Annotated in this window: 104 protein-coding genes; 36 read left to right on the top strand and 68 right to left on the bottom strand. The window is 44.9% G+C overall.

The window, feature by feature from the left end:
- Positions 1-100: 100 nt before the first annotated feature.
- A complete protein-coding gene (locus tag NSQ38_RS13435) occupies positions 101-1,060 on the bottom strand; it encodes an AraC family transcriptional regulator (RefSeq protein ID WP_339789901.1) in 960 nt (319 codons plus the stop codon).
- Between the two features lie 321 nt (positions 1,061-1,381).
- On the opposite strand from NSQ38_RS13435, the gene NSQ38_RS13430 reads away from it, so the two are divergent.
- The gene (locus NSQ38_RS13430) at positions 1,382-2,968 is read left to right on the top strand and encodes a stalk domain-containing protein (protein ID WP_339789899.1); all 1,587 of its coding nucleotides are present in this window, start codon (positions 1,382-1,384) and stop codon (positions 2,966-2,968) included.
- A gap of 135 nt (positions 2,969-3,103) precedes the next feature.
- On the opposite strand, the gene NSQ38_RS13425 is transcribed toward NSQ38_RS13430, so the two are convergent.
- Both NSQ38_RS13425 and NSQ38_RS13420 read right to left on the bottom strand, forming a co-directional pair.
- Positions 3,104-3,340 (bottom strand): hypothetical protein, encoded by a 237-nt coding sequence (locus NSQ38_RS13425; protein ID WP_339789897.1) that lies wholly within the window; start codon positions 3,338-3,340, stop codon positions 3,104-3,106.
- Between the two features lie 122 nt (positions 3,341-3,462).
- Positions 3,463-5,706, bottom strand: coding sequence for a carboxylesterase family protein (locus NSQ38_RS13420; protein ID WP_339789894.1), 2,244 nt, complete (start codon positions 5,704-5,706; stop codon positions 3,463-3,465).
- Between the two features lie 755 nt (positions 5,707-6,461).
- On the opposite strand from NSQ38_RS13420, the gene NSQ38_RS13415 reads away from it, so the two are divergent.
- A complete protein-coding gene (locus NSQ38_RS13415) occupies positions 6,462-8,081 on the top strand; it encodes an alkaline phosphatase (protein ID WP_339790530.1) in 1,620 nt (539 codons plus the stop codon).
- A gap of 164 nt (positions 8,082-8,245) precedes the next feature.
- On the top strand, positions 8,246-8,611 hold the full coding sequence (locus NSQ38_RS13410; protein WP_339789891.1) for a VOC family protein: 366 nt from the start codon (positions 8,246-8,248) through the stop codon (positions 8,609-8,611).
- A 119-nt stretch (positions 8,612-8,730) separates the two neighbouring features.
- Here NSQ38_RS13410 and NSQ38_RS13405 read toward each other — a convergent pair whose 3' ends face one another.
- From NSQ38_RS13405 to NSQ38_RS13390, 4 genes are all read right to left on the bottom strand, one after another.
- Positions 8,731-9,954 carry a GNAT family N-acetyltransferase gene (locus tag NSQ38_RS13405; RefSeq protein WP_339789888.1) on the bottom strand — a complete coding sequence of 408 codons (1,224 nt, stop codon included), beginning with the start codon at positions 9,952-9,954 and terminating at the stop codon, positions 8,731-8,733.
- Positions 9,955-10,139: 185 nt separating this feature from the next.
- Positions 10,140-11,618: a methyl-accepting chemotaxis protein gene (locus NSQ38_RS13400; RefSeq protein ID WP_338588139.1), complete on the bottom strand. Its 1,479-nt coding sequence runs from the start codon at positions 11,616-11,618 to the stop codon at positions 10,140-10,142.
- Between the two features lie 307 nt (positions 11,619-11,925).
- Positions 11,926-12,954 (bottom strand): pectate lyase, encoded by a 1,029-nt coding sequence (locus tag NSQ38_RS13395; protein ID WP_282322132.1) that lies wholly within the window; start codon positions 12,952-12,954, stop codon positions 11,926-11,928.
- A gap of 302 nt (positions 12,955-13,256) precedes the next feature.
- Positions 13,257-14,099 carry an AraC family transcriptional regulator gene (locus tag NSQ38_RS13390; protein ID WP_282320580.1) on the bottom strand — a complete coding sequence of 281 codons (843 nt, stop codon included), beginning with the start codon at positions 14,097-14,099 and terminating at the stop codon, positions 13,257-13,259.
- Positions 14,100-14,213: 114 nt separating this feature from the next.
- Here NSQ38_RS13390 and NSQ38_RS13385 point away from each other — a divergent pair, with 114 nt between their 5' ends.
- On the top strand, positions 14,214-16,199 hold the full coding sequence (locus tag NSQ38_RS13385; protein WP_339789886.1) for a beta-galactosidase: 1,986 nt from the start codon (positions 14,214-14,216) through the stop codon (positions 16,197-16,199).
- A 124-nt stretch (positions 16,200-16,323) separates the two neighbouring features.
- Here the strand turns inward: NSQ38_RS13385 and NSQ38_RS13380 are convergent, their stop codons facing one another.
- The 7 genes from NSQ38_RS13380 to NSQ38_RS13350 all read right to left on the bottom strand — a co-directional run bounded on the left by NSQ38_RS13380 (position 16,324) and on the right by NSQ38_RS13350 (position 20,816).
- Entirely contained in the window at positions 16,324-17,466 is a 1,143-nt protein-coding gene (locus NSQ38_RS13380; protein WP_339789884.1) for a DUF4179 domain-containing protein, read from the bottom strand.
- Positions 17,456-18,004, bottom strand: coding sequence for a sigma-70 family RNA polymerase sigma factor (locus NSQ38_RS13375; protein WP_235599454.1), 549 nt, complete (start codon positions 18,002-18,004; stop codon positions 17,456-17,458). The genes NSQ38_RS13380 and NSQ38_RS13375 overlap by 11 nt, the downstream gene beginning before the upstream one ends.
- A 180-nt stretch (positions 18,005-18,184) precedes the next feature.
- Entirely contained in the window at positions 18,185-18,586 is a 402-nt protein-coding gene (locus NSQ38_RS13370; protein ID WP_338588146.1) for a hypothetical protein, read from the bottom strand.
- Between the two features lie 36 nt (positions 18,587-18,622).
- Positions 18,623-18,949 (bottom strand): hypothetical protein, encoded by a 327-nt coding sequence (locus NSQ38_RS13365; RefSeq protein WP_339789883.1) that lies wholly within the window; start codon positions 18,947-18,949, stop codon positions 18,623-18,625.
- A 14-nt stretch (positions 18,950-18,963) separates the two neighbouring features.
- On the bottom strand, positions 18,964-19,680 hold the full coding sequence (locus NSQ38_RS13360) for an SMI1/KNR4 family protein (protein WP_339789880.1): 717 nt from the start codon (positions 19,678-19,680) through the stop codon (positions 18,964-18,966).
- On the bottom strand, positions 19,640-20,320 hold the full coding sequence (locus tag NSQ38_RS13355) for a hypothetical protein (protein ID WP_339789877.1): 681 nt from the start codon (positions 20,318-20,320) through the stop codon (positions 19,640-19,642). Before NSQ38_RS13355 ends, NSQ38_RS13360 begins: the two co-directional genes overlap by 41 nt.
- A 28-nt stretch (positions 20,321-20,348) precedes the next feature.
- Positions 20,349-20,816: a DUF6386 family protein gene (locus NSQ38_RS13350; protein ID WP_339789874.1), complete on the bottom strand. Its 468-nt coding sequence runs from the start codon at positions 20,814-20,816 to the stop codon at positions 20,349-20,351.
- Positions 20,817-21,004: 188 nt separating this feature from the next.
- On the opposite strand from NSQ38_RS13350, the gene NSQ38_RS13345 reads away from it, so the two are divergent.
- Positions 21,005-21,382: a PilZ domain-containing protein gene (locus NSQ38_RS13345; RefSeq protein ID WP_036617371.1), complete on the top strand. Its 378-nt coding sequence runs from the start codon at positions 21,005-21,007 to the stop codon at positions 21,380-21,382.
- Positions 21,383-21,445: 63 nt separating this feature from the next.
- Here NSQ38_RS13345 and NSQ38_RS13340 read toward each other — a convergent pair whose 3' ends face one another.
- Positions 21,446-22,789 carry a uracil/xanthine transporter gene (locus tag NSQ38_RS13340; protein WP_240768073.1) on the bottom strand — a complete coding sequence of 448 codons (1,344 nt, stop codon included), beginning with the start codon at positions 22,787-22,789 and terminating at the stop codon, positions 21,446-21,448.
- Positions 22,790-22,839: 50 nt separating this feature from the next.
- Complete coding sequence (locus NSQ38_RS13335) at positions 22,840-23,427, bottom strand: ankyrin repeat domain-containing protein (RefSeq protein ID WP_339789871.1); 588 nt, start codon at positions 23,425-23,427, stop codon at positions 22,840-22,842.
- Positions 23,428-23,611: 184 nt separating this feature from the next.
- Here NSQ38_RS13335 and NSQ38_RS13330 point away from each other — a divergent pair, with 184 nt between their 5' ends.
- Positions 23,612-24,517, top strand: a complete 906-nt coding sequence (locus tag NSQ38_RS13330) for a LysR family transcriptional regulator (protein ID WP_339310282.1) — start codon at positions 23,612-23,614, stop codon at positions 24,515-24,517.
- Positions 24,518-24,591: 74 nt separating this feature from the next.
- Here NSQ38_RS13330 and NSQ38_RS13325 read toward each other — a convergent pair whose 3' ends face one another.
- From NSQ38_RS13325 to NSQ38_RS13305, 5 genes are all read right to left on the bottom strand, one after another.
- On the bottom strand, positions 24,592-26,502 hold the full coding sequence (locus NSQ38_RS13325; protein WP_338588154.1) for a beta-glucoside-specific PTS transporter subunit IIABC: 1,911 nt from the start codon (positions 26,500-26,502) through the stop codon (positions 24,592-24,594).
- A gap of 128 nt (positions 26,503-26,630) precedes the next feature.
- A complete protein-coding gene (locus NSQ38_RS13320; RefSeq protein WP_036668684.1) occupies positions 26,631-27,482 on the bottom strand; it encodes a PRD domain-containing protein in 852 nt (283 codons plus the stop codon).
- Positions 27,483-27,715: 233 nt separating this feature from the next.
- Positions 27,716-29,146: a glycoside hydrolase family 1 protein gene (locus NSQ38_RS13315; RefSeq protein WP_339790528.1), complete on the bottom strand. Its 1,431-nt coding sequence runs from the start codon at positions 29,144-29,146 to the stop codon at positions 27,716-27,718.
- A gap of 187 nt (positions 29,147-29,333) precedes the next feature.
- Complete coding sequence (locus NSQ38_RS13310) at positions 29,334-30,791, bottom strand: glycoside hydrolase family 1 protein (RefSeq protein WP_074096040.1); 1,458 nt, start codon at positions 30,789-30,791, stop codon at positions 29,334-29,336.
- Positions 30,792-31,079: 288 nt separating this feature from the next.
- Positions 31,080-31,373, bottom strand: coding sequence for an MbcA/ParS/Xre antitoxin family protein (locus tag NSQ38_RS13305; RefSeq protein ID WP_339789868.1), 294 nt, complete (start codon positions 31,371-31,373; stop codon positions 31,080-31,082).
- Positions 31,374-31,520: 147 nt separating this feature from the next.
- Here NSQ38_RS13305 and NSQ38_RS13300 point away from each other — a divergent pair, with 147 nt between their 5' ends.
- From NSQ38_RS13300 to NSQ38_RS13290, 3 genes are all read left to right on the top strand, one after another.
- Positions 31,521-32,585, top strand: a complete 1,065-nt coding sequence (locus NSQ38_RS13300) for a suppressor of fused domain protein (RefSeq protein ID WP_339789865.1) — start codon at positions 31,521-31,523, stop codon at positions 32,583-32,585.
- Positions 32,586-32,656: 71 nt separating this feature from the next.
- The gene (locus tag NSQ38_RS13295) at positions 32,657-33,418 is read left to right on the top strand and encodes a LuxR C-terminal-related transcriptional regulator (RefSeq protein WP_339789862.1); all 762 of its coding nucleotides are present in this window, start codon (positions 32,657-32,659) and stop codon (positions 33,416-33,418) included.
- 114 nt (positions 33,419-33,532) lie between these two features.
- The gene (locus tag NSQ38_RS13290; protein ID WP_091028047.1) at positions 33,533-34,312 is read left to right on the top strand and encodes a hypothetical protein; all 780 of its coding nucleotides are present in this window, start codon (positions 33,533-33,535) and stop codon (positions 34,310-34,312) included.
- Between the two features lie 111 nt (positions 34,313-34,423).
- Here the strand turns inward: NSQ38_RS13290 and NSQ38_RS13285 are convergent, their stop codons facing one another.
- Positions 34,424-36,175 (bottom strand): ABC transporter ATP-binding protein, encoded by a 1,752-nt coding sequence (locus tag NSQ38_RS13285; protein ID WP_339789858.1) that lies wholly within the window; start codon positions 36,173-36,175, stop codon positions 34,424-34,426.
- Positions 36,176-36,304: 129 nt separating this feature from the next.
- On the opposite strand from NSQ38_RS13285, the gene NSQ38_RS13280 reads away from it, so the two are divergent.
- The 3 genes from NSQ38_RS13280 (at position 36,305) to NSQ38_RS13270 (ending at position 41,209) form a co-directional block, all read left to right on the top strand.
- Complete coding sequence (locus NSQ38_RS13280) at positions 36,305-37,768, top strand: ABC transporter permease subunit (protein WP_339789855.1); 1,464 nt, start codon at positions 36,305-36,307, stop codon at positions 37,766-37,768.
- Positions 37,769-37,802: 34 nt separating this feature from the next.
- Entirely contained in the window at positions 37,803-39,314 is a 1,512-nt protein-coding gene (locus NSQ38_RS13275) for an ABC transporter permease (RefSeq protein WP_339789852.1), read from the top strand.
- A gap of 74 nt (positions 39,315-39,388) precedes the next feature.
- Positions 39,389-41,209, top strand: a complete 1,821-nt coding sequence (locus NSQ38_RS13270; RefSeq protein WP_339789849.1) for an ABC transporter substrate-binding protein — start codon at positions 39,389-39,391, stop codon at positions 41,207-41,209.
- A 57-nt stretch (positions 41,210-41,266) separates the two neighbouring features.
- Here NSQ38_RS13270 and NSQ38_RS13265 read toward each other — a convergent pair whose 3' ends face one another.
- From NSQ38_RS13265 to NSQ38_RS13255, 3 genes are all read right to left on the bottom strand, one after another.
- Positions 41,267-41,911 (bottom strand): sugar O-acetyltransferase, encoded by a 645-nt coding sequence (locus NSQ38_RS13265; RefSeq protein ID WP_339789846.1) that lies wholly within the window; start codon positions 41,909-41,911, stop codon positions 41,267-41,269.
- Positions 41,912-41,970: 59 nt separating this feature from the next.
- The gene (locus tag NSQ38_RS13260; RefSeq protein ID WP_339789843.1) at positions 41,971-42,978 is read right to left on the bottom strand and encodes an ROK family protein; all 1,008 of its coding nucleotides are present in this window, start codon (positions 42,976-42,978) and stop codon (positions 41,971-41,973) included.
- A gap of 540 nt (positions 42,979-43,518) precedes the next feature.
- Positions 43,519-43,974: a hypothetical protein gene (locus NSQ38_RS13255; protein ID WP_339789840.1), complete on the bottom strand. Its 456-nt coding sequence runs from the start codon at positions 43,972-43,974 to the stop codon at positions 43,519-43,521.
- A gap of 138 nt (positions 43,975-44,112) precedes the next feature.
- Here NSQ38_RS13255 and NSQ38_RS13250 point away from each other — a divergent pair, with 138 nt between their 5' ends.
- Entirely contained in the window at positions 44,113-44,382 is a 270-nt protein-coding gene (locus NSQ38_RS13250; RefSeq protein WP_308599677.1) for a hypothetical protein, read from the top strand.
- A gap of 187 nt (positions 44,383-44,569) precedes the next feature.
- On the top strand, positions 44,570-45,070 hold the full coding sequence (locus NSQ38_RS13245) for an AAA family ATPase (protein WP_339789837.1): 501 nt from the start codon (positions 44,570-44,572) through the stop codon (positions 45,068-45,070).
- 150 nt (positions 45,071-45,220) lie between these two features.
- Here NSQ38_RS13245 and NSQ38_RS13240 read toward each other — a convergent pair whose 3' ends face one another.
- Both NSQ38_RS13240 and NSQ38_RS13235 read right to left on the bottom strand, forming a co-directional pair.
- Entirely contained in the window at positions 45,221-46,213 is a 993-nt protein-coding gene (locus NSQ38_RS13240) for a phosphotransferase (protein ID WP_339789834.1), read from the bottom strand.
- Between the two features lie 283 nt (positions 46,214-46,496).
- Complete coding sequence (locus tag NSQ38_RS13235) at positions 46,497-47,234, bottom strand: cyclase family protein (protein ID WP_339789832.1); 738 nt, start codon at positions 47,232-47,234, stop codon at positions 46,497-46,499.
- A gap of 199 nt (positions 47,235-47,433) precedes the next feature.
- Here NSQ38_RS13235 and NSQ38_RS13230 point away from each other — a divergent pair, with 199 nt between their 5' ends.
- Positions 47,434-48,069, top strand: coding sequence for a type 1 glutamine amidotransferase family protein (locus NSQ38_RS13230; RefSeq protein WP_339790525.1), 636 nt, complete (start codon positions 47,434-47,436; stop codon positions 48,067-48,069).
- On the opposite strand, the gene NSQ38_RS13225 is transcribed toward NSQ38_RS13230, so the two are convergent.
- A complete protein-coding gene (locus NSQ38_RS13225; protein WP_339789829.1) occupies positions 48,053-48,979 on the bottom strand; it encodes an NADP-dependent oxidoreductase in 927 nt (308 codons plus the stop codon). The two genes, NSQ38_RS13230 and NSQ38_RS13225, sit on opposite strands and share 17 nt — an antisense overlap.
- Before the next feature lie 210 nt (positions 48,980-49,189).
- Between NSQ38_RS13225 and NSQ38_RS13220 the strand changes: the two genes are divergently transcribed.
- Positions 49,190-50,068, top strand: coding sequence for a PhzF family phenazine biosynthesis protein (locus NSQ38_RS13220; protein ID WP_339789826.1), 879 nt, complete (start codon positions 49,190-49,192; stop codon positions 50,066-50,068).
- Between the two features lie 77 nt (positions 50,069-50,145).
- Here NSQ38_RS13220 and NSQ38_RS13215 read toward each other — a convergent pair whose 3' ends face one another.
- The 5 genes from NSQ38_RS13215 to NSQ38_RS13195 form a co-directional block, all read right to left on the bottom strand.
- A complete protein-coding gene (locus NSQ38_RS13215; RefSeq protein WP_339789823.1) occupies positions 50,146-51,090 on the bottom strand; it encodes an alpha/beta hydrolase in 945 nt (314 codons plus the stop codon).
- 111 nt (positions 51,091-51,201) lie between these two features.
- Entirely contained in the window at positions 51,202-51,918 is a 717-nt protein-coding gene (locus tag NSQ38_RS13210) for an expansin EXLX1 family cellulose-binding protein (RefSeq protein ID WP_339789820.1), read from the bottom strand.
- A 338-nt stretch (positions 51,919-52,256) separates the two neighbouring features.
- Positions 52,257-53,462, bottom strand: a complete 1,206-nt coding sequence (locus NSQ38_RS13205) for a cation:proton antiporter (RefSeq protein WP_127550026.1) — start codon at positions 53,460-53,462, stop codon at positions 52,257-52,259.
- A gap of 3 nt (positions 53,463-53,465) precedes the next feature.
- Positions 53,466-53,972, bottom strand: a complete 507-nt coding sequence (locus NSQ38_RS13200) for a cation:proton antiporter regulatory subunit (protein WP_339789817.1) — start codon at positions 53,970-53,972, stop codon at positions 53,466-53,468.
- Positions 53,962-54,435, bottom strand: a complete 474-nt coding sequence (locus NSQ38_RS13195; RefSeq protein ID WP_339789814.1) for a GreA/GreB family elongation factor — start codon at positions 54,433-54,435, stop codon at positions 53,962-53,964. The genes NSQ38_RS13200 and NSQ38_RS13195 overlap by 11 nt, the downstream gene beginning before the upstream one ends.
- Positions 54,436-54,823: 388 nt before the next feature.
- Between NSQ38_RS13195 and gdhA the strand changes: the two genes are divergently transcribed.
- Together gdhA and NSQ38_RS13185 are read left to right on the top strand one after the other, a co-directional pair.
- Complete coding sequence (gene gdhA / locus NSQ38_RS13190; protein ID WP_339789812.1) at positions 54,824-56,209, top strand: NADP-specific glutamate dehydrogenase; 1,386 nt, start codon at positions 54,824-54,826, stop codon at positions 56,207-56,209.
- A gap of 186 nt (positions 56,210-56,395) precedes the next feature.
- Positions 56,396-57,250 (top strand): pentapeptide repeat-containing protein, encoded by an 855-nt coding sequence (locus tag NSQ38_RS13185; RefSeq protein ID WP_339789809.1) that lies wholly within the window; start codon positions 56,396-56,398, stop codon positions 57,248-57,250.
- A 156-nt stretch (positions 57,251-57,406) separates the two neighbouring features.
- Here the strand turns inward: NSQ38_RS13185 and NSQ38_RS13180 are convergent, their stop codons facing one another.
- The 6 genes from NSQ38_RS13180 to NSQ38_RS13155 form a co-directional block, all read right to left on the bottom strand.
- On the bottom strand, positions 57,407-58,390 hold the full coding sequence (locus NSQ38_RS13180) for a diaminopimelate dehydrogenase (RefSeq protein WP_339789806.1): 984 nt from the start codon (positions 58,388-58,390) through the stop codon (positions 57,407-57,409).
- Positions 58,391-58,595: 205 nt separating this feature from the next.
- Positions 58,596-59,135: a hypothetical protein gene (locus NSQ38_RS13175; protein WP_339789803.1), complete on the bottom strand. Its 540-nt coding sequence runs from the start codon at positions 59,133-59,135 to the stop codon at positions 58,596-58,598.
- Between the two features lie 32 nt (positions 59,136-59,167).
- On the bottom strand, positions 59,168-59,314 hold the full coding sequence (locus tag NSQ38_RS13170; RefSeq protein WP_339789800.1) for a hypothetical protein: 147 nt from the start codon (positions 59,312-59,314) through the stop codon (positions 59,168-59,170).
- Between the two features lie 50 nt (positions 59,315-59,364).
- On the bottom strand, positions 59,365-60,348 hold the full coding sequence (locus NSQ38_RS13165) for an alpha/beta hydrolase (protein WP_339789797.1): 984 nt from the start codon (positions 60,346-60,348) through the stop codon (positions 59,365-59,367).
- A 232-nt stretch (positions 60,349-60,580) separates the two neighbouring features.
- Complete coding sequence (locus NSQ38_RS13160) at positions 60,581-61,336, bottom strand: exodeoxyribonuclease III (RefSeq protein ID WP_339789794.1); 756 nt, start codon at positions 61,334-61,336, stop codon at positions 60,581-60,583.
- A 249-nt stretch (positions 61,337-61,585) separates the two neighbouring features.
- Complete coding sequence (locus NSQ38_RS13155; protein WP_339789791.1) at positions 61,586-62,143, bottom strand: GNAT family protein; 558 nt, start codon at positions 62,141-62,143, stop codon at positions 61,586-61,588.
- A 132-nt stretch (positions 62,144-62,275) separates the two neighbouring features.
- Between NSQ38_RS13155 and solA the strand changes: the two genes are divergently transcribed.
- Positions 62,276-63,409 (top strand): N-methyl-L-tryptophan oxidase, encoded by a 1,134-nt coding sequence (gene solA, locus NSQ38_RS13150; RefSeq protein ID WP_339790523.1) that lies wholly within the window; start codon positions 62,276-62,278, stop codon positions 63,407-63,409.
- A 130-nt stretch (positions 63,410-63,539) separates the two neighbouring features.
- Here solA and NSQ38_RS13145 read toward each other — a convergent pair whose 3' ends face one another.
- From NSQ38_RS13145 to NSQ38_RS13110, 8 genes are all read right to left on the bottom strand, one after another.
- Entirely contained in the window at positions 63,540-65,384 is a 1,845-nt protein-coding gene (locus NSQ38_RS13145) for an RICIN domain-containing protein (RefSeq protein WP_339789788.1), read from the bottom strand.
- 194 nt (positions 65,385-65,578) lie between these two features.
- On the bottom strand, positions 65,579-66,928 hold the full coding sequence (locus NSQ38_RS13140) for a glycoside hydrolase family 43 protein (protein ID WP_339789785.1): 1,350 nt from the start codon (positions 66,926-66,928) through the stop codon (positions 65,579-65,581).
- Positions 66,929-67,428: 500 nt separating this feature from the next.
- Positions 67,429-70,464 carry a beta-galactosidase gene (locus tag NSQ38_RS13135; protein ID WP_339789782.1) on the bottom strand — a complete coding sequence of 1,012 codons (3,036 nt, stop codon included), beginning with the start codon at positions 70,462-70,464 and terminating at the stop codon, positions 67,429-67,431.
- A gap of 530 nt (positions 70,465-70,994) precedes the next feature.
- Positions 70,995-72,491 carry a glycoside hydrolase gene (locus tag NSQ38_RS13130; RefSeq protein ID WP_339789779.1) on the bottom strand — a complete coding sequence of 499 codons (1,497 nt, stop codon included), beginning with the start codon at positions 72,489-72,491 and terminating at the stop codon, positions 70,995-70,997.
- Positions 72,492-72,582: 91 nt separating this feature from the next.
- On the bottom strand, positions 72,583-73,428 hold the full coding sequence (locus tag NSQ38_RS13125) for a carbohydrate ABC transporter permease (protein WP_017687022.1): 846 nt from the start codon (positions 73,426-73,428) through the stop codon (positions 72,583-72,585).
- A complete protein-coding gene (locus NSQ38_RS13120) occupies positions 73,421-74,308 on the bottom strand; it encodes a sugar ABC transporter permease (RefSeq protein WP_036668619.1) in 888 nt (295 codons plus the stop codon). The genes NSQ38_RS13125 and NSQ38_RS13120 overlap by 8 nt, the downstream gene beginning before the upstream one ends.
- 101 nt (positions 74,309-74,409) lie before the next feature.
- Positions 74,410-75,681: a sugar ABC transporter substrate-binding protein gene (locus NSQ38_RS13115; protein ID WP_091027983.1), complete on the bottom strand. Its 1,272-nt coding sequence runs from the start codon at positions 75,679-75,681 to the stop codon at positions 74,410-74,412.
- Between the two features lie 180 nt (positions 75,682-75,861).
- Positions 75,862-76,890 (bottom strand): LacI family DNA-binding transcriptional regulator, encoded by a 1,029-nt coding sequence (locus tag NSQ38_RS13110; RefSeq protein WP_091027982.1) that lies wholly within the window; start codon positions 76,888-76,890, stop codon positions 75,862-75,864.
- Positions 76,891-77,179: 289 nt separating this feature from the next.
- Here NSQ38_RS13110 and NSQ38_RS13105 point away from each other — a divergent pair, with 289 nt between their 5' ends.
- Positions 77,180-77,542, top strand: coding sequence for an iron-sulfur cluster biosynthesis family protein (locus tag NSQ38_RS13105; RefSeq protein WP_339789776.1), 363 nt, complete (start codon positions 77,180-77,182; stop codon positions 77,540-77,542).
- Positions 77,543-77,694: 152 nt separating this feature from the next.
- On the opposite strand, the gene NSQ38_RS13100 is transcribed toward NSQ38_RS13105, so the two are convergent.
- Positions 77,695-78,120 carry a hypothetical protein gene (locus NSQ38_RS13100; protein WP_338588191.1) on the bottom strand — a complete coding sequence of 142 codons (426 nt, stop codon included), beginning with the start codon at positions 78,118-78,120 and terminating at the stop codon, positions 77,695-77,697.
- 114 nt (positions 78,121-78,234) lie between these two features.
- Complete coding sequence (locus NSQ38_RS13095) at positions 78,235-78,705, bottom strand: NUDIX domain-containing protein (RefSeq protein ID WP_338588192.1); 471 nt, start codon at positions 78,703-78,705, stop codon at positions 78,235-78,237.
- A gap of 414 nt (positions 78,706-79,119) precedes the next feature.
- Between NSQ38_RS13095 and NSQ38_RS13090 the strand changes: the two genes are divergently transcribed.
- Positions 79,120-79,698, top strand: coding sequence for a hypothetical protein (locus tag NSQ38_RS13090; RefSeq protein WP_339789773.1), 579 nt, complete (start codon positions 79,120-79,122; stop codon positions 79,696-79,698).
- 129 nt (positions 79,699-79,827) lie between these two features.
- Here NSQ38_RS13090 and NSQ38_RS13085 read toward each other — a convergent pair whose 3' ends face one another.
- The 6 genes from NSQ38_RS13085 to NSQ38_RS13060 all read right to left on the bottom strand — a co-directional run bounded on the left by NSQ38_RS13085 (position 79,828) and on the right by NSQ38_RS13060 (position 82,862).
- Positions 79,828-80,031, bottom strand: a complete 204-nt coding sequence (locus NSQ38_RS13085; protein WP_339789770.1) for a hypothetical protein — start codon at positions 80,029-80,031, stop codon at positions 79,828-79,830.
- A gap of 73 nt (positions 80,032-80,104) precedes the next feature.
- Positions 80,105-80,638: a hypothetical protein gene (locus NSQ38_RS13080; RefSeq protein WP_339789767.1), complete on the bottom strand. Its 534-nt coding sequence runs from the start codon at positions 80,636-80,638 to the stop codon at positions 80,105-80,107.
- Positions 80,639-80,723: 85 nt separating this feature from the next.
- On the bottom strand, positions 80,724-81,236 hold the full coding sequence (locus tag NSQ38_RS13075) for a pilus assembly protein (RefSeq protein ID WP_339789765.1): 513 nt from the start codon (positions 81,234-81,236) through the stop codon (positions 80,724-80,726).
- A 244-nt stretch (positions 81,237-81,480) separates the two neighbouring features.
- Positions 81,481-81,861, bottom strand: coding sequence for a hypothetical protein (locus tag NSQ38_RS13070; RefSeq protein WP_339789762.1), 381 nt, complete (start codon positions 81,859-81,861; stop codon positions 81,481-81,483).
- An 88-nt stretch (positions 81,862-81,949) separates the two neighbouring features.
- On the bottom strand, positions 81,950-82,288 hold the full coding sequence (locus NSQ38_RS13065; RefSeq protein ID WP_339789758.1) for a hypothetical protein: 339 nt from the start codon (positions 82,286-82,288) through the stop codon (positions 81,950-81,952).
- Between the two features lie 97 nt (positions 82,289-82,385).
- Positions 82,386-82,862, bottom strand: coding sequence for a hypothetical protein (locus NSQ38_RS13060; RefSeq protein WP_339789756.1), 477 nt, complete (start codon positions 82,860-82,862; stop codon positions 82,386-82,388).
- 197 nt (positions 82,863-83,059) lie between these two features.
- Here NSQ38_RS13060 and NSQ38_RS13055 point away from each other — a divergent pair, with 197 nt between their 5' ends.
- The 6 genes from NSQ38_RS13055 (at position 83,060) to NSQ38_RS13030 (ending at position 89,683) form a co-directional block, all read left to right on the top strand.
- A complete protein-coding gene (locus NSQ38_RS13055) occupies positions 83,060-84,760 on the top strand; it encodes a PucR family transcriptional regulator ligand-binding domain-containing protein (protein ID WP_339789754.1) in 1,701 nt (566 codons plus the stop codon).
- A gap of 241 nt (positions 84,761-85,001) precedes the next feature.
- Positions 85,002-85,778 carry an ABC transporter ATP-binding protein gene (locus NSQ38_RS13050; RefSeq protein ID WP_338588201.1) on the top strand — a complete coding sequence of 259 codons (777 nt, stop codon included), beginning with the start codon at positions 85,002-85,004 and terminating at the stop codon, positions 85,776-85,778.
- Positions 85,778-86,644: an ABC transporter permease gene (locus tag NSQ38_RS13045; protein WP_339789751.1), complete on the top strand. Its 867-nt coding sequence runs from the start codon at positions 85,778-85,780 to the stop codon at positions 86,642-86,644. The genes NSQ38_RS13050 and NSQ38_RS13045 overlap by 1 nt, the downstream gene beginning before the upstream one ends.
- 34 nt (positions 86,645-86,678) lie before the next feature.
- Complete coding sequence (locus NSQ38_RS13040) at positions 86,679-87,707, top strand: ABC transporter substrate-binding protein (RefSeq protein ID WP_339789748.1); 1,029 nt, start codon at positions 86,679-86,681, stop codon at positions 87,705-87,707.
- A gap of 193 nt (positions 87,708-87,900) precedes the next feature.
- The gene (locus tag NSQ38_RS13035; protein WP_339789746.1) at positions 87,901-89,277 is read left to right on the top strand and encodes an amidase; all 1,377 of its coding nucleotides are present in this window, start codon (positions 87,901-87,903) and stop codon (positions 89,275-89,277) included.
- 19 nt (positions 89,278-89,296) lie between these two features.
- The gene (locus NSQ38_RS13030; protein WP_339789743.1) at positions 89,297-89,683 is read left to right on the top strand and encodes a Rid family hydrolase; all 387 of its coding nucleotides are present in this window, start codon (positions 89,297-89,299) and stop codon (positions 89,681-89,683) included.
- Positions 89,684-89,782: 99 nt separating this feature from the next.
- Here the strand turns inward: NSQ38_RS13030 and NSQ38_RS13025 are convergent, their stop codons facing one another.
- Positions 89,783-91,855 (bottom strand): methyl-accepting chemotaxis protein, encoded by a 2,073-nt coding sequence (locus NSQ38_RS13025; protein ID WP_339789741.1) that lies wholly within the window; start codon positions 91,853-91,855, stop codon positions 89,783-89,785.
- Between the two features lie 224 nt (positions 91,856-92,079).
- On the opposite strand from NSQ38_RS13025, the gene NSQ38_RS13020 reads away from it, so the two are divergent.
- Positions 92,080-92,484 (top strand): hypothetical protein, encoded by a 405-nt coding sequence (locus NSQ38_RS13020; protein ID WP_339789739.1) that lies wholly within the window; start codon positions 92,080-92,082, stop codon positions 92,482-92,484.
- A gap of 25 nt (positions 92,485-92,509) precedes the next feature.
- Positions 92,510-92,935, top strand: coding sequence for a hypothetical protein (locus tag NSQ38_RS13015; protein WP_339789737.1), 426 nt, complete (start codon positions 92,510-92,512; stop codon positions 92,933-92,935).
- Between the two features lie 155 nt (positions 92,936-93,090).
- Here NSQ38_RS13015 and NSQ38_RS13010 read toward each other — a convergent pair whose 3' ends face one another.
- Positions 93,091-94,254 carry an iron-containing alcohol dehydrogenase gene (locus tag NSQ38_RS13010; protein WP_339789734.1) on the bottom strand — a complete coding sequence of 388 codons (1,164 nt, stop codon included), beginning with the start codon at positions 94,252-94,254 and terminating at the stop codon, positions 93,091-93,093.
- 103 nt (positions 94,255-94,357) lie between these two features.
- Here NSQ38_RS13010 and NSQ38_RS13005 point away from each other — a divergent pair, with 103 nt between their 5' ends.
- Positions 94,358-95,308 (top strand): phosphotransferase, encoded by a 951-nt coding sequence (locus NSQ38_RS13005; protein ID WP_339789731.1) that lies wholly within the window; start codon positions 94,358-94,360, stop codon positions 95,306-95,308.
- A gap of 176 nt (positions 95,309-95,484) precedes the next feature.
- Here the strand turns inward: NSQ38_RS13005 and NSQ38_RS13000 are convergent, their stop codons facing one another.
- From NSQ38_RS13000 to NSQ38_RS12985, 4 genes are all read right to left on the bottom strand, one after another.
- On the bottom strand, positions 95,485-96,363 hold the full coding sequence (locus NSQ38_RS13000; RefSeq protein ID WP_339789728.1) for a TatD family hydrolase: 879 nt from the start codon (positions 96,361-96,363) through the stop codon (positions 95,485-95,487).
- A complete protein-coding gene (locus tag NSQ38_RS12995) occupies positions 96,350-99,517 on the bottom strand; it encodes a GNAT family N-acetyltransferase (RefSeq protein WP_339789725.1) in 3,168 nt (1,055 codons plus the stop codon). Before NSQ38_RS12995 ends, NSQ38_RS13000 begins: the two co-directional genes overlap by 14 nt.
- Positions 99,518-99,755: 238 nt before the next feature.
- Positions 99,756-100,091, bottom strand: coding sequence for a type II toxin-antitoxin system PemK/MazF family toxin (locus NSQ38_RS12990; RefSeq protein ID WP_017687002.1), 336 nt, complete (start codon positions 100,089-100,091; stop codon positions 99,756-99,758).
- Positions 100,088-100,390 (bottom strand): AbrB/MazE/SpoVT family DNA-binding domain-containing protein, encoded by a 303-nt coding sequence (locus NSQ38_RS12985; RefSeq protein WP_017687001.1) that lies wholly within the window; start codon positions 100,388-100,390, stop codon positions 100,088-100,090. The genes NSQ38_RS12990 and NSQ38_RS12985 overlap by 4 nt, the downstream gene beginning before the upstream one ends.
- Before the next feature lie 396 nt (positions 100,391-100,786).
- Here NSQ38_RS12985 and NSQ38_RS12980 point away from each other — a divergent pair, with 396 nt between their 5' ends.
- Both NSQ38_RS12980 and NSQ38_RS12975 read left to right on the top strand, forming a co-directional pair.
- Entirely contained in the window at positions 100,787-101,392 is a 606-nt protein-coding gene (locus NSQ38_RS12980) for a DedA family protein (protein WP_133385793.1), read from the top strand.
- A 305-nt stretch (positions 101,393-101,697) separates the two neighbouring features.
- Positions 101,698-102,267, top strand: coding sequence for a hypothetical protein (locus NSQ38_RS12975; protein ID WP_339789722.1), 570 nt, complete (start codon positions 101,698-101,700; stop codon positions 102,265-102,267).
- A 126-nt stretch (positions 102,268-102,393) separates the two neighbouring features.
- Here the strand turns inward: NSQ38_RS12975 and NSQ38_RS12970 are convergent, their stop codons facing one another.
- The 3 genes from NSQ38_RS12970 to NSQ38_RS12960 all read right to left on the bottom strand — a co-directional run bounded on the left by NSQ38_RS12970 (position 102,394) and on the right by NSQ38_RS12960 (position 105,437).
- Positions 102,394-103,593 (bottom strand): MFS transporter, encoded by a 1,200-nt coding sequence (locus NSQ38_RS12970; RefSeq protein ID WP_076319958.1) that lies wholly within the window; start codon positions 103,591-103,593, stop codon positions 102,394-102,396.
- Positions 103,594-103,928: 335 nt separating this feature from the next.
- Entirely contained in the window at positions 103,929-104,966 is a 1,038-nt protein-coding gene (locus NSQ38_RS12965; RefSeq protein WP_339789719.1) for an ROK family protein, read from the bottom strand.
- Between the two features lie 201 nt (positions 104,967-105,167).
- Complete coding sequence (locus tag NSQ38_RS12960; protein ID WP_339789716.1) at positions 105,168-105,437, bottom strand: hypothetical protein; 270 nt, start codon at positions 105,435-105,437, stop codon at positions 105,168-105,170.
- 108 nt (positions 105,438-105,545) lie between these two features.
- On the opposite strand from NSQ38_RS12960, the gene NSQ38_RS12955 reads away from it, so the two are divergent.
- Positions 105,546-105,761, top strand: coding sequence for a helix-turn-helix transcriptional regulator (locus NSQ38_RS12955; RefSeq protein WP_169481938.1), 216 nt, complete (start codon positions 105,546-105,548; stop codon positions 105,759-105,761).
- Here the strand turns inward: NSQ38_RS12955 and NSQ38_RS12950 are convergent.
- Positions 105,739-106,488, bottom strand: coding sequence for a hypothetical protein (locus NSQ38_RS12950; protein WP_339789713.1), 750 nt, complete (start codon positions 106,486-106,488; stop codon positions 105,739-105,741). The two genes, NSQ38_RS12955 and NSQ38_RS12950, sit on opposite strands and share 23 nt — an antisense overlap.
- Positions 106,489-106,530: 42 nt before the next feature.
- On the bottom strand, positions 106,531-110,364 hold the full coding sequence (locus NSQ38_RS12945) for an AAA domain-containing protein (protein WP_339789710.1): 3,834 nt from the start codon (positions 110,362-110,364) through the stop codon (positions 106,531-106,533).
- Positions 110,365-110,735: 371 nt separating this feature from the next.
- Between NSQ38_RS12945 and NSQ38_RS12940 the strand changes: the two genes are divergently transcribed.
- The 3 genes from NSQ38_RS12940 to NSQ38_RS12930 all read left to right on the top strand — a co-directional run bounded on the left by NSQ38_RS12940 (position 110,736) and on the right by NSQ38_RS12930 (position 114,219).
- Entirely contained in the window at positions 110,736-111,857 is a 1,122-nt protein-coding gene (locus NSQ38_RS12940; protein WP_339789707.1) for a hypothetical protein, read from the top strand.
- A 234-nt stretch (positions 111,858-112,091) separates the two neighbouring features.
- A complete protein-coding gene (locus NSQ38_RS12935) occupies positions 112,092-112,703 on the top strand; it encodes a TetR/AcrR family transcriptional regulator (protein WP_339789704.1) in 612 nt (203 codons plus the stop codon).
- A 193-nt stretch (positions 112,704-112,896) separates the two neighbouring features.
- A complete protein-coding gene (locus NSQ38_RS12930) occupies positions 112,897-114,219 on the top strand; it encodes an amidohydrolase family protein (RefSeq protein ID WP_339789701.1) in 1,323 nt (440 codons plus the stop codon).
- Between the two features lie 26 nt (positions 114,220-114,245).
- On the opposite strand, the gene NSQ38_RS12925 is transcribed toward NSQ38_RS12930, so the two are convergent.
- Entirely contained in the window at positions 114,246-114,503 is a 258-nt protein-coding gene (locus NSQ38_RS12925) for a type II toxin-antitoxin system HicB family antitoxin (RefSeq protein WP_339789699.1), read from the bottom strand.
- Positions 114,504-114,525: 22 nt separating this feature from the next.
- On the bottom strand, positions 114,526-115,119 hold the full coding sequence (locus tag NSQ38_RS12920; RefSeq protein ID WP_339789696.1) for a YdeI family protein: 594 nt from the start codon (positions 115,117-115,119) through the stop codon (positions 114,526-114,528).
- Positions 115,120-115,343 lie beyond the last annotated feature (224 nt).

Here is a 115,343-nt window from a genome sequence, read left to right as displayed (position 1 = left end):
TCTATATAAAGGGAGAAATCCGTTGATAAAGGCGAACGCTCCGCTTCTCCAGACTGGTTCTGCACTCTTCGTTCTCGTATAATCTTTCAGTTCATCTTATTTAATAAATTTTTTTCATCTCAGAAGGCTTCACGCCGAATTTGCGATAAAATTGCTGTGAAAAGGCACTGACATTGCTGTAACCGACCGCAATCGCGGCCTCGGTGACGTTGTTATTCTGATTGCGCAGCAACTTCATGGCGTTGTCGAGACGAACCTGACGCAAATATTCAAAGACCGTGCTTCCGAATAGCGCCTTGAATCCTTTTTTTAATTTAAAATCGTTAAGACCCACTTGTCTGGACAATGCTAGCAAGGATGGAGGATCTACCATACAGGCCTCCATAATCTCCCGTGCCCTATGTAACTTCCGGATGTCCTCTCTGGAGAATCCCGCGGGGATTGGCGCCAGATCAAACAGTTGGAACATAAATTGATTCAAGATTTCCAAGGCTGTCGCTTCCATCATTAAGGAGGATCGATAACTGTTGTTTAATTCTACAATCAGACTGTCAATCATCGTTCGTATCCGGTTATCCAATTGAAATACAATCGGCTTGAACACTTTTCGCCCTAACACCTGATTAAACGCAATCGACTTGAAACCGCCCAGTTGCGCCGCCGCATAATTGAACAGAGAAACAGGAATCCCCAGCGAAAAGGACGTATACAACTCCCTTGCCGGAGGATGAAACCACGCTTCGAAATCATGCATAAAAATAAGGGCCCCTTGCCCTATCGATAACGAATAATCCTGACCGGATATATCCACATGTCGCTCTCCTGACAAGGCAAATTGCAATTCCACAATGGGCGTTTCGGATGCAAAATACGTTGGATACGGCTGATGATATTCAACCTGGGAATATAAAATCTCAATGCCACTGTATGTTGTCACTCTTTTGACCTTACCGCTACCCGCCTTGGGAGAGAGCAGATACGTGTGTTCATCTTGCTGACTGTAAGGCTCTTGGGTCAGGTAATGCTGATATACTACGCCTAATGCATCATCCGTGCGCATGGGTATTCACCTCGCCTATATCTTGATCAGACTCGTCAGTAAAGAAAGTCCGAATTAATTGATAATGATTCTCAATTATGATTCTAGCGTATTTTCTCCCGTTCGACCAGTCCTATATATATGAAGGTTCACGTCTGCTTTTTTCTTCATGTGGCAACATCATTTTATACGCTAACTTACATATCCAATTTGGAAAAATATCTCTTATCTAACCTTTTACACAAATCGCAGACTGCTCTTACCTCTCCTTAACATAAGCTCCCTATACTAAAACAATTGCACAACTCATTACACACGAAACGATAAAGGGGATCTGGAACATTGAAAAAGAGAAATCAATGGCTTGCCGTTCTGTCGATGACAGCCATTCTTAGCGCAGGAGCAACCAGCTACACATCAATGGTCCATGCCGCTGACGCAACTAAATCCGCCAATGATCATGTCTTACTGCGTACAGCCATCCAAAATATGCAGGGTACGGTCACATGGAACGGAAACAGTCGCAGTGTTGATATCCAGATCGCAGATACTAAAGTACAACTTCCTGTAGGAACGTCTTCAGCCACTATCAACGGTGTGAAAACTTCTTTGGACAGTAAAAGCTATATCACCAAAGGTACAACGTATGTATCTCCCCAAACGCTAAAATTAATTACGGATCAACTGATCCTGAAACAAAATAAAACCGGTTTTGAACGAACCGCATCGTTTCAGATGCCCGGTGGCAAAGCAGAAATATCAGCCTCTACGCCAGATGGACAGCGCCTGCTCGTAACCGAAGCAGACAATGGCAGCATCTCCGTATTGGATATCGCTGACCTGAAAAACATCAACGTATTAAAGACGGTCAGCTTCCATGACCTCTCCGTCAAAGCTGAAGTCACAAGCGTAACCGTGTCCAAAGATGGTAAATACGGTCTTGCTGTTATTCGTACAGGGGATACGGACAGTGAAGCAAACAAAGGGTTGCTTGCCATTGTGGATCTGACAACCTACAAAACCGTCAAAACATATGAACTCGGTATTGGTCCTGACTCGATTGCACTGTCACCTGACGGTCTGCATGCGGTGATCGCGATAGAGGATGAAGAGCTGAATAAAACTACCGATGAAATTGACTATGCCAACACCAAACGTCCGGGTAGCATTATGGTTGTATCTTTTGCTGGCGGGAACGTATTGGAGGGTGAAATCACCAACTTGCCGGTATCGCTGGACAATGTAGAAGGCGCCATCTATCCGCATGATCCACAACCGGAGTATGTTGCCATGAGTCCGGATAGCAAGACAGCAGCCATCACGTTACAGGAGAACAATGTCGTGGCCATCGTAGATCTGGAGACCAAAAAGATCAGCTCCATCTTCGCGCTTGGTACCACTTCACATCAAGCCGATCTGAAAGATGACGGTATCGTTCAGTTTAAAGAGACATTGACCGCTCGTTACGAACCGGATGGGATTGCTTTCTCCGCAGATGGTAAATACCTGCTGACAGCTAATGAAGGAGACTTGGGCAAGAATGAATTTGAGGATGGTGTAAAAGCAGGCGGACGTAATATTGCTGTCTGGAATCTGCAAGGCCAACGGATGTACGATAGCCAAAACCTCATTGACGAGGCAACCGCCATGGTTGGCTTGTACCCCGATGATCGTAGCCCCAACAAAGGTAGCGAAGTGGAGAATCTGACCGTTGCTACTGTAGACGGCACAACATATGCCGCGGTAGCTTCCGAACGGGCAGATGCCATTTTGTTCTTCGATCTTGCTGATCCGGTCAATCCGGACTATCTGGGTCTGATCCCTACAGCCGGAGAGTCGCCAGAGGGAATCCATCGGGTAAATGGACGTAGCCTGTTTGTAAGTGCAGATGAAAGCACGGGAACACTTAGTTTTTTTGCCAAGAAATAGATCGAGCGCCCTTGGTAAGCAAAGGCTGAACTGAACGGTGTCACGTAGTATTGAGTAGGAGGGGGCGAAGAAGCCCCTGTCCTCTCCTACTATTGTACGCACTATTCCACGTACCCACATACAATGCTGCAAAGGTTATCGTCGCTTCATATTTTCCACTTCCCGCCTGTTCCGCTCTACTTCCTCTTGTAACACTCGTACTTCCATCCTTAATGCGGATACTTCCTCTTTGACGCCAGACCTCTTCATCCCAAGATAGAAAACCAGATATAATACAAGACCAATCATAATAAAGAAAATTAATAGCGTTATAATACCTGCAATACCAAAATTACTAACTCCATCCATAATGTACGTTTTCCCCTTTCCCATATCTTATTAATTTATATTTACAACAATACCATATTTATGTATAACGAACAGTATAAAAAGCCAAGAGAGCATGCTCCCTTGGCTTTCAATTTATCTATATATGCCTTCCTATCCGGTGATCCTTATTCCCAGAAGAAACGACCTGCGAATACTTTTTCCGTCAACAGTTTATACGTTTCTTCAGGCAATTCTTTTTTCATCTTTGCCATAACGGCGTCTTTGCCTTGATTATATTGTGTGGACATGCCAATCTCTGCCGTTGTATTGCTAGCATCCAGACGCATGATTGGGGCTTGAGCATCTTTCGTCCAAGGTGTCCATGCCGCCAGATCAGGTGATCCACCCGTACCTGGATTGCCTGTGTACAGGAACTGCTTCAGATATGCTGCCATCGCGGCGGACAACTGATCACGTCCTGGTTTGTTTGTATCGCTAAAGTACCCATCAGGGAAATAAGCAGCAATTCCGTCTGCGTGTCCTGTATAGAAGTCCATATCCGCACCATGTGGTGCACCCAGTAACGTGAGCAAACGCTCAGAGATAACCCCAGGTTGTGTGCCCCATGCAAAACGATACGCATATACCGGTGGCTGACCTGCTTCACTTGTCAATTGTTCTGCTACACGCTCTGCATTAAAGCCTGCATAAGCTTCGCTACCGTATTTCAACGCAGCAGCATATTGTTCCGCCTTGGTTTTATCAGTAAATAGGGTTCCATCCGTAATCGATGGAGAGAAGTTTGGATCACCGAAGGCAAAACCAGAGAACTCCGTTTCCAGGCTGCCGAGCAATACAGGAACTTTTGTGTAATTACCGCTTTGGATGGCGTCAAATCCTTCTTTTGGAATCACTGTACCATCCCGGAACAGATGCGGGAATGGTTCCATACGGATTGCGGTTGCACCAAATGCTGTGACCAACTTGTCCGCAGGCAGTGCACGCAGGTAACTCTCCAGCTGTGCCTGAGATTGCTTGCCAATCCATGTTTTGGCTTCTTCTGCATTAGCCGCTTTCCCCTCTTGCACGAGTAGCTTCACAAGTACATCCTCGGATTTTTGCTCGCCTTCTTCCGGTGATGCTGTCGTCAATCCTCCGCTGAAAGCAACTGCTTTTTGATACAACCCTTTGCTAAGTGGAGAGATCAGGGTTGCCAGCACATCACGTGCACCAGCAGATTGTCCGGCTAATGTAACATTGCCTGTATCTCCGCCAAAACCTTCGATATTATCCTGCACCCACTCCAATGCACGGAATGCGTCAAGCAATCCATAGTTACCTGAGTCATCCAGGGCATTGCCTGTTTTCAGCGCTGCTTTCTCGAAGAATCCGAGAGCTCCCAAACGGTAGTTCACCGAGATAATGATGCTGTTGGTGCTCCGTGCAAGCTGTTCACCCTGAAAATCTTTGCCTGATCCGGTCATATTCCCACCGCCGTGCAGGAACACCATAACCGGAAGTTTCGAGCTGGTTGTGTCGGGACGCCAGATATTGAGATACAAAGAATCCTCGCTACCTACTGTATTTTTACCGGAGATCTGCAAGCTGTTCGCTGCAAATTCCTTAGCCGATCTCGTTCCTGTCCATGATTCCGGTTCTTGCGGGGCTTTCCAGCGCAGTTCCCCTACTGGAGGTGCCGCGTATGGAACACCGAGCCAACCCAGCGTGCCATATTGCTCATAGGTTTTGCCATCAATTGTGCCATACTTGGTCTGTTGCACCGTTTGAGGTTTGAACGCCCCAGCTTCTTTATGTTTTAACCAGTTCTGCTCCAAAGTTCCACTGCCATTCTTGAGCTGTATCTGCAAAGCCTGTGCGGTTGCCTCTGCCATCAGGCGATTGGTAAGTTGACTCGCTCCCTTCCCTTGAAGCACCTTGATTCCTTTACCAGCCGCATAGGTGGAAGCCGCTCCCTGCTCGTAATCCGTACCTGCTTCATATCCAAGCACCTTCAGCAGCATTTCGGCATAACCTTCCGCTGTAAGTGGTGCATTAGGTTCAAACTTCTCCGTTCCTGTTACGATCTCAGCCACATACGGATGCTGCTTCAAGTAACCAACGACCGGTTGCAATACTTTGCCTGCCTGAGCCGCATCGTCATACGTTTCCGATCCCTGATAAGCGAGTGCTTCTTTCTCCAATCCGGACAAACGTAAGTAAAGTACTGCGGCCTGAATGCGTGTAGCCTTTTTGTTCAGATAAGCTGCATTAACACCTTGACCGCTGCCGCGAATAAGCTCGGATTGGATCAGCTTGTCCATCGCTGCTGAAGAAGAGGATGCTGTATTGCCTGCTGCATAAGCTGGTAGAGCGGATACACATAACCCCAGAATTGTTGCTACGGCAATCGAACGTTTAATGGTTTTCATGTCATAAATCTCCTCGCTGTCGAATAGTGTGTGATGGGATAAGTTCATTGGAATGTCCATTTGAGATGCGTATCTAAGAATCAGTATTCCAATGTCTGGATGAGTCTATATCTCTATTTATGAAAAATTATATCTGTTGCGCTCCTTTCTGCTCGAAATATCTGCTACGGCGCTTGCGGTCATGCCATCAGGCATTTTTTTATATAAAAAAACCTGAACCAAAGGCAAACAGACATCGCTTTAGCGTGGTCTACTGCCCTCAATTCAGGTTTTGCCTGCAATCAGTAACAACCCTGAGGAATGAGGTTCATTCCATATGAAAATGTAAACGCAATCAATCGTTTGATGAACAAAGAACCAACGAATGAACTGACACAGGTATTGCCCTAAACACGGTTACAATCCTGTTGTTATGGTGATGTTAGCACATAATGTAAGCGTTCGCAATATCTTTTTCTAATCGTCTTCATAGGACTTCTGACAGGGCAACATAAAAAACTGCATTCTCATGCGGGTTTAAACTCAACTTACATCATGATGATCTATAATACTGTCTCTTAATTCGTCAACTCCTCATTTTGTCCAGTTCACCGGAATTCCAGCACCCTTCACTAATCGTAAATTTTACATATAGTTAATCCATTTCATACGTTATTTTAGCAATTGTTGTATACACTTGGTTTGGGATACCAACTATACATATATTCTAGGAGGATGCATTCATGTTAAACCGGTTTAATGTCCGTGCAGCCAAAATGATGCTCGCGGTGACAACAATTGTTACGGCTACACTCGGAGGAAGCAGTGCAGCGTGGGCTGTGGAGAACACCACCTCAACGACATCTGCATCACCGATTAAAAATGTGATTATTCTGATTCCTGACGGTATGGCTAACGATGCTACCGCTCTGGCTCGTTGGTATAAGGGCTCGTCCCTGACACTAGACTCCATGGCAAGCGGCATGGTTCGGACTCACTCCGCCGATGCGCCGATTGCCGACTCAGCTCCTGCCGGAACCGCTTTTGCAACAGGTTATAAATCTCATACCGGATTTGTCGGTGTACTGCCGGACAAGGCTACGATGCCAGGGCAAAAGGCGATTGCTCCTGGAGACGAAAGAAAACCTGTTGCTTCCGTGCTGGAAGCATCCAAACTGGCGGGTAAAGCAACTGGCATTGTCGCTACATCCGAGATTATGCACGCCACACCAGCGGATTTCTCCTCTCACTATCCGGACCGTAAAAACTATGATGCACTCAGCAAACAACAAGTCTACAACGGCATGGATGTTGTGTTGGGTGGAGGTAGCAAATACCTTGAGCCAGCCGGACGTAAAGACGGCGAAAATCTGGTTTCGTCCATCAAGGCACTGGGTTACGATTACGTCACTACACCAGCTGCAATGAAAGCATCCGATTCGAACAAACTGTGGGGTATGTTTGCACCCGCAGGCATGGCTTATAATATGGACCGTGATCCTGCGAAGCAGCCAAGCCTTGCCGAGATGACATCCAAAGCCATTGAAGTTCTGTCCAAAGACAAAGATGGCTTCTTCCTGATGGTTGAAGGCAGTAAAGTGGATTGGGCAGCTCACGCCAATGATCCGATTGGTATTATCAGTGACGTGCTGGCTTTTGATGATGCCGTAAAAGTAGCCATGGATTTTGCCAAAGCAGATGGAGAGACTGCCGTTGTGGCTGTTACGGACCACGGTAATGGTGGACTCACCATTGGTAACAACGCAACTTCCGGCACTTATGACAAAGAGCCGTTGTCCACATTTATCGGACCTTTGAAAAAGGCCAAACTGACAGGCGAGGGCGTTGAAGCGAAGCTGAATGCGAAGCGCACAAACATCAAAGCAGTGATGAAACAATATTATGGTATTACCGATCTGACTTCCGAAGAGATTGCCACAATTAAAGCTGCCGAGCCGGGCAGTCTTAACTATGCAATCGGTCCAATGATCAGCAAACGCGCAGGGATCGGCTGGACAACCGGTGGTCATACAGGTGGAGATGTCGTGCTGTACACGTATGCTCCGAACAATGACCGTCCATTCGGTGTGATTGATAACACGGATGTCGCCAAATATATGGCACGAGTACTGGATCTGGATCTCGACAGCGTGAGCAAACAATTGTTTGTACCTGCCAAACAGGCATTTACAACCAAAGGTGCGACGTACAAACTGGACCTGACTGACGCTAAAAATCCGAAGATCCTCGTAACAAAAGGCAACACCAAGCTGGAACTGCAAATCTACAAAAATATTGCACTGGTGAACGGCAAAAAGACAACTCTGGAGGGTGTCATTGTTTATAACGGTGTAGAGGCATTTGTACCACAAACGGCCGTTGATCTGATTCAGTAATTCGTTAGAACTACTGGAACTACAAGAGATTACACCATTTGGCTGCCGAATATTTCGGCAGCTATTTTATTGTTTACTGATAAGGGGTAGGTTACTGCTAACGCCTAGCGTATAATGAACGTAACAAAAATACATATCATGCAAGAAAAAGGAGAGATTCACCCATGTTGATCAAATTAAACTGGATCACGCTGAGGGTCAGTAATTTGGAAGCTTCACTCGGGTTCTACCACGACATGCTCGAACTTCCAATTCAGCGCAGATTCGAAAGCCGTGGACGGCAGATTGCCATGCTCGGCATGGAGAATGAAGCCAAGCTGGAATTGATTGAGGGCAGTGAATCCATTCTTAAACCAGAGGCCGGCGTGTCGATCGGTTATGAGGTGAACTCGCTGGATGAAGCCATGGAACGACTGGCTGAGCTGAATATTCCGATTGTGCGCGGCCCCATCCAGCCCAATCCGCATCTGCGGTTTATTTACATTACAGATCCAGATGGCTTCGAGGTGCAACTCGCAGAGCATTTCTAATTAGGCGACTGCGCACAAATGTGCGTATCACGATGACCGGTTGGGTGTGCAAGTGTGCAGTCAAACCAGATGCAAGCTCACATCTGCATCGGGCAGCGTAAGCACGTTTTTATGTCTGTTTACAGCTTCATGCGGCGCATCAGCGGCACACCTGCGCGATTCAACAACCGATCAAGCAGCAGCCAGCACCAGCGTCTGCCCCACGGAAGATGACGCTCATACACAGCGGAATACTCAAAATCCGCAACAGCACCGCGATTGCGCTTGAACTGCGCAGCCCCGGCACTCTCATGTAACAGATGGCCGTTCTCGCGGGCTTGGCCGATCAGACAAGCGGATAACATGCGGTATAGTCCGACGGATTGGGGCACCGCTGTGTCGTAACCGAACAGTGGCGTTGTTATGATTCCATTTCGGCAGAAATAACCCATCACCGCGTCCAGGCGCCCTTCCTTTCGCAGTCCATAGAGTCTGAGTGTTCCTGATGCCATCGCAGCAGCAATGAACAGCTCGGTAAATTGCGGATTGTGATAGGAGTATTTTTCAAGGTACAACAGCTTGTACAGCTCAACGATTCGCGGAATATCTGCATCCGTCATATCTGACTCGGAAACGAATTCGTAGTCGTGCTTTGCCAATAATTCGTAATCCCGCTTCAACAGCCAGCGCGATTTCGAGTTCCCAAAATTCGGATCATGCGCATGATACAAATAGATTTGTCGGCTCGGAATTAGTCTACACCCCGCTTCCGCTAGCCTCGCTGTCAGATCGGGATGAAGTCCCGGACACAAGGAGCGAAACACAATGACATGCTCAGGGTATCGCTCTTGTACCGTTTCAAGCAAGCGTTCTGCCTGTTCACCGGACATGGCTGGATACAGATTCGTAGACAACAACCAGTTGTTCACATGCACAACTTTGTTGATCTGTGATTGCTTCATTCCCCAACCTATTAGACTGAGCAGCACAGAAAGACCCTTTTCCAACACAGGCTTCTGCAACATGGTCAATTCTTGCTTGGCGTAACTCACATAATGCGTATATGGCGAACAAACGTAAGCATTATCATACTCTGTATCATTCACCGTCAGTGGAACAACAAGATCATCAATCCGGGCGAGCAACAATGTCGTTTCCACGTTGGACATAAAGCTTTGAGTCCCGTCCAGCATCATAGGTTCCATATAAGCTCTGGCATATCTGCCATCCTCCGTATTGGGCCAGTCCATGTCTTTAAACGAATTCTGATCATACAGATGCACGCGTGCAACGCTATTATCATTCCTATGCTCATATGTAAGGTCATCGTAGGCCGAGCTATCTTCCATTCTTTTATTCTTCAAGCTTTTACTCCCCCATGAGGTAACGTCTTCTTTTGACTACTATTTACATTTTTAGTTCTACTCTCTTCATACTCTACACAACACACTGTATAGGAAAAAAATGTCGGCATCAAGCTGTCTTGCAGATAAAAAAAAAGCCCGTCCAGTACGCTAAATTCGCACCGACAGGCCCTCAACAATTAATATTAAAGTTTATTCTCAACGGAAGAAGCCTGATGATCCGAGACTAACTCATTCAGGTTCACAATCAGTTGCTCCAGTTCTCCAAAACTCTCCACCATCTTCTGTGTCAGGTTGCGTTGTTCTTCCATGCTCGCCAGAATCTCTTCTGTCGCTGCACTGGATTGCTCCGTTACACTTGAAATCTCGGAAACCTCATTCACTACTCTGGTGGAAGATTCCTTCATTGTAGCCGAACTAATCTCAATATCTGTCGCTTGATTCAACACATGCTGAGAGTTGCTGTTGATCGTACGGAACACTTCATCTGCCGTTTGCACACTGTCTCTTCCGTGCTGTAACGATAGACGAATACGTTCGAATCGATCTGTCAGTGCCTGCGTTTGTCCTTTTAATCGAGACAGAATGGTTGAAATATCATTCGCAGACTTACCCGAGCTCTCGGCCAGCTTGCGTACTTCCTCCGATACAACGGCAAACCCGCGTCCATGCTCGCCTGCACGAGCCGCTTCAATGGCTGCATTAAGTGCGAGCAGGTTGGTCTGAGTTGCAATATCCGCTATGCTGTTCAGCATAAGCGTCATGGATTCACTTTCCTCATTGAACTTTCGCATATCATTTGCAGTTGTATTGATCGTTTCATATAGATCTTGCATCTGAATATTCAGTTGGTCCATATGTTCGCTTCCTGTTTGCGTGCTCGTTGCCATACTTGCAGACAACTCTTTCATCTGTTGGGAATACAACGCAACGTCCTTAATATGCTGATCCGATACAGCTAAGGATTCCGAAATGTCGGCGACACTGGTTGCCTGGAACTCCACGCCTTTGGCAACTTCACTGAATCCCAGGGTCACTTCATGGGTAATGGAACCTGTTGAATCCACCTTTTGCTTCAATTGATCCGTATAACGAGATAGTCCGCCAACAGACTCCTTGACCCGTTCCAGCATCGTTTCCACGCGGGTCCGCGACGCTTCGACCTCGCTCCATCTTTTTTCACTTTCATGAAAGAGCTTTTGGTTCAGATAGGACACCATGAACAAGATTCCGCCCGTAACGGCGAACATTCCTACATTGATTGCATTAGTCACAAACTGATCCTGAGTCGTTGTAGGAATAATCACAAGTTGGAGAATGTTGTTCGCAAGCATAACCGAAAATCCGATGATAAATAATTTTTTATTTGGATAAATAAGCAGGATCGAAGCGATGAGAATGGCCAGCAGCGGTTCAACACTTCCCCATCCGGCGAATACCCCACACAACGAGATCAGCACGGTGTTCACCCAAGGAATTAGATGGATGTGCTTCTTTTTGGCGTTTGCATAAGCGAGCCAGATTCCATACAAGACCACAACACCATTGGAAATAAATAACTTGGGCTGAACTAAAGCCACAGAAAATCCTACAATTAATACAAACCATATAATGATGCTGATGATCTTGTTCCGCTTCCATATAATTTCGTCAATACGATTCATGCATACCCCGTCCTTTAGATAAAATAACTTACGATTGTAGGGCATACTCGCACTCACACCGGCCTCTTTATGGTTTTCTACCGTGCATATTTCGACGCAACGCTCAGGCCACCGCCATAGTACAATGTTACTTCACAAACATGAAAGCAGCGCTACATTATGTATATCGGTATTCTGGATATAAATTTAAATATTAACTTTTCAATTAATGTGCTCCCATATCAAAAAAACATAAAAAGCCCCTCTTATACGCTGTTACGTACAAGAAAGGCTTCTTGGTTACGCTAATAAACATGAATACAAGGTCTTATTTTCCGAATACAAGTGTCGTATTGGAGGAACCTGCATACTTGGTGACGAACTCACGCGCGTAGCTGGCACTCTCTACCTGATAACTATAATTGGAGCTTGGTCTCCAGTTCGTTTTAGGAGAAGTCGGACTATTAAGCGCTGGTGTACTGCCGCTATCCGTGAACTCACCTTTTCCTTTGTCATCCAGGATGCCACCCTTTTCAGCGCCAGCACCGAAGTAGTTGTTTTCGGAATAAATCCGTGCTTTTTCACCAATTGTGATGGCCTGGTTAAAGTTGTTTGCATAGTTGTTTTTGAGATGGAAGTAACCATATCTTAAAAGTCCAGGACCACGTACATATAAATTTTCGAAGTAATTATTGGACATCGTCACATGAGGCACTCCATTGTAACTGCTGTTACCATCATTCGGATGACCAAGGATGACGCCATACTTATGGTTCGCAAATTTGGAATTGCTAATCGTAATATAGTCGGCGCGATCACCAATATACAGAAGTTTGTCCAGATCACTACCGCCAGAGCTGTAGCTGTGACCAGCAAACGTCACATGATCAATCCAGTAATTGGAGCCTGAAGTGATATACATCTGGATATCATCATTGGCATTAATATTGGAAGCGTGTTCAAAAGTCAGATTCTGAAAAATCACATTGCTTGAACTGCTTGTGGATCTGAAATGAATATTCGTTAATGTATGTTTGCCAAAGGAACCTACAAGTGTCTTGTTCGCTCCGAATTCAACCTTTTGCAGCGTGGAGGAAGAAATATTCTGTTCAACGACGACAATTTTGGCTGTAGAGCCCGCCATATGTGTTCTCAGGTCATTGAGATTACTAACATAAACTACCTGACCGTTCTTGCCACCTGTCGTAGCTGCCTTGGATACACCACTTTCATTCTTGGCACTGCCTGCAAAACCAGTCAACCCATTCGTACCTGTGTTCGGATAACTAGCCGCACCATATGTAGACGGGGCTGTCGAGACAGTTAGCAACAATAGAGTTACAGCGAGTAAAAGCATCGAAAATTTATTCAAAATTTCACCATCCTTTATAAAATTATCCTCAAATACAACTCGATTATATCGTGTAACTTTGGTTGTGACAATACAATAATTGCAAAAAGACAACAATATTATCTTTTTCGCAACAGCAGATCAGATATAGTGAAAAAACGTAAACCCAGCCATTCGTTCACACAAGATAGAGCCGCTAATTAGCGGCTCTATTAAGGAGTACTATGTGATTCAACTTGGAACTGATCTGCCCTCGGATCAGTTTTTAAAGCCTCTAACGAAAACCAGTGCTTGCGGATAATAATATGTTACGACTTCTGATAGCTGCGGCGGAAGGCACCGGGTGTAAGTCGTTCCAGCTTCTTGAAGATGGATCCGTAGTAGCTGGTCGATTCGAAGCCGACTTGACGAGCAATATCCTCCATCCCGCGCTGCACATTGTCGAGCAGCAGTTCCTTGCTCTTGTTGACCCTTACCTGATTAACATAGCTGATGGGACGAATACCTGTCGTCTTCTTGAACAAATGACAGAAATATTCTGGTGTGACACAGATCAATCCAGCCAGCGTTGGCAAAGTAATCTCTTCAGCATAATGCTGTTCAATATAGTCCAGAACCGGCTTTAATCGCTCATACTGCTGCCCGACGGTATCGCTGCCCTCCACAGATACGCGTTGAATAATCTCTGTCAATAAGGTATAGAGAATGGCGGAGCAGGCGTAATTGCTTAATGTCTGCTCTTGTGGTGTCAAGGCAGCTTGCAGCAACTCCCGCATCCGGGATAGAAGGTATTCAGGTTGTGCAAGCGTGTATACGCATGTGTCGACAATGCCCACGGTTTCAAACAAGTTTGCTGACCCGTTGCCATCGAAAATGATCCAGTCAACTTCCCAACTCTCGGATAGCGCATAGTATTCGTGCTTCTGTCCAGGGAATAACAGCATGCCCATACCTGGCTTGACGATATGTTCCGTTTCACTTAGCTTGAGCTTACCCACACCGCTGCGGCATTGTATCCACTGATAATCCTGAATGCCTTGGTCCCGGCGGATATGCTCCTGTTCATGATGCAGGCCAATGCCAAGCAAATAAAAAGGGAGCAGCTTGTCTCGGGCAGATAATACCGGAAAATTACGATTGGGATGCGGCATAAGACTAACTCTCCTGATCTTAATATTGTTATATCACATTAATTATTTAAGATATTCACTCGAATTAATATAGCATATAATCGCAATATATTGATAAATAAAGGAGATCACAGGATGGCAATTAAGATCGGAATTGATTATTATCCAGAGCAATGGACCCCGGAGTTATGGGAGAAAGATGCTGTACTTATGCGAGAGACGGGGGTTGCTGTTGTGCGAATGGCGGAGTTCGCCTGGAGCCGAATGGAACCGACTGAGGGTAATTATCAGTTTGAATGGCTGGATGCGGCTATAGAAGTATTCGCTTCGCGCGGCATGGAAATTGTGTTGTGCACCCCAACCAATACCCCGCCAAACTGGATGACAACACGTTATCCGGATGTGCTGCCCATGGATGAACAACGCCACATCATTCGGCCAGGTGTGCGTGGACATCGTTGCAACAACAGCCCTTCCTTGAGAATGCTGGGCTCCAAATTTGTGGAAGCGATATCACAGCGCTATGGTAAGCATCCCGCCGTCATTGGCTGGCAAATCGATAACGAGATGCACTACCAGGAGTGCCATTGTGATACATGTAATCGTGCATTTGTCGCTTGGCTGCAAAAGCGTTATTCCAATCTGGAGGAATTGAACCGGGAGTGGGGTACGGTCGTCTGGAGTGGTGAGTACAGCAGCTGGGCTGAGGTAACAACACCTCTCGGACCCAGCAAACCAATGAATCCTTCCTATCTTCTGGAGTACAAACGATTTTGTTCTGACAGCGTAGGCTATCTGCTGGGATGGCAGCTTGAGATTTTACGCCGTAACTGTCCAGGCCAATTTGTGACGCATAACATGTGGCAGTATCCGAATAGTCTGGACTATTATGATATGCACAACGAATTGGACTTCGTCTCTGTTGATTATTATCCGAATGAGCTGTATCGCGATTATGGCGATCGGTTTCCGAGGAACGGAGCGCTTACGCTGGACTTGGTTCGCGGCATCAAACGCCGCAATTTCTGGGTAATGGAACAGCTCAGCGGAGCACAGGGTGCCTGGATGCCGATTCAGCGCACCCCGTATCCTGGACTGATCCGAGCTCGCTCTTGGCAGACAATCGCCCGCGGTGCGGATATGGTCGTCCATTTCCGCTGGCGGAGTGCTACCGTGGGAGCAGAGCAGTTTTGGCATGGACTGATCGACCACAGCAATGTTCCTGGACGCAGGTTCAGGGAGTTTGCCGAGCTTACTCGCGAGGTGAACCAGTTAGGAGAACTGCTGGCCGACTCGACCATTGTTACCCAGGTTGCCATTCTGCATTCGCATGATCAGCACACAGCGCTTTCCCTTCAGCCGCAGGCGGAAGGGGGAATGCACTATATAGACAACCTGTCCTCTATGCATAATGCATTTCTGAAAATGGGCGTTGGTACAGACGTTATCAACTGGACTGAGGAGCTCGACGGGTACAAACTGGTCATTGTCCCTTCCCTCTTCCTGTTAGTTGAAGAAGTAGCACAGCGACTGGAGCGATTCGCAGCCAAGGGTGGTACGGTTGTCCTCACCAATCGGACTGGCGTGAAAAACATGAGGAATGTATGTGAGATGCTGCCTCTGCCGGGGCTACTGGCGGAAGCGGCGGGTGTTGTTGTAAGTGAATATGATGCCATCGGCAACAGTGAGCATCGGATACGGAACGCGGAGGGCAAGACATTCGCTGCAAAGCAATGGTGTGATCTACTGGAACTGCGAGGTGCAGAGCCGATCGCCTGGTATGACAACGACTTTTATGAGGGTGTACCGGCGGTTACTGTCAATAAGTTTGGTGAAGGTGAAGTGTATTATGTCGGCACTTGGCCGGAGCCATCGTATTTCTATCAGCTGTTTGAAGACATATTGAAGGAAAAGGAATTGGCGCCCAAAATCCAGTTGCCGAAAGGTGTCGAGCTGTCGATTCGAACGAAGGGGGAGCAAAAGTTCCTCTTCCTGATCAATTTGACGAATGAGCAAACAGAGATTACGCTGGACGTTCCTTATCGCAGCTTGTTGACTAGCGAGAGATTGGATCAGAAGTTGACTCTTCCAGCTCTGGGAGTAGATATTATAAGTGTATAAGATCAGCAGCTTTTCGTATTTAAGAAGGGATGTCTCACAAGGCTTACGACCTTGAGGGACATCCCTTCTCTGCTTTCACTAACATCCACCTAATCTGAATAAGAGTATTGCCAGTTAGTTCATCTTATTTGATTTTGATTTCCAGTTCATCATTCTTGGCTTCTTGTAAATCATCATAGACCTTATATGGTTTACCACGAAGTTTTAATACCATGGACTCCGGATGGTCCAACAGATTGCTACTGAAAGAATACATCATTCCGTCTTCCGTTCCGCTCCCGCCTACCCCGGATAACTTGGTCTTCTTCCCGTTTTTAGTGGTAGTTACAATCTCGAGAGGCTGAACGACCTCACTGATCAACAACTTCATTTTGTAATCGATCTCTTGCTCCGGCTCAAAAACAAATCTAACCCGAGTAACAAGCGGTGATAATTCCACTTCTGACAACATAACTTCATAACCCCCAACGGTAAACGTACGATTAACGTTGAGGATTTCCGTTTTGGGGATAGAGAATTTAGGATCCAGCGCAAAAGAAAGATTCATTTTTTTGGAATATTGATACTTCCGTTCCTTTTCCCCGTTTTCTGAATATTCCACCACATCTGGAACAACGGAAGAAAGCTGGAACTGAAGATTCACTTGCTCAGGCAGCGGTTTATTTTGATTACGCTCAATTGTATTCCGGCCATAAATGGTATGCTTATCCTTCGAAAAATGTATACCTCCTATATTTCCGTTATCAAGGACATAACCCGTTCTTGCATCCGTCATCTTGGTATTGACTATCGAATAAATCTTTTGCGATGCATCCGTTCTGGCGGTATACAATACAGTTATCCTGTTCTCATCCGCCATAACCGCGTTCACGGTAAACTGATATATCCCCGATGTAACCGTCTGGTCTACAAGTTGCACATAACCATTATTGAGCGTTGAAGTAATCGTGGCACTATCCATATCCGAAGTTAGCAGGCCACGAAAGGGCTCTAGTACTCCCCAATGGGTTACAGGCTCAGTATATGTTGCCGGTTGTTGCCCATAGTTTCCAAGCGGGCCTATAAGAAACCAACCTGCAGCCAGAACCGTGACCAGCACTGCCGTGATCCATTTGACACGAAAGGTCCTACCTGATCGTTTTGTTCTGCCCTTTGCGAGACCACGTTGAATTGCAGCAGTCGTGTCCGCCGGATTCCATTGCTGTTTCTCTCTTTTCACCTGATATGCATCTGCAAGAAGTGCTTTTTCCTCCGGGTTAGTGGTCATGCCAATCCCTCCTGTTCTTCATCAACTTGCGCAACTGCTGGAGTCCCTTGTGCTGCCAGGTCTTGATCGTCCCTTCTGGTTTGCCGAGGATCGAGGCAATATCCGTCAGTGTCATGTCGTTATAATATTTCAGCAATAATACATGGCGATATTTCGGTTTCACCTTTTGCAAAAGAGATTCCATAGCGATTCGATTATCATCAACGCTAATCATCCAAGATGCCGGAATGCTGTCCTCCAGATCTTCCTTCGCCAGAGGTGTCGCCCGCTTGCGGCGCCTCTGTTCATCGATGCAGATATAGATCAGAATCCGAATGATCCACGACTTGAACGCCTTCTCATTGTTCAGCGTCCGACGCTTGATCCAAGCCCGGCACGTCATCTCCTGTACCGCTTCCAGCGCATCTTGCTGGTTACGCAGGTAGCTATAGGCAATGGACATGAGCGTATCTTGATGTTCCATAATGGATTGCACAAATTCCGTCTCATCTTCGGTCTGTACATAGATCCTCTGGTTCATCTCTGCTTTTGTTTCCACCCCGCATCCCTCCTTCTCTCTCTTTCTGTAGTATAAGACGGGGGAGTGAAGCAAACGGTTTTTAATATTTGTTCATCAAAAAAAGCTCCGCCATCATCATGAGGGAGCTTGATTACATAGCACTTCGGCCGTCGGTATACAGAATTACGTACACGCATGAACACTCCAAGATCAACTGACTTACAGGTTGCCGGTGACTTCGATTCCGTCGGCCAATTGCAGATGGTTTCTCACCCAAGCTGTGAACTGATTCAAAAAATTCCGTAATTCAGGCTCTGCAACCACCTGTTGATCCAACTCTGATAAAATCTCTACCCATCCATCCTTCGTAATGGGATTGTCCCAGCAGGGATCAAGTGCCTTCATCTCTTCTCCAGTTCGCGGGTCAGTTAATGGAAATGCGCGATCCAATGCAGGACGAATATAGTCAAAGTCTTCATTATATATGAATAGCATGTCTTCCATCTCTACTTCAACCGATTCTTCTATGTATAAAGGGGATAAAACAAAACCCACATTCCGCTGTGGACCTTGATACTGATACATGAGCGCAGGAATTGTTCTCTTTGATTTTTTAGCCATATATGCTCCTCCTGTTTCAGGCAAATCTCTTACCGATCAGAGTTCAAACCAGATTAAACCACCATCAACCTGCCTAGTTTCTCGCTCCATCTGATGCATCCAACTCCGACCTTCTTCACCCCAGATATGGAACAAACAGTAGATATACGATTCCCCATCCACAATTTCTTCTAACCCAGAGGCCTCTTCTATGCACACTTCAAGAGCTATAGGCCAGGAAGGATCTTCACGTTTCAATACAAAGCCGTTGGCTTGGTGTTCCAAACTATACACTTCGGTAAGTTTTAATGAACTTGCCAAACGCTTCACAACTTCAGGTAAAATCACAGGCTCTGTTGCTCTGATTCCATATTCCCAGCCCATATGTACAACCTCCTTCAGACTTCGTTCGCTCCAGATTGTTGCTTTTGTCCATGTATTTGATGGATGGAACGATTCAACCACAACTCATACCAGTCCAGAAAATGCAGTCGATTCGTATTGCCCCAATACTGATCAGGATAAATTCCATTGCGGTTAGCCCGGTCATCAACCCAGATCTCTCCGTAGGAGGCTCCCTTAACAATTAGATTCATGGATATGCCACAACCAAAATCACTGATGCGCAGCATGCCTGCCGACCACTTTGGATCAAGATATTCATGTTCCAACGCTTCCCATTCCTCTTCTTCCTTGCTGTCTTCGAACCAGTCATAGTTCCAGTTCCATGATTCTGTGAATTGAAAAGGGTCCGAGATTGCATTCAGCTCATCATCATAACCAAGCACAGCGTATACGCCGTCATCCGGGTTTTCCAGACCATAATAAGGTCCTGCACCACCCGTTCCCATATGAAGAAGCCATGCCTTATACTCCTCCGGCAACTCAATTCGCCATTTCTGTTCAAATTGCGTGATATCCTCCTGCGTCCACACAGGCTCCATTTCATATTCATGGTTTTCTGCGCCAAACAGGTCCAGATCTGGGTCCAGGCTTCGAAGAGTGATCAACTTTTCACGCATACGTTCCAATTGCATCTTGTACATGGCTTCCCCATCTCCCTTAGCTACTCTATTACGTTTGTTCCACGGCATACCCGCGTTGCTGCAACTCATCCAGTGCTGCTGCCACATCTCGCTCAGGACACAACTGCTTAATCAGGCTGGCGGTCACCGGTTTTTCTGCATATACATCAGTTACGGCTTCCAAAGGCAGATCCGGAAAGTCATAGTACCCTTTGGCCCAGTCAACGTAATCTTCCGTGTTCTTCTCCAAATATCCCAGTAAAAATTCCGCACCACCTCTGGCATCCGCTTCGTCTTCCTCGGTCATCGCCAGCTGAATCCAGTTACCAACCTTCCATGACAAGTCGTTCCCTTCCTTCCATAGGCAAAAGGTCACATCCTCCATATCCAATGTTTCCTCATGATCTCGCAGAACAGTCATCAAGGCCTCTGGTACTTCATCGTACATGCCCGGGTAGATCTCACCATCCTCACGAGCATGCGGACTTAAAGGTGACTCATGATCAAATCCCTTGATCAACGTGCCTGAGTTCGTAAACAAGACATGCAGATGATCCCCTGCGCCGTTATTGATGTTTCCCCATGCCACACCTGGCTGAAGTTTATCTTCATATTGATGAACGCGTAGCCATTCTTCCTCCGAAAAGATGATATCCAAAGCAGCGAGTATTCTCATCCGTTTACGCAGGGCATCTGCATTCATCATTGTTATCTCGTTCCAATCCTGCATATGAATCCCTCCTGTTTGTATCTGTACACTATATCCGGATTAATTCATCCAGCGTGTTATTTCCCTGAATACTTGGTGTCATGACAATGGTGATCCGACTGGCTTCTCTGGAGACGTTACACGCATAATTTCCCGGCTTTAACTGAAACAGAACCCCTTCACACGTCTCATCCGGCTCCAATTCACCCCCAGTGACATCATCCGCCGCTCCCAGATAGACGTGCCCAGACGGAACTTGCAGATGATACACCTTTTCCCGTTCCGCTCCGTGATCTGGATCTGAATCCTCCTCTACATCCTCCAGGCTCCATTCCACCTCATACACTCCATCCGCACCCAGATTCAGGAACAGACAATGACCTGCATTCACCTCAGCCAGCTCATCCACTGGAATGGACCACCAGTCCGAAGTATCCTCGGCACGATGTTTTAACGCTGCCAGATCATACAGGCACAATGTTGCCGTATCTGTAACCATTTGAAATGTTCCTCTCATATTCACCCATCCCTTCTGTCTGATCCAGGTCTGAACTCAGAAATATATTCCATCATTATATCAAGCCTGATACACGTGTAAAAGGAACCCATGGACCATCTCTGCTTGCGTAACTCTTCATTTCTCGCTCCAAATGGTCGATATAAGCATAACTGACTTTTTTTGAACCTGATGGAGGAAGCCAAGCCATGTCAATTAACAATAGAAAAGAACCCTTTCGATACACATTGAAGGAACCGATCCACTTTGAGATCTATATTCTCAGCATCAACGGGGTTAACGCACCAGCCAAACCCATTCAGGCCGAACTCTGCGATATCAGTCGATCCGGCTGTCAGCTGTCATTTCCGCTATCCCTTCCTGTAGAGAACAACGATATTCGGATTGGAATGAATATGCTGCTCTTTGAAGACCCTCTATATATGGAAGGCACTCTCCGCTGGGGTCAAGAAAAAAATACCTCATGGCATTATGGTGTTCAACTCGAAATGCAGGATGGGAACCAGGACCGTCTCTCTAGAGAGATGCGAATGCTTGCAGGACAAGGCAAAATTATCGTGAAATAGTTAAATAGCCTGATAACAAAAAAAACAGCCCAATCAAATTGGACTGTCCCAAGATGAAACTCTTTATGCCGCTTTACTAACTGTCGCTGGTTGTTCCATTTTGGACCAGTTCACGGTTTTTTCAAGAACCAGTGAGACCAATACCCCAATGACGAGACCATTGCTTATGATCGGAATAAGATACATGGGCAAGGTTTGAAAGGCTTCAGCAGGAATATTCATGACAGCAACTCCCGTGAGGACCGGCAACGCTACACGATAGATCGTTTTAGAATTAAACGTTGTACCTTCAAGCGTTCTTAGTGCCGTGCCGAACATCTGAAGATAAGCCACAAACAGAACAGCACTGCCAACGCTTGGTGGTATTTGTGCAAAAAATGCTGTCACAGAAGGTGTAAGACCCATCATACATAACAACCCCGCTCCAATAATAAAGGCAGCACGACGCAGAATGCGAGTACTCTCCAGGAACCCGATTGAAGATGCAAATAAACCAAAGGGCAGCACACCCACACAGGATGACAACATCGTAAACAGACCCGTTAGTGCATAGGATCGCTGATATTGACGGCTTGTTGTCTCTGCCTGATATAGCTTCTCGACTGTGCTTAAGGTGGTGATCGAATTCGTCATATTCACCAGCCCTACGAAAAATGCAGTAATGACAATACCCGGTTCCCATCTGGGTGCTCCCCACGGAAACAGTTCGAGGCCTGCCGGGGCCTGATTAGGCTGTCCGCTATGTTGTCCAGGAAACAATAAACTATAAGCGATCCAGCCTGCCACAATCCCAATCAGGATCGCGTAGTTCCCCAGTTTCCCCCTACCCTTTAATTGAATCCATGCCACCAAAAATGCAATGACAACGGACAATGCGGCAACAGGCAGATCGAAACGACCAAACTCCGTATATCCAATCATACCTTTGAAAAAATTCATGGTTAATTGAATCGTCATTAGAAACAACATGGCACTCTTCACCATAGGTGTGAACAGCTTCTGCAGCACTTGCGCTGCCCCCAGCCAACCCAGAATCATCATGGTTAGTCCCGCTAACAGAAAACCTGCAGCCAGCCCACCGCCGATACGCTCCAGACTCATACCGGCCGATGAAGCAGATACCGTCAAACTTAGCGTTAATCCCCACCATAATCCTGATGGACCATCCATGACCGCATATCGATGGCCGAATACGGCTTGAAGGATACACACTGCTCCGGTAAGTATGAATGCGTGCTGCATCGAGGCAGCGATCGCATCCGGGGACAGATGAAAATTATGTCCAATGGATAGCGGAACAACAACGGTATTGGTAAACAGGAAGAAAAACCATTGTATACCTGCCAAAATCAGGGAAGATACGTCCTTCATATTCTTTTGTAAAAAATGCTCTTGATGTCTGTTCATTCGTTCGGAATATCCTTTCACTGTTCTGTATCATAAATGTATAAGTCTCTTCAGACTTGGGTTAATAGTCGTTCCATCTCGGCATATTGATGCCGGCTCGCATGTGCAAGCGGTATAATCCCGTCCCGATCCGCAATCTTTGGATCTGCACCATATTGCAAAAGCAAGGCAACAATCTGCTGATGACGCGGTCCACCATCTCCCAAAATGACTGCTTCCAGCAAGGCTGTCCAACCCAGGTTGTTGATATGATTCACATCCACATCGCTGCGTGTCAGCAGAAGCTCCACAATGTCCACATGGCCCCGATCCGCTGCTGGAATAAGGGCTGTACCGCCAAAACGATTCGTTAACCTTGTATCTGCGCCTGCTTCAACGGCCAGTTCGACCATGTCATACATACCCTCAGCACTCGCGTATAACAGCAGGTTGTCCAATCGTGCATCCCGAAGATTAATGTCGGCTCCGGCGTCCACTAGCATCCTTGCCGTGTCTATCTTGTTACCGTGCACCGCTGCCATCAGAGGTGTTCGCCCCAATGCATCCCGTTCATTCAACCGGCTGCCCTGTTGTGTGATAAATCGAATGACCTCATCAGTATGGCCCGCTAGAGCGGCATCATGTATTGTTCTAACCACGTTGTTTCATCCTCCAATTCAAGGTCTTTCTCGTGCAGCAATATTTATATGGAAACCAAGTCCCGTTAGTCAGGTATGCAAATCTAATGTATGGTAACATAAGATCGTAGTATATTAAAAATACATGTTTTGTTGGCTTTCCATACGAATTACATATACATCGCAGGCGAAGGAGAACAACCACTTGGATATCAAACAATGTCGCTATTTCATTGCCATTGCTGAGGAGAAACAGATTACAGCAGCAGCCCGGAGACTTCACATGGCTCAGCCGCCCTTAAGCCAGCAGCTTAAGTTAATGGAAGAAGAGCTTGGTGTGATTCTATTTGAACGCAAAGGGCGCATGATGGAGCTAACGCAGGCGGGTCGCAGCTTCTATGATTATGCGGTCACCTTGACCAAATATATGGAGGAAGCTCTAATGGAGATGCAAAGTTTCCGTCACGGCATACGGGGCAAACTCTCCATTGGCATTAATACCATATCTGATCGTCTGATCCCCCAAGCACTTCAGCAGTTCCGCACCACACATCCACAGGTTACTTATAAAATTCAGCAAAATGAGTCCGCACAATTATGCCGCCTTCTGGATGATGGCAAAGTCGAGCTCGCTTGTGTACGCATGCCTGTCCAGACCGAACGTTATGAAGTGCTGCACCTGCCACAGGAGCCGCTCTTCTACATTTCTTCAACACCGCTGGATAGCCCAACGGAGATGACCCCTGGAGCGGAGATGCGGACCTATTTCAAGCAGCTTACAGGTATCCCTCTACTGCTTCCAAGTACAGAAGGACTTGGTATGTTCGAGTTGATTCTGGACAAGTTCCGGGAGCATCAGGTTACCCCCTCCATCATGGGTGAGTGCTCAGACATTAATATGTTGCTGGAGCTGGTCCGACTCGGCTTCGCCAGTTCTATCGTGCCTCACACGGTACTACAGCTATATCACGAGCACCCATTTCACGTATATCGCATTCAGGATCAGCATTCCACGGTTGGTTCGGCACTGGTCTGGCTGCAGAACCGCTATCTGTCCAAGCCTGCACAACACTTTGTGCAATTGGTCCAGGGTATGCTTCCCGTGGTGTAAAAGGCTATAAGCAAAAAACAGCAGCTTTACCGGATTACATCCATTCCGGTAAAGCTGCTGTTTCATTTTTATGGTTAAGCTTTAGCTGTAAACAACAAGTCTTTTTCTTTGATCGTCGTGCGACCAGCAGACTCAATGGACTCATACTGGTGCATGTTTGTAATAATGACTGGTGTAATCGTTGTATAACCGGCTTTTTCGATCTGTTCCCGGTCAAACTCCATCAGTACATCACCTACGGCAACCTTCGCACCTGCTTGAACTTTAGGAGAGAAGAATTGACCTTTCAGTTTCACGGTATCAATCCCGATATGAATCAACATCTCTGCGCCTGTATCACTTACCAGACCAATGGCATGTCCACTCTTCGATAACGAGAACACGGTTCCGTTGATCGGAGATACGACGCGACCTTCAGATGGTTGAATCGCGAATCCTTTACCCATAATCTCTTCAGAGAACGCAGGGTCTGGCACTTCGCTCAGCGGTTTAACTTCACCTGTGATCGGGCTGAATACTTGCTCATCTTGTGCTTTTGCTTCTTCAGTTACAGCAGCAGAAGTTGTTGCTGCTGGTGTTGCCGGCTCTGCTGCTGGTGCAGCTACTGGCTCCGATGCATTTTCTTCTTGGAAGCCCAAGATATACGTAATGATTGCTGCCGCTACGATGGCAATCAAACCACCAACCAAAGCATAAATCAATGTGCTAATTGCTGGACTGACAAATGCCGCAATACTCGGCAGACCCGCAAGTCCTGTAATAACATACGATTTAACATTGAAGATCCCCATAAATGCACCTGCGATAGCTCCACCGATAAGCGCTGCAATAAATGGTTTTTTGAACTTCATGTTGATACCATACATCGCTGGTTCCGTAATCCCCATAATAGCCGTAAGACCTGTGGAGTAGGCAAGGGATTTGGTTTTGCTATTTCTCGATCTGAGACCTACACCAAATGCTGCACCACCTTGTGCCAAGTTAGCTGCAAACATCAGTGGAATAATAAAGTCGTAACCCAGTGTTGTCATTGAACCTACAACGATTGGCAGCAACGCATAGTGCATACCAGTAATGATAAGCAGTGACATCGTACCACCAATCAGAATACTTGCAAAGATGGACATGTTGTCGAACAACCATGAAATACCACCAGACAAACCATTACCAAGAACCGTACCCAATGGTCCAACAGTCATCAACGTCAGTGGAACCATAATTAACAGGGTAACTGTTGGAACAATGAGTAACTTAAGTGAAGCATGTACTACACGATCAACGGCTTTTTCTACATATGAAGCAATCCAAACTGCCAGAACAATCGGAATAACTGTAGAAGAATACGTTGCCGCTATGACTGTAATCCCCATAAAGGATGAGTTGTGACCATCGGCCAGCAATGCTGTAATGGTCGGGTGCATAATACCCGCAGCAAGCGCCGCAGCAATATACATATTACTACCCAGCTTACGTGCAGCACTAATCGCCAGAATGATTGGCAGGAAGTAGAATGCACCGTCACCGATTGCAGACAAAATGATGTAGGTCGAACTGGTATCGGACAACCATCCAACTGCGACAAGGATGGCCACGATCCCTTTGATCATACCTGCACCCGTAATCGCAGGCAGAATTGGTGTAAACATACCTGAGATGAAGTCGAACAGCGCACTTATTGGATTTCTCTTTTTCTTTTCTCCAGTTGAAGCACCGGATGAGGCATTATCTGCGGTTGGTGATTTGGACATGTTGCCAACGAGTGCGTTATACACGATAGGCACATCGTTACCAATGATAACCTGGAACTGTCCACCGTTCTCCATCACGCCCATAACGCCTGGTGTATTTTTCAGCGTCGCTTTGTCCGCTTTTTGGTTGTCATTCAGGTTAAATCTGAGTCTTGTCATACAGTGTGTGACTTGATCGATATTCTCTTCGCCACCAACAAGCTTCAAAATATCCTTGGACAATTGTTGTTTATCCATTGTGTTTTGCTCCTTTTATGTGTAATGAAGGTTAAAAAAAAACCTAAACACTGAATAATGACAAAGCAGAAAAGCTTATCATTATTCAACGTTTAGGTTTTGCCTTTTTAGCAGTAACAATCCCAACTTTATTCAATTGTTTGTTCATTTCTGACAACTCGTTCAATATGAATGGTCAGATACAGTATTTCTTCCTTGGACAACACCCGATTATAAATCTTACGCGTATAGTCACTGATCCTTACTGCACATGCATGTGCTTCCGGATACTGCTTGCTCACCAAGTCATGAAGCGGATTATCTTCTTCTTTATCTTCAATCGCCGTTCCTTGCAACACACGTTGGGCAAAGAACTTCAGATGAGTTAAAAATCGATAATAACTCAATGAATCTTCATCAAGTTCAATCACAAAGCTACGTCTTACGATGTTAAGTATGTCCTTAACAATGTTCGTAATACTGATCGTTTCCCTCATCTCACCGTTCATCTGGGCATTAACCAGATGCATTGCAATGAATGCGCATTCGTCTTCGGGTAGCAGGACCCCTAACGTTTCCTCAATAATCTGTAGCGCCTTGAGTCCAATGGCATATTCCTTCCGGTACATGCGCTTGATCTCCCAGAACAATGCGTTACGGATCTGCAATCCTTGACGATGTCGATCAATGGCAAAATGAATATGATCCGTCAGTGAAATGTAGATGCTTTCATGCAGCTTCTCACCTAGCACCGTCTCGGCATAACGGATAATCTCATCCGAGCACTCGACATATTCAACCGGGATATCAGACAGAAGTGTTTTAAGTTTCTGTGATACTTCCTTACTTTCAAGCGAGAATATTTTTTCGACGAGACTCTCGTCAATCGATTCACCAGTATGCTTTTTGAAGGCAATTCCACGTCCCATAACGACCAGTTCGTTTCCTCCCGGATCAATTACGGTAACTACGTTGTTGTTCAGCACCTTCTCAATTTTCATTTCTTCACATCACCTTGCACCGTCAAAGTAGTAAAAGGCAAAACCAAAGCAGGTCACGAAATATGCCCCGCTTCTGGTTTTGCCTGATTGAACAGTAACAATCCAGTATTCATTAGCCTTAGGCCCATCTTACCATATAATTATCCATATGACAATGTTTTTGTGAAAGCGGTTAATGTGCGTTAATGTGACATAAGAAGGTACTTGTACAACTATGCTTGCAGAACTAGTATTTACTCGTTGTTGTTCTTAAGACTTGCGCCATTTGTACTAATAACTTCCTTGTACCAATGGAATGATTTTTTCTTGTAACGATCCAATGTTCCTGAACCGTCATTGTTGCGGTCTACATAGATGAAACCATAACGTTTCTTCATCTCTGCTGTTGAAGCACTTACCAGGTCAATACAGCCCCATGACGTATAACCCATCACTTCTACGCCATCCTCAAGAGCTTCGCCCACCTGTACCAGATGGTCATTCAAGTATTGAATACGGTAATCATCGTTCACCGTTTTATTGCCATTTTCGTCGGTAATCAGCTCATCGACTGCACCCAGACCATTTTCGACAATAAACAATGGTTTTTGATAACGGTCCCAGTATTTGTTCAGGGTTACGCGCAGTCCTTGCGGATCAATCTGCCAGCCCCAATCACTCGCTTTCAGATAAGGGTTTTGCACACCCGCGAACAAGTTTCCTTTTCCTTCGATACGTTTCTCGGGATCACCTGTCTCACAGATACTTACATAATAACTGAACGAGATAAAGTCTACGGTATGCTTAAGAATTTCAGCATCGCCGTCTTCAAACTTGATATTGATATTATTCGCTTTGAAATAACGATTAATGTATTTCGGATAATAACCACGTGCATGGATATCAGCAAAGATATCATTGCGCTGTTCCGCATGCATCGCTGCAACCACATCATCCGGGTTCGGAGTCAACGGATACGTAGGCATGCTCAGTACCATACAGCCGATTTTGGCTTCAGGCATAATTTCATGACCCAGTTTCACAGCTAACGCACTGGCTACCAATTCATGATGGATCGCTTGGTACAGATCCTGTTTGGACAGTTCTACTTTTGGCGTATAGATGCCGCCGCTCATGAATGGCTCCTCCAGGATGGAGTTAATCTCATTGAATGTCAGCCAGTATTTTACTTTGCCTTTGAAACGGTTAAACAGCACTGTTACATAACGCTCGTAGAAATCGATCATTTTGCGGTTAACCCAGCCATCATACGTTTTGGACAAATGCAGCGGTGTCTCATAGTGAGAGATCGTTACGAGTGGTTCAATGCCGTATTTGTGGCACTCATCGAACAGGTCATCATAGAATTGCAGACCTTTCTCGTTTGGCTCCAATTCATCGCCTTTAGGGAAGATACGGGACCAAGCGATGGATGTACGGAATACTTTGAAGCCCATTTCAGCAAACAATTTAACATCCTCTTTGTAACGGTTGTAGAAATCGATACCGATCAGTTTCAGGTTATCTTCTGTAGGTGCTTCCGTTCTAGGCGTTGTAATCCCGTGTGGCATTACATCTTGAACAGACAGACCTTTGCCATCTGTATTATAAGCTCCTTCAAGTTGGTTGGCTGCTACAGCGCCGCCCCATAGGAAGTCTTTCGGAAATGGTGTAGTCATATCAATCATTCCTCTCTAATCAACGATATTTTCATTCTTTGTCTAAATGCACTACTCTATCCTTTGCCGACAGGAAAAAGCGGACAATCTCCAACTAAAAGGGCCATCAGGAATATTAGATTCCTTCCATGCCAACTTTCACGTTAGGTTTTGCCCGCTTTTTTATGCGGTAACAATCCTGGAAACGAGAATTCTACAGTTGCTCACCATTGCTGGAGATTACATTTTTGTACCAGTCGAATGAATCCTTTTTGGAACGTTTGAGTGTTCCGTTACCTTCGTCATCCAGATCCACGTAGATGAAACCATAACGTTTGGACATTTCGGAAGTGGACATACTCACAAGGTCAATCGGGCCCCATGCTGTAAATCCAATCAGATCCACACCATCTTTGATGGCTTCTTTCATTTGTTCGATGTGTTTTTTCAGGTAATCCACTCGATAGGAGTCATGGATAGAACCGTCTTCTTCAACACGGTCATATGCACCCAGACCATTTTCTACGATGAACAATGGTTTCTGGTAACGATCCCAGAAGTTGTTCAGGGTTACACGCAGACCGATCGGATCGATCTCCCAGCCCCAGTCGGATGCTTCCAGATAAGGGTTTTTCACGCCGCCAGTCAGGTTACCCGATGTTTCTTCCTTGTCTGCGGATGCAGATTTGGTTACGGACATGTAGTAACTGAAGGAGATGAAATCAACGGTATTGTTCAGCAAGATCTCATCATCGCCTGCTTCTTTTTGGATCACGATGTCGTTTTCTTCAAAATAACGAGCCATGTAGTTCGGGTATTTACCACGAGCATGCATGTCCGTGAAGAAGAGGTTGATCTGATTCTCGTGTTGAGCCAGACGAACATCTACCGGATTACATGTTGCTGCATAGGTTTCCATACGAGCAAGCATACAACCCACTTGGGAACCAGGGATAATCTCGTGAGCAAGCTTCGTAACCAATGCACTTGCTACAAATTGATGATGCAGCGCTTGATAAGTTGTTTGCAGTTTGTTGTCCACTTTATCGATCAGAATGCCGCCGCCAGTGTACGGGCTGAACAGCATGACGTTAATTTCATTAAACGTCAGCCAGTATTTCACTTTATTTTTATAACGGTTGAATACCGTTTCTGCATATCGAACATAGTGCTGGATTACTTCACGGCCAGCCCAGCCATTATATTTTTGCGTCAAGCCAAGCGGTGTCTCATAGTGAGACAGTGTAACGAGCGGCTCGATGCCATATTTCAACAATTCGTCAAATACTTCATCGTAGAATTTCAAGCCAGCTTCATTTGGCTCTTGATCATAACCGTTCGGGAAAATACGTGCCCAGTGAATGGACAAACGGAATACTTTGAAGCCCATTTCAGCGAACAATGCAATATCTTCTCTAAAGTGATGATAGAAATCGATACCAAAACGTTTCGGGAACCGTTCTTCGATTTTGCCGGAGAGGATCTCTTCGATTCGGGAAGAGGAAATTTCCATGGCATGTCCGCCTGTACGCTTCTCTTTCGGAACATGAGCGATCATGTCCGCTGTGGAGAGGCCTTTGCCGTCCTTATCGAATGCACCCTCCAATTGATTGGCAGCTGTAGCGCCGCCCCATAGGAAGTTTTCGGGGAATCCTTTTTTTGCCGTGGTCATGAACAACAACCTCTTTTCGAAATTTATTTTGGTTTTTCCAGGTAAAAAACTGTAATTCAGAGCAGAAAACAAGAAAAACCTAAACTCAAGGTAAAATAGCACCAAAAAAAGGGGCCTTCATTTCACCATCAGTTTAGGTTTTGCCTGTCTTCACAGTTACAATCCATCAAAAGATGTTATTGCATATTCTGTTGTGTTTGCTCTTGTGATGTAAGCGTAACATATCTATTTTGCAAAATCAACTTCACTAGATCATATGATCGTTCGCACATTCTCACCATCGAAAAATTAACGCGGCATACGCATAATGGCTGCCCTTAATGCCTGCGCTCCTTCCTCCGTCTTCAGGTAAGCAGCGGGACTTTTGTCCCCTAAAGCCGGGATATCTTTCGCCATCCATTCAAAAGCGTACTCCCCCATTTCACACAAAAGCACCCGACTTATATCTGCTGGAATTCCTTGTAATCGCGCACGTTCTACCCACGCGGGGTCCAACTTTTGTCCAAGTTCTTCAAACAGTTCGGAAAATGAGTCCCAGCTTACCTGATCAAACTCGCTTGAATAAATACCTTTCATACTCATGTAATTTCACTCCCCATATCGCCATTTGTAACCCTGTGGTCCTATTTAACACAATTCATCCTTAAGCCGCTTGAAACCACTTCTGTAACAGGTAGACTTAATTTTAAATGTTTTTCGGGGGAAAGAAAAGTCAAGGAGGATTCAATAATGACTCAGGAAGAAAACACATCTGGTTGGGATGCGATTGACAAAGTCGTCGGAGAACTGTATGGAGAACAGGATCCGAAGCATTATGGAACATCCATTCCTTATATGCTTGGAGGTCCCGATCCACTCGATGGCATTAGCGTGTATGCGGTGAACACACCTATGCCTCACTGGCATTTTGTCACCTATGGTTTCTCTGAATTATATGAAAAAGAGATGCAGGATGCATCCAAAAGCGGGTATGGATTCGAACTCACATTTCGTCTTACACGCACTGAAGAAGAAACTGAACCTCCAGCCTGGGCGCTGAATCTGTTACAGAATGTAGGACGATACGTGTTCAATAGCGGAAATATCTTTCAGCCAGGAGATTACATGGACGCCAATGGCCCCATCTGCCTGGAGTCCGATACTTTGCTGACTGCGCTCTCGTTTATAGAAGACCCGGATCTACCCGAGATCTCTACGCCTAATGGTTCAGTGCAATTTATTCAGATGGTTGGCATCACAGGTCGGGAACTGGAAATGATTCAAAGCTGGAATGCTCGTGGCTTTCTGTCTGCCTCCTCCATGTTCATGCCCAAATATGTGACGGATCTGATGAGAAATTCGTACGCAGATATTCCTTCGGTTATACAAGCGGTCGAGCATGGAATTGAACAGGACGGGTCCAGCACAGCGTTTTTATTCATACAACAACTGGGCTGGGAGTCTACTCGCAAAAAATTGCTGCAAAAAGCGGTTCCGGCCAAACTCCAGCTTGGAGCCAAACAAGCCGTATTAGTTGGCACCATCCTTCGTAGCCGAATTTCGAAAGGTGCCTCTCTATCCTTGATCGGACCTGATACTAATATTTTGTTCGAAGCGGGAGAACATCCAGCAGTAGTGGAGTCGGACAGACAAGTTACCCTGACGGTAAACAAACAAATAGTTGAAGAACTGGCAGAAAACCTTCGCCCGGTTGAAGGAACATTCGAGATAACTTCATTGGATCATCTTCTCGTTCAGATTGTTAAAACAGAAATCAAGGATCAGGAAGGACACGTCATTCAAACGATTGGATGAGAACATCATCAGATCTGATATAAGAACTACTTTTTTATTCAACAACTGTGCAGCAGTAAGGAGGAAACAACATGCCTGCCATTACATTTGCCACACGGCACGAAGAGTCCCCGACTTGCTCACATTCAGCAGGAACGGCTCCGTTCGATTATTTACCGAAATCCAGTCTGGATAGGCTTCGTAAAATCAATCATTTCCTGATTCATGCATTCCAGAACAGCATCTCGGTTATCCAAGAGAATTTAACGGGCACTTATCTTTTTCTACTCACAGATACCAACGGTGTGCTCCTCTCTATGAATTACAGTTCAGATCTTAAAGATGCAGTAGAACATTCCCCCATTCGTCCGGGCATGTTCTTCACTGCACAGAGCTGTGGTGTAAACGCCATATCTGTAACGATGGACAGCAACAAGCCTGTACTTCTGCTGCCCGAGCAGCATGAAAGTCCCTATTTTCAAAGCTGGCATTGCTACGCCTCCCCTCTGTCCATGGGATCGCAGCCTTTCGGTTATCTGGATGTGTCCACCATTAACGCGGATATGCAGGGCGAACTGATTGCTATTGCCAAGTTGATTCCTGCATATATGCAGAACAGTTACCAGAGTCAAAAGGCTGCTGAACCTTGTGAGAAACCAGCGGTGGAGTTCACCAAGCGTCAGTTAACCATTCTGGAAATGATAGCGGAAGGCCTCACCGTGAAAGCCATTGCATTGCAATTGAAAATCAAGGAATGCACCGTGAATCACCACAAAAAAGTGATCTTCAACAAATTAGGAGTGCAATCCAGCACAGAAGCTGTTTCAATTGCCAGTCGATTGTCTTATTTATAATGGACCCCTATAGATTCCTATAGGTAGTAAATGAGAACGTTTGTGCTACAATTTAGGAAACAGGTAACATGTAGAGAGAGAAAAACAAACACACACACATTTCAGGAGGGTAATATGACAATTCCAAAAAAAGTTTCTTTATTCGCCATGCTCATTATGATTATGCTGGTTGCCGCCGCTTGCGGCGACAAAGCAGATAACACAGCCGCAACAGAAGAGCCTACCCCGACAGAAACAACGACGGGTACTGATTCTGAACCAGCGAATACAGAAGAAACAGAGAACACAGAACCAGCAAGCGAAGAGTCCAAGGAAACTGATAATTCCCAAGACGTTGAGCTGGGGACTACGGAAAAAGGTTCTTACACCAATGACTATTTCGGCGTATCTCTGAAATTCCCGGAAGCATGGGAGTTCCAGGATGCTGCAGGCATGAATGAGCTGACAAGTGCTTCATCCGAAGCGATTGCTGGTGATGATGAAACGAAGAAAAAACAAATTGAGCTGTCCCAGACCAAAACATTGAATCTGCTTATGGCTTCAAAGTACCCATTGGACGGAGGTCAAGTTGGCCCATCCGCTATGGCCATTGCTGAGAAAGTAAGCTTGTTGCAAGGCATTCGTACAGGTAAAGACTATCTGGAAGCAACCAAAAAATTCATGGTGGATAGCCAGTTCCCTTACGATTATAAAGAAATGACAACGGAAACCATCGGTGGTAAAGAGATGGATCTGATGCAAATCACGATGGATCCAGGTGACGGTTCAACCGTTACTCAAGATTACTATAGTACAATTATTGAAGGATATGCTTTCAACTTCATCTTCACTTACATGGATGATAAGACCAAAGCCGAGATTGATACCATCAAAAAATCGGTTCAATTCAAATAATCGCTTTTGATTACTGCCATTATACGAAGATATAACTCAACCCCGATAACGATCTGTGGAGATCATCGTCGGGGTTCTTTTGTATTTGAAAAAGACTATATCTTGCACTAACTAACTAGATATTGCGACCCAATGTCCATCCGTGACTTCTACCCACTTGGAATGTTCCAGATTATAACGGTCCTCTACTTCAACATTTTCTCTTGTTGTTTCTTTGACAACATGTCTCTTTTTCTTCGCTTCTACCGCTGGGTCAGGCACAGGAATAGCAGACAGCAATGCCTTGGTGTAAGCATGTTGCGGGTTGGAGTAGAGTTCTTCACTCTCAGCCAGCTCCACAATTTTCCCATTATACATGACAGCCACTCGATCACTGATATGTTTAACCATGGACAAGTCATGCGCGATGAAGAGATACGTCAATCCGAGTCGCTGCTGTAACTCTTCAAGCAATTGTACGATCTGAGCCTGTATCGACACATCCAGTGCAGACAACGGCTCATCACATACGATGAATTCAGGTTCCACAGCCAGAGCTCGTGCAATACCGATCCGCTGTCTCTGTCCACCCGAGAATTCATGTGGATAACGCTGCGCATGGGTAGGATCAAGACCCACCATCTCCAGTAGTTCCTCCACCCGCTTCTCCCGCTGAGATGCTGTACCTGCAAGTTGATGAATATCAAGCGCTTCTCCAATGATATCCATAATCCTCATTTTGGGATTCAGAGATGCATAGGGGTCTTGGAAAATAATCTGCATATGTCTGCGCATCGTTTTCATCTCTGAAGCTGACAGACGATTGAGCGGGACTCCTTTAAACAGTACATCTCCACCTGTTGGCTCATGCAACCGCAGAATCGCACGCCCCGTGGTTGATTTTCCGCTGCCGGATTCCCCTACAACGCCGAGTGTCTCTCCTTGACGAATATGGAAACTGATATCATTCACAGCCTTTAAGGTATTGCCTTTCCCCAGATTAAAATGTTGTCTGAGTGATTTCACCTCAAGCAACGGCTGATCATCCTCAAGATCTCTCGGAACCAATGATGCCGGTTTCGGCTTTTTCTTCTGATCCAGACGTGGTAATGCATTCAGAAGTCTAATCGTATACGGATGTTTGGGATTAGCAAAAATCTCTGTCGTAGTCCCGGTTTCCACAATCTGTCCTTCTTTCATAACAACAACCCGATCACACATGCCTGCCACTACGCCCAGATCATGCGTGATCAGAATAATCGATGTACCCAGTTGGTCCTGCATATCTTTCATCAAATTCAGAATCTGAGCTTGAATTGTAACATCCAGTGCGGTTGTCGGCTCATCGGCAATGAGCAATTCAGGACGACAAGCAAGTGCAATACCAATCATGACCCGCTGGCGCATGCCTCCGGAGAATTCGTGCGGATACTGGTTGTAGCGTATTTCGCTGCTAGTTATCCCCACCCGCTCCATCATGGCAATCGCCTGTTTCTTGGCTTCCTTTTTGGACACCTTCTGGTGTTTGATGAGACTCTCGGAGATCTGTTTCCCCACTTTAATGGTCGGATTAAGAGAACTCATCGGGTCTTGAAAGATCATGCCAATATCACGCCCACGGATGCTCTCCATCTCTTTCTTCGTTTTATTGGCCAGGTCGACACCTTTAAATAGAATCTCTCCCTTTTTCATCTGTGAAGGCGGCGATGCAAGCAGCCTCATAATGGAACGTGCAGTTACACTTTTTCCACTTCCCGATTCTCCTACAATGCCCAGCGTCTCGCCTTTACGCACTTCAAAACTTACTTCTCGCACTGCCTGAAACTCACTCTCTCCAGAATGAAAAGAGACAGATAGATCATTAACTTTCAATAAAGGTTCCATGTTATCACCAGCTCTCATCCGTTTTTCACATTCACTCATCTCATATGTATACCATTTAATTCCTTGACAATTGTTTAGACCATAAATAATATATACTATATCAATCGGAATAATGCAATTTAAACCTGAATGAAAGGAGGCACGCTTGGTTTGAATCTTGCAGAAGGCAGCAGACTCTCGCGGTTGGTGCACAATTTAAGTTTTATTTATGGCAAAATGCTGCTTCATCCTTCCTACCGATATGTTCTGTTCATTCTTGGATTACCGATCAATCTGGTCGTGTTTCTAATATGGCGTTCGAATCGAAAAAATGATGGCTGGGTAGCTGCCAGGCAGGCAGCTGAGCAAGAACTGCTCGCTTCTTCCTACCGGAACAAGCTGAAGTTGGAAGTGGAAGAACAACTGCGTCGCAAACATCGTTTTTTCCAGCAGCAGGTCAATGAGGGAGAATTCAAGCGTCAGACCGAGGAATGGTTGGAAGAAAGTGTTCAGGCAGAGTTGAAGGAGCGGACATCCCGCATACTTCAGGAACAAGGAAATCAACGTCTTACAATGGCTGATACGTTCCACTCACTGATTAACAAACCATGGTTTTTCGCGATATCGATTATTCCCGGCTGTCTGATGTATGGCATCCTGTTTTTGTATGGAAATCCTTATCTAAAGTACATATTTGAAAGAATACTGATGACGGTATTTGTCATTCTGGGCGTAGCAACACTCGTATTTACGATTTTGTATCTGTCTCCGTTCAACCCGGCAGCCAACATTCTCGGAGAGACAGCAACGCAGGAACAGATTGCAGCATTCAATCAGGTGTATGGCTTGGATCAGCCTTATCTTACACAGCTCTGGAACAATATTAAGGGAGTTGCTCTCTTCGACCTTGGCAAGTCTTTTGCAGGAAATGAAGACGTAACAGCAACGATTGCAAGGAAGTTTCCGATTACATTGACCCTTGCGGTCATCTCCCTGCTGTTAGCACTTGTCATTGCATTACCCATCGGTATTATCTCAGCGATTAAGCCTAATTCATGGTTCGATTATACATTTATGTTTATCGCTCTGATTGGATTATCGATCCCGAATTTCTGGCAAGGACTTATTTTCATTCTGAACTTTTCGATCAAACTGCAGTGGCTTCCCGCCACCTTCAACCCGCAGAACTGGCTGTCGATCATTATGCCAACCATTGTGCTGGGGACGGGACTTACGGCTGCGGTGGCCCGGATGACCCGGTCTTCAACACTGGAAGTCATTCATGAGGATTATGTGATGACTGCCCGCGCCAAGGGGTTAAGCGAACGTCAGGTCATGCTGAAACATGCTGTACGTAATGCATTGATTCCAATTGTAACGGTGGTTGGACTTCAATTCGGAGCCATGTTAGGTGGGGCAGCGGTAACGGAGAAAGTGTTTAATATCAGCGGTCTCGGCAGCTACATTGTGGATAAACAATTTATCCCCGATATTCCGAGTATCATGGGCGGAGTAATCTACACAGCCATTACGATCTCCATTATCAATGTAGCGGTTGATCTGCTCTACGCTTTTATTGATCCAAGAGTGCGCTCCAAGATGAAACAATATTAAAGTGTGTTGAACTACCTCTTAAAGCAGGTGTATTATGACAAACTCGTCCTTAACACAAGAAATGCGTTTCCGGCTTAAGTCTTCTCGAGAATACAGTCAGGCAAGCTTCGCCTGGATCACGTCCCTTCTCTTGACTGCCTTGTTGCTGTTCAACAGTTATGACTGGAGCGGACAGACGTTCAAACCATTTCTGCTAACGATACTTGGGATCTATGTATTCTTCACACTGGTCCAAAGTGTCATCACCCTTCGGATTCGAAAAGACTTGATCCGTACAGGTACGGTCTCTGTTCTAACTCGCAGGTTAGCTTGGGTTCAGCTACTTGCCATCATTTCAGGCAATATATTTATCGTAACGGCAGCCTTTCATCTGATTCGAAAAGCGAGGAATGTGGAGTATACCTTTGCGGTGTATATGCTGTTAACTCAGCTGTTCGTCATCGGTGTATCCGCGTTAAATGTTTTCAAACCCTATGTGGCTGATCACTTTCTGCCAGCCATGGCGGTGCTCATATTTATTCTGATCATCGACCTGGTCGTACTGATTATCGTATCCCGATATAACGCGACCTCTATCCTCCCTCGCTGGATGATCGGTGTCAGTGTAATACTGATTCTGACCTCGATCACTGGTAATGTATTTGCACTATTGCTCGGCATTTCCATCATTGGACGCATTCGCAGACAGGGGAAACAAAAATCAAACTTCTGGAACGATCTGTGGGAGCGCCTTGCTCCGAATATGACTGCCATGTCCGGTTTGTTTTTTATCATTTTTCTGTTCTCGATATCGATCTGCAGTTTCTTCACCTTTGACTACAGCATGGCTGTGGAAAATAACTACTCGGCTCTGCTTCAACCGCCTTCCCTTGCGTATCCCTTGGGAACGGACGACTTCGGACGATGTTTATTTTCCCGGATTGTATTTGGTGCCCGGATCTCCTTGATCGTAGGTTGCATGTCGACGATCATTCCTGTATTGATCGGCGGAGTCCTCGGAGCATTCTCCGGCTTCTACGGAAGGCATACGGATAACATCATCATGCGGCTGCTGGATATTCTCTATGCCATTCCGGGAATTCTGCTCGCCATTGCCATTATTGCGGCGTTTGGAGCCAATACGGTCAATCTCATTCTGGCGCTGAGTCTGGGTTCAATTCCAACTTACGCCCGTACGATGAGAGCCAGTGTGCTCTATGTATCCACTTTTGAATTTGTGGAAGCTGCACGTGCACTGGGGTACAACAATCGTACAATTATTTTCAAACACATTATTCCCAACTCCCTTGCGCCCATGATTATCAAGTCCACACTCACGATTGGTGGAGCTGTTATCGCTACCAGCAGCTTGAGTTATCTGGGACTCGGCGTGGAGCCGCATATTCCGGAATGGGGTAACATTCTGAAGCTCGGCAGTACATACCTGGAGACCCACTCTTATCTGGCGATTTATCCAGGCTTGGCTATTATTCTGCTGGTCCTTTCGTTTAACTTCCTCGGTGACGGTCTGCGTGATGCGCTTGATCCCAAGCTGGAAAAGGCCTAAATGATTTGTTGAAATGAATGATATAGAAAAAAAGAATTCACACATCACACATTCAAGATATGGAGGGTAATCCCATGAAAAAACGTACACTGATCTCATTGCTATTAATTCTCGTCATTGTGATTTCCGGCTGCAGTGTAAAAACAAAAACCGAATCCCAGGCGGAGACCGCACCAGCGGATACAACAGAAACTGCACAAAAACCGGCTGACATTGAACTGCTCGCCATGAGTTCTTCCGAAAATGATGTAAACATTGTCCGCGACCAACTGACCAAAAACGGCTTCAATGTGAAGCTGAACCTGCAGCCGGATTACGGCAGCTTCAAATCTCAGCAGGATGCAGGGAATTATGACATTGCCTTGTCCAGCTGGACAACGGTAACGGGAAATCCCGATTATGCGGTACGTTCCCTTTTCAAAACAGGTGGAGATTACAGTATCCTTGCAGATGCGGAACTTGATAAACTCATCGATCAGGCAGCTACTCAAACTCCAGATGAGTACAAAGACACGTACAAACAATTGGAAGATCGCTTGGTAACGGATCAGGCGTATATCGCTCCTCTGTACATTTCCCTGAAAAGTCAGGCTGTGAACAAAGACATTCTGAATGTCGACACCGTTCGTCTCTCCAAATCCCGCGCCATGGCTTGGGAACCGATTGAGTTCAAGGACAGCTCCAAAAATGCCAAAGATCCGTTGATTCTGACGCAAAGTGCATCCGTACTGACTTCCCTTGATCCGATCAAAGGAAACGACGGTTCCATCAACCAGTTGAACACCAATATGTATGTACGTCTCGTTAACCTGACAGATGACGATCAGCTGACAGCAGAAGGATCACTGTCCCATAATTTCAGTATTGCTGAAGGTAATTCGGACTACTACTTCATTCTCAGAGACGATATCAACTTTGCGAAGATTGATAACAAAAAAGCTGTAGATACAGGAGAACGTGTCGGTGCAGATGATGTGATCTTCTCCCTGGATCGTGCTAAAAACAAAGATTCCGTTCCGGATCACCGGACATACAGTCTGCATGAACACATCAAAGAAGCTGAGGTTGTAACGGATCTGAGTGCATTGCAAAACGTTAAACAATCCAGTGGCAACGGCACAATCCTCGAAGCATTGGAACAAGGACTGGGCAGCAAAATTACCGAACTTGTGACTGACAAAACCAAAGCAGATAATAGTGCAGGTAAATATCAGGTCGTTAAACTGACAACAACTGAACCTTTCCCGCAAGTACTGAACTACCTGGCTCACCAATCTGCGGGTATCGTGTCCAAAAAACAGGTGGAGAGCATCAACACATATGATGTAGCTTCCTTTGACGTCAACAAAGATATTCCTTACGGTGATCAGAACACGGTGACTGAAGGCGCAGCATACAATAACACCCTTTATACTAGCGGACCTTATATTTTGTCTTATAAAAATGACTATGAAGCTGTATTCTTGCAAAATCCGGGATACCGCAAAGGCACTGAATATGCACCAAAAATTGCTCAGGTCAATGTCCGGTTCATCGCGGATGCAGACAGCGCCCTCTCTGCTCTTCGCAGCAGTGAAATCCACTTATACTACGGTGTACCTGAAACCAAGTATGACATCATCGAAAATGACAGCAAGCTGAAACTGCAAAGCATTCCAAGTAACGCCGTTTCTTATCTCTTGTTTAACACAGCCAATCGTGATGTTGCCAAGAGCAGCGACTTGAGAAAAGCAGTGCTTTACTCCATTAATCAGGATGAAATTTTGAGTTTCTACAAGAACAACAAACTCAAAGCATACTCTACAGTAAGCCCGCTCGTTCAGACCGGGAATGAATTAAAAGCTGATCCTGCAAAAGTAAAAGAATTCTTGAGTAACTACAACGCCTCCAAGTAAACGAATACCAAAAAGGCTGTCACTGGATCATCTACCGATCCTGGTGACAGCCTTTTGTTATTCTTCCAGCACACGGCAATCTGCCAGAACATCGGGATAATTTCGCATGCTGTCCGCATCAGTAATTTTGCGAATAACTTTGCACGGTACGCCTGCTGCAAATGAATGTGGTGGAATATCACGAGTCACGACACTCCCTGCTCCAATGACACATCCGTCTCCAATGGTTACGCCCCCGCACACTGTGACGTTTGCCGAGATCCATACATCGTTACCAATCGTGACAGGTTTGGCATAACATAGTGATTTCACATCACCGTTCTGGTCCACCATCTGTCTCCGCTCGCTGGCAATCATGGGGTGAATGGGGGTAACAATCGTAACGTTGGGTCCAAAACTGGTATAATCCCCGATTGTCACTTGTGCATCGTCTTGTATCGTCAGATTGTAATTACCGAAGAAGTGATCGCCTATCCGGGTATGCACACCATAATGAAAGAAGATGGGGCCTTGCATAAATCCACCTTCACCGATCTGCCCCAGTAGCTCTTGCAATATCTGATTCCTTTCCTCAGTCTGTTCTTCAAAGGTCTGACTGTAACGCTGACTGAGATTATGGGCCTGTTTTTTGATGCTCTTTAATTCCGGATCACTTGGACTAAACAACATGCCCTGCATGATTCTCTCTTCTTCACGCATCATGAATCCTCCTCTACAAGAGTTAGCTTATCAAATAAAAGCCACAGACATGGCCTGTGGAGTTATAGGGCTTCTGATAGAATGCCTGACTTCAACGCCTGAAGCACCATTCCTCGTAACCCAGCATCAAAATCATGTTGAAACGAGTCCTGATGTACAATCTCCGGCAATGATGGCATGGGATGATGCTTCCCGTACTGTTTCCACGCCAAATCCAGTTCTCCTCTCTCCACACGCTCCTGATAAATGACAATCTGGTGCGGGGCAACGACGGCATTAATCGTTTGCAGAATATGACATACCTGCACTACAAAATCATCTTTGCTCATGTCGCGTTTCCAATCAGGTGAATATGGAAGATACTTGATCTCACCAAACATCCCGTTTTTCCCCCGGATCATCTGTCCATTCAACATCATGCCCATACCCGGCGGGTATCGGTTCGGAAAATAAATTCCCGCTACACTCTGTTCCTTCATATCCGCATGCTGTGTACAGTATCCGCTAATCGCTGCATTAACATCATTCTCCACGAGAACGTTCAGTTGGAACTCGCTCTCGATCTCCCGTATCAGATGTGAGTGAATAAGCTCTTCATGGCTGCTCACCGTGATGTCCCCATCTACGGCTTGCCCCGGAATACCAATGCCGATCATATCAATGGAAGGATACTCCGTAATGAAACGCGCAATAAGTTGCAGCATATGCTGTTTATCAAAAGCAGGCAAGATGCTCTCTTCCTTCAGCACAACCTTATTCTCCAGATTCATGACCGTTGCCGAAATCAATTCCTGGCCTTTCATCTCTTTGATGTAAAGAACCAAAGCAAGCTTAAAGTTATAATTATATCGATATGCCTGAGCAGGACGACCGCCGTTAGAGGGAACCACTTTATCTTGGAACAACTCTCCGCCATCACATAATTCCTGAATCAGCGCATTAATGGTAACAACACTAAGATTGGTTAGTGAAGCTAATTGCGGTTTGGTCGCCGTCTCAATCTGCTGCATGACTTCACGCACATTATTCAAATTGATGTATTTCATCATTGTAGCGTTGGCTTTTTTCATAACCCTCTCGTTTCTACTCTGGTTCAATTGAGCCAAAGCAATGGTATGGATGTCATTTCACCCCATATCATAACATAATGCCTTACTCGAACACATGAGTTCCATCGTGCTGGCAATGGATTGAAATCGGCAGAGCTTCTTTGTTCACTCAAACAAATCATCCATTGACTTCACAGGTTTCACTTCAATTGGTTGCTTTGACAAGACCATACTGGCATAGGTACCTGCCCAAATTACAACTGCCATAATAACGTATACCATCTATACTTACCTCCCTGTTCCATGCGGATTACGATTTTGCGATACTTACCACATGTGACTATTCCTCTAGTTAATAAATATACTTTATAAAGTTTATATCTTAAGTATGCGAGGATAATAGTTCTTTGTCAATATGATTATCCGATTCCTTTTCAGTCCAAGAAACAAGTGGATAATATTACTACAACAACACATATCATCTCGATGCCCATAAAAATAGCTGCCGACAGAATCATTCAACGATTCTGTCGGCAGCCGTTTGTTCAATATACAAGCAGTTTATTTTGAATAGGTTCGCTGTACAGCAGGCAATAAGGTCACAACTTGAATACCCACTCCCCATGCAAAATAGACCAAGTGAATAATAGAGACATCCTGAATCCAGTACACCTGCGCCATAATCCAGATGATGAGAGCAAACCCCGTGTACAAGGAAAAAGTCCAAGCCCAGTAGCGGTCAGGATAGAGATTCAGTCTCTCACCCATCCCCCAATGAACGTAGCGAATGAGCGAAATAGCAATCATTGTAGGCATAACGCCAAGAACTAGCAATAGGATGATCCCCGGGAACAAAAAACTGGAAAACGGGGAATTCCCCAACAAAGATGCGGGCAAATTCACCATACTTCCGGATGGATCCATGATTAAAATGACGCCTCCAACAATCGCCCCAATCCCCAGCATTCCATGCATCAAAATGAGTAACCACGATCTGCCTATACGCTGCTTCATCATGAATTGCTCCTTCCGTTCCCTCGTTTCTCAACTTCATATATGGAGGATTATGCTTAAACCCTCTAATACCATTCTCACACATGCCACGTATTGTTCCTGTGCTTCTTTTCACTATATTGATCTCGAAAATCATTCGTAATGGAAAAACTTGATAAAAGAACGTACGTTCGGTATAATGAAATTATCCTGAATAAGCGAGAGGCAGATATGGACGACAAATTTATTAAGGAATTACGCGAGATTAGTCGGGATGACAGACGAAGATCGGAATTTATGATTCAAGGTTTGAAGGAAACACTGCAAGAACGCAAAGAAGAAGGCTTACTCAAGCGCTGGATACGGCGTAAGAAAACAGAGAAAAAAATCTCTCAAAGATTTAATCAAGATCCTCACTCGGATCAAAAGTAACAACATAAAAAGGAGGCGGAATACGCCTCCCTTGCTATTTACATAAGTAAATTATTTAGATTAGTTAGTTGTGAGTTAATCCATAAGTTTGCCATAATAGACATTATGCTTCCAATAGGTCACATACTAGCTGGACTTGGTCCCTGATAAGCTAACTTACCTGACTTTCTTATAAAGGGGTGAAAATATGACAAATACTTCGGGCTCAATATCAAAAAAGAAGGCGATAATTCTGGTGACAGGAATGTCAGGTACAGGTAAATCAACGGTTCTGGGCGAACTTGCTCATAGAGGGCATAGAGTTATCGACACCGATTATGATGGTTGGAGTGAGAATGTGGATGGTTCTGGGTGGTTATGGAACGAGAATCGAATTGATGAGCTGCTCACTGAACATAGCGAAGGTACTTTATTCATTTCGGGTTGTGTATCAAATCAGGGGAAGTTTTACCCAATGTTTGATGCAGTAGTGTTGTTAAGTGCCTCCCTCGAAGTAATCCTTGAACGTATAGCTTCCCGTAAGACGAACGATTATGGAAAAACTGTCGATCAACGTGAAGAAATTAAACAAAACGTCGCTAGTGTTGAGCCTCTCTTACGTGCTGGAGCTACTGTTGAGATTGATACCAGGAAGCCGCTGGATGAAGTTATAACCGAGCTTGAGCTCATTGCCAACTCCACTAGCTGATCACTTCTTCACACTTGTACATAACCGCCCAGTTCGACCAATTTAAGTACCTTGTTAAACTAAGCATCCAATCACAATGATCGGCTGCTTTCTTTGTTTCATTGAGTTAACGTTCCCCGTTAGCCCAATGAGTATCCTCCATTTAGTCGTTCAAAACTCATCGATCAACGAGATACCTTTAGTAATCCTCATTATACTATCTTGCAAGAAATCGCGGGTCCAATCATCTGGTTTGCTTAAATCCCAGCTCCGATGCATACCGACAACCACGATGATTTCGCGAAGTCTAAGGAATAGCTTCAACAAATCCTTCCAGTTGTCTGGCATTTGTCGACCATCCTCTATATAGCCTAGCTCGAAGTACTTTATGAAAAGTTCATACTGGTTCTTTCGTTCGAAATTCGAATCTTCTCCGAATACATATAGCAAGTAATACAGCTGGATAGCAATATCCTCGACATACCAACTGTACTGGCACTCGTCGAAGTCAAAGAGTGTTAATCCCCCAGCTTCATTGATCGTGAAGTTTCCCACATTAATATCTCCGTGGATCAAACCAAAATTATCTGCATTAACAGGCAGACTCGCCAATTGTACTTTAAGTTCCTCAAGAGCAACAAGGATTGGTTGAAGTTCTGACGGCAAATAATCCTCGGCTCGTAAGAGGTATTCATTAAACTCCCAAGTGTGCCTTTTGGAAATCGTAGGGTTGTAAAGCTTCGCTAATTCATGAAGTTTGCCCGTTATACGTCCACACTTTTCATAAAGTATAGAATTGCCTAGACATTCTGGATATCCGATTTTACGGCCTGGTGCATGTTTAAAGGAGGTTACGTAAAAATCCATTTTATTTCCTCGAACTAGTTCACAATACTCTCCATTAATTGAAGAAATCGGTTCTGACACTGCTATACCACTCTCTGAAAGATAATGAATCCAATCCATTTCTGCTACAAGTCCTTCCGCCGTGCGAAGAGTGCTCGGAGTGAAACGGAGAATATATTTCAATTCATTGCGATTATAGGAATATATAAAGTTTTGAAAACCTCCAATGAAAGTGAGTTCCTCTTGGCTGACCCCATAACGCGCGGCGCCTTCTGCAGCATGTTCGTCCAAGAACAATAATTTTATTTTTGGGTCCATTAGTTCTCCTTAGTAATAAAGATTAAATTATGGCCTAACTCGCTGTTGCCTAAATTTAATAAAATGAATGCCTGGTGACATACGAAAGCCCTACTTTCAAGATTTTTCTATTCCATAGCAATCATACTAATCCAACTTTTTACAGTCAACTAAAATGGTTGATCTATTGCGCTAACCTGCCCATTAGCTGAAAAACAGCCGACTATTTAGCCGGCTGTCTACTTGAGTATCATTCTGAGTTCTGTGCCTTATTTATCTATTTCAGCTTTTGATCTACGACGTTTTACGGCAGAATGGCAAAAGACCGGACTGGAAAACCAGAAGCTTTCTCCGCTTTGGGTACAATGTTGAAAATAACAGCGCCTTTAGCCGGCACCTGATCCAGGTTTGTTAACAGCTCGACCTGGTATGTATTCTGGGCAAGTACATAATATTCTGCCAGAAGTGCTCCATTCTTCTGATAATCTATGGCTGAATCCGTGTCAAAGGTTTCATGCCCAATGGCTTGTACTTTTCTCTCCTCAAATAAAAACATAAGTGCACTAACGGACCATCCAGGCGCATGACTGTTGCCCTCCGCATCCTTGTTATCAAATGCTTCATGGTTAGGCCAGCGTTTGCTCCAATCGGTACGTAAGGCTACGAAGCTTCCAGCTTCAATCACGCCATGCTCTCTTTCAAATGCAAGAATATGCTCCACATCCAGTGTGAAATCCGGATTGTTCTCTACTTCGGCGGACTGGTCAATGACCACAAGTGGCAATACCAGCTCCTTCAAACCTAGTTCATCCAGATACCGGGTATCCCGAACGAAGTGAATCGGGGCATCCAGATGTGTCCCGTATTGACCCGGGAACTTGAAGCTCTGAGCAAAGAAACCTTGATCGTGATCAAACAGGGTATCGAACTGTGCTGCCTCAAAAGCTGAAAAATGCGGAGAGCCCGGTCCAAACGTATGGGTCAGATCTACCCATTTCTTTTCTTTTAACAATTGAATGGCTTGAATGAGTTCGTTGGACATCCTTATCACCTCATGCACAAAATGGAATAAATTTCTCCTATTATATCTTATTCCACTGCAATTGGGGAGCAGTCCCTATATTGGTTCTTAGGGCTATAAATTTCAAATTTTAAAACTTCACTGACCGTAGTTGTCAGTGAAGTTTATTTATAATACAAGAGTAATCCATTCAATCATGAAAACAAAAGGAGCATGCATGATGCAAACGAAGAACGTATATCTATATGTATTTGATACGATGTCAGACTGGGAGGTAGGATATCTAACTGCTGAATTGAACTCGGGAAGGTATTTCAGGAAAGAGATCAAGCCTTTACAGGTCGTAACCGTAGGCGTGGATAAACATCCGGTAACTACCATGGGCGGATTGAACATCCTCCCCCATATTTCTATTGATGAATGTACATTGAAAGGTAACGATGTCATCATTCTTCCTGGAGGAAATACCTGGATGGACACCATCCATGATCCTTTATTAAAAAAAGTGACTGATGCTATAGAAAAAGGTACGGTTATTGCGGCAATTTGTGGTGCCACGGTTGGACTAGCAAAGAGGGGGTTACTGGACTCCATACAGCACACAAGCAATGATTTAGATTACTTGAAGATGATATGCCCAGATTATACTGGAGAAACCTATTATGTAACGGAGCCTGCAGTAACCGATGGAAATCTAGTTACTGCATCTGGAATAGCTCCGTTAGAATTTACGATGCATGTGTTGAAGCTGTTGAATGTCTTTGCACCAGAAACCTTACAGGCCTGGTACAATCTATATCAGACTCATGAGTCCAAATACTTCTACGAGTTAATGAATTCTATTGCACCTGAATAACCAGTTTCCCGCGGGTATGATGGGTTTCACTCTTCTCATGTGCTTCCCTTACTCCCTGTTGAGTTAGCGGGTGCGTTCCATCAATAACCGATTTGAGCTTGCCTTCCGCAGCCAGTTCAGCCAACTGATCCAGTTGATCCCCTTTGGGCTCCATCATGAAGACATTGGCCGTTACTCCAGCTTCCTTGGCAAGTTTCTCATCCGGTTGTACCACCAAGGATACCAGATGCCCGCCGGACTTCAACACCTTGAAGCTGTCGCGCTGAATATCACCGCCCATGGTGTCCAGTACAACATCATAACCGGAGAGAATCTCCGAGAAATCTTCTTTTTTATAGTTGATAAAATGATCCACACCCAACGAACGAAGCAACGCTTCGTTTGATTCACTTGCCGTGGAAGCCACTTCAGCGCCGAGGGACTTGGCGATCTGAATGGCATACGTTCCCACACCACCTGCACCAGCATGGATGAGTACCTTCTGCCCTTTGGCTAAACGTCCATGATCCACTAGGGCCTGCCAAGCCGTCATCGCAGCCAGCGGGATAGCTGCTGCTTCCTCAAAGCTTAATTTCTCCGGTATACGGGCAATAATGTCTGCATCGACGGCAACATATTCTGCATAGGTTCCGAATTGACGCGGACGTGCAAATACCCGATCTCCTTCTCTGAACCGCGTGACATTCGAGCCTGCTTCAGCCACAGTACCCGCAACATCGCCGCCCAGAATCAAGGGAAAATTCTCCGCTGCTTCTTTCATATAACCTTGTCTGATTTTGAAATCCACCGGATTAACCGACGTGGCATGTGTTCGGATCAGCACCTGATTGACTCCACACGCTGGCTTGGCTACTTCTTGTTCCTTCAATTGTTCCGCTCCACCAAATTCCTCAATCACAATTGCTTTCATTAGAGATCCCAGCCTTTCCATTGGATTAACGTTATGCTCTCTCTCCTTTCATTACCCTTTTCCCGCGGTCACTTGACCTATTCATTCCAAAAATCATAGCAATCTGGGATTCACGATCCAGTTCAACAATCGTGATATAATGTCGATTATCGATTATGTTAAATCTTAATCCAATACTGAATCCAATACTTGAACAAGCGAGGTAACGATATGGAAGTTGAAGTAAGTACATTACATGCATTTTCGGACAAGGCTCTTGGCGGAAACCCCGCAGGTGTTGTTTTACAAGCTACGCATTTGTCTGAATCCCAGATGCAGGAGGTTGCCCGACAAGTCGGGTTTTCAGAGACTGCATTTGTAATGCCATCGGATCAGGCTGATTTCAAAGTGCGTTTCTTCACTCCAAGTGATGAGGTCGATCTCTGTGGGCATGCCACGATTGCTTTATTTTATCTAATGAAGACACAGCAGCTCGTTGATGTTGGTACATACACATTGGAGACACTGGCGGGAATTCTTAAAGTCGTTATCGAAGTCAATGGAGAAGTCTATCTGTCACAGACATTGCCGGAGTTTGGGGAGATCGTGGACCGTCAGCAGATTGCCGACTCATTACGCATTTCTATGGAGGATTTACATTCCGAACTACCTGTACAGATTGTGTCTACCGGGTTACCCGATATCATGATAGCTGTTAAAAATGTTGATGTTCTAACCAAAATCGATCCTGACTTCCAGCGTATCGCTGAAATAAGCAAGACTCATCATGCCATAGGTTATCACGTGTTTACACTCGAATCAGATGCTGAGGACGTCCTGGCAGAATGCCGTAATTTTGCACCGCTTTATGATATACCGGAAGAGAGCGCGACGGGCACATCCAATGGTGCCATGCTCTGTTATTTATATCATTACAACCAGCTTACAGATCCTCATCATCACACGTATACGATCAGACAAGGGTACACCATGAACCGTCCCTCCGAGATCCGAGCCAGATTAACTTTGGACAGTTCCAATGAAATTACACAGATTCAGGTTGGCGGTAGTGCAATTCATATCAAAAACATTCAAATTCACCTCCCTTAATGGGAGGTGTTTTCCGTACTTAGGATATGTAAACTATCTTATGCGAAGCAGTGTAGTAGCCTGGCCTGTGGTCATCATTAAATTTGTTGTAAAAATCGTAGTACCGCTACCTCCAACTGGTTCAGTCCTGGCTGCTCTATAGGAAAATGGCCCGCACCCTCCAAAATGATGCATTCCTTATCGACCACCAGACGATCAAAAAAAGATTGGCTGAACCTGATCGGTGTCATGGGGTCCAGTTCAGGGTGAACCAACAGAACCGGACACTGGCTGAACTGTTCCGGACTTACCTCCGGTTTTTTATTAAGGAATGTTCTTAATAATTCCAACGGAATACGTGTATCTGCCGCTTGTGGATCATTCATGATAAGCCGGGTTAAGTCCTTGTTATTGGTAATCAGTTGCATTCGGGATACCTGCTTGACCGAAATACGTACATGATCCAGCAGACCTGGGAACAAATCCATCATCCGTTTTCCCGCCCGGCTTACCAGACGATTCGGTGCAAGCTGGTCACGCATTTCCGGATTACTCGTGTCTACAAATGTAGTTGCGATCAAACCCTTAACACGCTTGCTGCGTGCACTGGTGTGATAGGCAAGCATACCTCCGATGCTACTTCCCAATACAACGATTGGCTTGCCATCTTTTTTGTGTTCCCGTTCGATGAGTGACACAAGCAGCTCTATCCAAAGTTCGTAGTTAATACGTGTACCAAACATTGCGTAACTTAACCCATACGGCGGAAGATCTGGCGATACCACCTCGTATCCATGTCGCTGCAACATGCGGGCATACGGAGCGAGCAACCTGCCATTACCCCCCGCACCATGAATGAACAGAATCTTGATTGAAGACTCCGGTGCAGGCAAGCGATCGATATGCAGATGAACCCCATTTGACTCCCACCATTCTTCCTCAGGAGCTGTATGCTCTCCTAACCTCACTTCTTCCGGGAAAAAGCCCTGATACTGTTTCCAATAGGGATGTGTTGTCTGATATGAAGGCAAACTTTTTTTCATACGGTACATTCTCCTCTTTTCGTATACAAAAAAAAGCCGTACAGTGTACGACTTTTCGTTAAGAATACGTCTATGACCATACTTCTTTTTATAACACCTTCCGTATATCTGTCAATCGGGAAACTGTACATTGCCCGGTACGATATATGCACCGCCTGACCCATCATTAGGCAGAGCCGGGATCGTGTCATTTAATATCTGACCGCGAATATCGGTAATACGAACGTTTAGTTTTTCTTTGCCCAGTCCAGTTCCGAGGAAATGATTATAGTCTTGCTTTTCAAGATTGAGCCACGTACCATCCTTCTGTTTCACTTCGAACTTCAGCACCGGATATTTGTGATTACGAACCTGAATGGCTGCCCACCACTGACTGCTGCCTTCCTTGATCCGATAGGAGACGTTGCCTTGAATTGGGGCTTTGACCACTTTCCAACTGATATTGATTTTGCCTGCCTTTGGGTCACCAATCAGATTAAAGGCATTCGGTGAGAGATCCAGCGCTCCGCTGGCGCCCTCTGGATAGAGGTCTGTTACATAGACGGTTGTTTTGCCTTTAGGACCCTGCACCTCGAGATAGGCTCCCGCTAAAGCGGCTTTGACACCGTTATAATTGAGTTGGAACGGATTAAGTGCAGTAATTTTCATGTCCGCCGGGATGGGATCAAGCAACGCCGCACCTCCCGAGTAGCCTGAGCCTGTATACGTCGCGTAACCCTGATATGTATCGTTCCATGCAGCAGATGCTGGTAGAGCAAATAATACGAGACTGAGCAACATCCCTGTACCGGCCCATTTTAACCGTTGAAATCTACTTTTCTTGTTCATGAGCTATTCCTCCTCGTCCGTTCTCGTGTAAAATATCCATTCAACTGCTAGATTTGAATATAACATTATTTTACATAATAACTGTTTATTTTCAATCCCTCTCTACCAAATCACAACTATAGTCCTGCCCGTGGACTTGAACATTCACGACCACGCACAAGATATGGATACATACCATAATTTGGTGAAATTGATATAATAACAAGCCTGTATTGGATGGGTTCCCAGTAATAAAAAAACGTCACACCCCGGAGTAATTTCGCTCTCCGAATGGTGTGACGCCTATTAAACACTACGGTCAGAATACCCGGTCTGTCCAAGGACAGTCAGCATTTGACTCAACCCGTTTCCCTTCGTTTCATCCGCTTCCTTAGCCGCGCATACTGAGCATAGATCCGCGGAGATTCTTTTGTCAGGATAGGCCCCAGCACAGCCAGAATTAACACATACAACACGGCAAACGATTGGATGGATGCCATGAGCCCTCCCGCCTTGCCGATGTTCGCCATGATAATGGAGAATTCGCCCCGCGAGACCAGGGTAAAGCCCACATTCAACGAGGCCTTAGGGCTCATTCCAGCCAGTCTGCCAGCGATCATACCTGCACCATAGTTACTGGCGATCGTCAGAATAACAGCAATAATCGTCATGCCAACAGCTCCGCCAAGTGAAGACGGCTCGATGGTTAGGCCAAAACTGAAGAAGAAAATTGCACCAAAAAAATCTTTGAAAGGCATGATCTGATGTTCAATCCGACTGACATGTCTTGATTCGCCCAGCACAAGACCCATCATCAATGCTCCAATGGCTTCTGCTACATGCAGTGTCTCCGAGAAACCAGCCACCAGGAAGAGCAGTGTCATGACGGTAAGCAGGAACAACTCTGATGACTTGATATTCAGTGCTTTATCAATATATTTGATGCTTTTCCTGCCAATAATCAGGAACAGCACAATAAACAGCAGGGCAGACAGCGATACCAGCAGAACACTTAAGAAGGAAGTTGCCCCGCTGAGCACAAGCCCGGTCAGGATGGAGATATGAATCGCGATGAATAAATCATCAAACATGATCATGCCCATAATAATCTCTGTTTCAGGGTTTGCTGTGCGTTTCAGATCAACGAGCACTTTAGCTACAATGGCTGTAGAAGAGCTGGTCATGATCCCACAGACAACGAGAGTCTCCTGAAGGGGCAGATCCATGAACCACCCCAACAGTAATCCAGAGACAAAATTAAGCCCTACGTAGAACATGCCTCCGGTCAGAATGGCTTTACCAGACTTTAATAGACGGGAAACCGAGAACTCCAGCCCCAGGTAAAATAGCAAAAACAAAATGCCAAGCCTGCCCATAAATTCAATAAAGGTCGAACTTTCGATAAAACGTAAATCCACTATGCCGATCTGTGGTGCATGTGGTCCAACAGCCATACCAATCAAAATATAGAAAGGAATGACCGAAAATCGTAATCGTGAAGATATCAGCCCAGTAAGTGTAATCAGCGCAACGGCAATTCCCACTTCAAATATGAGCATATCCATAGGCTAAGTCCGTCCATCAGTCAACAATTGTTTGAGCTGTTTGATCTGATTCCGTTCACCAGCAACTACAATGGTAGCTCCAGCGGTAAAAGCATAATCCGGGCCTGGATTAAAATGCTTCTCCTTATCCTTGGTCACAACAGCAAGAATAACAGCGCCCGTAGCCTGACGGATGTCCAGTTCACCAATCGTCATGCCTACGCTTGCTGCGTGGGGTTCAATTCGTAACCATTCGATTAACAATCCTTCAAGCATCACTTCACGCTCATCCTGGAACTTCGGTTTATAGGTCATACCACCAACGATGGCGGCTACCGCCCGGGCTTCATCATCGTCCAAGGTGACAAGAGATACCATATCCCCCACCTCTTCAGGCGTATCCCCTGCCTCCATATGGAACAGGTCACGACGCTCGTCGTTATGAATCACAATGACCAAGTGCTCACCACTACGGGTATGCAGCCAGTATTTACGTCCGATCCCTGGTAAGTCTGTCTCTTTAAAGTGCATGATCTGCACCCCCTAAGGCCGACCCGTTCAAGGTTTCGCTTCTCAGCTCAATCCCCGTAATGCGTATCCTCATGGAACCTGATGGTGTATGAACAGACCTAACTTCCCCTTTACTGCCAAGCAGTAATTGACTCCCTACGGGAGAGAGAAAAGAAATCCGACCCTCATCTGGGTCCGTATCTTCTGGCATGACAATCATGAACGAATCTGACGTATGAAAATCGAGATATTCAAAATCAATATGACTGCCGATCAATACAGCCGAGTCCAGATCTTCATCAGGGCCCAGAAGCAGTTTTTCCACAAACTCCGTATATGCCGACAGTTGTTTTTCCAATTGTATCCGCTCTGGATCACGCACGTCGAAATAGGCGTCGAGAAATGTTCTTTTCTCTTCACCGAATGTAAATAGCTGGCTCACCAGCTTCTCTCTGCAATTATGGCGGGAAGTCCTATGGTTCATAATAGATTTCACCCCCTATACAAGCCTTGTTCTCCATGTTGATTGGCATGTTTCTCTTCATCATCTTGTTGTCCTCCTTCTGATTGTTAAAAGACCCCGGGATACGAGACCTTCTTACCATCTTACCAAAACTAATATTTTAATCCAGTATATTCGTCTAACTTGCTGTTTTATTATCATATGTGGTCATATCTTCCATTTAATAACTGAATTCTTCACATCATGTGGTAGATCCATAGAACATTTTAATTACTGCATAAAAAACATTTTATGGTTTTTTATCTCGTATTTTTATTTGCTTTACTGTATATTTAACTACAAACTTTTATTCAATTTATGCAAATAAGCATCTGAAGACTTTAACACAATAAAGGAGTGCATTGAAAAAGTGTCCACGATAACAAAAGAAACTACAGAGTCCGTTCAAGTTACTGCCGCAGAATATGTTCATGCCGTTTATGAGTCGGTTGTCGCCAGAAATCCGCATGAAGACGAGTTCCATCAAGCTGTCAAAGAAATTCTGGATTCCCTTATTCCTGTGATTGAAGCACATCCCAAATACAGGAACCATAGTCTGCTGGAACAGCTTGTTGAGCCCGAACGTGTAATCACATTCCGTGTCCCATGGGTAGATGATCAGGGCAAAGTTCAGGTTAACCGTGGATTCCGGGTGCAATTCAACAGTGCCATTGGTCCTTACAAAGGCGGACTTCGCTTCCACCCTTCTGTATACTCGGGCATCATCAAGTTCCTTGGTTTTGAACAGATCTTCAAAAATGCGTTGACCGGTCTGCCCATTGGCGGTGGTAAAGGCGGTTCTGACTTCGATCCCAAAGGAAAATCGGATCTGGAAGTTATGCGTTTCACGCAAAGCTTCATGACAGAGCTGTACAAATATATCGGTTCCGATACGGATGTACCGGCAGGTGACATTGGTGTAGGCGCAAGGGAAATCGGTTACATGTTCGGTCAATACAAACGTATCCATGGCGGGCATGAAGCAGGCGTATTGACAGGTAAAGGACTGCTGTACGGAGGAAGCTTGGCACGTAAGGAAGCGACTGGCTTCGGCTGTGTGTACTTCGTTAAGGAGATGTTACAATCCAAGGGGCTTAGCTTCCAAGACAGCACAGTCGTTGTCTCTGGCTCTGGTAATGTGTCCATCTATGCCATTCAGAAGGCACAGGAGCTTGGAGCTACAGTCGTGGCGTGTAGTGACTCAGGTGGCTACATACACGATCCACAAGGCATCAACCTGGATACCGTGAAACGTCTGAAAGAGGTTGATCGTCTTCGCATCAGCGAATACATCAAAGAACATCCGCATGCTACATATACCGAAGGCTGTGAAGGCATCTGGTCTATTCCTTGTGATATTGCTCTTCCATGTGCAACGCAAAACGAGATCGATGAAGAAGCTGCTGCCCTGCTGGTTAAAGGTGGCGTGAAGGCCATTGGCGAAGGCGCAAATATGCCTTCCACCCTGGCTGCCATTGACGTCTTCCACGGCGCAGGTGTGCTGTTCGGTCCAGCCAAAGCGGCTAATGCCGGCGGTGTAGCCGTGTCTGCTCTTGAAATGTCACAGAACAGCATGCGGTTGTCCTGGTCATTTGAAGAAGTAGACGCCAAGCTGCATGACATCATGAAGAACATCTACACCAGTTGTGTAGAAGCTGCTGAAGAGTATGGCTGTGAAGGCAACCTCGTAGCCGGAGCGAATATCGCCGGTTTCCTCAAGGTAGCGGATTCCATGATCGCTCAAGGTGTAGTTTAAGTTAAATACAGAATAACATGGAGAGATACCTGAATAACGGTAGGTTTCTCCACAATCGAAGGGCGTTCCTATTCACTTGAGGAACGCCCTTTTTTCCTTGTTTTCAATTGCTCTAATCGCAGGGCAATGGTAAAGTGTTACTGACGTAATTCCATCTATTTGTACTATTATAAGGAAGTGTTTACATTGTCTAACCAACCATATGCCAGCACTGCGAGTCCGCATCTGAGCGCAGACTGTGAGCAATGTTTTGGGCTGTGCTGTGTTGCCTTGCCCTACGGCAAGTCATCTGACTTTGCTTTTGAAAAGGCTAGCGGTACCCCCTGTCCCAATCTGCGCACGGACAATCGCTGCGGTATCCATACACAGCTTCGGCAGAAAGGGTTCAAAGGCTGTACGGTGTATGACTGTTTCGGAGCTGGACAAAAGCTGTCTCAAGTAACATACGCGGGTAAGGATTGGCGAGATCATCCGGAGTCTGCAAGCGAGATGTTTGATTGTCTGCCTGCCTTGCGACAACTCCATGAGTTGCTCAGTTATATGAAGGAAATGATGATGAGACCGGAAACGTCATCCCTTCACTCCGCATTCAGTGAGTTATATGAGGAGATTGAGCGCTTGAGTAATCTGGAGCCTGCGGCCCTCCTACGTCTGGACATCGCCGATTATCGGTCCACGGTGAATCAACTCTTGGTTCAGGCAAGTGAGATGGTACGCGCGCATGTGCCATCTACCTCTCAAGGACAAGGGAAGTCGAAGAAGAGCAAAAAACGTACCGGAAGTGACTTTTTTGGTGCCAACTTAAAAGGGGCTGACCTGCGGGGCGCAAGCTTCCGAGGGGCTTTAATGATCGCAGCCAACCTTCAACATGCAGATATACGAAATGCCGATTGGATTGGCGCGGACTTGCGGGATACGGATCTGGGCGGTGCAGACCTGCGAGGTGGCATCTTCCTCACGCAATCGCAGATTAATGCAGCGAAAGGTAATGTGAATACCAAGTTGCCGAATCATCTCAACATTCCCTCACACTGGGTGTAGGGTGCCATTTCCGCAAGAGCACGAGCAAAAATACAGGCAGGAATGTACCTGCTAATTCATATGAATGTATGAATCGGATACCGCAATAGTAAAAAAACAGCTCGTCCTTTATATCCAAGGACGAGCTGTTTGTTATTGAAACTATAGGAATCAGAATTATAACAAGTCGCGGCGAAGATCTTCAGCCGATTTCGGAGACAAGTGACCAAGCGGAATATCAAATACCGTTTTCGCTCCCTTATGTCCTTCCATGCTCAAGCGTTGTGCGGCTCTTGCATACGCAACAAGTACACTCGCTGTAAATTCAGGATTGCTGTCGAGTTTCAGACCGAATTCAATAATTTGCTTTTGACCGGCACCTGTAACTCCACTGCGAATTACAAATCCACCATGCGGCATGCCTTCATGCTCGGATTTCAATTCTTCTTCGGTAATGAATGTTACCGTTGTATCGTAATCTGCAAAGTAGTTAGGCATCGACACAATCGTTTCACGGATCTCATCCTGATTAGCACCATCTTCTGCTACTACATAACATTGACGCAGATGTTTCTCGCGTGTAGACAGCTCTGGTGTCTCCCCTGCACGAATGCGGTTGATTACCTCTTCAACAGGTACAGTATACTGTACACCCGCCTTAACGCCTGGAACACGACGAATGGCATCAGAGTGGCCCTGACTCACACCTTTGCCCCAGAACGTGTACTCTTTTCCTTCTGGTAGGATGGACTGTGCAAGTAGACGGTTCATCGAGAACAAGCCTGGGTCCCAACCTGTGGAAATGACACTTACGTGACCGCCTTGCTCTGCCGCAGCATTCACTTCTTTGTAGAATTCAGGAATCTTCGCATGTGTATCGAAGCTATCTACCGTATTGAACAACTTGGCAATAGCTGGTGTCTGCTCTGGAAGGTCCGTTGCAGAACCACCACAGAGGATCATAACATCGATCTTGCCTATGTATTGCTCCGCTGCAGAGATATGCTCAAAACGTACTTCTGTGCTTTCAGCAACCATCTGTTCTGGATTACGACGTGTAAACACAGCAATCAGTTCCAGATCCTCGTTCTGGGAAATGGCTTTCTCTACACCTTTACCCAAGTTACCGTAACCAACAATACCCACTCTAATCATGTTCAATCCTCTCCTGTCTTCTTCTATAGTTGTCTATTAATCTATTATAATGATATAACATACCATGTAACCTGTCAGGTTTCCAGTTCGAAATAAAAATACCTTGCAGCGGTGCAGCAATAATGCGGCTCCGCATGCAAGGTAGTATGGTGTTCATTCGTTATTTTAGGAAGAAAGAAAGCAGGAACGAACAATAACCCTTATCTTGTATTTATGATTCTGTCCAGGTCAACGTCAGTTCAATGACGCCTTCCTGCCCTGCCAATGTTCCTCCAATCAGGGACCAGACATCCTGCGTATCCGGGTCAGTTCCCTGAATAATAATATTTTTGTCATCGATCGTCTGACCCGCATCCGTCAACTTTTTGGCGTTGAAGTAATCTTTATACAGCTGGGATACGGTTTTCATATCTTGTTCAGTGGAGAAAATCACTATGGCTGATTGCTTGCCTTCGTTCTCACCCGAATTGGCTAAACGAATCGTTGCATCTTCCGGCAATGGGAAATCAGTTGGCAAGTTCTCCGGCAACTCGTTACTTCCAGCAGTCGTACCTTCCGTCTCGGTCACTCCACTTGATGTTGCTTCGCTTGCACCTTCATTAGTCGCTTGTTCACCAGTTCCGGAGGAAACTTTGGTATCCACCTTCTCCGTTTCACCTGTCGGTTCGTCTGCTGCACTGCTGCAAGCACTCAAGGCCACCATCATCGCCAGTGCCGCACAGACTAATACATAATTCCTTCTCTTCACCATCCGTTATCACTCCTTCTTCTTCGTTTTAAGTGCTAATCTCGCTCAACCGACTGGATTACAGGCACCGCATGAACATTATTCTTGACCCATATCACAGATACAGATAATACACTTAAAGACAATAGACAACTGGCTACGAGAATGGAGAGGAACCGGGTAATCACTCTAAACTCTTTCATCCATCCCTCCTCCTCATCCTGTTCATCATGTGTTTGTGGGATCATCTTACTCATAAGTCACTGGACGTTGTCACTAATTTCATAATTTCGGCGGCAACAATATCCGGCTGACTTCTGTGGATACTGTGTTTCGCGTGTGGAACCGTCAGCTGTGTTCCGTGTGTTGACCATGAAGCAAAACCCGCTTGATCGGCCTGCCATGCCTGACTGTCCTCATCCGACTCCTCCGAACCGGCTGTGAGGATCGTCAAGGGAAAGCCAAACTGCGTTTTGTTCTCAAGCACACACGCAGCATTTGTTCTGGAATTCCGAACCTCTTCCATGACATTATCATTGTACGCATGTCTCAGCGTGGATATCGTGACGGCTTTTTTCATCGGTTCCGTTACCAGTTTTGGGTCTATGACCAGAGATGCCATCATGTGATCCGACTGCAGCAATGTTCGTGCAATGCCTGTTTTCACCAGAAAACGGGACCAATCCATCATCCATTCTGGTGTATTCAGGTCTGTACGACTGTAATACTCCGGGCTTCCGCCATCAATCATGACCATGCCAGCTACCTCATCAGGATACCTTTGCGCGAACCGTAGTGTCTCCAGCGCACCCAGGGAGTGACCGACCATGATGTAAGGTGGACGTTGACCGGATGTCCGCAGTAATTGGTGGATCTCTTCCGAGATGGTGTCGACATCACGAGGTTCATCCGTATAATCGCTGTATCCATACCCGAACCGATCATATACCGCAATTTTCACCTGTGATTTCAACTTGTCATATAGCGGACTGAAATCCACATACGGATTGGGTGTACCCCAGCCTGAGGCAAATACCACCGTGACCTCTCCTTTGCCAGCGGTGTAGAGGTGCATGTTGCGACCACTCACCTCATAATACTTGCCTGGCGGAGGATAAGACTTCATATCCTGCGTGGATTGATACGCTTCGTACGCTGTACCTGCCAGCAGCAAAAGTCCTGTGGCAAGCATGATGCCTCCCAACACCTTTAACCCTCTCCGTAACCCCTTCTTCATCTTCTCTACCCCTTACCCCAAAGGTTCATCTATATATGTATGCTTCAATCGTACCCAAGAAATAGCAGGATTGAAACAATCCCGAGTCCAGTCCTTTCCCCAACCAAAGTCCAGTCTCATTCCCCTACCTATGACACAAAGAAACTGCAAATTTCCCATTAAGGAAACTTGCAGTTCATTTAAACTTGGATTCTAAAATTCATACCTCAATCTATCTCACGATGATCCTTACCTATAGTTGCAATGTAAGACCCACCGGGCAATGATCACTGCCCATCACATGGCAGTCGATATGTGCATCTGCCACCTTCGGTGCCAATTGATTGGATACGAGAAAATAATCAATGCGCCAGCCCACATTCCGTTCTCTGACTTTTGGCATATAAGACCACCAGCTGTACACATCCGTACGATCCGGGTACAGATGGCGGAAGCTGTCCACATAACCAGAAGCAAGCAAATCGGTCATCTTGCTACGCTCTTCCAGCGTAAATCCCGAGTTGCCCAGATTGGGCTTTGGATTCTTCAGATCAATCTCCTGATGAGCCACATTCAGATCACCACAGACGATAACCGGCTTGACCTGCTCCAGCTGCAGGATATATCCCCGGAATCGGTCCTCCCATTCCAGACGGTAAGGCAGTCGGGTCAGATCCCGCTTCGCGTTAGGTGTATAAACGTTCACCAGATAAAAATCATCATACTCCAGTGTAATCATCCGGCCTTCCGGTTCACTGTCTTCCTCCATCCCGTAACGAACGGATATAGGCTTGATGCGGCTAAATACAGCCGTACCGGAATATCCTTTTTTGATCGCATAATTCCAATATTGATAAACATCTTCCCCCAGGTCCATCTCAATCTGTCCGGCTTGCAATTTGGTCTCCTGAAGGCAGAAAATGTCCGCCTGACTCTCCTGATAATAATCCATAAATCCTTTGGTCACACATGCCCTTAAGCCATTCACATTCCAGGACACCAGCTTCATATCCTCATCTCCTCACATCTCTCCAATATAGCACGGGCGAATTCAGGAGGACAAGGTTCACGACATGGAAATGAGATGAAGTTCGCTCAGAGCAAGTTATCAGCTAGGACAATCTGCCAAATCAGATATGGACAATACACCCCTCCACGAGGGGTAAAATGAAAAAGACCGGAGCAGTATCCGGTCTTCATTCGGCCGCAGGGAAGTGCGGCCTTTTGCCTTAGTGCAATCCTTATGGGGCTAGCTTGACTATATTTCACTTCGTAACTTGGAGAACACCGCAAGGTCAATATATCTGCCTTTCTCAAACTCATGTTGCCGCAGTACACCTTCCTGTTGAAAACCAAGTTTGTGTAACAGGCGAATTGACGCCTCGTTCTCCGGTTCAACCTTCGCTTCAATCTTGTTGAGCTGCATATTTGTGAATCCAAAATGTAACACAGCATGTGCCACTTCCGTCATCACACCGCGGCCCCAGAAAGAGGAACGCAAGTCGTATCCAATCTCTGCACGGTTATGTACATCTTCATAGTTCAGGAACCCACAGGTTCCGATCACTTTACGAGTTTCACGGTCTTCAATCATCCAGCGTAAACCCGTGTGTTCCTTGAAAATCTTCGTATACCAGTTCATCTCACCCTGTGCATCCTCCACGGATTCAAAGGGAGTGAATGGCATATATTGAACCACAGCTTCATCCGAATATAACGCCACCAGATCATGGCTGTCCTCAGCCTCTGCCGACCGGAGGATGAATCGTTCTGTCTGAATTAATGGAAATAGATCAAACCTAAATTGCTCACTCATGCTTGGTCTCCTTTGCAACATTTATTGTAGAAGTCCATTTTACTACACTTGCCTTCATCAAGCTTTTACTATTAATATGTTCTATTAAGGCATTACTGTAGAAAAGGATTGATAAGGAGAGGACGTGCTATTATCACACAATCATATGACGTTATTATCGTTGGAGCCGGCTCCATGGGTATGAGTGCTGGGTATTATCTATCGCGCAGTGGATGCAAAACTTTATTAATTGATGCCTTTGATCCTCCGCATACGGAAGGAAGCCATCATGGAGATACCAGACTGATGCGCCATGTGTACAGTGGTGGGCCTGACTATATTGCCATGGCATTACTTGCACAGAAGTTATGGCACGAGCTGGAGGAAACGACCGGAGACCAACTGTTTGTTCCTTCCGGTGTAATAAATGTGGTTGATCCAGAGATTCATTCCTTCCACAACCGATTGAGCCATGCAGATGATGCAGGTATTCGGTATGAAACGTTGCACGCAGCCGAGGTGATGAAACGCTGGCCAGGTATTACAATACCTGAACATTACGAGGGCATGTATGAGCCTGATGCGGGTTATCTGTATAGTGAACCCTGTATTCGTGCCTTCCGCAAAGCAGCCGAGACTCACGGTGCCACCTTGTTAACGCACACGCTTGTGGAGCATATCGAATACGGACCACATTCCGTTGCAGTTCAGACTTCAGGTGGTGAGACATACCATGCAAATCAAATCATCCTGAGCGCTGGCGCCTGGTTTCAGACATTAAAACCTTTTGTGGATCTCCCCATTCAGGCAGTGCGTAAAACGGTTGGATGGTTTGATGCACCAGGAGCCTTGTATGGCGAGGCACACTTCCCCGGTTTTACACTGGCAGGAAAAGAAGGTACATATTATGGATTTCCAAGCATTGGCGGATCAGGTCTGAAGATGGGTCGTCATGATACGGGCCAAATGTGGACACCAGGAAGTACAATGGCTCCTTTTGGTACGGAAGAAACGGACGAGGGGGATCTGCGCAGGCTGCTCGAACTTCATATGCCTCAGGCAGCTGGGGAATTGAAACGTGGTAGTGTGTGCAAGTATGAATTCACTTCGGATGAAGATTTTATTATCGACCGACACCCTGCCCATGAACGTGTGTGGCTGGCAGGCGGTTTCTCCGGTCACGGCTTCAAGTTTGCAAGTGCCATTGGGCAGATTCTATCCGACTTGGTGCAAACGGGGCACACGGATCAGGATATTAGCAGGTTCACCCTATCCCGTTTTCGTTAAGTACCAGCTGGGTGGATGAATATATGTATGTCTAAAATAGCTACTTTCCTTGAGGGTGCAGTGTCGCTTAGAGCACTGCACCTCCAAGAAAGAAGGACACGTAACAACGTTTAATTCATGCGTACTCACACTAATTAACTTTGACTAGGCTCCATTGCTGATTGGCCCCGCCATTGTCGGCCCACTGAATCGTGGAGGCACCTGCGGTTAGAGACCCTTGATTGATGTCAACCGTCAGGCCACTGTTTCGATTCGCAAGTACCACATATCCTCCCACATCAATTGGCAGCCATTGCTGGTTGTTGCCCCCGTTATCCTGCCACTGAATCAGAGCGGCTCCGCCTTGTGTAGAACCCGAATTCACATCCAGCAAAAGCCCACTGCCCACATTGCGGATGTTGTAATATCCGTTACCTGCCGACTCCAGCTTCCACTGCTGGTTGGCTGCTCCATTATCATTCCACTGAATGATCGTTGCCCCACCCGTAGAAGAAGCACCGTTAACATCAAGTGCAAGTCCACTATTGCGGTTGATTAATTTGTAGATTGCCCCGGATTCATATCCTGTACCACCATTGTAAGTTGCACCGGAAATGACGTAAGTTGTGACCGAGTTAGCCTTGGCCGTAGCGGTAAAGGTTTTATTTTGCACCGAAATATTGGTCAGTTGCTGCAACTTCTCTGTTGAAGAGGTCCGATATACTTGAGCAGACGTGCCTGTGTTAGTAAAACGACTGAGATCATAGGTTACCGTTGTATCCGTCGATTCCGAATTGGTTGTAACCAGCACTACTTTGCCGGAAGCTGCATCATAGGCTGCAAGGGTATTGGCATCACTCATGCCGATAATCTTGTACCCAGGACGAATAAATTTGCTGTAGTTGCCCATGACATAATATTTTTGGTTCACGGTGTAACTGGTCGTTTGCGTATTGTTCAACACGTTCTTGAAGAATCCCCATCCTTCTGCACTATCCACGGCTTGCCAATACACCCATCCACTTGCGCCCATATTACGAATATCCTTGAGGATGGTCCGTGACATCGTAAGTCCACTTGCATCCCCATCTCCATATTCCGAGGTCCACAGATGTTTGCCCGCAGACGTCGCTGTGTTGCGTAAAGCAGTACGATTACTTCCGCCATACGTATGGGTGTTGATCTGAGTGATCGCTGATTTAACTGCATTGCTGTAGCTGTTGAACGACACATTGGTATCATCGATACTGTATTCTTCCGGTGCGCTCAGCTTCGTGGACAGGCCCTTCGCATTCAATGAAGCTTGTACCTGACTCAGAATGGTGTTCTGATCCGCCAGGTCAAAGTGCATGCCCTCCTGGTCATTGCCCTGCTTCCACCACGTCGAGATCGGTTCATTCAGCGGAGTTACACTATCAAATGTGATCCCCCAGTTATCCCGAAAATGCTTCACAACCTCGGTTAAGTAATCAGCAAAATCATCGTAGTAATCAGGCTTGAGGTTGTTCCCACCATTGGCCGAACCGGACACATTACCACTGATCGTCATCCAGTAAGGTGCGGAATTCGCAAAAGCTTCGATGACATTCACACCTTGTGCTTTGGCAGCTTGCAGCATATATCGTTGGTTTGCATCTGCATTCCAGTCATACACGCCGGGAGAAGGCTGGTAACCAGGAACGGCTTTGCGATATTCGAGGATATTGGATGATGGATTATCCCCGCCTCCAATGTTGTACCGCAGGATGTTCAGCCCGAGTCCGGTATTTGCATTGAACATTTTCTCCACATACTCATCCCGATTGGAATATTCTCCAACCACTTTGCCCCACCACGCGAGGGATGTTCCCCATCCTTCCATCGTCTGATATTGCTTTGATGGATCGGCAATAGCCGTGGTTGCTCCTGCAGCAGATACCTCTGTCCCCAGACCCAAACTGCCTGTTAGCAGACTTCCTGCCAGCAGCAGCGAGCTCATTCGTTTTAACCACTTCATCCGCTTCACTCCTTATGAATTTACACTTGCACTCCGATGTCAGAACAACTTTCCGATCGCTGTTATCCCCAGATTTTTAATTATTCTTAAAAAGGGGAAAATCCGGGGATAAACGCGCACGCTTCGCTTCTTCAAGTTATTTCTGACCTCTCCGTTATCGTGTAAATGTATAGTTTAATTTAGAAAATAAACACCTATTGTTGTGCAACCTCTCTGAAGGTCGCGTCTGACTTATCTAGTGCGGTAACGACAGCTTCCAATTTCAGCACTTTATTGTAATGTCTCAGATACAGGTTCGGGTTACTAAACGACGCATACGATGTCCAGCTGGCATTAGCAAGTCCATTTACACGTTTGAACGTGGCGTCATTTCGGAATGTAGCGCTGCCGTCATTTTTCACGAGTGTAATGTTGCCATTATTATTGCGCAGGAAATAACCCGGATAATTCATGGACTCAAACGAAATGCCTGTTGCATTTGACAGCCCGGGAACGATACGGAATTGTGCATCCTCCGCCGGACTGACACCCGCATCAATCCGGGCCTGATAGTTGTAGTGACGAATGAAGCTGCCAGGCACATTGAAGGACTCCAGCTTGCGGATATCACCCGGCTGTCCGGACTCTTTCAATACGGTCATATGCCGGACCAGTCCGGTAAGACCTGCAATCTCTTGCTTGGCACCCCAAGTCTGGAAGTTGTCAGCAGAGTCGCTGTAATAATATTTTTGTGTCGCATAGCCGTCAAAGTAGATTCGCCATGAACCATTATCCAGCTGAACAAGCGCCGGACCTTCCACCCAAGATCCCCAACCTGCCCAATCCCCTGTGCCTTTAAAGGTATAAGGACCCGTTAGCGAGGTGGATGTCGCATATTCAATGTATTTGGTGGTCTCGTTTTTGGTAAAAGCATGATAGGTTGAGCCTGTCTTCACGATAAACGTATCGATATAATTGGGAGCAATGCCCGCCAGTTCAGTAGGGGCAGACCATGAGGTAGATGTTAGATTGCTACCTGAAGCTGTGAGTACATAAGGTTTGAAATTCTCATAGTTGCCTGGTGAGAGGGACACGATAATGTTCAGACTGCCGTTGCTGTCTTTGAACCATTCTGGTGCCCAGGTGTGTGCAATTGTGGTAGGTGTGGATAAAGTAATATTACGGACAAATGTCCAGTTTACCTTATCCGGGCTGGAGGCGATGCCGATGGTGTTACCCGACCAGTTCGTGGTATAGACGACGTAATATAGACCATCTGTGTGCTTCATGATGCTGGGATCGCGAATCAGATTGGCCGGAGGTGTATAGGCTGGCCCTTTCAGCAAACCATAGTGGGTCGCATTATACGATTCATAGATATACATATTGGACTCACTTGTGTTCGTAAAGGCGGATATCGTATAAACACTTGTCGCTGCTCTGGCTGTATTGGGGAATAACATCGTTAATAGAAGCAATGTTCCGAGCAGCAGGATCATTCCGGCCTTGAAACCGCTGGACTTTTCTACTCCTATTCCTATCCCCTCTTCCTTCTTCGTCAACATTGGGTCATCTCCTTATCCATGATTAAATGGAATAATTAATTAGACTTAACATACCCTATGGCAGAATACACGTTATCTTGGAGTTAACCCTCTATAAGCACAGCACACCTTACGACTACCTGTTCAAATTCCAATTACATGAAGCATCACTCCCTTCACAGATCATGGATGAACACTCTTTATATATGTAAACGGTTACAAATAATAATGCTACAAATGTTCCCTATGCTTATTGTACAGACCTGATTACCACAGTTCCCCATCCTCTTAGCCGAACTCACTCCCAAGACCGAATCCCAAGATTCACAAACCCAGGTCAATCTGGCTAAGAAAATGAGGGGGTAAAACTGCGGTAAAAATAAACTTTTGCGTTATGTGTTGCTATTTTCTAGTCCTGGTCCATTACAATAAATGGCTGCTTCAAACTCGAACGATCTCGTTCCAGTCATCGCTCCCTTGCATCTCTAAATCAATAAGACAGCTAAAGATCAATAAATGAGCTACTTCACCACAACCCATGGATAACGGGATGGCCCATCTAAAAGAAAACGTACACGTTCTGGTGTTTTACCTTCTTCATCGAACAAAAGTAATTCATTCTCTTCCTGCAGCCAGGCTACCGGGATCTTGTAATCCTCTTGCGGACCAATCTGCCAGTAACGACCCAGATGATGTCCGTTCAAGTGGATGGTTCCTTTGCTCATCCCAGTCAGGCGAAGCATCAAGTTCACCTTATGGTGCTCGGAAAGGGTAGGCTTGGTGAAACGCCAGCGGTACCAAACGGGCTGACCGTACGAGTCTTGTGCTCGGAGGGTACCAGATGTAGAGTGAGACTTCTCGCTCACCATAACACTTGAGATCCCATCGTCCGAGGTAACGGTCACCAGATTGGCAGTACAATTGCCACCTGAGGCGATACCAGGCTGTCCTGCACGCTGGATTGATCCCTGTCCAGGATGGAACGCTTCCTGTTCTACCTCGTATCTCTCCCATTGTTGGGGAAGCAATGCATCCGTCCCTGCCATACGCCAATCCTTCAGTTCGCCCTGACTTGGATACGTGATCAGTTCCAGTCGATTCAGTAATGAACGGCTATACGGCATTTCCAGTGTATTCGTCTCTCCGGGCTTGATATACAGAGATATGTCTAACGTCTGGAAGGCAAACCAATCCTGATATCCCTCCATTGGAACTTCGATGCCATTGATACAAAGACCTTTGCTCAAGGCACCCACAAGAATCGCGCGATCCATGCCATCCAGCTTAAAGCTCCTGCTGATACGTGGCGCCCCATGTATAGCGTTAACCTCATCGAGATGCACAAGTCCACTCTCCATATGCCAATCCCGACGAATATCCTGAACTTGGCCATTCAGATACACAGCACCAGCCAAACCTTTGCTCTCACCCAGATACGGGGAGAAGTTCAATCTGCCCATATGCTGCACCAGAATCTGAAGTGTGTTCTGCCCTTGGGCTACTTGTAACTGTACTCCTGCGGCACCTACCTGACGCACTAATGCCTGCTGAACACCGTTAACGATGATTCTGGCAGTATCCTGGATATCCGGCAAAATGAGGTTAGTGACCCCTTCGGTTGGACTCTCGAAATCACATTCGTACAATAAATAACCAAAATCTTGTCCATACCGGGAAAAGTCTTCCGGTTGTCCACTCGCCGGACGCTGCTTCGCAGTTAACGTAACACGTGACAGCTCAGGAGAATCAGACAATGTCGGCGCACTCGGTAATGTCCACGGAAGCTGCTGCTGTTTGCCTGCAATAGGCTTCTCGCTGGTATAGAACTCGTGACCTGTTAACGTCCGTTCTCCATCGGTCCAGTCACCAAGCAGCGTAATTGTGCGATCTGGGTCAGTAATCATACCCTTGACCTGACCAGTTGGCAATACGTCCACGTCATCGAAACCGATCACATACCGTAGTCCCTTCTGATCTGTTGCTTCCAATCGCCATGTTCGATTCATCGTTTCTTGATCCAGAATGATGAATCGGATCGGTATGCCGTTTGCTTCCAGCTGGATCGTTCCCGGCTCTTGGAAATGGAATAAATCGAAGCGGTATACGTTCCTGGCTGAATCATGTTCGACCAGCACTTGCACTGTGCTGCCCGTGACATTCAATGCCCCTGCTTCCAGTTCAACAACAGAACGCTGCCCGGCAGCGGCCACGATGAACAGGTTCAATTCTCCGTTTATCATTTCATTGCCCGTAATCATCGTACCCGCAGTCAGGTATACGTGTTCAGCAATCTGTACTCGATCCAGCAACGGAACAATCTGTCCTGGATTCAGCGATACGGGAAGAGTACGGCCCTCTTCCAGTGTAATGTGCATCGTTTCGCGTTCATCCTTGTGACTCTCCAGAAACCAAATCTTCTGGTTGTCAGTCTGTCTGCCTCGTACAGATATGCCTTCAGGATGACGTACAACGATCTGTTCTTCTGGAATTTCCTCTGTTTCCATCAGAAGGGCCCCGAAAGCATGGACGAAATAGGACAAATTCTTGGTTACTGCATATTTCGGTGTCACCCGTCCATATTCGTTCAGCGGTGCATCATAGTCATAGGACGTAATCATGAAGATGTCACTGCTACCCATCGTTCTGCCGCCATATCCACCAAAGTTCGTGCCACCATAGAACATGTAGTGACTGATTCCGGTATACCCGGCACGCAAAATCTCCATAATACGTCTCTCCAGCAAAGGCGCCGTCTTCTGAATGGCCGAAGGCCCTCCCCAATTCTCGAACCATCCGGTCCAGAATTCCGTGACCATCTTCGGGGTGTCCGGTTGTTTGGCTCGAAGTTTCTCATAATGCCCGTCAGCACCTGACCAGAAATTAGCCCCTTCAATCGTGCCTTCTGCCCCGCCAACGCAAGTGATTAGCGTAGAGTCAATGCCACGATGCAACAATCCATCTCTCAATGTGTTCATATGCTCACTTGCAGCGGCGTCATCCATCAGATACCCATATTCATTCTCAACCTGAACCAGAATGACAGTCCCCCCAGCAGATAGCTGGCGTTCCCGAATGATGGGCACAAGCTGGTCAAAATACAGATTCACATAGTGCAGATATGTCTCATTATTTTCCCGGAATTTCACGCCGTCCTTCGTACCGAGCCAGTATGGAAAACCGCCAAAATCCCATTCCGCACAGATAAACGGACCTGGACGTGCGATGACCCACATGCCTAGTTCTGTGCACAAATCCAGAAATGCTCCGCAATCGTTATCCCCTTCGAAGGACCACTGTCCTTCTTCCGGTTCATGCACGTTCCACGCAAAGTAGGTGTCGATGCAGTTCATGCCTGCCAGCTTCGCTTTCAGCAGAACCTCACGCCATTCCTCCTTTGGCATACGGAAATAATGGATCGTTGCACTGTTCAGAAATACACGCTCTCCGTTTAGGAAAAAGCTGCGTGCATCATATGTTAATTCAGATAGAACACCGTTCTCAGCCCTGGCGATGTTCTTCTCCTGTTCCTGCAGCAAAAGGGATGCTTTCTCTGTCAAAGTTATCCCCTCCTTCTCTTTATTTATATAAATTGAACTAAAGATTATTTACACTGCACACTTCGATGACAGAACAACCTTCCGATCGCTGTTATCCCCAGATTTTTTGATTTCCTTTTCTCAAAGGGGAAAATCCGGGGATAGCGTATGCTTTCGATGTAGCTTTCTTGCAGAAAGCTTGTAGGCGCACGCTCCGCTTCTTCAGGTCCTTTCTGTCCTCTCCGTTCGGTGTAAATGTTTAGTTCAATTTATATAGGTTCATATGTCCTGTAATTCATTTAAGGGAACCATATCCGTTAAACTAAAAGCGATTTGCACGGGTACTACGATTACAGAACAACTTTCCGATCGCTGTTATCCCCAGATTTTATGAATTCCTTTTCAATGGGAAAATCCAGGGATAAAGGCGCACGCTCCGCTTCTTCAAGTTATTTCTGTCCTCTTCGTTTCTGTGTAAATGATTAGTTCAAAATGATATTGTTCATATTTACACCAGCAGTACGATGACAAAATCCTTCCGAGTGCTGCTATCAGTGCGCCTGCAACGTCACGCCTTCCAGTACAACGGTTGTGATGGAATTGTCAGCCGTAGGTACTTCCAGTCCGTTGGCATACACCGGAATGTCTTCAAGCTGTTCCATATTCCGATCCGGTGAAGTCTGATACACCTGCGCAGTAGCTGATTTTCCATACGTATACCCTTCCAGTTCAAACGCCGTTGTTCCCTCTGACAATTCATTACGAATCACCAGCACCAGTCTCTGACGTTCCGCGTCATAAGCCGCCAGTGTGCGTCCATCATCCGTTGGAATAATCGTCGCGCCGGGACGAATGAACTTTGTGAACTGGGCCATGCCATAATACTGTTTAGTCATTTCATACTGCTCTTCTCCGTTAAAGTTGGCATGAATGAAGCCCCAGTTATTATTGGCACCTTCATCTTCAACGGCCTGCCAGTATACCCAGGCGGATGGCTGCATGATTTTCAGATCAAACATGATTCGCTCTGCCAACTCTTGCACCGAGGTCATATCCTCATGACTGTGCGGCTCGCTGCCGCCTGTTCCGTACTCGGACATCCACAGCTTCTTGCCATGGCGTTCTGCCAGCGTGCGCAGCTCTTCCATTTTGCTACCATTATAGGAGTGGGTATTGATCTGCTGGATTACGTCCAGCGTGTCCTGATCATAGAGGTTGAAATTAAACACCGTCTCATCAATGCTATTATCGTCTGCGGCACTAATGACGGTTCCGTCCAGTCCTTTGCTCTTCAACGATGCAGCAACTTTCTTGATAATCTCGGCCTGTTTCTCATTCGTAAAATGACTACCTTCCTGCATATTGCCCTTCTTCCACCAATCGGAGGAAGGTTCATTGAGCGGATTCAGTGTGCGGAAAGTGATCCCCCACTCGTCCCGATAATGCTTCACAACTTCGGTCAGATAGTCGGCAAATGCATCATACTGATCATCACGCAGATTATTGCTGCCATCCACGGCTCCGGTCACCGATCCACTGATCGTCATCCAGTAAGGTGGTGAATTGGAGAATGCTTCAGCAATGTTCACACCTCGCTCCATCGAGCCCTGTAATACAGCCCGCTGACCTGCATCAGCCTCCCAGTCCCACTCTCCAGGTTCAGGCTGGAAGCCAGGTACATCCCCGCCGGGACGGAGGGCTTTCATCTCCGGATTCTCCTCGCCGCCAATATTGTAACGAACGATGTTCAGACCTAATCCTTTCTCCGGATCAAAGACCAGATCCATCACTTCACTCACCTTCGCCTGATCCTTCCATCCGCCAAGGTCGTTGGCCCACCAGGCAAGTGACGTGCCCCAGCCTTCAAAATGATCATAGGACTGATCCAGCTTCAGACGTACCGGTTCCTCTTGAAAAACAAGCGTTTTGGATGATTCATTGGCAAAATGATTGATAACAATTCCCCCTCCTGCCAGCAGGGCAATCAGGGCTACACCCATGAGGATATAGTTCCGTTTGCTCCTGCTGCGTTGTTCTTTATGCGCCATGGGCTATACAATCCCTTCTCCATGTACGGTAATTACTTCGTTGACCTTCAACGTCAGGTTCAGTACATACACAAACTACAGATACCTTCTGTTACTTGATTCCGCTGCTTCCGCCGCTAATGTTGGCTTCATAGACATAACGTTGTCCGAACAGATACACCAACACCATCGGAATGGTGAGGAACAGGGAAGCGATCATCACAAGGTTCCATGGTGGCATCTGCCCACCCCCTACCGTAGTCAACAGCTGCACTCCAAGTGCCAGCGGCATTTTCTCCGGATCATTGATATAGATGAGCGGCCCCATGAAGTTGCCCCAGTTATAGGAGAATGAGAAGATCGCAATGGCCGCAAGTATCGGATAAGTCAGTGGCATGATGATCTTCCAGTAGATTCCCGGGTGTCCCATACCATCGATCATGGCGGCTTCATCCAGTGATTTTGGAATACTCATGACAAACTGCCGAATCAGGAATACGTTGAACGCTCCGGCGAAGAAGCTTGGTACGATCAGCGGGTAAAATGTATTAATCCAGTCCAGATGACGGAAGATGATGAACTGCGGTACCATCGTAACCTCACCCGGAATCATCATCGTACTGAGCAACACAATAAACAGGAAACGGCTGCCTTTTGCCTTGATTCGGGCAAAGCCGTAGGATACGATCGAAGCTGATAATACCGATCCGACAATCGTAAAGACGGTAATGATGACCGAGTTTTTGAGATACGTGCCAAGATTGTTATTCGTGAAGATGGTATAAAAGTTCGACCATTGGAACTCCATTGGTACGAAGGTAAAAGCTGATTTGACGGTTGTTGCGTCACTTGCCAGTGCAATGGAGATCATGTACAGGAAAGGCGAAGCAAGCAGCACCCCGACCAGAATCAGAAAAATATAGGATATCGTCTTCTCCACAGTCGATGGATTACTCATTGGCTTTTCCCTCCTCGTAGTGCACCCATAGCGCCGATGAACGGAATACAACGAGTGTCAACGCCATGATGATGATGAATAGTACCCAGGCAATCGCCGATGCATATCCCATTTTGTAGAATTGGAACGCATTCTGGAATAAGTAGGGAACAACCATCTGACTTGAATTGTCAGGTCCGCCGGCAGTGACGATGAATACCTGCGCGAAGGTCTGGAGCGCTCCAATCATCCCGGTCACGAGATTGAAGAAGATGACGGGAGTCAACATCGGGAATGTAATATGGAAGAACGATTGTGTACTCTTCGCCCCATCGATGGCAGCGGCCTCGTACAGTTCCTGTGGAATGCCTTTCATCCCTGCAAGCAGCAATACCACGCCACCACCCACACCCCATAAGGACATGAGAATCAATGCAGGCTTAACCCAGTTGGGATCAAGAAGCCAGGCAGGACCCTGAATACCGAAGATCGCAAGTGCCTGGTTGATCAACCCTTCCGTCGGCGCAAGCAAGTGGATGAAGAGCAATGAACTCGCAACCACCGGAACAACCGACGGCAGATAGAACAGAATACGGAAGAAAGTGATACCTTTGATTTTCTTGTTGAGGTAATATGCAATCCAGAGCGAGATCGACATGCCCAGTGGAATGGATATCAGTGCATAGAAGAATGTATTGCCGACGGATTTCCAGAAGATCGGATCATCGGTCAGTAACGTTTTGTAATTGTCGATACCGATGAATTCAGGGGACTGGAACAGATCCCAATTCGTGAAGCTCATATAGATGGAAAACAGGATCGGACCCAGAGTCAGCCCCAGAAATCCGATCAGCCAAGGCGAGATGAAGATGTAGAACCATTTCCCGTCCTTTTTTCTCACGTTAAGCCCTCCCATGACGCAGAGAGCAGATGAAACCCGCATTCACGCCGATTCCACCTGTCCTGCTGTCGCTGCTATTTGTGCATGTTCAGAAAAATCCTCTATTTGTAGAGTCTTTCCAGTCCACTCTGAATTTCGGTTACGGTATCATCAAGCGAGGCTTTGTTGTTGAAATACACACCCAGCTTATCGTTAATGAGCTTCATCATTTCGTTCCATTGCGGGTTGAACGGTTCCGCATAGATCGTCGATTCACTGAACGCAGCCATGTTGATTTTTTTGCCGCCGTATTCAGCATTGAGGAATTCATCACTGGACAAACCTGCTTTGGTTGCAGGAGCATCCTGACCGGCTTTGACCATCGGCATCTGTGCTTCCGGTGTGGTCAGTGCTTCGATGACTTTGAAAGCTTCTTCCTTGTGTTTGGAAGCGTTGGTGATCGTTAACCCGTTAAAGAATGCGTTTGTTTCGCCCCATACCGGAGAGATATCCCAGTTAATGCCTTCCACCTTGGCAAGTGAACCGATGTTCCAGAACCCTGTTGTTTCCATGGCGATCTTGCCCTGAGCGAACAACGGATCGGCTCCGATATTCCCCATGTCGGCAATCTCGGTTGGTGTTGGTCCCGCACCGTGTGTGAAGGTCAGGTCATTCATGAATTGTAATGCTTTCCGCACAGGCTCTGTATTGAAGGTTGGTTTACCACTCTCATCGAACAATGAGCCACCGTTCTGGTAGATCAGCTGCATCCATTGCGGCCACCAGCTACCTGGGTAGTAACCCCATTGAACCGTTTTGCCATTCTCCTTCACCGTCAGCTTCTGAGCTGCCGCCATCAGATCATCCTGCGTCCAATCTTTGGTTGGGTATTCCACCCCAGCCTTGTCGAACAGATCTTTGTTATAAAAGAGGACCATCGCACCTGCCCGATCCGGCAAACCAAATTGTTTGCCATCATACTTCATCAGGTTGGCAATATCATCGGAATAACGCTCGGACATGTTCACATTGTTCGCCTGAATCATGTCATCCAGCGGTATAATCTGATTCTTGGAGGCGTAAGCCTGATAGTTCTCGGCAATCATCATGATGTCCGGCGCCGTTCCTCCGGCGATCATGGTCTGTACCTTCTGGTCATAATCCCCTGCAACCACGTTCAGCTTCACGTTAATATCGGGATACGTCTGTTTCACAATGTCGAGTCGTTCCTGATAAATCTTCTTCTCATCCTCCGAGCCCCAGATCGTCATGCTCAAATCAACCTTGCCACCGGACTCGCCGGAAGAACCGTTTTTACTCCCGCTGCTACAGGCTGTCAGACCCATTACCATGACCAGCATCAATAACGAAATGACCTTTAGACTTCTTCTCATACGTTACGCCCCCTTGATATAATGAATGGATGACTACACTGAAACCCGTTTCATGAAATGGGTTTCATTAAGCTGAAACATAAAACCCGTTCCACTTTATGAAAGGGGTTTCATTCACGCACTCATTATATTTCACCCTTCGAGGAAATGTCAACGCTTTCTTTTCCAATTACAGGCCCTTTATCTTGCAGCAGGTCCTGTACTTTGACGCACAATCAACTCCGGTTGCAGAATGATCTGCTTCTTCGGTTTGCCTTGGTTAATCAGCTCATGTAGCACATCCACAGCCTGTTTGCCAAGCTGATACGTATTCTGGGATACGGTTGTCAGTTCCGGTATAACGGCACTGGCGAGCGGTGTATCATCATAACCCACAATCGATATATCCTTCGGAATCGAGAGCCCATGCTCAATCGTTGACTTAATGGCACCAATCGCTGTGTTGTCATTAACACAGATGACTGCGGTTGGCGGATTGTCACGATCCAGTAGTTTGGACATCTCCCGTTTGCCGTCGTCGATGGAGAAGCTGCCGAGCAATTGCCGTTCTTTCGGTATTTCGAGCCCATGCTCCCGAAGTTTCTTCTGCACAGCTCTGACCTTGACCATGGTGGTGGACAACTCTTTCAGACCGCCGACAAAGGCGATATCGCGATGCCCCAGTTCAAGCAAATGCTCAGCTGCAAGGGCTGCCCCTGCCCCCTCATCCGTGTATACCCGGTGAAACCCGCCTTTGGCAATATTGCCATTGACTAGCACAATTGGCATACGCTTGCCCATATCAATCAATTCCTGAGCCATGTCATCCGGACAGACCTGCATGTTGATTCGCCCGCCGAGGAAAATAATCCCGTCTACCCGCTTCTCTCGCAGGATGGACAAATATTCAGATTCCCTGTTGTAGTCGCCTGCGGTATTACACAGAAAGAAGGTATACCCCAATCCGCGAGCCTCATTCTCCGCCCCCCAGAACACTTCCGGGAAGAAAGGATTCGTAATGTCAGGCAGGATGATGGCGATGGTACCCGTCTCTTTCTTGATTAGACTGCGCGCCTGCGCATTGGGCTGAAACTGGTGTTTTTCAATGATGGACATAATCTTCTCTCGGGTGCTTGCACGCACAGGTGCCGTATCATTCAGTACCCGGGAGACCGTCGCTACAGATACATTTGCTTCTTTGGCGATGTCGTATATCGTGATCGGTGTCATAGCGGAACCTTCCTTTTTCTCTAATTTTCCCTATTTTCCCTGCTTATCATACCAGATAAGGAATAGCGATGAAATGGGTTTCATTGACGGGCGAATGATTTCACACTGACCCCATTGAAATTCCGGGTATAACATTCATACGTAAATTGTTCGTTGCATTACGCATTAGCGTCAATATTTTTACAGGACATGTTTGCTTTTCTTTATTTCACCTTCTAATCTGCGTTTATGGTCCATATATTAAATTGTAAGCGAATTCATTGGAGATTAGAGGAGTGTGAACAACGTCATGATCATTCAAGTCAGTCCGCTGGCAGAAGCAAGACTTACTGAAAAGCTGGGAGATCGACCAGGCTATTTCAAATTGTTTTATGATACCGATGGATGCGGTTGTGACGGAATTGCGGTACTTCTGATCTTGAACGAACCAGATAGCGATGATGTTACCGTAGAAGCGGGGTCGCTTCCCTTTGTAATCAACAAACAGCAGCAGATTTACTTTGAACCCTCTCTGCGTCTGCAATCCGAGCACAGTTTCCCTTCATTCCGATTGAGTAGTGATTCCATGATCTATGGCAGTAATGTCAAAGTCCATGATTTACGAGATACCGCAGACTTAGCCCCACAGCCCACTGGATGGTTTGTACGATAAACGTTTAATTTGCACTATAATCAAAACCTCCCAAGCCCACATGTCATGCGGGACGGGAGGTTTTTTTATCAATTTCAATGAGTTTATTAGGCATTATTTTTGTAAATATTTCATTTGAGCTAACGTTTTTCTGTCAGTTTAATGTTATAAGATTACTTCACAAGAATTTCAATTGGTTTCATGGTCATAGAGATATCCGCGGTCATATCCACAATGAGATTTTGTTTCCCTTTCTTGGTTACTATGAACTCATCTTCAACCTCAACCACTTGACCTGATTTAAACTCAGTTACATATCCCACATCCGCATAATTACGCTCCTCGTTACTACCGGAGAAGAAAAAACGAATGATTGGTTCTCCATGAGATACTTCAACTGGTTTAATACCTGTATATTTTAAAGTTCCTTTTACTTTCAGTGCCTCACCCGTACTTATAACAGTTGGTGTGGTTACTTCAAGAACAAAATCAGTTGCTACTACACGTTCAGTAATTGTATCTTCATTTTTTTCTTTTGGTGAACACCCCGCAAATATTGTGGATATCACTAATACCAACATTAAGATGTTATTACTCATTTTAATAATTTCATCTCACCTCTCTCATACTCTAACGAATGATGTATAGAAAGGGTTGCTCAAATTGTTCCTTAATTCCCCTTAAATATCGTTTACTGTTAGTTCAATCATGTATTACACGAATTCAATTAACTTCCTATCTATTTCCGCGATATCACCAATCTCCGATGTACCATCCCAAAGGATAATGGAAGAAGCTTCATCGTTTTCAACAAAATCATCAAGTTGGCACAGTTCACCCATGAACAGAGCTCCATACTCTGTCCGTTCAGGTCCATGAAAACTTGGCTGGAGTCTAAACTTCATTAGCCCTTTGAATTCAGCCGAATCCATATTTTGATTGGTTTCCTCAAACAATTCTCTAATTACACATTGCTCCGCATTCTCTCCAGCTTCAATAATACCACCTGGAAGTTCCCAGTTGTTTCTCCACTTATTATGCATGAATAGATACTTTCCTTGGCACTTCACCACAATTAGAGCATGTGTTAGTGGAGCATCCAGTGTGCTTGTAATGACCTTATCGTACTCGATACGAATAAATTCCAAAAAAATGTTACCTCTTGAATCGGTCATTATTGCCATTTTTACTCCTCCATTTCTTTTGTAACCAAAATAAAAAAACGCGCTAGACCTAAGTCCTGCGCGTTCATATATCACAGGACGGGAAGCGCGAATAGCGTTAACCCATCCCAATTTTTTTAGGAATGAATTAACGCTTTTCATGATGATGAGATTGTTTTAACTCTAAAATTAACATCGACCATTCTCCTAATCATCAATATATGGAAATGATACCCACCTTAGTACTTTAGAGTCAAGTATATAATTTTGCGCAATTACTAACTTTCGTATAATAAAGTATTCACCTTTGATTCATGATCTCTCTGTGTGCCATTTTGAAATTTGATGTGAGAGAAGAAGGGAATAAGTAGAATAATATTGAACAACTCCATAATCATTAAAATAATAGATGAACATATAAATGAGGTTGGCAAAATGAATAATGATAGAAACTGGACAGTTTTATTTATTGGTGGAGCATCAGGAATAGGTAAATCAAGTATTGCTTATGAGATTGCTCGATATTATGGTGTGAATGTCTTGGAAGTAGATGATGTTCACCTATCCGTAAAAACAGTTACAACAAAGGAGCAATTTCCTGTAATTCATTATCGGGATTCTGATATAGATGGGAAATACTTTGGAGTTGACGGCACGGTAAACTGGCTGATTGATGTCAGCAAAGAAATGGTTCCAGTATTAAAAGAGCTTGCAAACCGGCATATTGAAGATAAATTACCAATCATTATTGAAGGCGATTTTGTCTATCCCGAATTAACATTATCTTTCGATAACCCACAGGTGAAATCAATATTTGTACATGAACCAAATAAAAATCAAATAGTGCAGAATTATTTAGCAAGAGAAGGTGGCGAATTACAACATGATAGAGCTGAAGTAAGTATTTCGTATGGAGAATGGATAGCAGATACCTGTAAGATAAATGGAATTGAATTGATTGAATCAAGACCTTGGAATACTGCTTTAAACAGAGACATAAAGTGCTTATTGTAATACAGACATTAGGATAAATTGCTTATTGAACTAACCTGCCCGTTAGTTGAATAAAAGCAGCCAATCAAAATGATCGGCTGCTTTCTTTGTTTTATTGAGCTAACTTTTCCGGCTAGCTTAAGAGTAATTTCACTTTTTTAATTGAGTCATCTTTTTAAGGAGTACCGCGGTGCAAACAGATATAACACTGGCTAAGTATAAAAGAGCATATGCTATGGCAGCATAATATGTAAGTTCAGCTTCAATATCGGAGCTTGTAAGAAGCAGAATAATGGAAAAGCCAACAACAAAAACTACAGTACCTACCAGAACATTTTTAATTCCTTCTTTCACATACTCACCTCCCAGGGATTTTTGACAGTTCCCGACCTGCTATTTTAGCGTTTATAATTTTTCCCTCCTTAGGCTATTCTCGATTGCTATCTAGCCCTTTCCCAAAACAAGTCTTTTGGTTGTATGATTCGAAAAATTCGGAATGAATATCCCGTGTTTTAATAGTGAGTAGATATCCATTTATCGTGTTAGTAATCATTTCAATTTCAGATACATTGTATGAAGTTATATCCATTTTCGAAATGATCACTTGCTTACTAAGCACTTTTGATAAAGAAGAGGTAATTTGTTTCTTTACATCGTCATTTAAACTTTCAAACTGGAGTACAAGGTTTTCAAGGTCATCCTTGCTATCTTTCATCAAACTGTGGGATTGGATAGCACTATGCTTTGGAGATGAAGACTTGATAGCATAAATCTCAATGATGTCATCCATATTAAATTTACAGTTTTCACCTTCTTCTGTTTCAACAACTAGGTAGCCTTCCTTTAATCCTTTAGCAACACCACGGAAAAATTCATCTCGATTATTAACTTTAAATACTACAGAATGTTGTTCTTTAACTATCATCTCAATAAATTGTCTCTTATTCATCATATTATGCAATGTGTCTCCCTCCCTTTTAAAGATAAAGTATTCTATATGAGATAGTATGTTATTCCATTGTCCTTACACTAACCTGCCCGTTAGTTCAATAAGTTAGATCAACAATATCGTCCGGGTCTGAACCAGCTGATCCCCATAATTCCCCCTCAACCTGATAACCGCCACCACTCCATTGAAGCAAGTAGCCTCCAGTACTCATCCCCTGTGTGAAACCTTCTTTACTATTTATCCAATCTAAAGATTCCCCAGGAGCAATCGTTCTAGCGAAATACACTTTACTAGTATCTAAGTGCGTCAAACTAACATTGACTTCATGGCTACTATTGTTTTTCATAAGCAGTTTTATATGTACAAATTCCGGATTTACGGAAAGGGGTTGCTGTACCGTTGCGCCTCCAGAAGCAATAAAGTGGGAGGGTTTGCTCTCTTGTTCGCTTAAAGACTTAGAAAGGGTTGTACTTTCGGACTTGCTTGATAATACACCAGTTTTTGGATTAAACATATTCTCTTGAGTTTGACTTGTTGAATCACAGGCAGTTACAGTCGCTGTTGTTAAAGCTATTGATATAACAGTAGCAAATAGTCTCTTTTTCTTCATGACTTCATTCCTCGTATTCTTTTATTAGTTATTCTTAAAACCTATAAGAAGCTCCTCATTATTAACAACACTATCAATCTATAAAAGTTACATCTGTAATACGCAAGGGCATTGAATTAACCTTGCTATTAGCTGAACAAAAGCAGCCGATCAGGTTGATCGGCTACTTTCTGGGTTTTATTGAGCCACCGTATAATTCTACTGTAACAAATGACGACTGATAAAATTCGCTACTCCAGTATCATCAAAAACCGAAATGCTTTTCAACTTCCAATAACATCTGATCTTTATTGGACTGAGATGTTCTCATGAACCATTTTAATTGATACTGCTCTGCTTGTTGCAGATAATGATTCGATGCTCTAACCACCGTGTTTAATGTTTCGTCCCGTGCACGTTGTGGATCTGATAAACTAGGGAACAAATCCTCCATGCCTCTCAGATGATCCCGATCCAGATACTCCGCTCGAATTAGGTCATCTTCTGCAAACATATAAACAACTCGATTGGGGTTAACAATCTCCCTTAGATAAGCAGGTTCCATAAAAGTATCTACTACGATTGGCTTCTCTTTCCCCATCTGTAACAGATCCAAAATAATAAACTCAACGCTTTCATCAAACACTGAATTTAACCAGTGACTTCTATCGTTCCCACGACCTAAAAAGAACCATTCCCAATCAATGAAATGTCGATCTTAATTTCTGATAAATTTATTCCTTGGAATCGCTTTTCACAAAGTAATTACCGTGAGAAAAAATCTGTTTGGTATCAGCAGTTAAATGATCTAAGTTATCCACCGTTTCATTTTCGGAAATGAAGGCGTCTTTCTCGGGTACCCTATTAAATGTTCCAAAAGAAGTCGTTATACTACTGACATTTTCTAGAGCTCTATTAATTTCCTCTTCTGATAATTGTACTGCAGGACCAAAATCCGGATAGTTTGGGTTATCCGCTTTAGCATCATCATAATAATTACTCGCATAAATGCTTAAAGCAGTCACTGCCGAAACAGTCATTATTAATGCCGTACTGATAAAGAATTTTTTCATTGGAGGTCACTCCTCAGTCGTTTCTATAGTTGCATTCATAAATCCATTGCCCTCTAGTTCAACTAGAACTGTGTTTTAGTAGAAAGCAGCTAAAGAACTAATGATCTGTATACTGCCAAGCGTGAATCGGTGTACCTTTAGTGACTTCACCTGTCAATGTATTGATTTCTAGTGGCTCTACTAAAACCTTCCATCCATTTTCGCTTTTGAAAATTTTATACGGGAGTGGTGGTGACTGTTCGTAGCCTTGTCCTGCATACTGTTGAACTACATAAAATTGAACTTCATCCGTGTTGATTTGTTTGGTTTCCAAAATTTCATACCCTGTAGTTGGATTAGTTTTAAGATCCTTTACATATCCTTCTTCACGACTTTTCTCATCCAAATAATTGGTATCTTTAGAATAAAACATCATTCCCTCTACATCTTTAGCAATGTAAGCCTGAAAATACTCCGTTGCTGCTTCCATCGGAGTTTGGGCTACGACTCTTTCCGCAGTTGTAGTCGATGCCACTAAAATAGAACCAGCAACAACACCAGCAAGTAAAAGCGATACTATTCTTTTTCCTTTCATGGATCGAGAACTCCTTTTTAGTGTTCGAGTTAGTAATAATGATCAAATTTTATATAGACCTACTTAGTATAACGCATTGAATTATTGGAAAGTTTTTATATTTATGAGAAATTTGTTTACATCCATCTTTCAGCCTCTTTATCCAAACTCTTCTTTACGCCCACCTCACTTAATGTTAGATTTTATAACATATCATTATGAAAGCGAGTGGGTTGAAGATGGATCTGCAACAGTTATTGACTATCCCCATTCTCTCCAAAGCAAAGGTTATTGCCGGGCATCGTGGCCTTGATCGCTTGGTGCAATCGATTAATATTATGGATGCGCCAGATATTGTCCAATTCCTGAAGCCGGGAGATATGCTGCTGACAAACGGTTATATCCTCAAAGACCGCCCCAATGCTCATCTTGCATTCATTACAGACATGCATACTATTGGCTGTGCGGCGCTTGCTGTCAAGACACAGCGTTTCTCTCTTGAGTTATCTCCGCAACTGCTTGATACAGCCGACAGGCTGGGCTTCCCAATCATCGAACTGTCTGAGATTGACAATACACTCGGTGAGATATTTCAACATTCGATTAGTGCCATCCTTCAGAATAAAACCCATGAGCTCCACTACGCCTTGTCTATTCACAAGCAATTTTCCACGATGGTGATGCAGGGAAAAGGCATACCATCCATCGTAGATACGTTGTCTCAACTGCTATCCTCACCTGTGCTGCTGCTTGGTTCGAAGAAGCAGATTACAGCAAGCTCCTATTATGCACAACAGATGGATGACCAGTCTCTCGCCGCGCCCATACTGACATTTATAGATGAGCATCCTTCCTTCCATACCGCAATCTCGATCTGCCTGCTTACTACCGAGAAATATCGACACACCGAGCTTCATCCCATCTTCACAGATCGGCACGAGGGTTATTTGATCGCACTATACGACAGTTCCGCAACCTCCAAGCTGTCCACTCTGGCACTGGAGCAAGCCGTCAATGTGATCGGCCTGGAGTTAACCAAGAAGCAAGCCGTCAAGGAACGCTCCCGCCGTTACAAAAATGAATATTTCTCCGATCTCATTCAAGGCTTCATTCGTTCGGAACAAGAAGCGCTGCACCGCGGCAAAAAATATGGGCTGCAAGCCAAAGGAAGTTCTGTTCTCATCGTTGCCAAAAAGGATGAATCCTTAGCGGGCATACCTAAGCAGAACTCTACTTCCTCCGGGGAAGAGCGGTTCATCTCGGAACGAGACGCTAATTACGAGTTGATTAAACAGGAATTCGCCAGATTGGATCTCTCCTTTGTCATGTTCACAAAGAACGACCAGTTCGGCATACTCGTCTTTTTGGCCGAATCGTCTTGGGACGAACACACCGTTGTTCAGCAGCTTGAGCGGATCGCGAGCAATCTGTATACAGAGTCGCAGCTCAGCCTATCCTTCGGAATAGGTAATCCCTACACCAATGTATTGGATATTGGACTCTCCTATAAGGAAGCAGTCAAGGCGCTCCAGTCCGGCTATCAGATGCGAAAGACACGCTTCGCTCATTCCTATCAAACCATGGATATAAGCCGTCTGCTGCGCATGATTCCCCACGATGAGATGCTGCAGTTCCATCACGAAACCTTTAAGGCCTTCGCTGACCGAGATCCAAATGAGCGTAACGAGCTCATGAAAACCTTGTCCTCCTTCTATGAGAATCATTGCCAGATCGTGGATACGGCGAAAGAGCTGTTCGTACATCGCAATACCGTCATCTACAGGCTTGAGAAATGCGAGAAACTAACCGGCAGGAACATTAAGGACCCGATGGAGAGCCTGCGCTTCCGACTTGCCTTCGCACTTGAGTCCCTTCTGAATGTTAATCCAGCTCCTAGTGAAGCTAATCATACGTCTTAAACCGAGAATGTGTCATGTATAATGACACGTTCTTTTGTTTTCTTTTCATATTCGATTCATGTTCAATCTTCATTTGTGCATTTTAACTGATTTAATTCTATTTTTATGTTCAGAGTAACTAATGACAATGATGCAAACAGTCTATATGATTAGGAATATATTCATTAATGTCATGTTAATTAACATCAATTCACATCAAGAAACGAACTACCATCAGGCTGTAGGAAAGGGGCTACCTATCATGGCTATACAGATACAAGGCGTATCCAAATCATTTGTCAGTGCAACCGGAGAAGATATCCAGGTCCTGGCTGAGGTTTCGATGCAAATCAAGAAACAGGAGTTCTTCAGTATCGTGGGACCGAGCGGCTGCGGCAAAAGTACGATTTTTAATATTATCGCGGGTCTGCTTAAGCCAACAAATGGCAAGGTTATCGTCTGTGGCGAAGAGATCGATCAGACCACCGGGCATGTCGGTTATATGATGCAGAAGGACCTGTTACTTCCTTGGAGAAGCATCCTGGACAATGTCACGCTAGGCTTGGAAGTGAAGGGGATGTCCAAAAAGGATCGCAGCGATATTGCCATGGATTATCTGGATCGTTATGGCCTGGCTTCATTCGCAGGAGCCTATCCTTCCACACTATCAGGCGGTATGCGCCAACGTGTAGCCCTCATACGTACCCTCGTTACCCAGCCCGATATTATATTACTGGACGAACCCTTCTCCGCACTTGATTATCAGACCAGACTCATTCTGGAAGATGAAATCTTATCCATTCTCAAATCCGAGGGCAAAACAGGCGTCCTGATCACGCATGACATTGAGGAAGCCATCGCCATCTCCGACCGCATTGCCGTTATGAGTAAAAGACCAACGACCGTGAAGCAGGTGTATGACATTGGTCTCGCCTCACAATATGGCTCAGCACTGAAAGCCCGCTCCGACCAGAAGTTCAAGCAGTATTTTGAATCGATCTGGTCAGAGCTTGATATCCAAATGGGGAGGATCAGCTAATGAAGAGCACATCACCTGAAATTACCCTTGCCGGAAAGTCTGCTGGAGTTGCGAAGAGCAAACGCAGACAGTCCACCTTCTCCAAAGAATGGCTGATGACGATGCTGTGGCGGTTCATTATTGTAGCGGTCATCCTGGTGATCTGGGAATCCGCCGTTCGTCTGAATCTCGTTAACGGATTCCTCATGGGGTCACCAAGTGCCATTCTTGATGCCGCCATCACGATGGCCAGCTCAGGGCAACTGCTTACAGACGCGTTTGCAACGGTGAATGCCACCGTTATCGGCTTCGTAGCAGGAAGCTTAATCGGCTCATTGGCAGGACTGCTCATGTGGTATTCCAAGTCCGTTGCCCGTGTGCTCGATCCATTCATTGTAGCGATGAACGGTATTCCAAAGATCGCACTCGCTCCCATGATTATCATCTGGTTTGGTTCAGGCATCTTCTCCAAGATTGCTTTGGCCTCCGTAGCAACATTTATCGTAGCGCTATTATCCGCCTACCAAGCGACTCATCAAATCGACGAATCCCAGATTAACCTGATGAAATCCTTCGGTGCGAAGAAATCACAAATTTTCCGCAAAATTATCGTTCCTTCCTCTCTGCCATGGATCATCTCGGCCTTCCGGATCAATATCGGTTTGGCATTGGTGTCTGTTGTAGGTGGAGAATTCATCTCTTCTGACAAAGGACTTGGACACATGGTATTCGTCGAAGGTAACCTGTTCAACCTTCCGGCCGTATGGGTTGGCGTGTTCATGCTTATGCTGGTCGCCATGCTCCTCTACACCTGTGTCGGTTATATCGAATCCCGTCTCCTTCCATGGAATGACAACAAGACCAGCAGCAAATCCACATCTGTATAGCTGACCTACAACGATTAAAGGGGACTGATGACTAATGCGTACATTCAAAAAGATAGCTATTCTAGCAGCGATGACACTTCTATTGACTACACTGCTCAGTGCATGCGGAAGCAATGCCACAACACCTGCTAACGGCGCAGGTGCATCTAATAGCGAGGGGCAAGCAAATACACAGGTGGACAAAATTATGGTGTCCGAGGTGTATCACAACCTGCTCTACCTTCCTCTGTATGTAGCGAATAACCAAGGATTCCTAGAGGAGAATCGCATTGAGCTATCTTCCATCCGTGCTGCCGGAAGTGGACCAACAGCATTGTCTTCGGTGATCTCAGGCGAGTCTGCGTTCTCCTTCCACGGTCCTGAGCATGTCGCATTTGCTAATGCAAAGGGCGGAGATGCTCGCTCACTGGTCCTTCTATCCGGCAGTGCTCCAGTATGGGCAGTTGCGCGAGAAGGAGTAACCGTGAACTCGACAGCGGATTTCAAAGGTAAAACCATCGTTGTGGGCTTGGCACCTACAAGCTCGAACAGCTTACTGCGGAAACTATTCGCTGACAACAACATCGATATTGACAAGGATGTGACGATTACTGAGGTTCAGAATGGCTCCGAGCTTGGTGCTGTATTAGCCGGCAAAGCCGACATTGCTATCGTTTACGAGCCGCAGCTGGATCAAGGCATTGCAGAAGGACTTCATATTGTCCATGATTTCACGAAGGATTATCCTGACTTTGCCTTTGCAACGATGAATACAACCGCAAGCTTCATTGAAAAGAATCCTGATCTCACCCAGCGCTTTGTCACCTCTATTGAGCAAGCCCTGGATTACATTCAATCGAATCCTGAAGGCGCAAAAGCAGTTGCCGTGAAGGAATTCCCGAATCTGGACAAAAACGTCGTGGAGCAAGCGGTACAACGCATGATCGACAGCAAGGTATACCCTGCGGAGGGACTTATCAATGAATCAGCTTTTAACACCGCAATCGATATGCAGCGCTTCATCGGTAATCTGAAGGAAGATCTCGCTTACGAGGATATTATCGATTCAAGCTTCACCAAATAGAGAGAGAAAGGTTGATTACTCTGAACCAGGACGACTATCTCACACACCGCCTCACGGAAAGTGCGAAATATGCGAATGGAGTTATTACTAGCGAGGAGCTTGCCCTATTTACAGCCGACTTGAAACTGATTCGAAACTTCAAGTTGCCAGAAGAAGTAGGGCCCAATCCCCCGCATAGGAGCGTGCCTCTTCGATGATTACCAAACCACTTAACGAGCTGACGATTGGTGAAGCCGCGACACTGATTAAAAATAAGTTGATATCTCCTGTCGAGCTTACAAAATCCTATTTGAATCGCATTGAGAAAGTAGAGCCTGCTGTGCAAGCCTTCGTTACGGTCACCGCCGAACAGGCTTTGCAGGCCGCAAGAGAGTCTGAACAAAAACTGATGAATGGCGAATATCTCGGTGCTCTGCATGGCATTCCCTATGGAGCCAAAGACATTATCCATACCGCTGGCATACGCACCTCGGCCGGATCAAATACCTTTCCTGACTTCGTACCCGGAACGAATGCAACTGTGATTAATAAGTTGCAAGCTGCAGGCGCTATCCTGCTCGGCAAGACAACAACGACGGAGTACGCCTTTCAGGGAGGAGAACCGCCAACACGCAACCCGTGGAATCTAGAACATACACCAGGCGGTTCCAGCTCCGGCTCCGCCGCTGCAGTAGCGGCTGGCATGGCTTCCTTCACACTCGGAACACAGACCTTTGGATCTCTGCTTAGACCCGCAGCTTACAACGGATTAACCTGTATGAAACCCACTTACGGCAGGGTTAGCCGTAATGGTGTCATCACAGCCAGCTGGAGCCTGGATCATATTGGCGCCTTCACTCGATCTGCACAAGATAACGCAATCGTTCTGGAAGCGATGGCCGGGCAAGATGAGCTGGACTCCTTCACGCTTCCTTATGGCAAGCCAGACTTAACAAATGCTCTTGAGCATCCTATATCAGGAATGATGGTCGGGCTACCGAGCAGCTTCTTCCAGACTGATGAACCGGCGATCTTGTTAGCGGTAGAGTCGGCAATCGCTGTGCTTGAGAAGCTGGGCATGCAATGGAAGAAAGTTGACCTGCCTTCTTATATGGAAGAAACCATTGCTGCTCATCGTACGGTAATGCGGGCAGAAGCTGCCGCCTTCCATCAGGAACGCTTCGCGGAAGCCTCTGATCGTTACGGTCACACGATGCGGGAGCAGCTTGAACTCGGTTACCAGACGAGTGCCGTTGATTATTTGCAGGCACAACGCATCCGAACGATATTCCGGAGCGAGATGATGATGCTTTTCAATGAAGTAGATGTGTTATTGACTCCATCAACACCATATGTAGCTCCACATGGCTACAAGACAGGCAGCCCAATTTTCAACGGACCGTTCACCAATACGGGTCTACCATCCATCACCGTACCCATCGGGTTCGATACCACCTCAGGGAAGCCATTACCTATCGGCATGCAGCTTGCTGGTCCACTCATGAGAGAAGACCGCCTGTTGTCCATCACTCATCATTATCAGCAGGCTACGAACTGGCATCAGTTAACACCAAATATACACACTCATTAGGAAAGGAATGACAGCTACGATGTCTACCATCATACATGCAAGTGCAGCACCCAAGTTCCCGCTTCCTTTTTCCCATGCTGTCCGCGCAGGAGATTTGGTCTACGTCGCCGGTCAGGTAGGCGTTGATCCACAGACGCTTGAGCCTATCGGAGGTATTAAGGAGCAGACGGAGCAGTGCATTCGTAATATTGAGGTGATCCTGCAAGAAGCCGGACTTACACTTGATCATATTGTGAAGGCAACCACCCATCTGGCCCGAGAAGAGGATCAGCCCGAATACAACGAAGTGTATGCGCGAATGATTAAACAACCCTACCCCGCCCGTATTACCGTATTCAGCGGGTTAGGCCCTTATTTAATTGAAATGGAAGTGCTGGCGTATGCACCTTCCGTCCGAGGAGAGTAGCACATCACCAAAGAGCACCTGTAGCTATAGATAGGTACAAGTGCTCTTTTTGTCTAGAAACCCGGTCCTCTTTTGAGAAACGGGTTTCTTTTCGTATTCCTATTTTGTTTTGAAGCGAGATGATTCCTCGGCAAGTTGTTTGGTCAGTCCATCGATTCTCTGCACCATATTTGTCAAATGTTCTGTCATGCCGGACTGTTCCTGCATTGTTGCTGTGACTTCCTCAACAGAAGCCGACACCTCTTCACCGGAAGCAGACAAGTTCTGTGCAGCCCCAATGACGTCATCCTTATCACGTTCAATGGATTCGATCTCAGTAGCAATAGCCTGAACCTGGCTCATCATCTCATTCATATTCTCGGTGACAAAATTGAATGTCTCCTTCGTCTGGCTAACGCTGCTCTTATGCTGTTCCGCAATTGCTTCAATAGCCTGAACACTTCGGTTATTCTGCTCCACATGATCAATGGTCTGCATCACAATTCGGTTGATATCCTCCGATTGAGCTGTTGTCTGCTCTGCCAGCTTGCGAATCTCGGAAGCAACCACGGCAAAGCCGCGCCCTTGCTCACCTGCTCTTGCGGCCTCAATCGAAGCATTCAACGCAAGTAATTTCGTCTGATTTGCAATTTCGGCAATCGTGCCCGTGATCTGGTGAATGCCAGAGGAGCTTTCAGCGAGTTGGACTGTAATTTTGGAGATGTTGCCAACTTCAATCTCGTTCTGCCCGTTCACCGCAATAAGCGCATCAATAACTTCATGATTATTTTTGAATGCATCCGTAATTTCATCTGCCTTGAACTTCACTGCCTGCGACATTCCATTCACGTTTGCAATCTTGTTACCAACATTCATGAATTTGTCCACAATGGCTTCCGTATCGTTCGCCTGGGATTCCATGGCTCGTGAAATCTCAAATGCTGTTGTCGTTGTTTCAGCAATCGTGGTTGAAGTTTGCTGAGTGGACTGTTCCAGCTCGGATGTACTTGTTTTCAGGATGCCGATGGAATGGTTCATGCTGGAGATCAGCTGTTTATTTCCTGCTGCCATGGTATTGAAGCTGTCCACCAATTGTTTGAATTCTCCGCTATATTTACCTTGAGCCTGTACCGTCAGATCGCCGCCCGCAAGCTGTCTGAACAACACAGTTAGTCTTGTAATTGGTCTGGTTACCAGCAAAGAGATCAGGATACCCGCTACGACGGAAACCGCAATAGCACTAAACAAAACAATATACATCTGTTTTGCCATCGCACGTAAAGGCTTCTGCACATCGCTCATTTTATCTTCTACAACGACAGTCCAGTCGGATCTTGGGATTTTGGAGTAATACGCCACTTTCTCGTCTGTACTAACCTCCCCTTGCTGCAGTTCAGCGCCAGGAGCAAGCTCTATCAATGATTGGTATTCGCCCGACTCCATCTTCTGGCCTGCCATCTTCTCATCCGCTGAATCGTAGATGACCGTACCTATTCGGTCCAGAATGATCACTTTTCCCTCATCATTAATATTGATATTTTGTAGCTGATTAACGAAGAACGAGGTGGACGCCGCAGATACGAGCACTCCCTGTACTTCTTGATTCTCATTGTAGATTGGCATGGCAAAAGCCGTACCGAGTTGTCCTGAGGACTTGGCTACAATCCCTTCACTAATCACGTTTTTACCCTGAATTGCTTCTTGAAAATATGCCCGATCTCCGCGTTCCGCCTTGATAACTGCCGGATCATTCGCTGCAATAATAATGCCATTCCGATCCAACAAAATCAGACTGTTGTTACCTTCCATACCTGCCAGACTGTCCGCGAGAATACCACTTGCCTTATCCAGCAGTTCATTGTTTTCCGAGAAAAAGTTCTCACCTTCCTGCCCATCCGTATTCCGAATCTCTAGCAGATCCCGGAAGGTCCGATGTGTTGTAATCAGAAAGGTGGACTGTTCTTCCAAACTTAGTGAAGCATACAAACCTGCCCCCACCCGGTCCGAGGTTGCCTTAATTTCATCTTTGCTTTTGTCGAGTGTAATAACTGCCGCTACGCTGTAACACACTACCGCAGTTACCGCCAGTACGATACACACCAGCAGACTGATCATAAGTGGTAATTTGACTCTGAACGACATGTTGCGCATGCGTTCTCTTGCCTTGCTAAATACCATGATTACATTCACCATCCATTTTCATTTTCGTTATTATGAAATCCATATTCTATGTATCTACTTTATATCGGTCGATATCAAATAATCTGTAAGCTGTTTCCCCAGTTATTCTAGGTCAAAGGCCACTGCAAACGATTGGAAAATGAAGACTTTGGGTTAATACAAAATATGACATCAACATCGTATAATATATGAAATACATATCGCGCAGGAAGAGGGAAAACGCATTGAATCCGAAAATGCCTACTTTATTAAATGTTATCCGTGCCCTGTTAGGGGTACAATCCATTTTCATTGGGATTTCCATGACATTCCTTATTGCAGATCTATTCCGTAATAGTGCGGATTACTCCGCGTTTCCGCTATCTGATCAGATCGCCTATTTTACAAGTATCGGGCTCCGTGTACTCTTGGTTCTGGTTCCCCCAATTCTGACTATCGTATTTATCTCCAAACGAAGTTATAAGCTAACAATTACATTTATGAGCCTGGCCTTATTTTTTGGCGTTGTTTTCTTTCAGAATTTTCTCGTCTTGCTGCACATCTTTATGTTGCTTACGCTGCTGCTCCACAAGCCCAGCAAGGTGTATCTGAAGCAGGAAAACTCTCGGGAAGAATACAACCAGAAGAATCTGCGGTTATAGATTCGAAGAGAATAGGAGAAGTGATATGGTAAAAACAGCATTACCTACGCTATTAAATGTCGTGCGCATTTTATTAAGTGTGAAACTGATCTACGTGATTGTGTCCTTTATCGTGTTCCTCATTGACTTCAACCAGAATATGGAGGCCTATCTGGGTTTCTTACGCAAAGGAGATGATCTGGCTTACGCCTCTGGCGTAATCTTAGCCAGAATGTTGTTTATCATCGGTCCCAGCCTGCTTGCTGTTATATTCATCACCAAAAGAAAGTTCAAGCTCACCGTGACGTTTCTGAGTCTGGCGTTATTCGTTGCCATTCCGAATGAGAGTAACCTGTTTAACCTGATTCATCTCTTCGCCCTGCTTATCGTGCTCTTGCATCGTCCAAGCAAGTTGTATCTGAAACGAAAGGATACCCCTGTCAATGAAGCCGTAGTTGAACCGAGGGATTAATTCGAAAAGGGAATCACATGACATTGAAGTCCAGAAAAAACGGTGGAGAGTACACGATATGATGTCATAATAAAAAAACAAGGACGTTCCTAAGTAATACAGGAAGGTCCTTGTTTAATGTGAATTAATATACAAAGTGAAGGTGAGATTTACAATTACAGTGCAGCTTGATAAATTTGTACTACATCTTCACGCTGCAAGTTTTTGAAGAATCCGAACGGACCGAATCGCATCGCTTTATCAGCCATCACATCAATCTGGCTGTCGTCGATGTCATAGTCCGCCAGACGGCTAGGGGCACCAATTGAAGTCCAGAATGTACGAAGCGCTTGAATGCCTTCTTCAGCAACTTGTTTGTCCGACTTTCCAGCAGGGTTGATATCAAATACATTAACAGCCATACGTTTGAATCGATCTACATCCACATCCAGATTATGTTTCATCCAGTGTGGGAAAAGGATCGCAAGGCCTCCCCCATGGGGAATGTCATACACAGCCGACACAGCATGTTCAATATTGTGAGAAGCCCAATCTCCGGCAAGACCCATATTCAGGACATCGTTAAGCGCCATTGTTCCACAGTAGAGAATGGTTTCGCGCAGTTCATAGTTTTCTGGATCTTTAATCAGACGAGGGGCCGTATCAATAACGGTACGAAGAATCGTCTCACAGAATCCAAGCTGAACCGGTGTATTGGTATCCAGATGGAAATAATGTTCAAACACATGAGACATCATGTCCACCATGCCGTATACCGTCTGATCCAGTGGTACGGTGTATGTGTACTCCGGATCAAGAATGGAGAACGCTGGGAAAGAATACTCGCTGAACCATGCCCATTTTTCCTGCGTATCCTGATTGGTTATTACTGAACCGTTGTTCATCTCGGAGCCTGTCGCTGCCATGGTCAGAATTGTACCCAGCGGAAGTCCACCTTCCGGGGTTGCTTCGCGCACAACAAAATCCCACATGTCTCCATCGTATTTGGCTCCTACTGCGATGGCTTTAGCGCAGTCTAGTACACTGCCGCCGCCAACCGCAAGAACCAGATCAATGTTATGTGTTCTGCATAGCTCTACGCCCTTATGAACCGTAGAAAGACGGGGGTTCGGTTCTACTCCAGCGAGTTCCGTAACCTCTGCTCCGATTTCGTTCAACTGGCTGATTACCTGATCGTACAGCCCGCTACGTTTGATGCTTCCACCACCATATACAAGCAAAATACGTTTTCCGTATTTTGGAACTTCGGTTTGTAGTGCTTGAAGTTGCCCTTTGCCAAAAATCAGCCGGGTCGGATTGTAAAACTGAAAAGATCTCATAACGTATGTTCCTCCAAAGAAGTCTGAAATTTTGTGCATCCACCATTATAGTTCTCTTTATTCGTAAAAACAAATACATACAAGAAGGAGCTCAAAGATAAGTATGGAGTCTATCACATTACAACAATTAATAAAACAAACCATTAATCAATATGTATCCTCGGATATTCACATTAGAAGTATCAAAAGTAACCCTATCGGTGCGGGATCTCAAGCCGTTGAATTGCTTCGCCATCATATTGAATTCCTTATAAATGGAGTAAAAAAAGATATTTCTTTCGTAACAAAGAAAGCCACGTTCATTGAACGCTCTGCCTTGTCCAGATTATTTTTACAGGGAGCCAATGTACCCTTTAGTTTATCAACTGAACCTCATACTCAAGATCGAAGCTTGATCTGCGTTCAGGATGTGGACTACCAAACCGATTATAGTCATCTGGATATGGATCTGCTTCAGCATAAAGAATTACGAGCACTGGCTTACATACACGGAACGAACATGGGATTGAAAAAAGAACTGCCTTGGATATCTAATGTGGATCGATCTCATATCATCGAAATGATGGAAAACCGTTGGAGACCTTCGTGGAAAAACGCCATAGAAAGTCCATCATTCATTGAAGAATTTGGATCACCGCTCATTTTGGAAATTGAAGCTGTAGCAAGTAACATCGTAGATGATCTTGAAATACTTATCCAGGACAAACACACACATACGTTAATTCATAATGATCTGAATCCTGGCAATGTATTGGTATACAACAATGAAAATGTATATTTTATTGATTGGGAGGAAGCAAGGTATGGCTCCCTGTTCTTTGATATTCCTCTGCGCTGTACACATCTGAAACAAGTTGAGATCTATCGAGAGGCGCTAAGTTCTCACGGATACGATATTCCCCAACATCAATTCGAAAAGTACTTCTCCCTTGCATCCCGATATCTAGGTATCCGTTATATGAGTTGGAACCTTGGGGTTTGGGAACAGTACCCACATGCAAAAGACGACTTAAAAAAGTATATGAACATGGTGACTCAACCTTTGTTTTCCTGATCCCTCATGACACATCAGATGTAAGACGAATTCAATGTTTTCCTGGACAAAAAAGCTCCTGCCAGCAAAATGGCAGGAGCTACATCACAGGGATTCAGCATGAACCTCACATCATCTTCCATGACTGAAGTGCATGGCTTACATCCCTCAGATATTAATAATTCAGTACTTAGGTTCTAACCCAGATCGGCAATCCGCTGTCCAATACGCGGAAACAGCCCAAAGGCATTCTCATAGAAGACTTTATCATGATGCTGTTCCGGTACAAGTCGACGGACAAATTCGGCATACAGATCGATGGGCGCAAGCGGCCAGTCGGTGCCAAACAGCATTTTCTCATAATGATCCGAATAGACCAAAGCCCGGCGGAAATGATCCATGAACAAAGGTTCGTTCATGAACCGTTCAAAATGAGGCCGATCCCCCACCACAAGACCAGACAAATCCGCATACACGTTCGGATTCTTCGCCACTACTTCTGCTGCATCCATCACCCAGGGGTCACCCAGATGACAGATCATAAAGTTCACACCGCGCTGCTGCAAGGCTAATTCATCCACCGTCAACGGATGCGAATACTTGAGCAACCCGTTCATGGAGTACGTGTCTCCTGTATGAATCACCACAGGCAAGTTGTACTTGGCTGCGAGTTCATAGACCGGGGCATAGATTTTGTCATACACATAGTGATGATAGTATCCGGCATAGAGTTTGATTCCGGCTACTTCAGGGGATTGCAGTCTTGCTTCAATCCGGTCAAGCTCGTCCTGAGCGTTTTTACCGTCCAGCGCATTGGGATTGATCCCCACACATTCCATGAGGAATGACGGAACCTTCTCTTCCAGGTCCAGTCCCATCGGGTTAGGGGAACTGGAATCCGGGAACGATCCCTTTGTCTGCTCCGTAACCCCCATTCCGATGCCCAGAATGACGTCGTTTTTATCAAACTCCGCTTTAAGACCAGCGGCAGAGTAATCCACTTTGGACAGATCAATCGCTGTTTGGTGAAAGCTGTCTATGTCCGACAGGTGAATATGAATATCAATGATCGGCATGTGGAGCCTCCTTTTCATCGGTAGAAGTTGCAAAATTCAGTTTGAGAAGGTCACGTACATCCGGTGAACTCAGTGGAATCTGTCCCAGGACAAGATAACTCGGCTCCGTCCAGACTGTTTCCCCGTGCTTGATTGTCAGATGATGATTCACGTGCAGACCCGTCACCTGATTATTGGCAAAAGCCCATGCACTCTGATTCGGGTAACGATGGACCGCATGCAGCATGTTTTCACGCGAAACCGATCCGACTCGCAAAAGGTCTTCAAGTGGCAGGCCCACATCCACCTTGCCTAGCGGGAACCGATCTTTACCCGGTTGCTCAATCCAACCTTCCGCAAAGACAGAGGATGGCTGGAGGAAACGTTCCTCCGCAAGCGAGTAATTCGTCAGCGTCAGGCCGCTTTCGTTTGTCACTTCAAGCAGGGTGCAGAGCACAGGAACACCCGGCAGCATCAGATAATGTTGGTGGATCGTGATCCCACGATTCGCTTCATGCTTCTCAATTCGGGTGGTCAGCTTTATGCCTTTCCAGACGTTGCCGTATTGATCCTTCTGCTCTGTCCAGGAAGCGGCTCTCTGTTCCAACTGACGGCTGAAGCCATTCATGCCTGGAACCCCAACACCCAGCCCGCCGTACCACGGATTCCACCACGAGCGTGGAGCCGGTTCAGGGTACGAGCTGTCAAGCCATTCTTCTCCTGCAACTTTCAGAGAGTGTACTACACTTCCGAAGTCAGGGGCAACGGAGATCGACAATACTCCATTGTCTACGGTGTACACTGGTCCAGATGAACCTTCTTCAATTATCTGCTTAATCTCTGTTTTGCTCTGCGGGAACCAAAGGGCCGTTCGCTCTTGAATCCGATCTTCGCCCCGATATAGCCCACGAACTTTCCAACCACTCACGTGCTGGTCTCGGTCCGCTTCGTCTGGTGAAAATGTCAGCTCGGCGGAGTTTAGATTGTGCTCCGGATTGAATTCCTTCACATTGGCCATAACCTCCGGTTTGCCACCCTGCTGTACATACAGCTCCAGCTTGCCCGCAAGCGAAACCAGTTTATGTTCAGTCAACGTTGCTTGCAGCACGTCTGGGGCAAATGGATTCCCCTCACTCAGTGTCAGATCCAGATGATTGTCCAGCAACTCAATGACCGGGTTACGCTGCTTCCGGGCAAACGCACGGAAATCCTGCCACTTGGCAAACGTGTTCAAAGCATATACAGTTGCCTTGGTCCGCACAACGGCCCCAGCTTCCAAACGTCCAAGCTCATGCTGCAACCCCAGCGTGTATTCCGGACGAAGCAGCTTCAGAGAAGGGTCCCAATAGATGCCGCACGCGCCGTACTCTTCCTTGCAAAACAGCCAGTTTTCCGTAATCTGTGAACTGTCCCAATGACTCGGATCGCCAGCGTAAGAATCCCCCATATCCACAAAACGATCTTGGTACGGGAGGATTAACCGGTTTCCGTAGAAACCGAAGTTATTCATTAGGTACAGGTCCTCTTCCCAGGCGGTGTCTCGTGTATTTTCAACCTCGTGGTGGAATTCGGCGATTCCATTCGCAGACAGCTTGACCACAGACTTAATCTGCAAGCCAGGGAAATCCTCCGAATCATATAGTGCTTCAAGAACCTGACGTTCCCCTTCGGGATAGATATTCACTTCTTTGGCTTGTTTCTTGGATAACTCTTCGGCAAACGGCTTACCCAGCTTCGGATAAGTCCACCAGAACGAATGACGGGAACCGGGGTATTCAATCCACATGTTATTATCTTGTTTGCTCATATGAATAGAGAATGCACCATTCACAGCCACCCATTGATCCTCAATCTGCCCGCCATATTTGCCCTCGATTCCCTTCATCAGTACAGAAAGTTTACTTGTAAAAGAGATTGCATGGCTCCCCACTGGGACAGCCGTCACTTCTACTTCTTGGGAATAGAGACCATATGAATGCAAGGTGAAGGGCACCGGCACAGACATTTTGCCTTTGGCAGGCACCGTAAAGCGCACCGCTCGCTCCTCCCATTCAAGGAATTCATCCTCTGGCAGGTCAAAGCTGAACTCCGTTTCGGCATCCACATTATTTTCCACGTTCAGAACCAACTCCGCCGGGATGCCTGGATAGAGCTCCTTCACAGGCAAGATGGTCTTGATCTTGGCCGGGAATTTCGGGGCAATGCCCAATCGAAACTCCGCTTTCTTCCCTCCGATCAACCATGTGCTGGCAACCACGGGATGGGTCTTATTGTTATTCTGTTCCTCTGTAATTGGATCAAGGTGAAACTCACCTTCCACGATGATGGTTTCTCCCGGAGCCACTGCTCGTGCAACGTCCAGCGCAAATCGTATGTTTTTGTTATCCTCACCCTTGATCTCAATCGCAAGTTCGGAAGCTGAAGTGTTCTTAATGCGATAGCGAACCTTATAGCTGGAACCGAATACCAGATCATGATCATCGACTTCTGTTGAGATTTCGTAATCCGGTGTTTCGATGGCAGTCAGTCCGCGACCCGACTTTTCAAATTCAGCCCGCAGGGAGACATCTCCCTTTTTCCACGTGTAGTCAAAGAAATCAAAACCACGCTCTCGTCGGCCATCCGGCTCGATCACGAGTTCACGCGTGCTGTCTGCATACCAATCTAAATCCTCGAAATAAGGAGCGAGTGCTTCGGTCTGCAAGATGGTAGGGATGAAATTCATCAGATGCACATTATCATCTTTTTTCTCCCAGAAGAATCCACATTTCTTGTACATCGGTACAGCCTTCGTATTCCCTGCCCACGTGAACAGATCCAGGCGAGGCCATCCGGCCTCCACGGTCTTGCGCACAGCATTCAGGATCAGGTTGCGTCCAACCTTGTAACCGTGATAGTCAGGACGTACATTAAGCAGCGGTACATATAGGGCTCTCTCGTCATAGCGGTAATGAGCAAAACTGCAGAAGCCAACAACCTCTTTCTCATGAACAGCTAGAAATGCATAAAGATTGGACGAACTCTCCATCTCCCGGCGAACTGTTTCCTCTGTTCTAAGGTTGGTGCCACCTCCCCAGCTTTCGTTACTACGGTTCCACATATCCGCAAGTGCGGCAGCGTAAGAGGGGTCGTATTCAATAATATGGATTTGATCAATAATCGAAGTTACGGTCATGTTCTGATCTCCTTCTCTTTATGTACAGGATGGTGAAGAAGCTAGTGATAGTCTTATCATACTATAATTGGAAGCATTTTCAGAGAATTAAAAATCTTTCTTTCCAACTTATATGTGCCTTTCGGAAGCTCTTGTTAGAAGCGTCAAGGATGGACGAATCTATTTAGGCATGAAAGAAAAAATCCACGTCTTTTAGTTAGACGTGGATTTAGGAATATGATCAGCTACTAATTTTCAATTATGCCAATATAGAACGGACATTGCGTAGAACTGATTTCATAAATTCAGAGGTTGGTTCAGCATGCCCCGCAATTTGGATACGTCGTTGCCGCACATCAAGACTCTTCAACTGGTCCGTCAAAACAACACCTGAAAATGGCAGCTCTTCTGGTAGTGTAACTTCAAAAGGATAATCCTTGGCTTGGCTCGTTATGGGACATACAACGGCAAAACCTGTTATTTCATTGAATTCAAGTTCCGATAGAACAATAGCCGGTCGTCTCCCGGCTTGCTCGTGACCCGCTTGAGGATCAAAGTCAAGCCATATCAGATCGCCTCGTTTGGGAATAATCAAAGTAACTCGTTCCCTTCAGTGCCAAAGTCTATTTCTTCATGTCTTGTATCCTGTTTCACTTTAGAGAGCAAAGTCTTTAGATGGTTACGTAGTTCCTCATTGGACTCTACAGGCTTGGTTTTTGGACGCAACAACAATTCATTATCTTCTGTCACCAAAATCTCGATTTCCGAGCCTTCTTCCAGATTAAGACGCTTAAGCAATTGGTTAGGAATGCGAATTGCACTGCTATTTCCCCATTTGCTAAGTGTGGCTGTAGTCATGGCAATCCCACGCCTTTCGTTTGATTGATGCTCCAATTATACCTCACCTCCCTACAGTTGTATATCTATATGATATACATGAAACAATAAAAGGATACATTGTATTCAACCATAATATGGATCTGGTCGATAATCGAAGTTTCGGTCATGTCTTGATCTCCTTCTCTTTATGTACAGGATGGTGAAGAAGCTAGTGATAGTTTTATCACGCTATAATTGGAAACGCTCTCAGAAGATTATATCAGTGCCTGGTATCCACTTCTGTATTGAGTGTCAATGGTTCCCTGTCTTATGTACGGGTAAACATATTGCCGCAGTGTGCCCTGAAATGGACATACATGTGAACTTTGACAAGCTCTATTCGCTATTGTTACTCTTTGTACAGGAGCGTTTCTTTTATATATAAAAAAGATAGATTCATGGAGGGAAAGCATGACAGAATGGATCACGCAATTTATACTCTTTTTTAAAGATTTGTCATACGCAGGTCTGGTCATTGCCTTGTCGTTTGAATTCGTACCCGCTGAACTTGTACTGCCCATGGCGGGGTATTGGGTGTATCTTGGGGATATGAAGCTTTGGCTGGCAATACTCGCTGGTACCGTAGGTGGAACGTTCGGACCTCTGACATTGTATGCCCTGGGACGATACGGCGGCAGACCGATGGTCGAAAAATACGGCAAGTATTTCTTGATTCGCCCCCACCATCTGGACGCTTCCGATACGTTCTTCGAGAAATATGGCAGTGGAGTAGCTTTCTATGGACGTTTTGTACCCGGCATTCGGACCGTGATCTCCATCCCTTGTGGTATGGCGAAGATGAATGTGTTTAAGTTCAGTATCTTTACATTCTTGGCCATGCTTCCGATCACCTCATTGTACATCTACTTAGGCTTCAAATTAGGCTCTCAATGGGAGCATGTGGACGAGATTGTTAAACCTTATATCGTTCCGGCAGCGGTGGTTTTCTTAGGTGCTTTTGGTTTGTACGTGCTTTTGAAACGTTGGAAAAGAAGAACGGCTTTGAACAAGTCATAGTCTTGTTTAAGTAAGGAAACAAATAGATGTAAAGCCCCGCCGATTGTGAATATCGGTGGGGCTTTTGTTTCAAGGGAGATTCGCCTGTCCTATATACAACGCCACCTTTCCGTTGAAACGTCAGAGAGAATTAATCCCTAAGCTTCGTCCCGGCCTTACAAGCAGTTTAATTCGTTGTTCCCAGTTTAAATTCTATTTAATTTTCTGCTGTTGCTGAAGTATTATTAACACACTGCTCAAGAAGTAGAAAAGCAATAATTTTAGTGGTACTATATTCCTATAAAATAGATTTTGGAGGTACGAAATTGAACTTAAGAGCACATAAGTGGAAATGGATTTCAAGTGTTATCGTATTACTAGGTTTAGTTTCATCAATAGTTTTTTACAGGAATGAACAAGCTTATGCCGAAGCAATAAAAAATGCTAAAGCAGCAGTGGAGCTAGAAGATTATGACTTAGCATATCAATCCATATCTGAGAAAAAACCAAAAACAGCAGATGAATTGTTATTCAAGAAGATTAAATTAATCAAATTTTCCAAATTAAACCTAGCAAGTGATTATGATTTAAGCCCTCCTTTAGGGGGTAAGCCTGATTTCGAATGGATAATGAGTAGTCTATTTACTGGAATTATCTCCATTGATGTTACTGATTACAAACGCGCCGAAGAATTAAATGTCACAAAAGAATTATTAGATGTTAGAAGACAATATCTTGATCAACTAGATTCAATTTTCTGGTTATCCGAGTATGAGGTTGATAACATATTAGCTATGACAGATGAAGAAAGAGATAAGAAAATTAAGGAGATTTATGTAAGAGGCGATGAAGTGTTAGAAGAAAATTTAAAAAAAATATTAAGAAAACGAAATTAAGGATATAAATACAGTACATACAGATTTTACAGCAGTGTGAGAGATACTTTTTATAGGCATCTTTCACACTGCTTATTTTATTTAATCGAACATACAAATGCACACTACATAGGAATGATCATCTAACTAAATCAATTCCTGCCTTCTTTTCAAATACACATACAACACTACGCCAGATACCGCACAGATCACCGCACATAAACCAATGAATCCATATCCCGCCTGAAGTCCGCGCAGCAACCCCAACTGAGTCGTTGAACCGTACAAATTCTTCACGCCCTCAATTACCCAGCCAATCACATAGTTACCAATGACACTACCAACCCCCATCAAGGTAACCGTGAACGTAATCGCGGTGTCACTGCCATTCGGATATCTACGTGCGATAAACGCCATCACTGTTGGATAGATCATCGCTATTCCCGCACCAGATATCGCAAAGAAAATCGCAAGACGCTCTCCCCCTGCAAGCGCCACGAACGTACAGACTCCCGAGAAAGCCGAGAATAGAATCAGTGACAATACAAATCCGATCCGGTCCGTCAATGGTCCAAGCAGCAGGCGTCCTAGCGAGAACGTGAGGAAGAACGCAGATAATAACCCGGAGGCTTTGACCGTGTCCCACGTGTAGGCTTTTTCCAAGAAATTAACCAGCCAACCCCCAACCGCCAGCTCCGATACCACGCCAAAAGAAAGAATGAGTACCATCAGCCAAAGGGCAGGATCACGTGTTAACGTCTTGAGTGAAGTCCGATCTTCATGAGGAAGATCATCCCCCGGGAATTTGCTGCGCAGCGCCGCAATAATCGGCAGCAGGCAGAGTGACAACATCACCAGATACATGCCGCGCCAGTCCAGTTCGTGTCCAAACACCTTCAAGGACATGACACCCGTCGCCAGCAAAGGTGCTACCGTTGAACTCAGCCCATAGAAGAAATGGGACAGGTTCATCATCGTTCCTGTGTTCTTCACAAAGATACGCGCACCCAGAATCGCCAAAGCAATCTCCAGCATGCCGTTACCGATGTACATGAAGAAGTACGATGAAGCAAAGAGTGGATAGGTATGAGACACATAAATGAACACACCCGATAGGATCATCGATGCAAACGATATGATGCTAACCGCCTTGATGCCCCATTTGCGAACCAGAATAGCGGTGAAGGAGCAGGCGATCAGATAACCCAGTGCGTTCAGGGACAATAACGTCCCTAGCTGTTTCTCATCTAGATTGAAGTCGAATTGAATGCGCGGAATGGCCGGCCCCTTAATATTTTCCGATATGCCGAATACGATAAATCCAAGAAAGATCGTTGCCAGCTGCATCGCGTACAGCTTGTTAAACTTTCGTTTGTTGCCTTGCGTACCTGCTTGCTGATTCAAAATAAGTTCCTCCATTGCGTCTATATAAGTTGAAACAAGGGTCATTAACTTGGACACTCCGATGACAGAATAACCTTCCAATCACTGTTATCCCCAGATTTTTTTAAATTTCCTTCCCAAAGGGAAAATCCGGGGATAAAGGCGACCGCTTCGCTTTTTCAGGTTTTTTCTGCCCTCTCCGTTACTTGTTATAATGAAATTGTTCACTTATATAAAAGCGTTATTACAACTCAATTGATCTGATGAGAGATCATCCTTCTGATCGACGTTCAGTTCCTTTACCACTGCTTCTCAACCACCTGAATGCGGTAGGTCAGGCTCTCCAACGTAACAGCGACCAGCCCCGTCACATATTCGCGCCGAGTGTCTCTTTGAATGATCAACTCAGGCATATGCTCCTGTGGGATCAGGTGATCCAGACAGCCTTGTAACAGGTTATCCCGCATAGCCGGGTCCATTGTATCCCCTGTAACCACAATCGTAGCCGGGTTAATGATCGCGATGATGGAAATCAGCGTCTGTACGACCAATTCCTGCAACCCTTCCACCGTTTTCAACATTCGCAATTGCTCTTCCCGTGACACGCCAAACGGTAGAAAAGATACCTCGCCCCCAAATTGCGTGTTCCCGGTCAGCGGACGACCATCAATGATAAAGCCTGCACCCGGAAAATGGTTCTCCGGAAACGTCACCACCGCGAAGTTCTTCTCTTCTTCAAATTGCTGCTGGTTGTAAAGTCCGTAGACCGTCAGGTTCATGTCGTTGCCAATGACCACTTCCACATCTTCATATTGCTCCTTAAGCCTTGGCCCGAGTGGCTGATACATCAGATCCGGTACGTCGCAAATTCCAATCACGCCGTTGTGTGCCACCCCGGGTATCCCGATACCAATCGCCTGCACATTGTGGTGTTGTTCGATCAGGTTTGCAATTAGATCCTCTACCACCCGGACATTAATCTCTTCCAAAATGAGCGTCTTTTCGTCCGCCATTTCCCCATTCAGATTGGCATATGTATGTGTGATCGAGTGAATACCGCCCTCTGTTCGAATAATCAGGCATAGTACACTCGCGTAGTCCGCATTGAATTGATACCGACTCGCAGGTCTTCCCCCACTCGATTCATCTGGGCCCAGATCGATAATCTCACCCGTTTGGAGTAATTCGTTCAGGATCGTGCCGCATGTCGCCACGCTGAGTTTGGTCAGGTTCGCAATGGAAGCCTTCGTGCCTACGCCCATGGATCGGAGCGTGTTCTTCACTAATTCAACGTTGATCCGCTTCACCTGTTGGGTGTTGTGTGATGTGGGTAACATGTCTTAGTTATATGCCTCCTTTCATTCATTTCGTACCATTCGATGAATGTTTTTAAAAGTGTTTTAATAATTGAAGTTTAGGGGGATTAGTGGGGAAAGTCAATGCTTAATTCAGTGCGAAAAACGTTTGGACGGGAAGGCAAAAGGACAGTTCAAGATCATCTTGTGTGATCCTGCGCTGTCCCTTTAGTTAAGGTGGCTTTATGTAGACTGACTCATTTGATTTGCCAAGATGCTCTTCTCCAATCGAACTTTAAATAACTTGCGGTTTAAGTCCAGTTCCATGGAATGAAGGTGATATGCTGCTTGTTTCACCGTGTCCATATGCAGCACCCCTGCTCGCTTGGCGATGATGTCCATGGCGTCCAGGATGAGTTTGTTACATGTGACCAGTTGGTCGACGTAATCGTCTTCGCGTTCAATGAGTTGTGCGTACTGCGAAGACAGGTCTTCGCTGTTGGTACTTGTCATGTCACCACTCCTAAAATTGGTACGCATAAGAGTACCAGATATACAAAAAGTATATGGTACGCTCATGCGTAACGTCAAGACCATATGGAAAATTTAGGAGTGATACTTATGGCTAAGAAAGTCGTCGTCAATATTCATAAACTCACGGAAAAACATAATATCTCGCTGCGCGAACTGGCACGATTATCTGATATCCGTCACGCTGCGTTGAGTGAGCTACAGTCTGGGAAAAGAGAGAATATCAACTTTGCTCATATTGAACGGATTGCAGAAGCGTTAGATATTGATGATATTAGGGAGATTATTGAGATTCTTGATATTTAAAATATCTTATCATTACATTTTCTTTTGCATGGTAAACAAAAAATTCCTTCTCAATTTTCTTCACATCGTTTTCTTTAGCTAGTATATGTCTTTCATTATCGTACATGAACATAAAATAAAGCCTCTCTAATTCTTCAATGATTCTATCATTAGTAATCTTTTCGATCTTATATTGTTGTTTAATAGGTTTCTTAAAATAACGAAGAATAGAAAGCCACATTTTCAGAACGATAAAATTATAAAAAATAAGAGACATTAAAATTGCGACAGTCATCAAGTAGTTCTGATTGATATAATTAGGTATTATTTGTTTAACTGAATCTAAATAAACATATGGAATTACTAACATAACCAAATAGGACGTAAGTATGATATTAGTTAAATATCGGTTCCCTACACCTCTGAATATTGATTTTAACCAGAAATATAACAATGTCAGAAAGCAGAAAATGGACAAACCCAACCAAAACAAAATAAAAAATATATTTGAGATAATGTGTATATCAAATAGAAATATAATTAACATAATTGCCATCATCATAATAGAAGAAAGAAAGATTGTACTTTGAAAACGATCCCACAGGTTAATTACTCTTAAATCTAACAACTCATCTATCAAGGTTCTGCTCTCTGATTTAATAAACCATTTTACAATATAATAAATAGATGTGATAAGTGGAACTATACCAACTATGGTTGGTATGCCTTTGTCAACAAAATTATTCATTCCTGTTGCCCTCCACGCGATAATTTAAATAAACTAAGATGATTATTTCAACTTCACCTGAATATATCTTTCATTTAAATACTTAATCATTCGCTCTTCTGTCACTAGACAACTGATTTCGTCCCGTTTATGCTTGCCAAGCTTAGAAAGCCAGTTATGTGATCCGAGGAAGAGATAACAATCATCAACCAATAAAATCTTGGAATGAATTGGAGGGATATAATTAAGGGATTCTCCCATCACGTCTTTAAGAGCGGAAACGGATTTGATATTTTCATCATTATTCCCATATGAGTTATCTCGTTTCACAATTCCAGGGATATTGTTAAGGTCAATTCCTTTTCCACCTTGAAATCCAAAACCAATTCTTACTTCCACTTGTCTGTTCATCGCAGCTTGAACCAAACTCACAAATTCTTCGTTGACTATATATGACATAATCCACGGCGAGAAAATAACGATCGACTTAGTTGCATGACGTAAAGCTTCCAGTAGCAACAAATAATGATCCCTCGGATTGAGAATGAGACGCTCGGGTAAATGCTCACGAATGTACACCGTAAACGGAGGATCAAGTACCTCTTTAGAATCTTCTGAAGAATCGATATATAGGCTGAATGCCATCGCATCCATATTCTCAGCAACCGTATGATATTTCTCTTCAAGCGGACTTATGCACACTCCGTTTTCTTTAATAATCTCTAATACATGCTTGAGGTGGTTCTGTTTGAGCTCAGAGATCACTTCAAGATTACCTACTAACACAAATTGTTCTTTGGCCCGAGACAGTGCAACATTAAGCAAATTAGTTCTCCCACCGACAAATGAAGCAATTCCCGCTTGCTTCGAATGATCAATAACCGAGCTAAAAATAATAATCTTTTTTTCCTGTCCCTGAAACGCATGAACTGTTCCTATATCTACATCAGGAATCTCCCTCTGTAACTTATCTTTTTGTTTCGAAAAAGGTGTAATAATGCCTATATCCTTCTTGATGTCTAAGCCATATTGCTGTACATAGGTCTCAACCAACCTCTGACAGACATTAACTTCCGACATATTAATATGTGTCCTGTTGTTCTTTAAGCCCCTTACATCTACCGCAACCAAATTTTTGCCAAACAGTTTTTCGTGGTTATCCTGATTAACAATAGTCAGAATTCCCCCATATACATGTTGATTAGAAAATTGCATAATGCCTTTTTCGCATCTGCGATGTTCCGTAAGGATTAATCCTTTTCTCGTGCCACGATGATCCCACTCATAAATATCTGAATTTCGATCAATGTAACTCTGTGCACTATTACGCTGTACACATACTTCCTCATGATATTTCTCTGGAACTGCTGGTATTTCTTCAATTACGTTGGTTTTCAGAATCCTCACTGGTTCTAATTGTTCAATATCGCCTACAATCACAGCTCTTTGAGATCGATATAGAGGACTGCTTAAATAATGCGGCATAATTTGACCTGCCTCATCCACCAGTAGTGTATCTATTAATCCAGGTAACAATTGAAACGTTCTTTCACCAAATGAATGTAGAGTTGACGTTACCACCGGAAAACACAAAAACACCGTATTCCATAGTGCCTTGATCCCTTTGCTGAATTCCCTGTCCCTCTTATTTCCTTCATTATAAAATGGTTGAAACCACGTCGTTGGACAGACCATTTTAAGATTGTGCAAAACTTCTTCCGTATGTAACTTCACGTACTGCTCAGTTACTTTCAACGAGTACTGAAAGAGTTCGTGTCTTTTCTCCAGAACAACTCGATCCGATGCAAAATCAAACATGCTATATTTTGAAACATCCTGAAATCCCCATTGAATAGCAAACTCTCGCTCCAACGACAAAAATTCATCCAGTTTTCCTATGAACTCACCAAGAAGCTGGATCTTTTGTTTACATATTAGTCGTTGTTGCTCCAGTTCTTGTAATTCCCCCTTCAGGACTAAGGTCTCTGCTGTCTGGTAATCTTGCTCCGATTGTTTGAGACGTAATGTTGTTCTTAGCTCCTCTTCTTCTTTCTCATTCTTCTTAATTAATTGGTCCTCAATATAACTCTCGGAAACATGCTCTTTGAGAAACGCTCTACGTTTAGGTAAAAACCATCCTAGCCAAGCATTCTTGTTCCATGATCGAAACTTTTCCAACGTCTGATATCCTTCTTTAATCCATGTAACATGTTCAGTTAGGTCCGATTCTGTAGCTTCAATCTGAACGTTCAAGTCTCTAATTGTATGGCTTCGTTCATGAATCGTCTTTCTTAAATTATCCATAGTATTGACAAGATCGTTTAATTTTCCATTTGTAGTTTCTATGTCCATGATATATACAGACAGTTCACTCTCTGGGTCATTTAATACTCTGCCCTGATCTGCAAAATAACGATTTAATTCCTCTTTAGCCGCGCCCCACTTCTCAATATGTTTATGTAGGTGTTCCAATTCTTGATACGCTGCGATAAAATGCTCTTTTGCAGTCACATCCATTGTCCGAGCTTCAGCCGCTTCTAACCCTTCAACGAAATCGGGAATAAATTCTTTCATGAATGCCGTCTTATTCGTGGTGTTGCCTAACCTTGCACAAAAGAAGCCTTTTGTTTCTTCGTCATCCGTTTTCTTTTTAACAAACTCTTCAAAGTAGGACACTTCCTTAAGCAACTCTAGTCCAATATTATCTACAGCTTTATTATTGGTACTTGTGAGCACCATAGAGAATGTTCTATCATCTATCTCAAATGGAATCCGATATAGCTCTTTACTTCTCTCTTTGAACTTCTCCCATGGCTTTTCCCACAGATCTGTCAGCGTTTTTGCCTTCATCACCATATTATTTGCAAATATTTCTTTAAGTAATGTACTTTTCCCAGTTCCCGGTGGTCCGTTCACTGATAACAAAGTGTGGTTATTAGCAGCCTCAATAATATGCCACTGTTTCTCGTTAATTGAATAGGTCTTCGTGTAACTACCGCGATGGAAATATCGACCTGTTTTTTCTTTAAGGTATGCTGTGGTGCTCTGTCCACCAGTTAAATATGTATTAAGAAGTTCAGGCAGTGGAGATTCGTTTGTTGTAAGTTCAAGAATACGTTCTATTTCTTTTTGGAAGATCGGTCTGATCATTTCCTCCAACATCTCAAATGTAATAAAGGCTTGATTGAGCATCTGCCAACCTTCATAACTTTTAAAGCCTCTTAGGTTTTTATAATATCTTGCGTATAGCTCATCATTTAAAATCTTAATAATTTCATGTATGTCTTGTTGTTGATTGTACGTATTTGCGTCCATTAACTCCATTAAATTTTCTTTCTCGATTTCCTCTACCTCAAATGCAGAACTGTTTGTCAATTTTGCAACAATAATCCCCAAGCTTTCACGATTAATATAAAATTGATCTACCTTTAATTTCTGTTCTTCTATACGTCCAATAAACGTGATTAAGGGTTTGGTTGAAGTCTCTTTGTATGTCGCCTTTTTCAAAAGTGGATAACAAATCGTTATAGAGCTATCTAACAAGTTAGAAATAAAATTTTCCGTATTTGTCCTGTTATCCTTATATTTAAAAGGGACGCCTGACAGAAACTCCTCTACGGACTTCGTACCAGAAACAGCAAGTTCAATCTCACTGTTCAGCTCATCTTCTGTATATGTTCCTTTATTCAAATGATCTTTAATATCAGGGTAAGATGATATTTTTTTAAATATATCTCCCTTACGTTTATCCTGAACAATTTGCTCCATTCGGTCAGAATCACTGAGAATCTCACTGCTGAATAGTTCTCCTTCTACTTGGCTCAATGAGTTTCCCATCAGCGCTGTTTTCTTTTCATATTCAACAAAATACCGAAGTACATTCCTACTATCTAACACTTAATCGCCTCCATCAATAACCATATACCTTCATTACCTCACTTATTATATACGATTTGTTAAATATAGGACATAAGACTCTTATCTTTTCTGGATTACATCTAATATATCTATATTACACGTCTTTTTGAGCCTTAAGGTATGAAATACTTATAGCGTATGAATGCTAACATCTAATTAGGTATTTGTCTTAGTTAATAGTTAGCCATTAAGTGATTAATGAGATTAATGAGCGACTATGATACGAGGATTTTAAATGGAAACGTACTCTTGTTATTTTCATGTTTTTTGATAAAGTAACATTCAGGGAAGGAGGATATTAAAATTAGGGATCAATGTATCTCAGTAACACTAAATTAGGAGTGAACAACTTGAATATCAAAAAATTAGTAAGCTTCGTCAGCTTAAGTATTTTATTTATCCTTTTTTGTAATCCAGTACAAGCAGCAGCAAAGCCTTATGTCATTCCTGAAAATGCTTATATAGGGTTCGATTACTCTATTTTTGTAGATGGAAAGCTGATCGTATTGCATGAGAAAAGTTATACTATTGACAAGATTAAAGAGCCTGATCTGTATGTGCCACTTAAGTTATTAAGTAAACTGAAAGACGTCAAAATTAATTATAATGCTCCCATCACTGTTAGCTCGGATCATGGTACCTTTAAGATCGACTCAACAAACTCTGTTCTCTACAATAATAGTACATATTTAAGTCTAGAAAATTTCCAGAAATTAACTGGATATGAAGCAAAGAGGGATTATGAATCACTATCTCTTTTTCTCTGGAGTGGATCTGAAGGAGAAAAAGAATCAAAACGTTTAATGGAACAATTAGACAAAGTCACTTATGATTTAAAATCCTTTATGGGGAAAAAGGTCTATATTTACGAAGGTGAAAAAATCGGCTGGGTAAAGGAACTATCTAACTATTCATCTAGCAGTACTATCGTCAAAGCTGTTATTCAATTAAATAACGGTACCATATATGAAGAACTTATACTCAATGGTACTCCAGATTCTTTTATAGATTATTGGCATTATGAAACAATAGGTTATAACTATACTGGAAAGTATTATTGGGCAGACAAAAATTATTTACCATCTTCAAACCCTCTAGGACATTTAGAGAAAGTATACTTCACTTCAGTAAAATTAAAAGGAAAAAACCTGATTATTAAAGCTAAGCGTTCTAGTGGAGCCAATCAGACCTTTAAACTGTCTTTCTATGATGACTATACATCAATAATACAAAATGGATTCTATACCGTTAATCCTAAAACTACTTACCCCGGTTGGTCATCTAACATCTGGAATACGATAATACAACAGAAAATATCCATTGGAATGAACGCACAACAGGCTCGATTATCTTGGGGATCACCAGAAAGGATAAACTCTTATAACAGGAATAACTTAAGAATTGAACAATGGGTGTACGGAAGAACATACCTATACTTCTACAATGGCAAATTAGAATCTTGGACTGATTGATTAATTTAAAAATCTCTATGGTTATTTTCTAATATCATTGCTCCAATGAAGCCCCGCTATCAGTTGAATGATATATAATTATCTCTTGCCCGCTCAAACCTTGAAGCGGGCTTTCATTTACACTAATTAAAGAAGGATTAATTTATAATCTTTAAGCTCTTAATATTGACAAACTCCAAAAAAAAACCTAACCTAATAACGAATAATCCATTCACTATTAAGGAGTCGTTCCCCATGGTGCAAGCCAAGAAAGACGAAGTCAGGAAAGAGATTGAATACGCGGCGCTCAAGGTCTTTTTTGAAAAAGGCTATGTGGATGCCAAGATGAGCGATATCGCGGATGAGATCAATATTTCCGTCGGCAATATCTATACTTATTTTAAGAACAAGAAAGAACTATTCTACGCCGTCGTGCCACCGGATCTGGTGGATTATCTTAAAAATGTGCTGGTGGAGACCATTCACTTTGATAACCAGACCTTGTTCGAGGAAACAGATAGCGAGCGAAAGTCAGCGCTGTTGCAGGAACAGGTGGGCGTATTACGGAAATATCGGAATCAGATTGTGATTATCTTCGAAAAGAATAAAGGCACCATCTACACCAACGCCAAGAACGAGCTTGTTGAGTTGATGATCGAAACCAAGAAGGCTTATCTGAAGAACCAATATAAACGGTATGTGATTGGTGCCGAGGAGAACTTGATCTTGCTGAACATTCTCGCACACAATGTGATTGACATGAACCTGAATCTATTGAAGCGGGATATGAGTGAGGACAGCCGGAAACAAATATTCGAAGCGTTGTATGTATACAGACTGTACGGTATGAAGAGTCTCAACGAATAACGCTCCATCTCATCATTTATGCCGGATAGACAAAGCGTGCAGATCAGATCAACCTCACTTGGTTTGCACGCAAAAAAACTTCATCATAAATCAACCTATTTTTTTGACTTAATAATGAATTTATTATTCATTATTGAAAAAGCATCATCGTACTAACCACTCATCTCACCCACATTCCAAGGAGGAACACAACATGAACACCGCTTATGCATTAAAAAACATCAATCTGATCCACGGCGACTCAAGCCGCAATCTGCAAAAAAACATGACGATTCTCGTCAATGAACAAGGTCTTATTCAGGATATCGGCAGAGATCATGAGTTACATATCCCAAGTCACTACACAGCCATCGACCTCTCAGGGAAATACGTGATGCCTGGATTAATTAATGCCCACGTCCACCTCTTTGCAGATGGTAAACCGTTCAGTCTCTCTGCCAGTGAAGGTTTGTTGCAGTTTGCCTATGATCGGATATTGAACACGAAGTTTGGCAGAAACGTATTGAAAAAACGCATGAAACGCAACGCGCTGACCGCACTCCATGCGGGTGTGACAACGATGCGCAGCGTGGGGGAATTCTTTTACACGGACGTACAGTTGCGGGATGAGATTAATCATGGTGACTTTGTCGGTCCTAATCTGCTTGTCTCCGGGTTTTTCCTAAGTGTCACGGGCGGACATGGCGCTCCATTTCTGGCTCTGGTTGGTGACTCCCCATGGGAAGCCAGAAAAAATGTGCGCATCAATGTGAAACACGGCGTGGATCTGATCAAAATCTGTGTGACGGGTGGCGTGACGGATGCGAAAATGGTCGGCGAAGCTGGCCGTTTACAGATGACGGTGGAGGAAGTTGCGGCGATCTGTGATGAAGCCCACAAGATCGGTTTGCGGGTGGCAGCTCATGTGGAGAGCACGGAAGGCGTAAGGGTTGCGTTACGAGGTGGAATCGATACCATTGAGCACGGTTCGGAGATGGATGACGAAATCATTCGTTTGTACAAAAATAATCCCAATGCCCTCAATGGCTACACCGCACTCATCCCCACCCTGCAAGCCGCTTATCCATCCGCTTCACTGGATACCAGCGTAACAAAGGTAAGTGCAACGGTAAAAGAGAATTCCAGACTCGTCTACGATTCCATGCTCAAAGGTGTAAAACAAGCGATCGAAAACGGCATCACCATTGGTATCGGCACCGATGCCGCCATGCCTTACGTGACTCACTATGATATGTGGAGAGAGATGGACCATTACATGAGACAGGCCAACCTGAACAACAAACAGGTCATCGACATGGTGACTCGAACCAATGCGAAGATCCTCGGTGTTGACGATGTAACAGGAACGGTGGATATCGGGAAACAGGCCGATCTGATTATCATGGAGCAAAATCCGCTCGAACATATCGAAGCCTTGTCAGACATCTCTATGGTCATGGTCAAAGGAAATCTAATTCAAACACCATCTGTCACAAGAATCAAAGAAGTCGACGATGTTCTAAACTCAGTTTGGTGAATTAAGATATGTAAACATAGAGTTCATCAATAATACGTAATACTTGCTTCAATTAAATACGCTTTATCTTTAGGGTTCAATAATCCAGGCATTATGCTTTGAGGAGGTGGAATATCTTCAACAGGTTCTCCATCCAAAAATAATTCTAGTGCTTCTTTTGCCATCACTAATGCTTCATCAATTGATTCGCCACAGGTGATACATCCGGGCAGATCAGGAAATGTAACATTAATTCCATCCTCAGCAAAATTAAAAATTGCGTAGTATTGGTAAGTTCGAATCATATGGGACACTCTCCTGTTAAGATTAATCATTCAATCCTTTACCCTCCAAGATCGGCTGCATGTACTTCTCTATTCGTGACAATTTCGTTTTGGATTGCTTCGGTTGTGAGAAATAATAGAGATATGCCCGCTGACGTCCGGGTGTCAGTGCTTCAAATGCATCTCGGAAAGCAGGATTCTCATCGAACTGCTGCTGAAGTTCCTCAGGAACGCTATATTCGGCAGTTTTTTTCATTTCCACTTGCAGTCCAGCTTGTTCCACTTCAATCGCTTGCTGGATATAGGCTTTGATCATAGCCTCCTGCTCCACAATCTGCTCCAGGCTGGTGAAGCGAAGCTGGCGTTCTGCCTGTACATTCTCCGTTTGCTGGACCAAAATGCCGTGCGAGTCCTTCAGCAGAGCACCTTTGAAGAACAAAATAGCCACGTATTCTTTGAATCCATGGATTAAAACGATGTTTTTCCCATCCAGCATGTAACAAGGATGCATCCATTTCATATCCTCTGTCAGTTCAAAATCCCGAATAATCTCTCTCAGCTTTGTGGACTCTTCCTTCCACGTTTTGAGTTTCTTTAGATAGCCGTCAACTTTGCGATTCCCACTTGTATCGGTCATGGAGAAATTCCTCTCTTTATCTCATGTTCTTATAGGTTCAATTGTACTGGTTTTCAGTGGATTGTACAGCGTTGCTTACAGAGCTTTTATTGACTTTTCCAAATGAATTTAAACCTTAATAGCAACAAAGACCATCCTGTTAGATGGCCTATATTTTAATCCAATCTCATCTAATAAGTTTCAATCGACAGTTTACCATACCCATAGTAAAATAATGGAATGTC

Origin of the sequence: Paenibacillus sp. FSL R7-0313, assembly GCF_037969885.1 — a bacterium.
GTDB lineage: Bacteria > Bacillota > Bacilli > Paenibacillales > Paenibacillaceae > Paenibacillus.
Note: the sequence above shows the minus strand (reverse complement) of the source record. Positions and strands in the feature narration are given on the sequence as shown.

Coding starts and splice junctions, on each gene's coding strand:
- NSQ38_RS13435 (WP_339789901.1), bottom strand. CDS start 1,060: ATGCGCACGGATGATGCATTAGGCGTAGTATATCAGCATTACCTGACC.
- NSQ38_RS13425 (WP_339789897.1), bottom strand. CDS start 3,340: ATGGGAAAGGGGAAAACGTACATTATGGATGGAGTTAGTAATTTTGGT.
- NSQ38_RS13420 (WP_339789894.1), bottom strand. CDS start 5,706: ATGAAAACCATTAAACGTTCGATTGCCGTAGCAACAATTCTGGGGTTA.
- NSQ38_RS13415 (WP_339790530.1), top strand. CDS start 6,462: ATGATGCTCGCGGTGACAACAATTGTTACGGCTACACTCGGAGGAAGC.
- NSQ38_RS13410 (WP_339789891.1), top strand. CDS start 8,246: ATGTTGATCAAATTAAACTGGATCACGCTGAGGGTCAGTAATTTGGAA.
- NSQ38_RS13400 (WP_338588139.1), bottom strand. CDS start 11,618: ATGAATCGTATTGACGAAATTATATGGAAGCGGAACAAGATCATCAGC.
- NSQ38_RS13395 (WP_282322132.1), bottom strand. CDS start 12,954: ATGCTTTTACTCGCTGTAACTCTATTGTTGCTAACTGTCTCGACAGCC.
- NSQ38_RS13390 (WP_282320580.1), bottom strand. CDS start 14,099: ATGCCGCATCCCAATCGTAATTTTCCGGTATTATCTGCCCGAGACAAG.
- NSQ38_RS13385 (WP_339789886.1), top strand. CDS start 14,214: ATGGCAATTAAGATCGGAATTGATTATTATCCAGAGCAATGGACCCCG.
- NSQ38_RS13380 (WP_339789884.1), bottom strand. CDS start 17,466: ATGACCACTAACCCGGAGGAAAAAGCACTTCTTGCAGATGCATATCAG.
- NSQ38_RS13370 (WP_338588146.1), bottom strand. CDS start 18,586: ATGGCTAAAAAATCAAAGAGAACAATTCCTGCGCTCATGTATCAGTAT.
- NSQ38_RS13365 (WP_339789883.1), bottom strand. CDS start 18,949: ATGGGCTGGGAATATGGAATCAGAGCAACAGAGCCTGTGATTTTACCT.
- NSQ38_RS13360 (WP_339789880.1), bottom strand. CDS start 19,680: ATGAGTTGCAGCAACGCGGGTATGCCGTGGAACAAACGTAATAGAGTA.
- NSQ38_RS13355 (WP_339789877.1), bottom strand. CDS start 20,320: ATGCAGGATTGGAACGAGATAACAATGATGAATGCAGATGCCCTGCGT.
- NSQ38_RS13350 (WP_339789874.1), bottom strand. CDS start 20,816: ATGAGAGGAACATTTCAAATGGTTACAGATACGGCAACATTGTGCCTG.
- NSQ38_RS13345 (WP_036617371.1), top strand. CDS start 21,005: ATGTCAATTAACAATAGAAAAGAACCCTTTCGATACACATTGAAGGAA.
- NSQ38_RS13340 (WP_240768073.1), bottom strand. CDS start 22,789: ATGAACAGACATCAAGAGCATTTTTTACAAAAGAATATGAAGGACGTA.
- NSQ38_RS13325 (WP_338588154.1), bottom strand. CDS start 26,502: ATGGATAAACAACAATTGTCCAAGGATATTTTGAAGCTTGTTGGTGGC.
- NSQ38_RS13320 (WP_036668684.1), bottom strand. CDS start 27,482: ATGAAAATTGAGAAGGTGCTGAACAACAACGTAGTTACCGTAATTGAT.
- NSQ38_RS13310 (WP_074096040.1), bottom strand. CDS start 30,791: ATGACCACGGCAAAAAAAGGATTCCCCGAAAACTTCCTATGGGGCGGC.
- NSQ38_RS13305 (WP_339789868.1), bottom strand. CDS start 31,373: ATGAGTATGAAAGGTATTTATTCAAGCGAGTTTGATCAGGTAAGCTGG.
- NSQ38_RS13300 (WP_339789865.1), top strand. CDS start 31,521: ATGACTCAGGAAGAAAACACATCTGGTTGGGATGCGATTGACAAAGTC.
- NSQ38_RS13295 (WP_339789862.1), top strand. CDS start 32,657: ATGCCTGCCATTACATTTGCCACACGGCACGAAGAGTCCCCGACTTGC.
- NSQ38_RS13290 (WP_091028047.1), top strand. CDS start 33,533: ATGACAATTCCAAAAAAAGTTTCTTTATTCGCCATGCTCATTATGATT.
- NSQ38_RS13285 (WP_339789858.1), bottom strand. CDS start 36,175: ATGGAACCTTTATTGAAAGTTAATGATCTATCTGTCTCTTTTCATTCT.
- NSQ38_RS13280 (WP_339789855.1), top strand. CDS start 36,305: ATGAAAGGAGGCACGCTTGGTTTGAATCTTGCAGAAGGCAGCAGACTC.
- NSQ38_RS13275 (WP_339789852.1), top strand. CDS start 37,803: ATGACAAACTCGTCCTTAACACAAGAAATGCGTTTCCGGCTTAAGTCT.
- NSQ38_RS13270 (WP_339789849.1), top strand. CDS start 39,389: ATGAAAAAACGTACACTGATCTCATTGCTATTAATTCTCGTCATTGTG.
- NSQ38_RS13265 (WP_339789846.1), bottom strand. CDS start 41,911: ATGATGCGTGAAGAAGAGAGAATCATGCAGGGCATGTTGTTTAGTCCA.
- NSQ38_RS13260 (WP_339789843.1), bottom strand. CDS start 42,978: ATGAAAAAAGCCAACGCTACAATGATGAAATACATCAATTTGAATAAT.
- NSQ38_RS13255 (WP_339789840.1), bottom strand. CDS start 43,974: ATGATGAAGCAGCGTATAGGCAGATCGTGGTTACTCATTTTGATGCAT.
- NSQ38_RS13250 (WP_308599677.1), top strand. CDS start 44,113: ATGGAAAAACTTGATAAAAGAACGTACGTTCGGTATAATGAAATTATC.
- NSQ38_RS13245 (WP_339789837.1), top strand. CDS start 44,570: ATGACAAATACTTCGGGCTCAATATCAAAAAAGAAGGCGATAATTCTG.
- NSQ38_RS13240 (WP_339789834.1), bottom strand. CDS start 46,213: ATGGACCCAAAAATAAAATTATTGTTCTTGGACGAACATGCTGCAGAA.
- NSQ38_RS13235 (WP_339789832.1), bottom strand. CDS start 47,234: ATGTCCAACGAACTCATTCAAGCCATTCAATTGTTAAAAGAAAAGAAA.
- NSQ38_RS13230 (WP_339790525.1), top strand. CDS start 47,434: ATGCAAACGAAGAACGTATATCTATATGTATTTGATACGATGTCAGAC.
- NSQ38_RS13225 (WP_339789829.1), bottom strand. CDS start 48,979: ATGAAAGCAATTGTGATTGAGGAATTTGGTGGAGCGGAACAATTGAAG.
- NSQ38_RS13220 (WP_339789826.1), top strand. CDS start 49,190: ATGGAAGTTGAAGTAAGTACATTACATGCATTTTCGGACAAGGCTCTT.
- NSQ38_RS13215 (WP_339789823.1), bottom strand. CDS start 51,090: ATGAAAAAAAGTTTGCCTTCATATCAGACAACACATCCCTATTGGAAA.
- NSQ38_RS13210 (WP_339789820.1), bottom strand. CDS start 51,918: ATGAACAAGAAAAGTAGATTTCAACGGTTAAAATGGGCCGGTACAGGG.
- NSQ38_RS13205 (WP_127550026.1), bottom strand. CDS start 53,462: ATGGATATGCTCATATTTGAAGTGGGAATTGCCGTTGCGCTGATTACA.
- NSQ38_RS13200 (WP_339789817.1), bottom strand. CDS start 53,972: ATGCACTTTAAAGAGACAGACTTACCAGGGATCGGACGTAAATACTGG.
- NSQ38_RS13195 (WP_339789814.1), bottom strand. CDS start 54,435: ATGAACCATAGGACTTCCCGCCATAATTGCAGAGAGAAGCTGGTGAGC.
- NSQ38_RS13175 (WP_339789803.1), bottom strand. CDS start 59,135: ATGGTGAAGAGAAGGAATTATGTATTAGTCTGTGCGGCACTGGCGATG.
- NSQ38_RS13170 (WP_339789800.1), bottom strand. CDS start 59,314: ATGAAAGAGTTTAGAGTGATTACCCGGTTCCTCTCCATTCTCGTAGCC.
- NSQ38_RS13165 (WP_339789797.1), bottom strand. CDS start 60,348: ATGAAGAAGGGGTTACGGAGAGGGTTAAAGGTGTTGGGAGGCATCATG.
- NSQ38_RS13160 (WP_339789794.1), bottom strand. CDS start 61,336: ATGAAGCTGGTGTCCTGGAATGTGAATGGCTTAAGGGCATGTGTGACC.
- NSQ38_RS13155 (WP_339789791.1), bottom strand. CDS start 62,143: ATGAGTGAGCAATTTAGGTTTGATCTATTTCCATTAATTCAGACAGAA.
- NSQ38_RS13145 (WP_339789788.1), bottom strand. CDS start 65,384: ATGAAGTGGTTAAAACGAATGAGCTCGCTGCTGCTGGCAGGAAGTCTG.
- NSQ38_RS13140 (WP_339789785.1), bottom strand. CDS start 66,928: ATGTTGACGAAGAAGGAAGAGGGGATAGGAATAGGAGTAGAAAAGTCC.
- NSQ38_RS13130 (WP_339789779.1), bottom strand. CDS start 72,491: ATGGCGCATAAAGAACAACGCAGCAGGAGCAAACGGAACTATATCCTC.
- NSQ38_RS13125 (WP_017687022.1), bottom strand. CDS start 73,428: ATGAGTAATCCATCGACTGTGGAGAAGACGATATCCTATATTTTTCTG.
- NSQ38_RS13115 (WP_091027983.1), bottom strand. CDS start 75,681: ATGAGAAGAAGTCTAAAGGTCATTTCGTTATTGATGCTGGTCATGGTA.
- NSQ38_RS13110 (WP_091027982.1), bottom strand. CDS start 76,890: ATGACACCGATCACGATATACGACATCGCCAAAGAAGCAAATGTATCT.
- NSQ38_RS13105 (WP_339789776.1), top strand. CDS start 77,180: ATGATCATTCAAGTCAGTCCGCTGGCAGAAGCAAGACTTACTGAAAAG.
- NSQ38_RS13100 (WP_338588191.1), bottom strand. CDS start 78,120: ATGAGTAATAACATCTTAATGTTGGTATTAGTGATATCCACAATATTT.
- NSQ38_RS13095 (WP_338588192.1), bottom strand. CDS start 78,705: ATGGCAATAATGACCGATTCAAGAGGTAACATTTTTTTGGAATTTATT.
- NSQ38_RS13090 (WP_339789773.1), top strand. CDS start 79,120: ATGAATAATGATAGAAACTGGACAGTTTTATTTATTGGTGGAGCATCA.
- NSQ38_RS13075 (WP_339789765.1), bottom strand. CDS start 81,236: ATGAAGAAAAAGAGACTATTTGCTACTGTTATATCAATAGCTTTAACA.
- NSQ38_RS13065 (WP_339789758.1), bottom strand. CDS start 82,288: ATGAAAAAATTCTTTATCAGTACGGCATTAATAATGACTGTTTCGGCA.
- NSQ38_RS13060 (WP_339789756.1), bottom strand. CDS start 82,862: ATGAAAGGAAAAAGAATAGTATCGCTTTTACTTGCTGGTGTTGTTGCT.
- NSQ38_RS13055 (WP_339789754.1), top strand. CDS start 83,060: ATGAAAGCGAGTGGGTTGAAGATGGATCTGCAACAGTTATTGACTATC.
- NSQ38_RS13050 (WP_338588201.1), top strand. CDS start 85,002: ATGGCTATACAGATACAAGGCGTATCCAAATCATTTGTCAGTGCAACC.
- NSQ38_RS13045 (WP_339789751.1), top strand. CDS start 85,778: ATGAAGAGCACATCACCTGAAATTACCCTTGCCGGAAAGTCTGCTGGA.
- NSQ38_RS13040 (WP_339789748.1), top strand. CDS start 86,679: ATGCGTACATTCAAAAAGATAGCTATTCTAGCAGCGATGACACTTCTA.
- NSQ38_RS13035 (WP_339789746.1), top strand. CDS start 87,901: ATGATTACCAAACCACTTAACGAGCTGACGATTGGTGAAGCCGCGACA.
- NSQ38_RS13030 (WP_339789743.1), top strand. CDS start 89,297: ATGTCTACCATCATACATGCAAGTGCAGCACCCAAGTTCCCGCTTCCT.
- NSQ38_RS13025 (WP_339789741.1), bottom strand. CDS start 91,855: ATGGTGAATGTAATCATGGTATTTAGCAAGGCAAGAGAACGCATGCGC.
- NSQ38_RS13020 (WP_339789739.1), top strand. CDS start 92,080: ATGCCTACTTTATTAAATGTTATCCGTGCCCTGTTAGGGGTACAATCC.
- NSQ38_RS13015 (WP_339789737.1), top strand. CDS start 92,510: ATGGTAAAAACAGCATTACCTACGCTATTAAATGTCGTGCGCATTTTA.
- NSQ38_RS13010 (WP_339789734.1), bottom strand. CDS start 94,254: ATGAGATCTTTTCAGTTTTACAATCCGACCCGGCTGATTTTTGGCAAA.
- NSQ38_RS13005 (WP_339789731.1), top strand. CDS start 94,358: ATGGAGTCTATCACATTACAACAATTAATAAAACAAACCATTAATCAA.
- NSQ38_RS13000 (WP_339789728.1), bottom strand. CDS start 96,363: ATGCCGATCATTGATATTCATATTCACCTGTCGGACATAGACAGCTTT.
- NSQ38_RS12995 (WP_339789725.1), bottom strand. CDS start 99,517: ATGACCGTAACTTCGATTATTGATCAAATCCATATTATTGAATACGAC.
- NSQ38_RS12980 (WP_133385793.1), top strand. CDS start 100,787: ATGACAGAATGGATCACGCAATTTATACTCTTTTTTAAAGATTTGTCA.
- NSQ38_RS12970 (WP_076319958.1), bottom strand. CDS start 103,593: ATGCAGCTGGCAACGATCTTTCTTGGATTTATCGTATTCGGCATATCG.
- NSQ38_RS12965 (WP_339789719.1), bottom strand. CDS start 104,966: ATGTTACCCACATCACACAACACCCAACAGGTGAAGCGGATCAACGTT.
- NSQ38_RS12960 (WP_339789716.1), bottom strand. CDS start 105,437: ATGACAAGTACCAACAGCGAAGACCTGTCTTCGCAGTACGCACAACTC.
- NSQ38_RS12955 (WP_169481938.1), top strand. CDS start 105,546: ATGGCTAAGAAAGTCGTCGTCAATATTCATAAACTCACGGAAAAACAT.
- NSQ38_RS12950 (WP_339789713.1), bottom strand. CDS start 106,488: ATGAATAATTTTGTTGACAAAGGCATACCAACCATAGTTGGTATAGTT.
- NSQ38_RS12935 (WP_339789704.1), top strand. CDS start 112,092: ATGGTGCAAGCCAAGAAAGACGAAGTCAGGAAAGAGATTGAATACGCG.
- NSQ38_RS12930 (WP_339789701.1), top strand. CDS start 112,897: ATGAACACCGCTTATGCATTAAAAAACATCAATCTGATCCACGGCGAC.
- NSQ38_RS12925 (WP_339789699.1), bottom strand. CDS start 114,503: ATGATTCGAACTTACCAATACTACGCAATTTTTAATTTTGCTGAGGAT.
- NSQ38_RS12920 (WP_339789696.1), bottom strand. CDS start 115,119: ATGACCGATACAAGTGGGAATCGCAAAGTTGACGGCTATCTAAAGAAA.